At 35.2% G+C, this 115,343-nt stretch carries 104 protein-coding genes, 1 pseudogene and 2 riboswitches (2 of these 107 only partly in view); of the genes and pseudogenes, 22 read left to right on the forward strand and 83 right to left on the reverse strand.

Translation table 11 applies throughout. The features are described from left to right. The 6 genes from NKR20_RS15840 to NKR20_RS15865 form a co-directional block, all read right to left on the reverse strand. A protein-coding gene (locus NKR20_RS15840) for a DEAD/DEAH box helicase family protein (RefSeq protein WP_253427501.1) crosses the window boundary here: on the reverse strand, nucleotides 1-722 show its 5' portion. 490 nt of this gene lie to the left of the window's left edge; 722 of the gene's 1,212 nt are visible here — the first part of the coding sequence; the start codon lies at nucleotides 720-722; the stop codon falls past the left edge of the window. 399 nt (nucleotides 723-1,121) lie between these two features. Further along, a complete protein-coding gene (locus tag NKR20_RS15845; protein WP_253427503.1) occupies nucleotides 1,122-1,505 on the reverse strand; it encodes a helix-turn-helix domain-containing protein in 384 nt (127 codons plus the stop codon). A gap of 519 nt (nucleotides 1,506-2,024) precedes the next feature. Beyond that, on the reverse strand, nucleotides 2,025-2,354 hold the full coding sequence (locus NKR20_RS15850; protein ID WP_253427505.1) for a hypothetical protein: 330 nt from the start codon (nucleotides 2,352-2,354) through the stop codon (nucleotides 2,025-2,027). 533 nt (nucleotides 2,355-2,887) lie between these two features. Next, entirely contained in the window at nucleotides 2,888-3,442 is a 555-nt protein-coding gene (locus tag NKR20_RS15855; RefSeq protein WP_253427507.1) for a recombinase family protein, read from the reverse strand. Between the two features lie 574 nt (nucleotides 3,443-4,016). Then, the gene (locus tag NKR20_RS15860) at nucleotides 4,017-4,856 is read right to left on the reverse strand and encodes a TIR domain-containing protein (protein WP_253427509.1); all 840 of its coding nucleotides are present in this window, start codon (nucleotides 4,854-4,856) and stop codon (nucleotides 4,017-4,019) included. A gap of 241 nt (nucleotides 4,857-5,097) precedes the next feature. Beyond that, entirely contained in the window at nucleotides 5,098-5,820 is a 723-nt protein-coding gene (locus NKR20_RS15865; protein WP_253427511.1) for a winged helix-turn-helix domain-containing protein, read from the reverse strand. A 365-nt stretch (nucleotides 5,821-6,185) separates the two neighbouring features. Here NKR20_RS15865 and NKR20_RS15870 point away from each other — a divergent pair, with 365 nt between their 5' ends. The 5 genes from NKR20_RS15870 (at nucleotide 6,186) to NKR20_RS15890 (ending at nucleotide 8,327) form a co-directional block, all read left to right on the forward strand. Further along, a complete protein-coding gene (locus tag NKR20_RS15870) occupies nucleotides 6,186-6,440 on the forward strand; it encodes a hypothetical protein (RefSeq protein ID WP_253427513.1) in 255 nt (84 codons plus the stop codon). Further along, entirely contained in the window at nucleotides 6,437-6,853 is a 417-nt protein-coding gene (locus tag NKR20_RS15875; RefSeq protein WP_253427515.1) for a hypothetical protein, read from the forward strand. Before NKR20_RS15870 ends, NKR20_RS15875 begins: the two co-directional genes overlap by 4 nt. Next, the gene (locus NKR20_RS15880) at nucleotides 6,850-7,110 is read left to right on the forward strand and encodes a hypothetical protein (RefSeq protein ID WP_253427517.1); all 261 of its coding nucleotides are present in this window, start codon (nucleotides 6,850-6,852) and stop codon (nucleotides 7,108-7,110) included. Before NKR20_RS15875 ends, NKR20_RS15880 begins: the two co-directional genes overlap by 4 nt. Beyond that, the gene (locus NKR20_RS15885) at nucleotides 7,110-7,745 is read left to right on the forward strand and encodes a hypothetical protein (RefSeq protein WP_253427519.1); all 636 of its coding nucleotides are present in this window, start codon (nucleotides 7,110-7,112) and stop codon (nucleotides 7,743-7,745) included. Before NKR20_RS15880 ends, NKR20_RS15885 begins: the two co-directional genes overlap by 1 nt. 279 nt (nucleotides 7,746-8,024) lie before the next feature. Continuing rightward, complete coding sequence (locus NKR20_RS15890; RefSeq protein WP_253427521.1) at nucleotides 8,025-8,327, forward strand: hypothetical protein; 303 nt, start codon at nucleotides 8,025-8,027, stop codon at nucleotides 8,325-8,327. A gap of 718 nt (nucleotides 8,328-9,045) precedes the next feature. Here the strand turns inward: NKR20_RS15890 and NKR20_RS15895 are convergent. From NKR20_RS15895 to NKR20_RS15940, 11 genes are all read right to left on the reverse strand, one after another. Beyond that, complete coding sequence (locus NKR20_RS15895) at nucleotides 9,046-9,300, reverse strand: hypothetical protein (protein ID WP_253427523.1); 255 nt, start codon at nucleotides 9,298-9,300, stop codon at nucleotides 9,046-9,048. Between the two features lie 20 nt (nucleotides 9,301-9,320). Next, nucleotides 9,321-10,253 carry a tyrosine-type recombinase/integrase gene (locus NKR20_RS15900; protein ID WP_253427525.1) on the reverse strand — a complete coding sequence of 311 codons (933 nt, stop codon included), beginning with the start codon at nucleotides 10,251-10,253 and terminating at the stop codon, nucleotides 9,321-9,323. 162 nt (nucleotides 10,254-10,415) lie between these two features. Then, nucleotides 10,416-11,966 (reverse strand): glutamine-hydrolyzing GMP synthase, encoded by a 1,551-nt coding sequence (gene guaA / locus NKR20_RS15905; protein WP_253427532.1) that lies wholly within the window; start codon nucleotides 11,964-11,966, stop codon nucleotides 10,416-10,418. A gap of 118 nt (nucleotides 11,967-12,084) precedes the next feature. Further along, nucleotides 12,085-12,188, reverse strand: a riboswitch (purine riboswitch). Nucleotides 12,189-12,217: 29 nt separating this feature from the next. After that, nucleotides 12,218-14,410: a transglutaminase TgpA family protein gene (locus NKR20_RS15910; RefSeq protein WP_253427534.1), complete on the reverse strand. Its 2,193-nt coding sequence runs from the start codon at nucleotides 14,408-14,410 to the stop codon at nucleotides 12,218-12,220. Further along, nucleotides 14,407-15,567, reverse strand: a complete 1,161-nt coding sequence (locus NKR20_RS15915; RefSeq protein ID WP_253427536.1) for a DUF58 domain-containing protein — start codon at nucleotides 15,565-15,567, stop codon at nucleotides 14,407-14,409. The genes NKR20_RS15910 and NKR20_RS15915 overlap by 4 nt, the downstream gene beginning before the upstream one ends. Further along, on the reverse strand, nucleotides 15,564-16,508 hold the full coding sequence (locus NKR20_RS15920) for an AAA family ATPase (protein WP_253427538.1): 945 nt from the start codon (nucleotides 16,506-16,508) through the stop codon (nucleotides 15,564-15,566). Before NKR20_RS15920 ends, NKR20_RS15915 begins: the two co-directional genes overlap by 4 nt. A gap of 386 nt (nucleotides 16,509-16,894) precedes the next feature. Then, a complete protein-coding gene (locus tag NKR20_RS19475) occupies nucleotides 16,895-17,020 on the reverse strand; it encodes a hypothetical protein (RefSeq protein WP_301285948.1) in 126 nt (41 codons plus the stop codon). 287 nt (nucleotides 17,021-17,307) lie between these two features. Further along, a complete protein-coding gene (locus NKR20_RS15925) occupies nucleotides 17,308-17,775 on the reverse strand; it encodes a nitrous oxide reductase accessory protein NosL (protein WP_253427540.1) in 468 nt (155 codons plus the stop codon). 141 nt (nucleotides 17,776-17,916) lie between these two features. Continuing rightward, complete coding sequence (locus tag NKR20_RS15930; protein ID WP_253427542.1) at nucleotides 17,917-18,258, reverse strand: hypothetical protein; 342 nt, start codon at nucleotides 18,256-18,258, stop codon at nucleotides 17,917-17,919. Nucleotides 18,259-18,437: 179 nt separating this feature from the next. Continuing rightward, complete coding sequence (gene nadE, locus NKR20_RS15935; RefSeq protein WP_253427550.1) at nucleotides 18,438-19,265, reverse strand: ammonia-dependent NAD(+) synthetase; 828 nt, start codon at nucleotides 19,263-19,265, stop codon at nucleotides 18,438-18,440. 4 nt (nucleotides 19,266-19,269) lie between these two features. Beyond that, entirely contained in the window at nucleotides 19,270-20,745 is a 1,476-nt protein-coding gene (locus NKR20_RS15940; RefSeq protein ID WP_253428166.1) for a nicotinate phosphoribosyltransferase, read from the reverse strand. 340 nt (nucleotides 20,746-21,085) lie between these two features. Here NKR20_RS15940 and NKR20_RS15945 point away from each other — a divergent pair, with 340 nt between their 5' ends. The 3 genes from NKR20_RS15945 (at nucleotide 21,086) to NKR20_RS15955 (ending at nucleotide 23,634) form a co-directional block, all read left to right on the forward strand. Then, nucleotides 21,086-21,808 (forward strand): ABC transporter ATP-binding protein, encoded by a 723-nt coding sequence (locus tag NKR20_RS15945; protein ID WP_253427552.1) that lies wholly within the window; start codon nucleotides 21,086-21,088, stop codon nucleotides 21,806-21,808. Continuing rightward, nucleotides 21,805-22,557, forward strand: coding sequence for an ABC transporter permease (locus NKR20_RS15950; protein WP_253427554.1), 753 nt, complete (start codon nucleotides 21,805-21,807; stop codon nucleotides 22,555-22,557). The genes NKR20_RS15945 and NKR20_RS15950 overlap by 4 nt, the downstream gene beginning before the upstream one ends. 102 nt (nucleotides 22,558-22,659) lie before the next feature. Continuing rightward, nucleotides 22,660-23,634, forward strand: a complete 975-nt coding sequence (locus NKR20_RS15955; RefSeq protein WP_121215163.1) for a proline dehydrogenase family protein — start codon at nucleotides 22,660-22,662, stop codon at nucleotides 23,632-23,634. A gap of 30 nt (nucleotides 23,635-23,664) precedes the next feature. On the opposite strand, the gene NKR20_RS15960 is transcribed toward NKR20_RS15955, so the two are convergent. The 9 genes from NKR20_RS15960 to NKR20_RS16000 form a co-directional block, all read right to left on the reverse strand. Beyond that, complete coding sequence (locus NKR20_RS15960; protein ID WP_121215165.1) at nucleotides 23,665-24,273, reverse strand: response regulator transcription factor; 609 nt, start codon at nucleotides 24,271-24,273, stop codon at nucleotides 23,665-23,667. A 1-nt stretch (nucleotide 24,274) separates the two neighbouring features. Beyond that, a complete protein-coding gene (locus tag NKR20_RS15965; RefSeq protein WP_253427556.1) occupies nucleotides 24,275-25,402 on the reverse strand; it encodes a sensor histidine kinase in 1,128 nt (375 codons plus the stop codon). Between the two features lie 73 nt (nucleotides 25,403-25,475). Then, nucleotides 25,476-26,531, reverse strand: a complete 1,056-nt coding sequence (gene desA, locus NKR20_RS15970) for a Delta(5) desaturase DesA (protein ID WP_211330921.1) — start codon at nucleotides 26,529-26,531, stop codon at nucleotides 25,476-25,478. Nucleotides 26,532-27,062: 531 nt separating this feature from the next. Then, entirely contained in the window at nucleotides 27,063-30,494 is a 3,432-nt protein-coding gene (metH, locus tag NKR20_RS15975) for a methionine synthase (protein WP_253427558.1), read from the reverse strand. Then, on the reverse strand, nucleotides 30,487-32,334 hold the full coding sequence (locus tag NKR20_RS15980) for a bifunctional homocysteine S-methyltransferase/methylenetetrahydrofolate reductase (protein WP_253428168.1): 1,848 nt from the start codon (nucleotides 32,332-32,334) through the stop codon (nucleotides 30,487-30,489). The genes metH and NKR20_RS15980 overlap by 8 nt, the downstream gene beginning before the upstream one ends. 105 nt (nucleotides 32,335-32,439) lie before the next feature. Next, a riboswitch (SAM riboswitch) is annotated at nucleotides 32,440-32,539 on the reverse strand. Between the two features lie 83 nt (nucleotides 32,540-32,622). Next, nucleotides 32,623-34,011 (reverse strand): protoporphyrinogen oxidase, encoded by a 1,389-nt coding sequence (gene hemG, locus NKR20_RS15985; protein ID WP_121215171.1) that lies wholly within the window; start codon nucleotides 34,009-34,011, stop codon nucleotides 32,623-32,625. 295 nt (nucleotides 34,012-34,306) lie between these two features. After that, on the reverse strand, nucleotides 34,307-35,596 hold the full coding sequence (locus tag NKR20_RS15990) for a globin-coupled sensor protein (protein ID WP_253427560.1): 1,290 nt from the start codon (nucleotides 35,594-35,596) through the stop codon (nucleotides 34,307-34,309). A 218-nt stretch (nucleotides 35,597-35,814) separates the two neighbouring features. Continuing rightward, a complete protein-coding gene (locus tag NKR20_RS15995) occupies nucleotides 35,815-36,687 on the reverse strand; it encodes a tetratricopeptide repeat protein (RefSeq protein WP_253427562.1) in 873 nt (290 codons plus the stop codon). 40 nt (nucleotides 36,688-36,727) lie between these two features. Continuing rightward, nucleotides 36,728-37,612 carry a LysR family transcriptional regulator gene (locus tag NKR20_RS16000; RefSeq protein ID WP_253427564.1) on the reverse strand — a complete coding sequence of 295 codons (885 nt, stop codon included), beginning with the start codon at nucleotides 37,610-37,612 and terminating at the stop codon, nucleotides 36,728-36,730. A 202-nt stretch (nucleotides 37,613-37,814) separates the two neighbouring features. Here NKR20_RS16000 and NKR20_RS16005 point away from each other — a divergent pair, with 202 nt between their 5' ends. Further along, complete coding sequence (locus tag NKR20_RS16005) at nucleotides 37,815-38,561, forward strand: alpha/beta hydrolase (protein ID WP_121215177.1); 747 nt, start codon at nucleotides 37,815-37,817, stop codon at nucleotides 38,559-38,561. 380 nt (nucleotides 38,562-38,941) lie between these two features. Here NKR20_RS16005 and NKR20_RS16010 read toward each other — a convergent pair whose 3' ends face one another. From NKR20_RS16010 to ku, 5 genes are all read right to left on the reverse strand, one after another. Continuing rightward, a complete protein-coding gene (locus NKR20_RS16010; RefSeq protein WP_253427566.1) occupies nucleotides 38,942-40,291 on the reverse strand; it encodes an S-layer homology domain-containing protein in 1,350 nt (449 codons plus the stop codon). A 119-nt stretch (nucleotides 40,292-40,410) separates the two neighbouring features. Continuing rightward, on the reverse strand, nucleotides 40,411-41,580 hold the full coding sequence (locus NKR20_RS16015; protein WP_253428170.1) for an endonuclease Q family protein: 1,170 nt from the start codon (nucleotides 41,578-41,580) through the stop codon (nucleotides 40,411-40,413). A gap of 64 nt (nucleotides 41,581-41,644) precedes the next feature. Next, nucleotides 41,645-42,019, reverse strand: coding sequence for a DUF423 domain-containing protein (locus tag NKR20_RS16020; RefSeq protein ID WP_253427568.1), 375 nt, complete (start codon nucleotides 42,017-42,019; stop codon nucleotides 41,645-41,647). A gap of 121 nt (nucleotides 42,020-42,140) precedes the next feature. Further along, nucleotides 42,141-42,641: a YusW family protein gene (locus NKR20_RS16025; protein WP_121214289.1), complete on the reverse strand. Its 501-nt coding sequence runs from the start codon at nucleotides 42,639-42,641 to the stop codon at nucleotides 42,141-42,143. 125 nt (nucleotides 42,642-42,766) lie between these two features. Beyond that, nucleotides 42,767-43,606 (reverse strand): non-homologous end joining protein Ku, encoded by an 840-nt coding sequence (gene ku / locus NKR20_RS16030; protein ID WP_121214290.1) that lies wholly within the window; start codon nucleotides 43,604-43,606, stop codon nucleotides 42,767-42,769. 103 nt (nucleotides 43,607-43,709) lie between these two features. Here ku and NKR20_RS16035 point away from each other — a divergent pair, with 103 nt between their 5' ends. Further along, a complete protein-coding gene (locus tag NKR20_RS16035; RefSeq protein WP_253427570.1) occupies nucleotides 43,710-45,533 on the forward strand; it encodes a DNA ligase D in 1,824 nt (607 codons plus the stop codon). A gap of 154 nt (nucleotides 45,534-45,687) precedes the next feature. Here the strand turns inward: NKR20_RS16035 and NKR20_RS16040 are convergent, their stop codons facing one another. The 8 genes from NKR20_RS16040 to NKR20_RS16075 all read right to left on the reverse strand — a co-directional run bounded on the left by NKR20_RS16040 (nucleotide 45,688) and on the right by NKR20_RS16075 (nucleotide 55,263). Further along, complete coding sequence (locus NKR20_RS16040; RefSeq protein WP_253427572.1) at nucleotides 45,688-46,482, reverse strand: cytochrome c oxidase assembly protein; 795 nt, start codon at nucleotides 46,480-46,482, stop codon at nucleotides 45,688-45,690. Continuing rightward, nucleotides 46,466-46,921 carry a DUF2243 domain-containing protein gene (locus NKR20_RS16045; RefSeq protein WP_253427574.1) on the reverse strand — a complete coding sequence of 152 codons (456 nt, stop codon included), beginning with the start codon at nucleotides 46,919-46,921 and terminating at the stop codon, nucleotides 46,466-46,468. Before NKR20_RS16045 ends, NKR20_RS16040 begins: the two co-directional genes overlap by 17 nt. Nucleotides 46,922-47,053: 132 nt before the next feature. After that, nucleotides 47,054-48,013 (reverse strand): cation diffusion facilitator family transporter, encoded by a 960-nt coding sequence (locus NKR20_RS16050; RefSeq protein ID WP_253427582.1) that lies wholly within the window; start codon nucleotides 48,011-48,013, stop codon nucleotides 47,054-47,056. A gap of 60 nt (nucleotides 48,014-48,073) precedes the next feature. After that, nucleotides 48,074-48,394 carry an ArsR/SmtB family transcription factor gene (locus NKR20_RS16055; RefSeq protein ID WP_121214295.1) on the reverse strand — a complete coding sequence of 107 codons (321 nt, stop codon included), beginning with the start codon at nucleotides 48,392-48,394 and terminating at the stop codon, nucleotides 48,074-48,076. A gap of 132 nt (nucleotides 48,395-48,526) precedes the next feature. Then, on the reverse strand, nucleotides 48,527-50,752 hold the full coding sequence (locus NKR20_RS16060; protein ID WP_253427584.1) for a YcdB/YcdC domain-containing protein: 2,226 nt from the start codon (nucleotides 50,750-50,752) through the stop codon (nucleotides 48,527-48,529). Between the two features lie 160 nt (nucleotides 50,753-50,912). Further along, nucleotides 50,913-52,202, reverse strand: coding sequence for a glycoside hydrolase family 18 protein (locus NKR20_RS16065; protein ID WP_253428172.1), 1,290 nt, complete (start codon nucleotides 52,200-52,202; stop codon nucleotides 50,913-50,915). A 129-nt stretch (nucleotides 52,203-52,331) separates the two neighbouring features. Continuing rightward, the gene (locus NKR20_RS16070) at nucleotides 52,332-53,543 is read right to left on the reverse strand and encodes an EAL domain-containing protein (RefSeq protein ID WP_121214298.1); all 1,212 of its coding nucleotides are present in this window, start codon (nucleotides 53,541-53,543) and stop codon (nucleotides 52,332-52,334) included. Nucleotides 53,544-53,778: 235 nt separating this feature from the next. Further along, nucleotides 53,779-55,263 carry a DHA2 family efflux MFS transporter permease subunit gene (locus NKR20_RS16075; RefSeq protein ID WP_121214299.1) on the reverse strand — a complete coding sequence of 495 codons (1,485 nt, stop codon included), beginning with the start codon at nucleotides 55,261-55,263 and terminating at the stop codon, nucleotides 53,779-53,781. 166 nt (nucleotides 55,264-55,429) lie between these two features. Here NKR20_RS16075 and NKR20_RS16080 point away from each other — a divergent pair, with 166 nt between their 5' ends. Both NKR20_RS16080 and NKR20_RS16085 read left to right on the forward strand, forming a co-directional pair. Then, nucleotides 55,430-56,326, forward strand: coding sequence for a TetR/AcrR family transcriptional regulator (locus NKR20_RS16080; protein ID WP_253427587.1), 897 nt, complete (start codon nucleotides 55,430-55,432; stop codon nucleotides 56,324-56,326). Between the two features lie 60 nt (nucleotides 56,327-56,386). Continuing rightward, on the forward strand, nucleotides 56,387-57,469 hold the full coding sequence (locus NKR20_RS16085; protein ID WP_253427589.1) for a DUF4236 domain-containing protein: 1,083 nt from the start codon (nucleotides 56,387-56,389) through the stop codon (nucleotides 57,467-57,469). Nucleotides 57,470-57,515: 46 nt separating this feature from the next. Here the strand turns inward: NKR20_RS16085 and NKR20_RS16090 are convergent, their stop codons facing one another. Beyond that, nucleotides 57,516-57,971 (reverse strand): DUF2512 family protein, encoded by a 456-nt coding sequence (locus tag NKR20_RS16090; RefSeq protein WP_170148407.1) that lies wholly within the window; start codon nucleotides 57,969-57,971, stop codon nucleotides 57,516-57,518. A gap of 182 nt (nucleotides 57,972-58,153) precedes the next feature. Here NKR20_RS16090 and NKR20_RS16095 point away from each other — a divergent pair, with 182 nt between their 5' ends. Then, nucleotides 58,154-58,573 carry a PaaI family thioesterase gene (locus NKR20_RS16095; protein WP_211330880.1) on the forward strand — a complete coding sequence of 140 codons (420 nt, stop codon included), beginning with the start codon at nucleotides 58,154-58,156 and terminating at the stop codon, nucleotides 58,571-58,573. Between the two features lie 59 nt (nucleotides 58,574-58,632). On the opposite strand, the gene NKR20_RS16100 is transcribed toward NKR20_RS16095, so the two are convergent. The 4 genes from NKR20_RS16100 to NKR20_RS16115 form a co-directional block, all read right to left on the reverse strand. Beyond that, entirely contained in the window at nucleotides 58,633-59,844 is a 1,212-nt protein-coding gene (locus NKR20_RS16100; protein ID WP_121214303.1) for a dihydrolipoamide acetyltransferase family protein, read from the reverse strand. A gap of 11 nt (nucleotides 59,845-59,855) precedes the next feature. After that, nucleotides 59,856-60,833: an alpha-ketoacid dehydrogenase subunit beta gene (locus NKR20_RS16105; RefSeq protein ID WP_121214304.1), complete on the reverse strand. Its 978-nt coding sequence runs from the start codon at nucleotides 60,831-60,833 to the stop codon at nucleotides 59,856-59,858. Beyond that, nucleotides 60,821-61,903 carry a pyruvate dehydrogenase (acetyl-transferring) E1 component subunit alpha gene (pdhA, locus tag NKR20_RS16110; protein ID WP_121214305.1) on the reverse strand — a complete coding sequence of 361 codons (1,083 nt, stop codon included), beginning with the start codon at nucleotides 61,901-61,903 and terminating at the stop codon, nucleotides 60,821-60,823. The genes NKR20_RS16105 and pdhA overlap by 13 nt, the downstream gene beginning before the upstream one ends. A gap of 207 nt (nucleotides 61,904-62,110) precedes the next feature. After that, entirely contained in the window at nucleotides 62,111-62,563 is a 453-nt protein-coding gene (locus tag NKR20_RS16115; RefSeq protein WP_121214306.1) for an Lrp/AsnC family transcriptional regulator, read from the reverse strand. Nucleotides 62,564-62,923: 360 nt separating this feature from the next. On the opposite strand from NKR20_RS16115, the gene NKR20_RS16120 reads away from it, so the two are divergent. Next, nucleotides 62,924-64,360 (forward strand): MDR family MFS transporter, encoded by a 1,437-nt coding sequence (locus tag NKR20_RS16120; RefSeq protein ID WP_253428174.1) that lies wholly within the window; start codon nucleotides 62,924-62,926, stop codon nucleotides 64,358-64,360. Nucleotides 64,361-64,462: 102 nt separating this feature from the next. On the opposite strand, the pseudogene NKR20_RS19480 reads toward NKR20_RS16120, so the two are convergent. Further along, nucleotides 64,463-64,801, reverse strand: a pseudogene (locus NKR20_RS19480) (MFS transporter); the annotation flags it as partial. Nucleotides 64,802-65,068: 267 nt separating this feature from the next. Here NKR20_RS19480 and NKR20_RS16130 point away from each other — a divergent pair. Beyond that, nucleotides 65,069-65,983 carry a Na/Pi symporter gene (locus tag NKR20_RS16130; RefSeq protein WP_253427590.1) on the forward strand — a complete coding sequence of 305 codons (915 nt, stop codon included), beginning with the start codon at nucleotides 65,069-65,071 and terminating at the stop codon, nucleotides 65,981-65,983. A gap of 50 nt (nucleotides 65,984-66,033) precedes the next feature. Here NKR20_RS16130 and NKR20_RS16135 read toward each other — a convergent pair whose 3' ends face one another. From NKR20_RS16135 to NKR20_RS16155, 5 genes are all read right to left on the reverse strand, one after another. Beyond that, on the reverse strand, nucleotides 66,034-66,396 hold the full coding sequence (locus tag NKR20_RS16135; RefSeq protein ID WP_253427592.1) for a Na-translocating system protein MpsC family protein: 363 nt from the start codon (nucleotides 66,394-66,396) through the stop codon (nucleotides 66,034-66,036). Between the two features lie 91 nt (nucleotides 66,397-66,487). Continuing rightward, on the reverse strand, nucleotides 66,488-69,094 hold the full coding sequence (locus tag NKR20_RS16140) for a DUF2309 domain-containing protein (protein ID WP_419095300.1): 2,607 nt from the start codon (nucleotides 69,092-69,094) through the stop codon (nucleotides 66,488-66,490). 2 nt (nucleotides 69,095-69,096) lie between these two features. After that, nucleotides 69,097-70,620: an NADH dehydrogenase subunit 5 gene (locus NKR20_RS16145; RefSeq protein WP_253427596.1), complete on the reverse strand. Its 1,524-nt coding sequence runs from the start codon at nucleotides 70,618-70,620 to the stop codon at nucleotides 69,097-69,099. A 453-nt stretch (nucleotides 70,621-71,073) separates the two neighbouring features. Continuing rightward, nucleotides 71,074-71,748: a metal-dependent hydrolase gene (locus NKR20_RS16150; protein ID WP_253427598.1), complete on the reverse strand. Its 675-nt coding sequence runs from the start codon at nucleotides 71,746-71,748 to the stop codon at nucleotides 71,074-71,076. A gap of 153 nt (nucleotides 71,749-71,901) precedes the next feature. Continuing rightward, nucleotides 71,902-75,015: an MMPL family transporter gene (locus tag NKR20_RS16155; RefSeq protein WP_253427600.1), complete on the reverse strand. Its 3,114-nt coding sequence runs from the start codon at nucleotides 75,013-75,015 to the stop codon at nucleotides 71,902-71,904. A gap of 123 nt (nucleotides 75,016-75,138) precedes the next feature. Between NKR20_RS16155 and NKR20_RS16160 the strand changes: the two genes are divergently transcribed. Next, on the forward strand, nucleotides 75,139-75,645 hold the full coding sequence (locus NKR20_RS16160) for a TetR/AcrR family transcriptional regulator (protein WP_253427602.1): 507 nt from the start codon (nucleotides 75,139-75,141) through the stop codon (nucleotides 75,643-75,645). A 249-nt stretch (nucleotides 75,646-75,894) separates the two neighbouring features. Here the strand turns inward: NKR20_RS16160 and NKR20_RS16165 are convergent, their stop codons facing one another. From NKR20_RS16165 to NKR20_RS16180, 4 genes are all read right to left on the reverse strand, one after another. Then, nucleotides 75,895-77,322 (reverse strand): DDE-type integrase/transposase/recombinase, encoded by a 1,428-nt coding sequence (locus NKR20_RS16165; protein ID WP_253428046.1) that lies wholly within the window; start codon nucleotides 77,320-77,322, stop codon nucleotides 75,895-75,897. 424 nt (nucleotides 77,323-77,746) lie between these two features. Next, nucleotides 77,747-79,207 carry an aldehyde dehydrogenase family protein gene (locus NKR20_RS16170; RefSeq protein WP_253427604.1) on the reverse strand — a complete coding sequence of 487 codons (1,461 nt, stop codon included), beginning with the start codon at nucleotides 79,205-79,207 and terminating at the stop codon, nucleotides 77,747-77,749. An 88-nt stretch (nucleotides 79,208-79,295) separates the two neighbouring features. Continuing rightward, complete coding sequence (locus NKR20_RS16175) at nucleotides 79,296-80,684, reverse strand: sigma 54-interacting transcriptional regulator (protein WP_253427613.1); 1,389 nt, start codon at nucleotides 80,682-80,684, stop codon at nucleotides 79,296-79,298. Nucleotides 80,685-80,967: 283 nt separating this feature from the next. Then, nucleotides 80,968-81,999: a TRAP transporter substrate-binding protein gene (locus tag NKR20_RS16180; RefSeq protein ID WP_253427615.1), complete on the reverse strand. Its 1,032-nt coding sequence runs from the start codon at nucleotides 81,997-81,999 to the stop codon at nucleotides 80,968-80,970. A 165-nt stretch (nucleotides 82,000-82,164) separates the two neighbouring features. On the opposite strand from NKR20_RS16180, the gene NKR20_RS16185 reads away from it, so the two are divergent. Further along, entirely contained in the window at nucleotides 82,165-83,592 is a 1,428-nt protein-coding gene (locus NKR20_RS16185) for a DDE-type integrase/transposase/recombinase (RefSeq protein ID WP_253428046.1), read from the forward strand. Nucleotides 83,593-83,894: 302 nt separating this feature from the next. Here NKR20_RS16185 and NKR20_RS16190 read toward each other — a convergent pair whose 3' ends face one another. The 6 genes from NKR20_RS16190 to groES form a co-directional block, all read right to left on the reverse strand. Continuing rightward, on the reverse strand, nucleotides 83,895-84,446 hold the full coding sequence (locus NKR20_RS16190; protein ID WP_253427617.1) for a TRAP transporter small permease: 552 nt from the start codon (nucleotides 84,444-84,446) through the stop codon (nucleotides 83,895-83,897). Between the two features lie 30 nt (nucleotides 84,447-84,476). Further along, nucleotides 84,477-85,754, reverse strand: coding sequence for a TRAP transporter large permease (locus NKR20_RS16195; RefSeq protein WP_253427619.1), 1,278 nt, complete (start codon nucleotides 85,752-85,754; stop codon nucleotides 84,477-84,479). A gap of 160 nt (nucleotides 85,755-85,914) precedes the next feature. Continuing rightward, nucleotides 85,915-87,012: a zinc-binding dehydrogenase gene (locus NKR20_RS16200; RefSeq protein WP_253427621.1), complete on the reverse strand. Its 1,098-nt coding sequence runs from the start codon at nucleotides 87,010-87,012 to the stop codon at nucleotides 85,915-85,917. Between the two features lie 13 nt (nucleotides 87,013-87,025). Then, a complete protein-coding gene (locus tag NKR20_RS16205; RefSeq protein WP_253428176.1) occupies nucleotides 87,026-87,850 on the reverse strand; it encodes an N-acyl homoserine lactonase family protein in 825 nt (274 codons plus the stop codon). Between the two features lie 550 nt (nucleotides 87,851-88,400). Next, nucleotides 88,401-90,032 (reverse strand): chaperonin GroEL, encoded by a 1,632-nt coding sequence (gene groL, locus NKR20_RS16210; RefSeq protein WP_121214314.1) that lies wholly within the window; start codon nucleotides 90,030-90,032, stop codon nucleotides 88,401-88,403. Between the two features lie 114 nt (nucleotides 90,033-90,146). Continuing rightward, nucleotides 90,147-90,431: a co-chaperone GroES gene (gene groES, locus NKR20_RS16215; RefSeq protein ID WP_121214315.1), complete on the reverse strand. Its 285-nt coding sequence runs from the start codon at nucleotides 90,429-90,431 to the stop codon at nucleotides 90,147-90,149. A 246-nt stretch (nucleotides 90,432-90,677) separates the two neighbouring features. On the opposite strand from groES, the gene NKR20_RS16220 reads away from it, so the two are divergent. Next, complete coding sequence (locus NKR20_RS16220; RefSeq protein WP_121214316.1) at nucleotides 90,678-91,415, forward strand: CPBP family intramembrane glutamic endopeptidase; 738 nt, start codon at nucleotides 90,678-90,680, stop codon at nucleotides 91,413-91,415. 695 nt (nucleotides 91,416-92,110) lie between these two features. Further along, nucleotides 92,111-92,980 (forward strand): phenylacetic acid degradation operon negative regulatory protein PaaX, encoded by an 870-nt coding sequence (paaX, locus tag NKR20_RS16225; protein ID WP_121214349.1) that lies wholly within the window; start codon nucleotides 92,111-92,113, stop codon nucleotides 92,978-92,980. A gap of 18 nt (nucleotides 92,981-92,998) precedes the next feature. On the opposite strand, the gene NKR20_RS16230 is transcribed toward paaX, so the two are convergent. Continuing rightward, entirely contained in the window at nucleotides 92,999-93,988 is a 990-nt protein-coding gene (locus tag NKR20_RS16230) for an NAD(P)H-dependent flavin oxidoreductase (protein ID WP_281272151.1), read from the reverse strand. 52 nt (nucleotides 93,989-94,040) lie between these two features. Between NKR20_RS16230 and NKR20_RS16235 the strand changes: the two genes are divergently transcribed. Beyond that, nucleotides 94,041-94,556 (forward strand): gamma carbonic anhydrase family protein, encoded by a 516-nt coding sequence (locus tag NKR20_RS16235; protein WP_253427623.1) that lies wholly within the window; start codon nucleotides 94,041-94,043, stop codon nucleotides 94,554-94,556. Between the two features lie 88 nt (nucleotides 94,557-94,644). Here the strand turns inward: NKR20_RS16235 and NKR20_RS16240 are convergent, their stop codons facing one another. The 14 genes from NKR20_RS16240 to NKR20_RS16305 all read right to left on the reverse strand — a co-directional run bounded on the left by NKR20_RS16240 (nucleotide 94,645) and on the right by NKR20_RS16305 (nucleotide 106,375). After that, a complete protein-coding gene (locus NKR20_RS16240) occupies nucleotides 94,645-95,421 on the reverse strand; it encodes an enoyl-CoA hydratase-related protein (RefSeq protein WP_253427625.1) in 777 nt (258 codons plus the stop codon). A 78-nt stretch (nucleotides 95,422-95,499) separates the two neighbouring features. Continuing rightward, nucleotides 95,500-96,705, reverse strand: a complete 1,206-nt coding sequence (gene pcaF / locus NKR20_RS16245) for a 3-oxoadipyl-CoA thiolase (RefSeq protein ID WP_121214320.1) — start codon at nucleotides 96,703-96,705, stop codon at nucleotides 95,500-95,502. Then, nucleotides 96,702-97,577 (reverse strand): 3-hydroxyacyl-CoA dehydrogenase, encoded by an 876-nt coding sequence (locus NKR20_RS16250; protein ID WP_253427627.1) that lies wholly within the window; start codon nucleotides 97,575-97,577, stop codon nucleotides 96,702-96,704. Before NKR20_RS16250 ends, pcaF begins: the two co-directional genes overlap by 4 nt. Before the next feature lie 119 nt (nucleotides 97,578-97,696). Further along, a complete protein-coding gene (locus NKR20_RS16255; protein WP_121214322.1) occupies nucleotides 97,697-99,202 on the reverse strand; it encodes an aldehyde dehydrogenase family protein in 1,506 nt (501 codons plus the stop codon). A gap of 12 nt (nucleotides 99,203-99,214) precedes the next feature. Continuing rightward, a complete protein-coding gene (locus NKR20_RS16260) occupies nucleotides 99,215-99,988 on the reverse strand; it encodes an enoyl-CoA hydratase-related protein (RefSeq protein ID WP_121214323.1) in 774 nt (257 codons plus the stop codon). A gap of 1 nt (nucleotide 99,989) precedes the next feature. Further along, a complete protein-coding gene (locus tag NKR20_RS16265; RefSeq protein WP_253427629.1) occupies nucleotides 99,990-100,763 on the reverse strand; it encodes an enoyl-CoA hydratase/isomerase family protein in 774 nt (257 codons plus the stop codon). Continuing rightward, on the reverse strand, nucleotides 100,763-101,065 hold the full coding sequence (locus NKR20_RS16270; RefSeq protein WP_121214325.1) for an EthD family reductase: 303 nt from the start codon (nucleotides 101,063-101,065) through the stop codon (nucleotides 100,763-100,765). Before NKR20_RS16270 ends, NKR20_RS16265 begins: the two co-directional genes overlap by 1 nt. 17 nt (nucleotides 101,066-101,082) lie before the next feature. Next, nucleotides 101,083-101,577, reverse strand: coding sequence for a 1,2-phenylacetyl-CoA epoxidase subunit PaaD (paaD, locus tag NKR20_RS16275; RefSeq protein ID WP_253427630.1), 495 nt, complete (start codon nucleotides 101,575-101,577; stop codon nucleotides 101,083-101,085). A 15-nt stretch (nucleotides 101,578-101,592) separates the two neighbouring features. Then, nucleotides 101,593-102,381: a 1,2-phenylacetyl-CoA epoxidase subunit PaaC gene (gene paaC / locus NKR20_RS16280; RefSeq protein ID WP_253427632.1), complete on the reverse strand. Its 789-nt coding sequence runs from the start codon at nucleotides 102,379-102,381 to the stop codon at nucleotides 101,593-101,595. Continuing rightward, nucleotides 102,378-102,725 (reverse strand): 1,2-phenylacetyl-CoA epoxidase subunit PaaB, encoded by a 348-nt coding sequence (paaB, locus tag NKR20_RS16285; protein WP_121214328.1) that lies wholly within the window; start codon nucleotides 102,723-102,725, stop codon nucleotides 102,378-102,380. Before paaB ends, paaC begins: the two co-directional genes overlap by 4 nt. Before the next feature lie 13 nt (nucleotides 102,726-102,738). Further along, the gene (gene paaA / locus NKR20_RS16290) at nucleotides 102,739-103,689 is read right to left on the reverse strand and encodes a 1,2-phenylacetyl-CoA epoxidase subunit PaaA (protein WP_121214329.1); all 951 of its coding nucleotides are present in this window, start codon (nucleotides 103,687-103,689) and stop codon (nucleotides 102,739-102,741) included. Nucleotides 103,690-103,766: 77 nt separating this feature from the next. After that, on the reverse strand, nucleotides 103,767-104,006 hold the full coding sequence (locus tag NKR20_RS16295) for a ferredoxin (RefSeq protein WP_121214330.1): 240 nt from the start codon (nucleotides 104,004-104,006) through the stop codon (nucleotides 103,767-103,769). Nucleotides 104,007-104,033: 27 nt separating this feature from the next. Then, a complete protein-coding gene (locus tag NKR20_RS16300) occupies nucleotides 104,034-105,044 on the reverse strand; it encodes an NAD(P)/FAD-dependent oxidoreductase (RefSeq protein WP_253427634.1) in 1,011 nt (336 codons plus the stop codon). Continuing rightward, nucleotides 105,041-106,375, reverse strand: coding sequence for a phenylacetate--CoA ligase family protein (locus NKR20_RS16305; protein ID WP_253427636.1), 1,335 nt, complete (start codon nucleotides 106,373-106,375; stop codon nucleotides 105,041-105,043). Before NKR20_RS16305 ends, NKR20_RS16300 begins: the two co-directional genes overlap by 4 nt. A gap of 424 nt (nucleotides 106,376-106,799) precedes the next feature. Here NKR20_RS16305 and NKR20_RS16310 point away from each other — a divergent pair, with 424 nt between their 5' ends. Next, complete coding sequence (locus NKR20_RS16310) at nucleotides 106,800-107,225, forward strand: PaaI family thioesterase (RefSeq protein WP_121214333.1); 426 nt, start codon at nucleotides 106,800-106,802, stop codon at nucleotides 107,223-107,225. Nucleotides 107,226-107,379: 154 nt separating this feature from the next. On the opposite strand, the gene NKR20_RS16315 is transcribed toward NKR20_RS16310, so the two are convergent. The 5 genes from NKR20_RS16315 to NKR20_RS16335 form a co-directional block, all read right to left on the reverse strand. Next, nucleotides 107,380-108,111, reverse strand: coding sequence for an ABC transporter ATP-binding protein (locus tag NKR20_RS16315; protein WP_121214334.1), 732 nt, complete (start codon nucleotides 108,109-108,111; stop codon nucleotides 107,380-107,382). Continuing rightward, nucleotides 108,104-108,901 (reverse strand): ABC transporter ATP-binding protein, encoded by a 798-nt coding sequence (locus tag NKR20_RS16320; protein WP_121214335.1) that lies wholly within the window; start codon nucleotides 108,899-108,901, stop codon nucleotides 108,104-108,106. The genes NKR20_RS16315 and NKR20_RS16320 overlap by 8 nt, the downstream gene beginning before the upstream one ends. Beyond that, nucleotides 108,898-109,953: a branched-chain amino acid ABC transporter permease gene (locus tag NKR20_RS16325; RefSeq protein WP_121214336.1), complete on the reverse strand. Its 1,056-nt coding sequence runs from the start codon at nucleotides 109,951-109,953 to the stop codon at nucleotides 108,898-108,900. Before NKR20_RS16325 ends, NKR20_RS16320 begins: the two co-directional genes overlap by 4 nt. A gap of 11 nt (nucleotides 109,954-109,964) precedes the next feature. Next, on the reverse strand, nucleotides 109,965-110,846 hold the full coding sequence (locus NKR20_RS16330) for a branched-chain amino acid ABC transporter permease (RefSeq protein WP_121214337.1): 882 nt from the start codon (nucleotides 110,844-110,846) through the stop codon (nucleotides 109,965-109,967). A gap of 79 nt (nucleotides 110,847-110,925) precedes the next feature. After that, nucleotides 110,926-112,155 carry an ABC transporter substrate-binding protein gene (locus NKR20_RS16335; RefSeq protein WP_121214338.1) on the reverse strand — a complete coding sequence of 410 codons (1,230 nt, stop codon included), beginning with the start codon at nucleotides 112,153-112,155 and terminating at the stop codon, nucleotides 110,926-110,928. Nucleotides 112,156-112,745: 590 nt separating this feature from the next. Between NKR20_RS16335 and NKR20_RS16340 the strand changes: the two genes are divergently transcribed. Further along, nucleotides 112,746-113,654, forward strand: coding sequence for a LysR family transcriptional regulator (locus NKR20_RS16340; protein ID WP_253427639.1), 909 nt, complete (start codon nucleotides 112,746-112,748; stop codon nucleotides 113,652-113,654). Nucleotides 113,655-113,785: 131 nt separating this feature from the next. On the opposite strand, the gene tatC is transcribed toward NKR20_RS16340, so the two are convergent. From tatC to NKR20_RS16355, 3 genes are all read right to left on the reverse strand, one after another. Then, a complete protein-coding gene (gene tatC, locus NKR20_RS16345; RefSeq protein WP_253427641.1) occupies nucleotides 113,786-114,613 on the reverse strand; it encodes a twin-arginine translocase subunit TatC in 828 nt (275 codons plus the stop codon). A 20-nt stretch (nucleotides 114,614-114,633) separates the two neighbouring features. Continuing rightward, entirely contained in the window at nucleotides 114,634-114,843 is a 210-nt protein-coding gene (locus NKR20_RS16350; protein WP_253427643.1) for a twin-arginine translocase TatA/TatE family subunit, read from the reverse strand. A gap of 79 nt (nucleotides 114,844-114,922) precedes the next feature. Beyond that, nucleotides 114,923-115,343 carry the 3' portion of a redox-sensing transcriptional repressor Rex gene (locus NKR20_RS16355; RefSeq protein ID WP_097072378.1) on the reverse strand. 212 nt of this gene lie beyond the right edge of the window, so only the last 421 of its 633 coding nucleotides appear in the window; the start codon falls outside the window, past its right edge — the gene reads right to left on this strand; it ends in the stop codon at nucleotides 114,923-114,925.

Here is a 115,343-nt window from a genome sequence, read left to right on the forward strand (position 1 = left end):
TTCAGCTTACTTTTATCATATGGCTTCTTACCCTCATGGCTAACTAGCTGGTACTTTCCTTCAACGTCCCTTTCAACCGCTAAATACACGTAATCCAACTGGTATAAATCGTAATAGTACTTCTGTTCCTGTGCTTCAAACAAGTAGGTCATTACGTACACTTCCTTAAATGAAGTGAAAACTGTTACTGGAAATGTCCAAAATAAAATGGACTTTTGAAAGTAATACAGGTTTTCAGTTTTGGCTAAATTCTTCACATTGTTATACTTCGTGTCCTGAAAATTCCCATCACTATTCCATGTAATCAATCCTGTTTCATCATCAACTAGTATCATTTCATTTTGAATCATTAACCGTATATCATCTTTATTCAACTCGTACTGTTCTACTACATTCATTACTTCATCTAATATCAACGTGTAGTTACTTGCTTTCAAAAGTCGTATAACTTCTTCATCAGCATTTTGAAACAATGCATGAGTACTGACAATATTGCAATCGTTCAGTATAAGCTTCTTCAGGTTATCCAATTTACCCTTACCATAATTAACAGGTTCAACAAATTTCCTACTAGTAACATTCTCCTTAATCCGTTTAACTTCTGATAAGAATGGTGTTATGTAGATAAACCTTCTATCACTATCTGCATTATTCATGTACTGAATTGCCCATGTTGTTTTTCCACTTCCCATAATAGAATCAACAATTTTAATAGCTTTCAAAACTGATTCCCCCTTTCACAACCAATAACGTGAAAAGAGGAATAATCAGACTTAACTACTTCAAAAGTGCTTAATTGATTTTTCGACCTTACAGCCACAAGGGTTTCAAGCATCCCCCCTTAAAGGAAGTATATAAAAAGTGGTTAAACAGTTAATAGCGTATAAGGGCTAATCGCCCTTTATAAACCCATCTAGAATTAGAATCTGTACGAAGCTAAAGCTTCTACATCTTCTACATCCTAGGAATTTTAATGAATAGTTTATAAAGGTGTGGACAGCTATGCTGGACACTAGCCGTTAGGCTACTATAACGAATTACAGCAATATAAATAAAAAACCAACATAATTATATGCTGGTCTTCTACTTCCCCATCCCAATAGTTAGAGGTGTTTACCTTCTTATCCAAATATTTTAGATAATAGACGGTTAAATACAGTATTCTGTTGTGCCTTAGTACTATTAACGTATTCTTTCTTAGTAGCCTTTTCAAGTGAAACTTCAGTATTTACAACTACCTTATTATCTACTAAATTTTCAACAATAATTGTATCTCCCTTACAGTTCGAAATGCTGTCCAATGCTAAAAGATATGCATTTTCTAGTAATTTTGCATCACGAATTGGTTGACCTTTTTCAAATCTATAAATTCTGTTTACAGATACCCCTAATAATGATGCAACTGCTTTAGCACTAACACGTATTTCTTTACGCTTTAGTCTGCATTCATTTCCTACTTCAGCCCATTCATTAATTTGTGTATCAATCCATTGTGTTTTTTCCATTACGATAACCTCTTTCATTTTTGTTGTTAAGAAGAATTTCAACCCCTTACACACCAATAACGGCAGAGGATTTCATTTCAGACCTATACAATGAAAAATAATTTTAGTTTAGCTAATTGTAGAAGGTATTCTTACTCTAGGGCAATCAATTATTCCTTCAACTAACTCCCAACCAGTAAAACTCCTCAAATTTAAAAAGGGTGTACCCTAATCACGGATACACCCTAAAAAATTACTGCTATCGATTATTTCTACAGGTTAGGCTAAAACCTTTCAATAATATTTGCATTATTAATTTGCTTGTTAAATAACATGCAAATATGCTTGTTAACTAACATGCATTTGTTGAACAAGAAAATCTTGTTAATCACATTATCTCATCTCCTTTCTTTTCTAAATTACGAGATACTAATAATCTAGTTTTCTAATCGGAATTTAATAGGGACGTAATTAAGTAACAGTGTCAAAGTACCCCACCTATTCCAATTAGTAGATTATTGTATTCGTTGTATTAACACATCAAATAATTGAACTGTAAATTTCCAAATATTCTAAAATTATCTTTGAAAAGAAAATTACCCACAAACACCGAATGGCAATTTGTAGCACCGAATTTATATCGATGTATTTACTCATTGTAAAATCCTTGTTACTAAAAAATTTTCTCCCCCATATACAAATTAAAATACCAAAATAAGTAATTAGTAAACTAGAAGAACCATTCAATAGTACATCAAGAAACTTTGCAATTATACCAATTAATACACCAATTATTATTTCGGATAAATCTTTAATGCCTAACCCAGTAAAATTCGATAACAGTTTTTTTAATAATAACTTCAACTCCATAAAGTCCTCCCCATATTTTTGGAAGGCAGTTGAACTAAGCACTGTTACCATTTAATTACATTTATATATTATCTAAATAGTCAGAAAAGGTCAAATTAAAAGGTACATATATTTCCATTTTTTAATCCAAATGAAATGGATAATATGCAAGTTTACTATTTCATACGTCCATCAAAACTTAATCAATACTTCCGATTTTAAAAAAAATAACGAAAATTTTTTCACCACTCTTTTTTGCATGTCGGGATATATGGCACCCCCATGTATACCCCCTGTGTATTTTCTGAAAGTTTTAAATTGATTTTATGTACCAAAATTGTTTATTAATATTCAATAGCTGTTTTTATTCCTACCTATCCCCCATTAAAAAGGGAATACGAAACTATTTTCATAGGCTAGTACGGTATATAAGCTGTAAATATAATTAATTTTATTAGATTTTATTATGCTTTATTGCGTATTCCCTGAAGGAATATGAATGTCTACCTACCGAAAAAATCCCTACCAAAATTGAATTAGTAGGGAAAATTAAACTATTCTATTTGCTTTTTCTTAGCCCTTATAAGCGTACTTTTTGAGATTCCTGTCATTCCTTCAACTTGCTTATAGGAATGGCTTTCTAACAGCTTTAAAGCGTGTTCTAATTGTGTTTTAGTATATTTATTTGGTCTACCTTCTCTGAAGTCCTCACGTTGTTTAGCAATGGCTTTACCTTCCTGTGTACGTTCAACTATCATATCCCTCTCGAACTGTGCAAATGCACTCATAACAGTAAAAATGAGATTTCCTGTCGGTGTATCCTCAACTAATCCCATGTTTAATACATGTACCTTTACACCCTTCTCAAATAGCTTTTTTACTGTTTCAATTGCATCCATAGTAGAACGTGCAAATCTATCTAGTTTAGTAACAACAAGCGTGTCACCAGCTTCCAAGCGTTCTAAGAGTGCATTAAATTGCGGTCTATCTGCTTTTGTTCCAGTAAACTTCTCTGAATAGATTTCCTCGCACCCTTCCTTTTCAAGTGCTTGTAACTGTGCTTCTAAATCCTGTGCTACTGTACTCACTCGTGCATACCCATATTTCATTGTGTATTTCCCCTCTACTTTTGACACTAGGTTGTGACACCATATAATACCTTGATAATACTGTGTCTAGTTATCGGTGTCAAATCTTAAAGGTTATGACACTTTTAGAATAAAAAGAATAGCCACACTCCTTCTGAATGTGACTTTAATTACTACCTAATGTATATATGTATTACTTTCAATAGTTTCAACTACTACAATTTCATAAACGTTAATACCCTGTTCTATCAGCGTTCTTAACATGTAGTTGAACATAGCCTGATTGTCATTCTTAATATAATCAGGTACTTCACCTATATCGATTAATTGGGAAGAACCATCATATAAATTAATCAGGAATTGTTTTCAAATTTTAATTTTCAATAACTAGAAATCAGAAAAGTATTAATCGCTTTTTTTGTTCTGTAAAGTTTTATTGTAAAAAGTAACTAGTTCAGTACATGCCCACTACTAAGCTTGTATAACCCATAACCTAAACCTTTTATTCTACAACAATTTCATAAACATGCCCTCAAAACATTACTAACTTGAGAGACGGGGAAATTTATTTTTACTGCTGTTTAAATCACAACAATCAAGAATTAAATAATACATTAGCATCTACTTCATAGCCTGAACTTTTTAGTTCTCTTATTAATTCAAAATGCCATCCATTCCCAGAGTCCCATTGAATGTACACAACACCTGAAATATCACCTGGCTTTTCAACATCATCTTTCACCAGTGCACATACATTGTTTCTTCCAAGTTTAGAGATTAAATATCCATGTTCGAAAACAACATTTTGCCTTGCACGAGGCTTATATTCACTATCTGAATTTGCTTTGCCTATATCACATGGGGTATATAGCACAATTCCAAATCCAACATTTGTATAATCTTCAATTTTTTCAATAATTGTTCTCCCTTGGTTAGCTTGTTCATGAAGTATTATTGGTGTTAAATCTAGCTTCTCTAAAAATCTTGCAACTGATGCTTTTACAGCTTCATCATGTCCATGAACTATAAATACTTTTTTCTTATCTATCTCTTCATTACTAGGTTGGATATTACTATCAAATTCCCCCCTCATTTCCAGCACTTGCCTCGCTTCCGCAAATATTTCTTTAGTTATATCTACTGAATGTTCAGCACCTTTTACAATGTCTTCTCTATCGAGAAATGACCATTGTTTACCGCTATTAATCTTGTCTGCAATTATATTAGGATATTCCGTAGTCGTTTTCACAACTATTCGAACTACGTAATTATGCTTTAGAAAGTATCCATTAAATTGGATATCTTCTTTTTTAAGATAAGGTATAATTATCTCCTCAATAATTTCATCTTTTTCAAATTTATCAAATTCAAAAAGTTCTTGATTTCCCTTCTTACCTGGTATATTAGTTACTTCCATAAAAACGTGATATAACACTATTACTCCTCCTACAAATGTGAAATGTAATTGCTTATATTATTCTACAATATCACCAAATATTCCTACATAATATTGGTAAAACCGACAAAAATATGAGTTTAAGATGCTAATTGTTAAAATTCATTATTGTACCAATATCGGGACAACGTAAACTCTCTAAGCCCATTAATACAGCATTTTCAACCTCACGATGTACCAAATTCGGGACAAGGATATTACTTAACATAACCTATTAGTTTCATTTAAGAGATTTTATATGCCTTCTTACTGTTTCAGGATGATTGATGCCAATTTCCTCTCCCCATTCCCTGTAACTACCGTCTGGATTATCATAAATTACCTCAAGTAGCTTTCTTTCTGTATCAGATAACGATGGATGATTAAACATTTCATTTACTGTTTCCTTCATCAAATATAGTTGTTCAGGATTAAGTGATTCATCAGCCCAAAACTCATCAAATTCATCTGCTAGAGTTGTCGCAGTGTACCATGGTTTATTTTTCTCTGTGTAAAGGCAACTCTTAATGAAATCCTTCATACGATACTTCCAAAAGAGTTCTAAGGTTTCAACTAAGGTAAATTCACAATCTATATCCTGTACTGATTCATAGTACTCCAATGCATCGTAGGTAATCTTCCATAATTCTGCTTTAAAATCATGATATGATAGCCTAACACTCCAATATCTTCTCTCATACCAATCCGCTTTCTGTTGTATGGTAAACTCAAACATCCTATGTAACTTTGTATAATCTTGTGTAACGTATCCATTCTCTAAAGTTGTATAATCGAGGTTCTCAAATATCCTCTGAATTTTCCATATCCACTTAATCTTAGAACTTGAGTACTTCTTCTTCTTCAGCCTTGTATCTATTTTTGCAATTAACTCTTGGTATGAATCAGCTTTCAGCATTTCCCTAATATCTATCTCGCTAAAATTCTTAGTCAGTTTAGCACTCATTTGTTACTACCTCTTTCATTACTGTATTGGAGATAGTGACTAGAGTATATATAGTATATTGCTGTAGGTGTACCACCCAAGCTTACATATATATATTCGAGAAATATCCCCTTTTGTCACACCAATAACGAAAAAAGTTTTCTTTTCTGACTATCTATTTTGAATGTTACAGTTTGATTACAAATCTCCTTATATGTAGAAGAAAAGCCATTCTAAGCGTGTTTAATGCTAGAGAAGTAGTTCTACCGCTTCTTATCATTAGGACATGGTAAATATCAATAAACATCCCCTTGGAACAGTTTGGCAAATGGCTGAACTGTTCTTTTTTTGTACTTTATTAGGTTTATGTGTGGAGGTGATTTCGTGTGGACAAGAAGCAATTAATACAGAAATTAGATGCTAGTACAATCGTAGCTTTATTAAAGATATACAACCTGAAATACAAACACATTGCAGGGAGGTTATCTTGTACGAGGCAAAACGTTCTCTACCTATTGAAAAATGATTGCTTCAAAGAGTATCAGCGGTACATCATTTTAGATTTATTCCTTCAATACGGATTAACTGATACAGAACTAGCTTTAATACATCACATGACAAAGAAGGTGAAGCAACTATGATGCTAATTGATGAACTACTTCAGGAACTAGCCGACATATCTACTGAATTTAACCATGAAAACGATGCTGAAATCCGTAACTTAAAGCTGGATTTACTTATACAAAGAGTTGAAAGCATTGAAGTTAACATGAGTGAAGCACCGTTAGAATCACTTGATATAAAGGTTAAAAAGGTTTTCAATCAGTTACTACTCAAACATAAGGTTAAATCGGTAAGTAGCTTACAGTCACTTAAACAGATGAATAAGAGAAGCTATAACCGTGTAGTACGTACCCTTATTAGTAAACGACTATTCTTTTCTGGTCTGAACAATACAATGACTAGAAGCATTAGCAGTTACAAAGAAAAAAATAAACTTCAACATATACAACCTTTTCAAATATTTGTAGAAAGAGAGTATGAAAAACAATGAGTAAATCAATCAATTCAGACCGCTTAAAATATCTTAAAAACTATTTTTCTAGTGAGGAACTAGTAAAAGTTGAGTGTCCACCATTCATTTCTGAAACTACAAAAGGGAGAGTAATACACCGATTTGAAGGGAATCGTCTAGGATATTACTTCCGTGAAGGCATCGCTATGGTTAGTCGAAAGGATTTACCTTTATTTAAACAGTATGAACCTACATTTATTATCCACGATACTCAATTAAAAGGGAGTGAGGAATAATGACAACTAGCAAGGAAAAAGCATTGCAATTTATCAGTGATTACTATAATAAACTTCAGGACCTCAATGAAAAGGTTAAAACTTGTGAAACCACTATTGAATATCTTCAACTAGAAATCCGTTTCCTCCAAGAAGTTGAGATTCCAAAAGGTCAAAATGCAGTAATACTTGAGGGACTAGATTCATCAAATGTCACTAAATTAAAAAACAAGCTTGAAAAACTTCAAGAACAGCTACTAGAGAAACAAGAAGAAAAACTTATACTTTCTAATGCTATTCACCAATACAAGTATCAAATCGGAGAGAAAGCTATTGAAGTACGAAAGCTATTTACAGTAGATAAGCGACTATCTGAAAAAAAATGCTATTCACATATGATGTACGCTAAAAAACAATATGTAGATGAAATTTTGAAACAATCAGAAACAATACGAGAACTTGACAATGTTGATGCACAGTTACAATATATCTTACAAGAATCAGGTATTCAGAAAAATATTTATAGTGGTATTGATATGTCAAAGATTACTGACTTACAACTATCACTACAAGAAGTTAGACGATTCATTACAAATCAATATTCATCAAACGACTATGATTACCTGAAGAAGTATGCGTATAAAAAAGACTTATAGTAAATACAATTGCCTAGGATTTATTAGTTGAATACTAATATTTTCTAGGCATCTATTTTTATACCCAGCCTTCTCCCACTCCCTATAAAATCCCTCTATTACTTCTATATCCCCTAAAAACTATTGCCTTCTACCAAAGACACCCTGAATTAATTCTATGAACTAGACCTTACCTCCTTTGTTGTAGATTAATCCCTGAATAAGTTATTTAGTAAAGTGTCTGAAATAAGATTATATCCCGTTACTAGAGTGTAACTAAAAGAAAAGGTGGAGAAGAAAATGAAAACAAAATTCAACTTAGAAAATCCTAAACATGAAAACTTACTAACAGAAGTTATATTTGATGCGTTTAATGGTATCAGTGTTAAAGAAGTATTGGAACTACGACAGTTATTCAACAGTGATAAATACCATTATTTGAATAGACTAAAGCTATTGTATATTGTTCCCCTATTATCACTTGGTACAAAGTATAAAATTAATCAAGAAATTGAAGAAATAATTATTGGTTACTTAACACATCTAATTCACGATATGCCAACAGACAATTATACTTTGGAAGCAACATTTAATATTCAATAGAAATGGAAACTATTAATTTCTTAAGAATTTTCACTTGTAATTTATTTGTTAACCCCTATCATGAAGCCTGAGTTCAGGACAACGGCTGGTGCAAAAATGTCTGCCTACATTTCAGAGTCTAATTTAATAGAATCTGAAACATAGACAGACATTGCATCATCCCTTAATTACATGAATCCCTCATTTCAGGTATCCGTATGTATGCCCTTGTTAATGCGAGATTTCTCTCAATACATCTACTTATCTACTTCTGCCCCCGATAGTTCTCGTAACTCGTAACACACTTCCTTAGCATATCCGTAAATGCCTATCCTTCTTCTTTGAGGAACTCAGCAACATTTACAATCTGTGATGTATTCTGCAATAGCCATAGCTATTCAGACCTTCCACTCCTGACCTTTCAAATTGGTCGTCAGCACCATTCAGACACACTAGTAAACAAGGATACTATTATTTGTGTCCTAGACTTAGTTATTGCATCGGTTAAGTCATAACCTATCAAGGTTAGTTTTACAACGTATTATTAGGCATTCCACGTTGCGATAGTACCTAAAAAAGGGTGCATTTAAGAAGCCTTGCAAATCTCATTTTTTTTCGATAAAATGGATGCAAGTAAAGGTATATCGTATTCAGTTTATTTAGCGGTGAACTAGAGTCGATTTACTAACAGGCTACCTACTTTGCGAGAGTAGGTGGCTTTTTTTATGCTTATATTTAATCAAAATCTAATTGCATGGCACAGATTTAACAATGCTAATGCAAATCTTTCCCCATCTTCAGCACCAAGAGTTAAATTAAATTGATAGGTGCCATTTCCAATTTCCACTAAAATCGAATCGTCTTTTCCCCCTTCTAACTTGGAGTTCATGTATACCTTTTTACCTTCTGAAACTTTGTAATAGTGACTTCGTGCTTCTAAATAATATCTAGCATCCTCTAAATCGTGTAATTTGTATCTTGTTCTTAACTCCATTTTCTTCACTCCCTTTAATCTCATCTAATTTTCATCTTGTTGAGTGGTGACTTGATTCTACCCATTTCAAGTATTGCATCTTGGTCCAAACCTCTAAGATAATTTGAGGTTATCTGTGTATCAAAATGTCCTAATAATCGACTTAAGCTATAAACATCAATCCCATTCCTCAACTGTTTTTGTGCGAAATAATGTCTACAATCATGCGGAGAACATCTTACTTCTTTTCTAACACCTGCACTTTTACAATGTTGTTTTAAAATCTTGTTAATTCTTGAACGTGATAGCTTTACTGCACATTGGTCTAAGAAGTAATAATCTTCTATTTCTTCAGGATGTTTATGCTTAAATCGTTCCTTCTTAAATGCTTCATATTTCCTCATGTACCTACGCATATATTTGCTTATATAAACTAGTCTTTGTTTTGAACCCTTACCATGAATGAGAATTTGTTTAGTCGAAACATCTTGAACCCTAATACTACAAAGTTCGCTTACACGAATCCCAGTATCAAATAACATAATTAGGATTAATTTATCTCTAATGTTTGAATATGTTTCTTCTGCTACATCACTAATGATTCTTTGAACCTCATCATCATTAAATGTTCTGATAACCCGCTTTTCCTCTTTGAGATTCTTAATCCTTCTCATTGGATTATCAAACTCGTCAATAAACTCTTCTTCAACAAGATAGTTAAAAAATACACGTAATGTAGATAAGCTACCATTTATTGTTATCTGCTTTTCAATTCCCAACTGCTGACAATGTTGTATATATTTTTTCATGTGTAATGGCTTAACATCTTCAACTTCTGAAATTGAAAATTCCTCTAGCATAAATTCGTACCAACGATTTAAGCGATACATACACAATGTTATATATTCTGGCTTCCTATCTTGGATTTCTTGATTCAGCCGAAAGTCGTCTATTAGTTCTAAAATTTTAGACACAAAAAAACCCCCTTCTATTCATTCAAAACACATGAATAAAAGAGAGTTTATTTTTAATAACAAATAGTAGCTAGTGGTAGTCAATTATTTTTAGCGAAAACTCACTGTAAACATTGATATAGCAACATTTACAGTAGTTTAATCTCACTAAAAATTAACTGGTTATTCCCACTCAATCGTTGCTGGTGGCTTAGATGTGATATCATACAGCACGCGGTTTACGTGTTTTACTTCGTTTACGATACGTACTGAAATTTTTTCTAGTACATCATATGGGATACGTGCCCAGTCAGAAGTCATTCCGTCGATTGATGTTACGGCACGGATACCTACAGCGTAATCGTACGTACGCGCATCACCCATAACGCCTACTGAACGGATGTCTGGTAATACAGCGAAGTATTGCCAAATGTCGCGATCAAGACCAGCATTTTTAATTTCTTCACGTAAAATGTAGTCAGCTTCACGAAGGATCTCTAATTTCTCTTCTGTTACTTCACCAAGTACACGGATACCAAGACCAGGACCTGGGAATGGTTGACGCCATACGATTTCTTCAGGAAGGCCAAGCTCTAAACCTAAAGCACGTACTTCATCTTTAAATAATGTATTTAATGGTTCGATTAATTCGAATTTCATATCTTCAGGTAGTCCACCAACATTATGGTGAGATTTAATTGTTTGAGCTGTTGCTGTACCTGATTCGATAATATCTGTATAAAGAGTTCCTTGAGCTAAGAAGTCCATATCTGTTAATTTTGCAGACTCCTCGTCAAATACGTAAATAAATTCGTTACCGATAATTTTACGTTTCTTCTCTGGATCAGATACACCTTTTAGCTTATTCATGAAACGTTCACGCGCATCGATTTTGATTACTTTCATATCGAAGTCTTCTGTGAAAGTTTTCATTACTTGTTCAACTTCGCCTTTACGGTTTAAGTTGTGATCCACGAACATACATGTTAATTGGTCACCAATTGCTTTGTGAATTAACACTGCTACTACTGATGAGTCTACCCCACCTGATAATGCACAAAGAACTTGTTTGTTTCCAACTTGTTCACGGATTTTTTTAATTTCTAATTCAATGAAGTTTGCCATAGACCAGTCGCCTTTAGCTTGGCAAATATCAAATACAAAGTTACGTAATAAGTCATTTCCATAAACAGAATGACGTACTTCTGGGTGGAATTGAACAGCGTAAAGGTTGCGTTCTACGTTTTGCATTGCAGAAATTGGACAAGATGCACTTGTAGCAATTACTTCAAAGCCTGCTGGTACTTCCGTTACTAAGTCACCATGACTCATCCAAACGATTTGTTCTTTTGGAAGATCTCCGAATAATTTATTGTCTACAGTCACATTGATTTCTGCTTTTCCGTACTCTCTATGGTCTGCACCTTCAACTTTACCGCCTAAAGTATGAGACATTAATTGCATCCCGTAGCAAATACCTAAAATCGGTAAACCTATATCGAAAATTGCTTCGTCTACTTTGAATGCTTTTTCGTCATAAACTGAGTTTGGACCGCCTGAGAAAATAATCCCAACAGCGTTCATTTCTTTAATTTCTTCAGCTGTAATTGTGTGTGGATGTAGTTCAGAGAACACACCAAATTCACGAATACGGCGAGTAATTAATTGGTTGAATTGGCTACCAAAATCGAGTACGACAATTTTTTCTTGCTCTTTTAATAATGGGGTTGTCACGCTTTACACCTCTTCTATTCTTCTTAAGATGCCTCATATTTGTAAAAAAACGCGTTCAAAAAGAGTTCTTTCTGACGCGTTCATTTTCTAAAGCTATAAAGGCGGGTACACCAAAATACATAACAGCACCCGCCATCATAGATAAGTTATTACTGTGGTAACTTAGTAGAAACATCCGAACCATATTATCGGACCTATATGAAGGCAGCCTATACTTTTTTTCTAAATTTTACTCTTAGTATATACTAAAATCAACTAGTTGCCCGATTGATTAAATATTCCCAACTTTCTTTCATTTGTTCAAAGTCAACATTAGTCGATTCCTTCGCATAGATTGTTTGCTCGTATGCTTTTGTCAATTTCCCCATATGGTTCGTTTCAAAATAACGATCGATTTCTGCTGCAAATGCTTGTAACGTTTGTCCTTCTTGGCGTTTGAAACCTTTCATCTCTAATATTTTGAGCAATTGTAAGTACATTAATTCAAAAGATGACTCATTTAAATGTTTTTTTCCATTCAATTTTACATACACTTTTGGCATCCAACTCTTTCTTTTTACGTAAAGGAACAATAGAGCCCCAACAAGTACGATAAAACTAATGAAAAACACCCATTTATATTCTTTGATGGTTTTCCACAACGCATTATTACCAGCTGATTTTTTTTGTGGTCCATCTTTTTTATCCTCAACTACTTCATCTGGTTCGGTTTCTTCTTCATTTACTGTTAATTCATCCCGTTCTGTTTCAGGAACTTCAATATTATAATCAATCGCTCTTGAATTACTAAATCCAATCGTTGGTTCAAAATTAACCCAACCAACATTCGGAATAAACGCTTCTACCCAGGAGTGAGCATCATTGTTTGTCACTTCATAGGTTTTCATATTACCGTTTGTATCAATTACTTCTCCTCCTGCAAATCCTTTTACCCATCTTGCGGGAATCCCTACTGATCGAAGCATAACGACCATTGAAGTTGAGAAGTTATCGCAATATCCAATCTTTGTCTCAAATAAAAATTGGTCTACATAATCTTGATCTTCAGACGGTACCGCTACATCGTCTGTATCATAGCGGAAATTGTTTAACTTAAAATACATTTCGATTGCTCGAGCTTGGTCATAAACACTTTCTTCCCCTTCAACAACGGATGCCGCCAGTTCTTTCACTCGTTCTGGTAGTGTTTCAGGTAATTGTAAATAACGTTTCGCTAATTCTGGATCTAAATTTTCAAGTGAAGAATCATTTAAATCACTGTAGAGATAAACAGGTTTACTATAGTCAACAGTATAGTAATTTAACGGCGTTGGTTTCTTATAAGCAAGTGGTGTAATTTTTTCAGAATTATCATCCACTAGAAATTGAATTCCTTCATTTGACTCTGTTACACCCACTGATTTTAAACCATAAGGCTGAACTACAAATTCATGGGGAAAAAGCATCAAGATTGTTGCTTGTTTCGTCCCTTCCTCAGGTCCAATTGGTAATGAATGATTAATATTCATATATGGATCATAAACAGTTGATGCCCCAGCATAATAAGCGGATTTCTCCCAACCTTTTGAAGTATAGACATCTCTTGTTTCTACTCGCCAATATTGCTTTGTTTCAGATTGAGCAGTAAAAACAACTGCATCATCCGCTACAAAAGGTCCACCTAAATTGCTATCGTCATCTCCGTAACCAACTTTCGATACACCTTTTACCCCTTCATCATTTCCACCTTTTCCAGCTGCTGCTTTTAGAAATGGAACTGGATCTGGCCATTGAGGTTCTGCTTTTGGAAGAAATATTGCAGCTATTCCTGAAAGCCCGATAAGAAGTATAACTGGTATGATGAGTTTCAAATAGTGTGACAAATCCACCTTTATATCCGATTGAACAATTAATCGTTTCAAAAATAGAAATGCGATAGTTACTAACCCTAGCAAGATAATTTTGATTATGGCATATGTTCCGTTGTACTCTGTAAATGTATCCAAAGTACCTACAAATAGTACTGTAAGAACAAGGAAATAAAAAATAGACATCCGTACGGTAATCCAATGGTGAATTAAATAAATTAACATCCATATAAGAATTAAAAATAATAATGTTCTAAACGGATCTGTCACATCTACCCAATTCGCTTGGAGTAGCAAGGTTATATTCGCATTAAATTCAGCCATTAAAAAGTGGATTCCCTCACCAGATAAAATCGAATATCCACTATACACATAAACAATGAACCAGCCAATATAAATTAGTTTAAGAGCCATCGAAATAACAAAATGAATCCGGAAAAGACTTAAAAGTAGAGATAGCGCAATGAAAAGTAAAATAAGATTCATATGCCCTGTCCCCGTTAATTCCATGATAGGAATAAGCCATTCCCTTAAAATGATAAAAACAATACCATAATAAATTGCTATTTCAACTAGATTAAAGTCGTTTTTTTTCACGGCTTCATCACCTCCGTGAAGGCTTGTTCGAATTTTCCTTTTGATAGTGGGATTACCTTAACATTGGAAATGCTTCTATTGTGCTTTTCTTTATTTGTTACTTCAAAGCAAACAACCCCGCGAGTAAAGTTAGAACTTTTTGCGAAAAATTGTTTTAATTGTTCCGTAATTTCACCTGTAACAATAATTAATGCAGCAGAGTTAATGAATCCTACTTTATTCGCCAATACCGCTTCAACGGATTTGTTAGGAGTAGGTTGAGTTGTTGCTAAATGCTGCATCACTTTTTCCAACTGGTTGTGGTTTTTTATTCTTGGAAAATAGTAATCCTTTTTGCCCGTAGACAAAAATGAAATATCACCATGATTTTTAACAACACTTGTAACGATTGAGGCAGCTAAATCTACTACATCGTCAAAGTTTTTCTCCGATGATTGATCCAACACAAGCATCAGTTCTTGCGTTTGTCGATCTTCAAATTCTTTCGTACGAAGCGTTTCACTTTTAGCAAAGGACTTCCAATGAATCCAAGAAAACTTATCTCCCGCTTGATAATCCCTTACCCCATTCACTAACGTTGAGTCTTTTACCATTGAAAAGGGAGCATTCATATTGCCATACTCAAACTGAAATTGGAATGGTTTATATTTGATCTCAGATATTTTCGGATATACGAGGATAGTTTTATTTTCTTCAATAAATTTATTCCGTATTGTCCATCCAAAAAAATCAGTTATTGTAACGTGTAAGCCATTAAAGTGGATAGCACCGCGCTCAACATTTTGAAGTTCGTATGTCCATTCAAATTTTCTTTTCCAACCAGCGATAAAAATTTGACTTGGTCCAGTAGTTGAACCTAACTCTTTGACCGTTAAAAAAACAAACGGAAACCAAGATTTATTTTGAAAACTGATTGTCACGGAAGCAGAATCACCGCGATGAAGTTTAGAAGGTTTGATTTCACGCTGCACTTCCCCTATATGTATTCGTGCAAAGGAAAGTAATAAAGAATATAGTAAAAATGGGCTTATCGAGTAAAAAAGAAACCAGCTGACAAAGCCACCTTGGAACATCGCATAGCTAAATGTAACTGCAATTAAAAAAAGTAAGACGATGAATCGACCACCACCGCCTAAAATACGTTTTACCTTCTTCATTGTTCGGCATACCTTTTGATGGGAATAACAGATTTTGAAATGATTCGTTCTAATATGTCTTCTGTTGTTTTCCCTTCATATCGTGCTTCTGGTCTTAAAATAATGCGATGTCCGAAAACAAAAGGCGCTAAATACTGAACATCATCTGGTTTTACATAATCTCGATCTTGCATTTTCGCATAGGCTTGAGAAGCTTTCATCAAGGCAATCGATGCACGAGGACTTACTCCTAAATAGATTTCGGAAACGTTTCTCGTTGCTCTTGCTAATTGAACGATATAACTTTTCACTGAATCTTCCACGTATACTTCTTTTACTTCATCTTGTAATTTTAACAATTCATCCAGTGTGATAACTGGTGTTAAATCAAAAATTGGCTGCGTTTTCTCAGCCCGACGTAACACTTCAATTTCTTCTTGTGCGTTTGGATAACCCATTTTAATTTTTAATAAAAACCTATCCAGTTGTGCTTCCGGTAACGGATATGTACCTTCATACTCAATAGGGTTTTGTGTAGCCATAACAAAGAAAGGTTTCCCAATATCTAACGTTTCTCCATCAATTGTCACCGACGCTTCTTCCATACTTTCTAACAAAGCAGATTGCGTTTTGGGAGAGGTACGATTTATTTCGTCAGCTAAAATGATATTCCCCATAATCGGCCCAGGTCGAAATTCAAATTGCAGTGTTTTTGGATTATATATCGATACACCAATTACGTCAGAAGGTAATAAATCGGGAGTAAATTGAATTCTCTTAAACTCCGCACCTACAGATTTTGCAAGGGCTTTGACCATCATCGTTTTGCCGACACCTGGTACATCCTCTAATAATACGTGCCCTCCTGCAAGAAGTGCCACAACACTCAACTCAGCGACTTCCCGTTTACCTATCATGACTTTTTCTATATTTTCAATGATTGTTTCAATCTGTTTATGCATTAAAAAACCTCCTAGACGAGCAACAAAAGTCAGAATATACACACAAAAATACAATTCAAGCATAAACGAAAAATGAAGCTGAATACAACTAATAGCAACCTTGCTACGTTAAAAAATTGTATTGTTTTGGAAATATTGGGTTACGACCGATTTTGTGGATTTTTGTTTCCTTCAGGGTGGATGAAGACGGATATCTCTCAGATTAAGTGATATTTTCGTTTTCATCGTGCTTATGAAGACGATTTTCTCTTAATTTCACTGTCATTTTCGTTTTCATCATGCTTATGAATACCGTTTTCCGCCGATTTCACTGTCATTTTCGTTTTCATCACGCTTATGAATACCGTTTTCCACCAATTTCACTGTCATTTTCGTTTTCATCACGCTTATGAATACCGTTTTCCACCGATTTCACTGTCATTTTCGTTTTCATCATGCTTATGAATACCGTTTTCCACCGATTTCACTGTCATTTTCGTTTTCATCACGCTTATCATTTTTGTTTTCATCATGCTTAAGAAGATCCTTTCTCCCCAATCTCGCAAAATTACGAAAACCATCCATTATTACGCAATAAAAATAGGGCTGTCCAGTAAGTGGAAAATTTACTGAACAGCCTACTTCTCTTATAGTAAATATTTAAGCTTAAGCTTTGCTCCTGCGTTGGTCCTACCATCCTTGCGCAGAAGAAATGTTCCTGCGGTAGTAGAAATAAATTTCCACTATCCTCGTCACAAATGGAGTGTCTCAAAACAAGTTTTCAGACACTCTATTTTCTAACCTCATCCTTTTTCGACGACTAATGATTATGAACTCCCCAATCAAAATCATGTAAATCATCATACGTTAATAACTCGCCAATCTCTTGCTCTTCTACCCATTTTTCTGCTGATTTTTTAGAGTCAAATGCAATTACACCATAATTCATTGGAGTTGAATTTGTTTCTGCGTATACATATGTAGCTTTTTCAGCATTTACCCATTTCTTTTTTGATACATCCATTACAAAAGCAGCACTCACTTCAGATGAATCGATGTCCATCATATATTCCATTAAGCAGCCAATATCATCAAACACCTCTTGATCCCCATTATCTTTTACGAGTTGAGCAGCATATTTTACATCTGTTAATCCCATATTGCACGCCTTACATACATCATTTGAACTAATTTCCCGTGGTTTATCTGATGAACAAGCTGAAAGAATCAATAATAAACCAACAACAATCATCCATCTCCACTTCATCCATGTACGCCCCTTTATCATATTAAACACTCCTATGAAACCCCATCAATTGTTGTTTCACATCATAACGATAATATATATATTTTTAAAGGAATCAATATATACCGAATCTCAAATGAAAAAAACACCTCAATTCATTTGAGGTGTTCCTAGATTTTTCAATTATATAGAAGTTCGGTAAATGCTTATTCTCGCTTTTCTTTTATAGGCAGCATTGATTTTTATTGCCCGTTCTAATAGACTATTCCGCATAGTTGCTGTTGTATCAGCATCTAGATGCAGTCCCCTTACAAAAAATTTGTTTTGCGTTCTTTTTAATTTTCTTTTTTTATCGAGACTTGTAGATTGTCTATTGTTCGCTTGTTCTTGCTGTTGACCCCTTTGTTGACGCCCTCGACTCTCATTTTCTTGCATCGTTCGATAAAATAACTCGTTGGAATGTAAATATTGTCTTGAGTTTTTAAAGATACTACTAGGGACAGATTGGACACGAGTTGTTCTCATAAGCACTTACCCCCCTTTTATATAACTATATACCTACCTTTAACTAATACATCGGTATATTCGTTTTACTTCTTAAGCCTACAAAACTAAATTATTTACAATTTTTATTAAATATTTTGATTCTAAAAGAAAAAGTGTAGAAAAAAGGAATAAATCCTCTTTCTACACTATATGCAACATCATTTCCAAAAATCATCAAAAATTGTAATTGGTAAGTTTCTTTTATGTTGTGATCTTAAATAATGACCTTCAATAATAGTTTTTGCTTCCTCTGGGATTTCCTTACCCTCTAAATAGTCGTCAATCAACTCATAGGAAACACCTAAAGCAGTTTCATCAGGCAGCGCAGGTCGTTCCTCTTCTAAATCGGCAGTAGGTGTTTTTAAATATAAATGCTCTGGACAACCTAAATAAGCTAAAATTTGTTTTCCTTGACGCTTATTTAATCGGAATATTGGAGTTAAATCTACCCCGCCATCTCCATACTTAGTGTAAAAACCAGTAATCGCTTCAGCTGCATGATCCGTACCTACCACAACCGCATTTTTCATAGCTGCAATGGAATATTGTACTTTCATTCTCTCGCGGGCTTTTTCATTTCCTTTTGCAAAGTCACTTAGTTCAATTCCAGCATCCAAAAGCGATTGAACACTTGCATCTACTGCTGGTTTAATATTGATTTCAAACACTTTTGTTGGTTGTATAAATGTAAGCGCGTCTTGGCAGTCTTGTTCATCTGCTTGAAAACCATATGGAAGACGAATGGCAAAAGTGGAATATTTCGCTTCTCCTACTTCTTCATTCAACTCATCTACCGCAATTTGAACAAGCTTTCCTGTTAAGGTTGAGTCTTGTCCACCACTAATCGCAATGACAAAGCCTTTTAAAAATGAATGCTTTTTTGCATATTCCTTCAAGAAGTCAACGGATTTTCGAACTTCTTCTTCCGGGTTAATCTTTGGCAAAACTTTCAATTCGTCAATAATTCGTTGTTGTAGAGTACCCATACAATCACTCCTCACCGAACTCGATATTGTGCACCATGTTCCTTACTTCTTCAATATTACGCATTTTGTTATCCCAACATTTTTGACTTAAATCTACTGGGTATTCTTCAGGGTTTAGTGAACGTTTATATTCTTCCCATAAAAGTTCCAGATTGTCAGTTGCATACTGTTTCATTTCCAGTACAGATGGGCTTTCATATACAATTTGACCTTTATCTATTACTTTTTGATGCAATTCTTTTGCTTCAAAATTAGTAACAAACTTTGAGATAAATGTGTGAACTGGATGGAACATTTTAAGGCGCTTTTCCTCTTGCGGATTTTCATCAGCCATCACGATATAATCGCCTTCTGCTTTCCCATTCTCGCGATTAATAATGCGATATACTTTCTTCAATCCAGGAGTTGAAACCTTCTCAGCATTCCCTGTAATTTTAATCGTATCTTCCATTTCTCCATGTTCATTTTCAATCGATACTAATTTATATACAGCACCTAATGCAGGTTGATCATAGGCAGTAATTAATTTTGTCCCAATTCCCCATGAATCCACCTTTGCACCTTGGGCAATTAAGTTAAGTATTGTATATTCATCTAAATCGTTTGATACGATAATTTTTGCATTTGGGAATCCAGCTTCATCTAGCATTCTTCTTGCTTCTTTTGATAAAAACGCTATATCTCCACTATCTAAACGAATGCCGATAAAATTAATTTTGTCTCCTAATTCTTTTGCCACTCGGATGGCATTAGGAACGCCGGATTTTAATGTGTTATAAGTATCTACTAAAAATACACAGTCTTTATGACGTTTTGCATAAGAATGAAAAGCTTCATATTCATCTTTATAAGCTTGTACTAAAGAGTGTGCATGTGTTCCGGATACAGGAATATCGAAAATCTTACCTGCACGTACATTAGAAGTTGAATCAAATCCTCCAATAACCGCTGCACGTGCTCCCCAAATTGCCGCATCCATCTCTTGCGCTCGACGTGCTCCAAACTCTGCTAAACCATCATTTTTAGTAATTTGCTTTATTCTACTTGCTTTCGTAGCAATTAACGTTTGATAATTGACAATATTTAATAAGGCCGTTTCAATTAATTGAGCTTCTACAAGTGGTGCCTCCACTCTTAGAATAGGTTCATTTGCAAAAACCAGTTCTCCTTCAACCATTGAATAGACTGAGCCAGTAAATTTTAAATTTCGTAAATACTCAATAAAGTCCTCTTTATATCCTAGATTTTCAGTTAAATAAGTAATATCCGATTGTGAAAAACTGAAATCACGTAAATATTCTAAAATTCGCTCTAACCCTACAAATATGGCATATCCATTTCCAAATGGAAGCTTTCTAAAATATAATTCAAAAACGGCTTTTCGTTCATGAATACCGTCAGCCCAATAGCTTTCTGCCATATTTATTTGGTATAAATCAGTGTGTAGAGTCAAGCTATCATCAGCATAATTCGATTTCATTTTTGCCCCTTCTTCCAGTTTCATAATTAGTCATAGTATACACTATTTACTAAATTCAGGTATTGTTTAAACACTTTAAATATTGTGTATAGTTCCATTATTAGTTGATTTATAATTACAAAATTTAACTGATAAGGTAGTCTTATGTATAGTTTTCTGTCTACACGGTAAAAATAACATTACACTAGTCTTCTCCCCCTTTTAAGACTAGAAGTAAGTTGTTGCTAACTCTTGTTCCATTTCATGAGTTAGCTTTTTTTATGATGTCTCCATTCTAATAAATTTATAGATTTAATCGAAATCGTTATAATAAAGATATACTTTAGTTTAGGAGAATTTCATGATACCAGCTATAAAATTTGAAAATGTATGTTATGAAAAAGATGAGCTGTCAATTTTAAATAATATTAATGGAGTATTTAATAAAGGGAAAATTACTACTCTTGTCGGGCCTTCAGGAGCTGGGAAAACAACATTACTTAAATTATGTAATGGTCTCTATTCAGCTACTTCAGGTGAAATCTATATTCAAGACAATTCAATTCATTCATATGAACCGACTACACTTCGTAGGAAAGTTGGAATTGTTTTACAAAGTGCACCTATCATAAGAGGCACAGTCTACAAAAATTTAGCATTACCTTTCACATTACAAAATAAAAAGCTTCCAGAGAATGAAGCCATAAAGTTTTTAAATGATGTTGGTCTCGATGAATCTTTTTTACATAGACAAGCAGAGGATTTGTCTGGTGGTCAGCGTCAAAAGGTTTCCATTGCGCGCACTTTAATCAATCAACCGGAAGTTTTATTATTAGATGAAATTACCTCTGCACTCGATCCTACTTCTGTAAATGAAATTGAACAACTTATATTAAAAATTAATCAAAAATATGATGTAACAATCATTTGGATTACCCACAATATTGAACAAGCGAAACGAGTTGGAGATTATACATGGGTTATGATGGAGGGGCAATTAATAGAAAGTGGAGAGACAAATATTTTATGGACGAACACAAATAAACTGATTCAAAATTTTGTCTCCGGAGTAACAGAAGCATGAGTTATACAACATTATCTTTAACCCTAATTTTTGTCCTTATCCCATTAGTCTTATCAAAATCGCTTAAATTAGATCTTGAAAAAGATACGATTATAGCAACGGTCCGATCCATTATTCAATTATTAATCGTTGGGTATATATTAAAAATTGTATTTGAAACCGAAAGCATTATTTATATTTTGTTAATGATTACATTAATGATTGTTGCAGCAACGTTAAATGCTAGAAAAAAAGGGAAAGCTATCAAAGGAATCACATGGAAGATTGCACTTACGCTAATCGTAGTAGAAGTTGTGACACAAGGAATTTTAATTGGTCTTCATATAATACCAGCTACAGCTCAGTACATTATTCCTATTAGTGGCATGCTTATTGGGAATTCTATGGTGTTATCGATATTATTTTTAAATCGATTTACTGCAGAAGTTGAAAGTAGCCGCGATCAAATCGAGCTAGTTCTCTCTCTTGGAGGTACACCGAAACAAGCAATTCATACTCAATTAACAAATGCCATTAAAGCGAGTATGATTCCAACCATTGAGAGTCAAAAAACAATTGGACTTGTTCAACTACCTGGTATGATGAGTGGTCAAATAATAGGAGGTGCCGATCCCGTCCAAGCAGTCCAATTCCAAATCCTAATCATTTTTGGATTATTAACAACTGCTGCTCTTTCAAGTATAATCGTTGGATTTTTGAGTTATCCTACATTATTTAATGAACGTATGCAAATAATTAAAAATGTATAATAGAGAAAAAATCGTAATATTTAAAGTATTTGCAATTCACTTCTAGCAATTTTCCGTATGTTATAATAAGTTTAACTTAAAAAAAGAAATGAGGTACCTATTATGCCAATATTAAGAGATTTCTTCTATAACTTATCCGAAAATCAACTTTTAAACAGCGCAGCTCAGAAGTATGGTCTTAGACTTGGTGCCCAAAGTGTAGTAGCTGGTACAAATATTCCTGAAGTAATTCAAAGTATTAAAGAATTAAACGCACAAGGAATCTCTTGTACTGTAGACAATCTTGGAGAATTCGTTTACGAAAAATCTGAAGCGATTAAAGCGAAAGATCAAATTCTTGAAGTAATTGAAGCAATTCATGAAAATGACGTGGATGCTCATATTTCCCTTAAACCTTCTCAACTAGGTTTAGATATTGATTATGATTTCTGCTATGACAACTTAGAAGAAATTGTTGCATTAGCAGCTCGATATAATATGCACATTAATATTGATATGGAGAACTATGCACGTCTTCAACCGTCATTTGATTTATTAGATCAACTTTCATTAAAATACGATAATGTTGGTACAGTAATTCAAGCATATTTCTTCAATGCAAAAGAAAATATTGAAAAATATAAAAACTACCGTTTACGTATCGTAAAAGGTGCTTATAAAGAACCAGCAGATGTAGCTTACCAAGATAAGCACGATATCGACTTAAACTTTATCGATCTAATTGAGTATCACTTACTACATGGTAAATTTACATCAATTGCAACACATGACCATAACATCATTAATCATGTAAAACAATTTGTAAAAGACCATAACATTCCAAATGATAAATTTGAGTTCCAAATGCTTTATGGATTCCGTAAAGAAATGCAACTTGAACTTGCAAAAGAAGGCTACAACTTCTGTACGTACGTTCCATTTGGTAGCGACTGGTACGGTTACTTCATGCGTCGCTTAGCAGAACGTCCACAAAACTTAAACCTTGTGACAAAACAAGTGTTTACTAAGAAAACAAATACAGTACTAGGCGTTGCTGCAGCAGCATTTATTTTAGGACGATTAACTAAAAAGAAATAAATAAAAATGGATGGCTCCTCGCCATCCATTTTATTTATTCCAACCCTTTTCCTTAAACCGAGAAATCGCTTCGATTCGATTGCCTACGCCTAATTTATCTAAAATAGTAGAGATATAATTTCGCACTGTACCTGCAGATAAAAATAACTCTGCTGCAATTTCTTTCGTTGTTTTTCCTTCAGCAACAAGTTCTAACACTTGGCTTTCTCGTTCTGTTAATGGATTTTCGCTATCATCTTCATAAACGAAATCTACTAATTCCGGTGCATAAATACGTCGTCCATCCATTATAACCCGAATAGAATTAACAAGTTCTTCAATTGGGCTATCCTTTAATAGATAACCGCGCACCCCCGCTTTTCGTGCACGTTCAAAATATCCTGGTCTTGCAAAAGTTGTTAAGATAATCACTTTACAATCAGTTTCTTCATGTAATTCTTCAGCTGCATCTAAGCCCGTTTTTACAGGCATTTCAATATCCATTATACATATATCAGGCTGATGTTCTTTGACTAATTGAACTGCTTCTTCACCGTTTTTTGCAAGTCCTACCACTTCCATATCTTCTTCCATATTAAGAAGTGATTTCATTGCACCAAGTAACATGCCTTGGTCTTCAGCAATGACAATTCGTATCATTTCACTCATTTCCTTTCTGGTGTGTAATGGCTAGCGGTACACTAATATGAAGCTTCGAACCTTTCTTACTTTCAATTTTAAGTGAGCCGTTAATAAATTCCAAACGTTCCTGCATCCCTTTTAATCCATTTCCTGTAATATTTAGTTTATCATTAAATCCTTTGCCGTCATCTATAATGCAAATCGAAATTTCGTTGTAGGTTCTTTTAATTGTAATAATGCATTTTTTAGCTCCACTATGCTTTACAACATTCGTGATGGCTTCTTTTAAGCACATACTTAGAACATTTTCAATTAATACGGGGATGTTTAAATTTGATGCATCTCCATTTACTTCAAGGTCAATTTGTGCAGCTTTTAATATTTGTTCCACTCTAATAATTTCTTCCTGCAATTTGACAGCACGCATATCCGCAACAAGTTCACGAACTTCTTTTAATGCTATGCTCGCCGTTTGACGAATATCTTTAATTTCTTGTAACGCTTGTTCAGGATTTTTTGTCACCAAGCGACTTGCTAAATCACTTTTTAATCCAATCATCGATAGCTTTTGGCCTAATGTATCATGAAGGTCTCTCGCGATTCGTTGGCGTTCTTCATGAATAATCAGTTCCTCAATGCGCTCCTTAGCATTTTCAAGTTCGCCTTCTAAATTTTCTCTTTTATTTCGGCTGTATAAAGTAAATGGAAGTAGTACAACTCCAATTACCGTAATGATAATAAAAGGCGTTTGCGATAGAAACAAATGTAAATCAATAAAATAACCGGCAACAATCGATACAACAGTAAATCCAATATGCAATCCATACATGATAAAGAATCCAACAGTATTTCGAATATTGCCAATAAAGAATGCGGTAAATAATGACAAATAAATATAGCCAAACATTAAGGTCATGGCAATATTTAATACCATTTCGAAACTAACCCACATATAGACAAGGCCATTTTGGGATTTAAAAGAAAAGCGATGAGATAAGAAATACAGTAATATCAAGACTATTCCGATTGTAATTTGAACAAAGGAAAATGATCGAATGATAAAGTAAAAGGGCATGATACAAAAAATAATCCAAACATAAATACTAACCCACGGATTTTTCGGTAAAATTGTATACCAACTTTGCATGGTTTTCCTCGCTGAATTCATAAATTTTCTAATATATTATAACAAACATCTCAAGCTATAGAAAAACCATCTCTTATTTAGAGATGGCTTTCATGTTTTTCGCTTTCGCTCTTATTGATTTTTCTCTAATTTTAACTAATGCATCTACTTCTTTAAACGAAACAAACTTTTTACGATCTGGATCATATAGTTTATATCGAATTGACTCTACACTTGTTTTTAATGTAATTGTCGTAGCTCTTTGTAGCGGTTCAATTGATTCATGTGCTTCTTCTAATTTATAGTTTGGTACTCTTGGTGCTAAATGATGGACATGGTGGAAACCAATGTTACCAGTAATCCATTGTAAAATCTTTGGCAATTTATAATAAGAACTACCTTCGACTGCCGCTTTTACATAATCCCATTCAGTATCATATTCGAAATATGAATCTTCATAAGTATGCTGAATGTAGAATAACCAGATTCCAAGAGCTCCTGCGATAAATAATGTGATGCCATGAACTAATAAAAATGTTTGCCAACCGAATATTAAAATTAATGTCACACAAATCACTAGTAAAGCGATATTTGTGAAATAAGTGTTTAAACGTTCTTTTTGTTTAGCATCTTTACGATTAAATCGATTTAATACTAATACCATATATAAAGGACCTAATCCAAACATAACGAGTGGGTTACGATATAATCGATAACCAAAACGAGCAAGCTTAGATTTTTCTAAGTACTCATCCACTGTTAACATATCGATATCGCCAATTCCGCGTTTGTCTAAGTTAGAACTTGTTGCATGATGTATTGTGTGTTCACGTTTCCATTTTTGGTATGGGAAAGAAGTTAATATACCTGTAATGTTTCCTACAATGTCATTGGCTTTTTTACTTTTGAAAAATGAACCGTGTGTGCAGTCATGGAAAATAATAAACGTACGTACGACAAAGCCGGAAGCCAGTACACTACACGCTACTGTAAGCCAAGGTGAAAATTGTAATAAATAATATCCTGCTGCCCAAATAACAAGTAACGGTACGATGGTGTTGAAAATTTGAAAAATACTCGTTTTTAATTCAGATTTTGCAAACGGTGCCACGTCTTTGCGCAACTTCTTCGTTTTTTCTGCATCTGTCATTGTCAAAGTAATAACCTTCTTTCTTAACTATCTAAACTAATCATAAAGAAAAGGCAATGTGACATGTAGAAGCAAACATCACATTAATTTCATTACAAATGTCATATGACAAACTGGAAATTCTATGATTGGAAAGCTATTCACGACATAATTTAGGATAGCAAGTTTCATTGTAGATATTCTAATAAATACTTAGTTTCATTTTTTGGCTGGGTTTCAAAAAAATTATTTACTTGATAATTTTTCACCATAATTTCTTTGTAAATTTTTTAAATACTATCCACAGTAAGTACTTTGAATTGAGATTAATTATGGCTATGATGGTCACTTCCATTAACTTTCTTGCATGGTTGACCTTATTAATGTTTTTGAAGGTCACTCCAATTAATTTTCTCGATTGATTTGTCCTTCATCACGCACATGAAAGTCACTCCGTTTATTTTTCATACTAGTTTTGTCTCTCATTACCGCAGATAAGAAAATCGACACAAAAAAACCCCGAAAGAAACAATTCTTTCGAGGCATTCACGATTATACGTTAAAGTATCGTGCATCTGGATGAGCAAATACGATAGCAGAAACACTTGCTTCTGGTTCCATCATAAAGCCTTCCGTTAATTGCACACCTATTTGTTCTGGTTTTAATAATTTAAATAGCTTCTCTTGATCTTCTAAGTTTGGACAAGCTGGGTATCCAAATGAGAAACGTTGACCTTGGTATTTCGCTGCAAAACGTTCACGCATTGTGAAATCCGTTGCATCTGGGAAGCCCCATACATCCCGGATTTCTTGATGGATACGTTCTGCAAAACCTTCCGCAAGCTCAAGTGCTGTTGCAAGTAGTGCATGACTTTCCAAGAACTTACCGTCTTCCTTAAACTGTTCGGCAACTTCCTTCACACCTTTACCTGCTGTCACAACCATTAGTGCTACATAATCCATTTCACCACTATCAACTGGCTTTAAGAAATCCGATAGACATAAATATGGTGCCTCTTTTTGACGAGGGAAATGGAAACGTTCAATTTCTGTTTTACTATCTTCTGGACTGTAGATTACTACATCATCGCCATCAGCTTGAGCTGGGAAGAATTGATACATTCCAGATGGTGTTAATAAATCAGACGTTAAAAATTCATTTACAAGATTATATAATTCAGTTGCACGTTGATCGTTATCTGCTAATAACTTTTCAACATTTCCTTTTAAACCAAGGTGATGTCCAATTAATGTACGCATATTTACATATGGGTGTAAATGAGCAACAGAGTAGTTACGTTTAATATGTTGGACTAAATCTTTTGGTACATATACTGGTGCATCTTTAACAGTTCTAACCGGTTTTTCTGCCCCTTCTTTCACAGGACGGGCAGCACGTTTTTCATCGGCAAGCAAACGTTTTTCTCTTGATTCACGAAGCTCTTGAAGGAAAGCCTCACGTTCATTATTATCCATTAAACGGTTCGCATGCTCTAACCCTTGCATTGCGTCTTTTGAATAAATAACAGGACCGTCATACTCAGCAGCAATTTTTGTCTCTGTAAAACGTTTCGATAACGCCGCTCCACCAACTAAAATTGGAACATCTATATTCGCTTCTTTGAAGTCTTGTGCAGTTAATACCATTTGTTGAGCAGATTTTACAAGTAAACCTGAAAGACCAACAAAGTCTGGCTTTTCTTTTCGAATCGCTTCGATTAATTGTGCTGGCGTTACCTTAATACCAAGGTCCACCACTTTATAGCCATTATTGCTTAAAATGATATCTACAAGGTTTTTACCGATATCATGCACGTCACCTTTTACAGTGGCAAGAACGATTTTTCCTTTACCTGAAGATTCTTCGTTTTTCTCCATGTACTGTTCAAGATGGGCAACTGCCGCTTTCATTACCCCGGCACTTTGTAAAACTTCCGCAACGATTAATTGATTATCATTGAACAAACGCCCTACTTCAGACATTCCAGCCATCAAAGGTCCGTTAATGATATCTAAAGGTGTATCAAAAATTTTACGAGCTTCTTCTAAGTCAGGAATTAAACCTTCTTTTGTACCTTCTACAATGTAATACGCTAAACGTTCTTCAACTGTATCAGGAATGTTAGCAACGGTCTTTTCCTTTTTCTTATCACGATAAAAATCAGTAAATACAGCTAACGTTTCATCATTTGTATTAAAAATTAAATCATTTGCTAATTTAATTTCTTCTTCCGGAATGGATGCATAACGCTCCAACTTTTCTGTGTTTACAATCGCATAGTCCAGGCCAGCTTGTGTACAGTGATATAAGAACACTGCATTTAACACTTCTCGTCCAACAGGAGGTAAACCGAATGATACGTTACTTACACCAAGTACCGTTAAGCTTCTTGGGAATTTTTCTTTAATTAAACGGATACCTTCAATTGTTTCTTCTGCAGCACCGATATATTGCTCATCCCCAGTACCTACAGGGAAAACAAGCGGGTCGAAAATAATATCTTCCGGTGCTAGACCCCATTTTTCCGTTAACAATTGATAAGAACGTTCCGCAATTTGCAATTTCTTCTCTCTTGTAACACCCATACCTTCTTCATCGATTGTTCCCACAACAACAGAAGCACCGTATTTTTTCACAATAGGCATTACCGCATCAAAGCGCTCTTCACCATCTTCTAGGTTAATAGAGTTAATAATTGCTTTCCCTTGTGAATACTTCAATGCTTCTTCAATAACTTTCTCGTCTGTTGAGTCAATTACTAAAGGCACTTTTACTTTCTTCACAATTTCTTGCATGAAATTACGCATATCTTCAAGTTCATCACGATCTGGGTTTGCTAAACAAATATCAATAACGTGAGCCCCATTTTTTACTTGGGCACGAGCAATTTCAGCAGCTTCTTCAAATTTCCCATCAATAATTAGCTGTTTAAATTTACGTGAACCAATAACGTTTGTACGTTCACCAATAAACAATGGTCGCATAGAATCATCATATAAAAGTGGGTCAATACCTGATACGACATGACCATGTGTTTCATTTGGTGCTTGTCTTGGTTTGTGTCCTTCTACTGCTTCACGGATTGCTTGGATATGTTCAGGCGTAGTACCACAACATCCACCAACGATATTTAACCAACCTTTTTCTGCAAAACCACGTAACTTAATCGATAAAGATTCAGGTGTTTCGTGGTAGTGTCCCTCTTCATCTGGTAATCCAGCATTTGGATAACAACTTATATAACTTGTAGATAAATCCGCTAATGAACGAATATGATCTGTCATAAATTCCGGACCAGTTGCACAGTTAAGTCCAATTGATAATGGTTTTATATGTTCAATTGAAATATAGAATGCTTCAATTGTTTGTCCAGCTAATGTTGTTCCCATTGGCTCGATTGTTGCTGAAACCATGATTGGTAATGTTTTACCGGTTTCTTCAAAGGCACGGTTCACACCAAGAGTTGCAGCCTTTACATTTAACATATCTTGACTTGTTTCAAGCAAAATCAAATGTGCTCCAGCTTCTACTAATGCCTTTGCTTGTACGTAAAAGTTTTCTGTTAACTCGTCAAACGTGATTCCACCAGTAACAGATAAAGTTTTCGTTGTTGGACCAATTGCACCTGCTACAAAACGTGGCCATTCTTCAGTTGAGTGTTCGTTAACAGCTGATAAAGCTAGTTCAACAGCACGTTTATTAATTTCTTCTGCTTTATATCCTAATCCGTATTCGTTTAAAACAAGGGGCGTACCACCAAACGTATTTGTACAAATAATATCTGCACCAGCTTTTAAATACGCACGGTGAATGTTTTCAACAACATCTGGTCGAGTCAAAACAAGATTTTCATTACATCCTTCAAGTTCTTCCCCACCAAAATCTTCAGCAGTTAAATTTTCTCGTTGAAGCATTGTTCCCATTGCCCCATCGATAATTAATATTCTATTTTTTAACTGTTCCTCGATTGGATGGTTATGCATTTGCTTCTACTCCTTCGTTCTGCTCATCAAGTTGTTTGATATATTGCATTAATTGTAGTGTTAAATCGTAACGTAAAAACGGTGTAATTAAATATATACCGTTAAAGTATTTTGTTGCTGTATCTAGTAATTCTTTTGCAATCGCTACGCCTTCTTGTGCTTCGCGCTCTTTATCCCCTTCGCACGCTTTCATTCTTGCTAGTACTTCATCGGATAATTTAATTCCTGGTACTTCATGATGTAAAAATTCAGCGCTTCGGAAAGATGTTAACGTCATAATTCCAATATAAATTGGAGCTTCTAAATGTTTCGTTGCTTCGTAAATCTCTACAATTTTTTCTGCAGAATAAACTGGTTGGGAGATGAAATAATCCGCACCATGTTCGATTTTTTTCTCAAGACGACTTACAGCACGATCTAATACACGTACATTTGGATTAAAGGCAGCTGCTACCGAGAAATTCGCCTTTTTACGAAGTGCTTTCCCTGAGAAGGAAATTCCTTCATTTAATTGTTTAATTAATGAAATGAGTTCCATGGAAGACACATCATAAACACTAGTAGCACCTGGGAAGTCACCTATTTTTGTTGGATCTCCTGTAATAGCTAAAATATCGTTCATTCCTAAAGCACTTAGTCCCATTAAGTGGGATTGCAGACCAATTAGGTTGCGGTCACGACATGTTAAATGAGGCATTACACGAATACCATGTTGTAATTTTAAAATTGAACCCATCGCAACGTTACTAATACGTGGAGACGCAAGGGAATTGTCCGCCATCATAATAATGTCTGCACCTTCGTTATAAAGGGCTTTGGCACCCTCGACAAATGAATCAATTTCTAAATGTCTTGGTGTATCTAATTCAACAATGACAGAACGCTCACGTTTAACTTTTTCGTGTAAAGGTTCCACTCTAGTAGGCTCTGCATCTTGGATATATATTTCCGGTTGTTGTACTGTTCGTTTTTCTGTCAATGGTTTTAATTGTGCTAATTGCTTTTTAACCGCTTCAATATGTTTTGGTGTCGTTCCGCAACATCCACCTATTAAACGAACACCTTGGTTACGTAACTGAACAGCAGCACGTGCAAAATAATCAATTTCCGATTCGTAAATAACACGGCCTTCTTCGATATCTAGAAGGGATGCATTCGGATAAGCCGATAAAAAGGCATTCTGAGGTAGTTCTACCCCCTCTAATGCTTGGATTGTATGATGAGGGCCTAATCGACAGTTCACACCAACAACATCAGCACCTAGGCTTTCAAGCTGTTGTAAAGCATCGTTTAATTTCAAGCCATTTTGTAAGACACCCGGTTCATGCATCGATACTTGAGCAATAATTGGTAGATCCGTCATATTGCGTAACATTTTTAATGTTTCAGTTAGTTCTTCAAAATCAAAGTATGTTTCAAGTAACAGTCCATCTAAATCTGCACGAATTAATGTTTCTGCTTGTACACGAATCGCATCTAAAATTTCATCTAGTGTTACTTCACTTTTTCGTACACCACGAATTCCACCAATGGATCCAATAACAAATTGATTACCACTTGATGCAGCCTTTTTCGCTAATTTAGCAGCTGCTTCATTGATTTCAACAACTTTGGATTCAAGTCCATACCGCGCTAACTTTATCGCGTTTGCACCATATGTATTTGTTTGAATAACATCTGCACCAGCTAAAATATATTCACTATGAATTTTTTCTATCAGTTCAGGCTTTACGAGGTTCATCTCCTCATGGCAATGTTCAAGTCCATAAGAATATAGTAAAGTTCCCATCGCACCATCTGCCGTTAACACTTTGGATTTTAATGCTTCAAGTAGACCCATTTTTTCATCTCCCAAAAAAACATACTTTCAAAAATTTTCTGTCATTTCTATAACAATAAAAAGCCTTCTTCGTTAGAAAGAAGGCTCGATTATCTTAATAGTTCCTCCTTATCTTTCGGCATAACGCCTGCTGGATTTAGCACCTTACGTTACGTTGGTTGCTGAAGCTTCATCGGGCCAGTCCCTCGACTTCTCTTGATAAGTGATATGAAATTGTATATTAAATTGAATCATATCTTTAAATTCCACTTTAGTCAATAGAATTAAACGAATATACGAAATAATCTATTATTTCAATGCTTTTATCGCTTTTTCTGCAGTATTTTTACCATTTTCAATACAAGCACCTATACCTACACCAAAATAAGAACAACCTGCAACAAAGAGGTTCGGATATTGAGAATCTAATTTGTCTAATACTACCTGCAATGTTTCATTATGGGCTAAATCATATTTCGGCATTGCGTTAATCCACTTTTCAATATTTACAACAACAGGTTTTTCTTCGATGTTCAAACTTAGCCGTATATCTTCAAGAGCAACCTTCGTTAATTCTTCATCTGTCATTGCCACAAGTTCTTCGTATTTAGGATTATTACTTTTATAGAATAAGCGTACTAATAAATTTCCATTTTCCGAAGTATGTTTCCATTTGCGACTTGTCCAAGTAGAAGCATTACAAACTAAATCACTGTTATGTGAAACGATAAACCCTGTTCCATCTGCTGGTAGCACGGCATCCGGTATATCAAATCCTAAATACATCGTGATTGCAGACCCATTTGTAAATTTCTCTAAATCAGATTCTAGCTGTTTGTCTTTTAATAGGTTACGAACAACGTTATTTGGCACGGCCAATACAACAACATCCGTTTGAATCGATTCGCCATTGTCAAAAGTTACGTTATATCCGTTACTATTTTTCGTTACTTCTGTAGTTGCAGTATTTTTATAAAATTCTACTTCTGGTAGCATCTCTTCTAGTCGATTAATTAAAGATGATAGACCTTTTTTAAAGGAAACAAATTTTTTATTCGCTGCTTTATCAAATTGTTCTCTATTTACTTCGAACCCTTTAATAATGCTGCCATATTCATTTTTATAATCTACTAAGTACGGTAAGGTAGAAGCTAAAGATAATTGATATAAATCTCCTGAATATACGCCTGCTAATACAGGGGCAATTTGCTTTTCAACAATTTCTTTACCTAAAAAATACTCTAAAAATTCGCCAATTGAATTTTCCTTAGTAAACTTTGTATTTGGCAATTCAAAGTCCTGTAAAACTCTTTTTTTACCTTCTTCAGAAATTAATGTACTTGAATTTAATGACTCCACACTCATCGGAATTCCAAAAGTCGATCCTGCAGGAATGGCATGGAGTTCATTATTCGTATGTATGTACGATATCCCTGTCTCGTTATAAACAAGTTCTGATTCAAAATCAAGCTCTTTCACCAGTTTAAGCACACTTGGATGGCGTGCCACCATAGAATCTGCACCCGTCTCCATAATAAACCCTTGCTCGTAAACGGTATGCATTTTCCCTCCAAGATAAGGGTTTTTCTCAGCTAATATTAAGCGAATCGCCATGTCATTTTCTTTTGCTTGTCGCTTCAAATAATACATAGTACATAATCCAGTAATACCGCCACCGATAACCACTACAGTTTTCATCATTACAACTCCCTACACGATTCAATCTCCGTAACTATAGTATAAACGTTTTTCAACAAAAGTAACTGCTAGGTGTTTTACAATATTAAGTCAAGAAAGGAGGCGTCTGAAAAAAATTTTGAGACGCCTCCTTTGCGACGAGGATGGTGGCAATTTATTGCGACCACCGCAGGAGCACATTATTAGAAGACGAGTATGCTTGCATCTCAATCCGGTCACGCAGAAGCACTATATCCTTTACAAAGAAAAGCTGTGTTAAAAGTCATTTGCACTTTTAACACAGCTTTCAATATATCTAATTTAAATCCTTTGCAATCAATGCCAAATTATCTGCTGAGCTCGTTACTTCCTCAAAGGTCATGCACAACTCACTAATCACACTGTGTAAATGGTGTATTTCATGTTTAATTATCTCATTATGAACTTTAGACTCTTGCATGACCGTTAATATTTGTGAAAACTGCTCCTCTGTATCATTCATACTTTTTTCTCCACACTGAACTTCCTCTTGTATTCGTTTTAATGATTCTGCAAGATTCGTTGTATGCTCTTTGTTACTCTTTAAGAGCATTTCTACTGATAGTGTCGAGTCCTTCGTTTGATCCGCTAACTTTCTAACCTCTGCTGCAACTACACTAAATCCTCTACCATGCTCTCCTGCTCTCGCTGCCTCAATCGAAGCATTAAGAGATAGTAGATTCGTTTGGTCTGCTATCGTTGTTACGATACTAATTATCTTTTCCATTTCATCTGAAACCTTCAATAGTTTCTCAATGTTTGAAGATATGTCATTAACAGTATCTCGAATGTTTAACATATTCTCATGTTGATGTTGAATTTTTATCTTACCATCAGCCGCTTTGACTTCAGCTAAATTCGATAACTCTGCTGTTTTCAATGCAGTATTTGTGATTTCCTCAGATTGATCATTGATTTGATTAAATGTAACGTTTGTTTGCTCAGAAATCGCAGCTAAACTTGCAGCAGATTGAATAATCGATTGACTAATTTGTTGCTTTTGATTATCAATATCTGCCTTCAATTGTTCTATAGCATTTTCATATTCTTCTAAAACAAGTTGTTGTTCAAGATTGCAAATCTTTGATACAGCTCGAATTAAATTCATTTGATCAGTTGGATTGCTTATATTTTTTTCAATGATATCTATAAAAGTGACTAATAAATTCTGAAATGCTGCTATATACCATTTTGTTTTTAAACCAATCCGTACGTGGACTTGCGCAATCCGTTTCCGTTTTTCTAGATAACTTCTATCTATTTTCCCTTCAAATAGCTCTATTAGATGTTTTCTAAGAGTAATTTTTAATCTGTCCATTGAGCTATTTTCATTAATTATTTTAATCAAATAATCTTCCACATAGAGCGCATCATAAAATTGATCAACAATTTCATAAATATCTTTTTCAATATAAGGTTTTAATACCACTAAATATTTCAAATCTTGTTCCGTTAAATTGATCATTTTAACTTGTTTTTTGTATTTAGGTTTATATGAAACATCTAATTCGACGATAATATTATCTAAACTGATCCGAGCTGATTTTTCGTGTTTCTTAAAGAACATTCCTTGCTTCCCCTCCAATAATTACTATTCATATATACCTAATACTTTTGTACAATAAACCTAAGTCCTAATTATATATGCCACTTTTTTGGAATATATCACCTTCGAATGATATTATAGTATAAAATTCTCCTAAAATTTGTAAATAAAAAAAATAAAAACAGAGTGTCGACAAAGCCGAATTTGACTTTGTTGCACTCTGTAAAAAATTAAAATAATTACTCTGTAAAATCCATTTGAGCCATTGCAGATTTTCTCCACTTCGCTGCCTCTTTTAAATCCTTGGGTACATCAATTCCATATTCATAAATTTTAGCAATATTCAGTTTAGCTTGGGAGTCCCCAAGAAGGGCGGCTCGTTTATAATAATAAAGCGCTTTTTTTCCATTTCTAGAAACTCCAATGCCATTTTCATATAAAAATCCTAAGTTATAAATTGAGTCAATATGGTGAGATGCAGCAGCTTTTTCAAACCATTCAAGAGCAAGGGAGATATTTTTTTCTTGTCCTAATATCCCATCTAAATAAATTGTACCTACCCGATATTGAGCATCATCATATCCACCCTCTGCAGATTTCAAATAATATTGAAAGGCTTTTTCTTGGTTTAATGGAATTCCTATACCTTGTTCATACATAATTCCTAGTGTAAACATGGCTTCCATTACATTTTGCTCTGCTGCTTTTTCAAACCAATACAATGCTTCCTTTTCGTTAACTGGTACACCTTCACCATTCAGATACATATCCGCTAAATTATTAGCTGCATCAGCATGACCATTTTCAGCCGCTTCTTTATAGAGGCGAAAAGCTTCTTCATAATCCTCTTCTACACCTAGACCTTCAAAGTAACAGTTTGCCAATTCATAGTTAGCATTCTGATTACCTAACTTAGAAGCTTCTTTATACCAATTTACTGCAGCACTAAAATCCCCCCATAAACGGTAAATATGAGCGATCTCAATCATCGCTTCACTATCCCCGCTTACTGCAAGGTCATAGAGTTTAATAGCCTCTTCTATCTCATTTTCATTAAACAATTCAATATGTTCATATAGTAATTGTATAAATTCATTATTCTCATTGCGCAAAGTTATCTACACCTTTTTGATTAAATAGTTCAAAACATTGTTATTTCTCTTTAAAATTTTCTACTAAATAATCGATAAATTGATTTGCTACAGGAGATAGGTAACGATGCCCTGCCCAAGAAACACCGATTTTTCTTTCGCAGATTGGGTCGCTTACACGGATTTTACAAATGTTATATTCATTTATACCTTTTATATTTGGAATCAACGAAACCCCTAAACCAGCACCAACGAATCCAGCAACCGTATGCATTTCTTCCCCTGCAAACTTTGTATTCGTTGTTATCCCGACTTGCTTTAAAAAGCTATCAACTATTTGACGAAGAGCATTTCCCTTTTTAATCGAAATAAACGGCTCATCCTTAATTTCTTCTAGCCTGATTGATTCTTTCGATGCAAAACGGTGATTTTTTGGAACGATTACAAATAATTCTTCACTCCATAATTCAATCCATTCAATTCTCATATTTTTTGATTCAATTCGTTGCGATAAACATAAATCAATACTGCCTTCTTCTAGTCCCTTCAATAAATTATAAGAAGACGCTTGTGTTAAAGAAAATCTCATGTTGGGATATTTTTTTGGAACTTTCGCCATCAGCTCAGGGACCACTTCCATACCTAAACTATGAATAAATCCAAGAGATACTTCCCCATACCCAGGCAACACTAGTCCACCAATCTCTTCTTGTGCTTTTTCAAACTCATTAAGTATGACGTCAACACTTTCAAGAAAGATTTTGCCATATCGATTTAGGAAAATTGAACGTCCTTGCCGATCAAAGAGAGGCACTCCAATTTTTGCTTCTATATTTGAAATAGATTTACTTAATGCAGGTTGTGAAATATTCAATTCCTCAGCTGCTTGAGTCATATGTTGCAACTCTGCAACGACTTTAAAATATTCCAGTGCTTGGATTTCCATTATTACAATTACCTCTCTCTTCAATTGATAACTTTTTGTAATGATATCGATAAAAACAATAAATTGTACTCATGTATAGTTAACACTATAATAAGCTTAAATATCAGTTTTGCATACCAAATTTCCTTTTAAAAAACAATATATATTTTAAATTTTTAGAAAGTTTGTCACAATTATAATAGTGAGAAGGAGTCAATATAAAATGAAAATCATTCCGCCAAAACCATTTACAATTGAGAAAGGTAACCGCGCCGTTCTTTTACTTCATGGTTTTACAGGAAATACGAACGATGTTAAACGATTAGGTAGATTTTTATCTGAACGCAACTATACAGTTCATGCACCATTATATAAAGGTCATGGTGGAGACCCAAAAGATTTAATTGAAACAGATCCAATCGAATGGTGGAATAGTGTATTAGAAGGTTATGATTACCTTCGTAATAAAGGGTTTGATGAGATTGCTGTTGCAGGAGTTTCACTAGGTGGTATTTTCTCATTAAGATTAGGTGAAGAACGTCCTACAAAAGCTATTGTCGCGATGAGTGCACCTGCATTAGCGAAAAATACTGACAGTTTACAAGAGCGAATTATCGATTATACGATTAAATATAAAAAATTATCTGGTACTTTTAATGAGCAAGAAGATCAACCACAAGAAATTGCAAAAAAATATGTAATGCCTAAATTATCTTACTTGCAAGGTATCATTAATGATACAAGTGCTAAATTACAAACAATTCAAACTCCAGTCCACATTTTACGTGGTCTACGTGATGACGAGTATTACTGCGAAAGTGCAGACCTTATTTATAATTCTGTCAAATCACGTATTAAATCAGTAAAAAGCTTTATTAACTCAGGACATATTTTAACTCTTGACCAAGAGAAAGAATTAGTCTTCGAAGAAATTTATCATTTCTTTGAAGGATTGAAATGGAAAGAGTAAATTTTTTTCAAATTCTTGATATAAAATTTGAAAAACATGTCCATATTATTAATGTATCCCCTAGCAAATTAAATGCAACGAAGGCATAGCCGTGAGTTGCAGATTCCCCAATTTGCTATAAAATATATGTCCTAGTGACATACATCCCTTTTAAAAACAAGTTGCAATTATGATCCCCGTCATAATTTGCAACTTGTTTTTTGTGCTTAAATAAAAAATTGTCCAGTAAGTAGAACTTTACTGGACAACCTTCTTTTCATGTAAAGTAAAATAATGCTCCTGTGGTAGTTGAAATAAATTCCCACTATCCTCGTCACAATTTATCTGTGACGTAAGCGAAGCGAGTTACAATGGGAGTGATGGACATCCTTGCATTACAATTAATTTTCAGCTAATGATAAAAATGTCCAAATCACTGTTGCAGCTTCAGCTCGTGTAACTGCTTTTGACGGACTAAACTTACCATTTTTCTCTTGATTGAAACCAAGCTCATGTAAAAGAGCAATAGCATTTTGTGTCTCAGCGTCTAATTTCGCGATGTCCGAATATGGCGCTTTCTTTTCAGGTACATAAGCTTGTCCTGAAACAGCTGTATATGCACGAGATACCATTAATGCAAATTGTGCACGCGTCACTTTATCTTCAGGTTTTAAATAGCCATTATACCCTTTAACTAAACCGATACTCGCAGCCTTTGCTACATCCATTTTAATTTCATGTGGATAATCTCCAACATCAGCGAATGGCATGTCCAAAACATCCGGTAATTCTAAGCTACGGATAATCGTTGAAACCGTCTCAACACGAGAAAGAGCTTGATCTGGTTTAAAAGTACTGTCTTCATAGCCAGCCATAATACCAGCTGCAACAACATCTTTTATATATTGTTCTGCCCAGTGCCCTTCGATATCTTTTAATAACACTTCTTCTTCAGCTAAAGATAATAACGCTTCAAAGAATCGATCTGCAACAACTTGATAACCTTCAGCACTTAAATGAATATTTTCTGGATTTGGAAGATATTTCGCCTCATCTGCTGCAATTGCTGATGCAACATCAACAAAGTGTGCTCCGTTAGCTGTAGCTATTTGTTTAACAGCACCATCTAATGTTTTTACTAATAATGATAACTGTTGTTTATAGTTTTCTAACGCTGGAAATGGATTATAGTAACCCATTACAAAAATCTCAACATCTGGATTCAGTTGTTTTAAATTAGTTAAAATCGCATGGTAATTTTCACCTGATGCTTTAATACCAGCAGTTACAGCTGCCATGTCGATATTAATTTTTCCTTCTTGATCTGGTTTTACAAATGATAGTACGTCATTTGCACCAATACTAATTGTAATGATATCTGCTTCTTTTACAGCAGTTACAATATCAATCTCTTCCTTTTGTATACCTTCTAAATTAATAACTGATTTTGAAACATTGTTTTTCAAGTCATTTAATAAATCTGTAGTTTTATAACCTGGGACTGCAAAGCCTTTATTATAGCTTTTTAACCCCTCAACTTCTTTTAGTGAAAGAGCAAAATAATCTGCATATCCTTTCGCTAGTTCACCTTTTTCATTAATTCCGGCTGCCAGTGAATCTCCTAAGGCTAAATAATTTAACTGTAAATCTTCGTTACTTTCCAATTCATCAGCACTTACTGTAACTGGAATAATTAAAATTAAAGCAAGTAAAAACGCAAATAGCATTTTAAATCTTTTCTTATACTGCATTTATTTCCCTCCCTATCTATAGAATTCCATCACCCTATATATATAGTAAATTAGTCTCTTAATATGTATCAATTTAAAAATTTAATAGAATTAAAAAAGATGTCGGCATTAATCGACATCTACTGTTTTTCTATTTTTCCGTAAACACCGCCACCACCAACTGTAATACCGAGTTTTCCGCTTCTTGCCAGATCTATCGTAGTAGCAATTTTTAGTGGTATCACTTGTGCTAGTTCCTCCACACTTACATGGTGCAAAATATTCATTTCTGTTCCAAAGACATTTAATAATTTTTCAATTGTTTTCGGTCCAATTCCCGGAATAAAATCAAGGGGAATTTGATGAATGTACGGCGGTCGCTGACGTGTATGATATTCTGTATCAGATAATTCTTTAATTCTCTTTGAAACGCCTTTTATTAATTGGGATTGCCCACAGTACGGGCAATGAATTAACCCTTCTTCTTCAACAGATTCACCACAATTTGCACATACGGTTTCATGATATTTTCCAAGTAACGGATTTAACCCGTAATTTGAGAGAACTCCCCTTCCCTCTTGTTCATGAAGTGCGAGTTTTAACTCTTGAAAATTGACATCACCCAGCTGTAACTTTTGATATTCTCTCGCTAGCTTCCCAAGTGAATGAGCATCTGAATTCGTCACGAAAGTATATGGATTTAATTCACTAATATCTTTTACCATATACGTATCAGAACTAAGTCCAAGTTCAATACCATCAATAAGTTGGGGATCAAATACTTCCTTTAAACTTTTTACTACACCTTTTCCATAAAGACTTTTAAAAGGTGTAAACACATGTGCAGGGATAAAGAGTCCGCCTAACTCACGAACTTTATTCTGCAATGTAAGTCCATCACAATAAATTCGTTGAGAGCTTAAATGAATGTTTTTCAGATGATGACTCATCCATTTCGAAAATTCCTTCATTATTTCAATTGTTGGAAAGAAGGCGAGGACATGAATTGGGCCATGACAATGCTCATCATATATTTCAATTTCAGAGCCTAATATCAAAGTCGTTCTTTCATATCGTACTCCACCAAGTCGTAGTTCCTGCGCTTTCTCCTCCATAATCAGTTGCTCTATCTCCCCAATAACTTCTGGAGAGTGGCAATCAATAATTCCGATTAAATCTAACCCTTTTTTACTACTTGCTACATCCAAAATATTTTGTAGCGTTAAATTTTTGCTTCCAGTAATTTTTACAGCTCTACCGCTTTGTGTTCGGCCTATATGTATATGTAAGTCCGAAAAATAACTTTGCAACATTTGAAAATCACATCCCTTCTTCTCATATAGAATGGATTACATTTCATAAAATATCCCTTGATTAGCTCATCACTTCAATCATGACTAAAATCCACGCTGCTAAAAATAAAACTCCTCCAATCGGTGTAATTGCACCTAATTTCTTTATACCTGTGACAGATAATACATATAGACTTCCAGAAAAGAAGATTACTCCTGCCAACATTAAATATCCAGCCCACATTAAAAGACTTGTTTCCCCTAACAAAACATCACTTGATAAAGTACCTAGAATAATTAGCCCTAAAGCATGATACATTTGATATTGCACTGCTGTGTTCCAATTTTGTGCATAACGCGGCTCTGCGAATTTATCTTTTAATGCATGAGCTCCAAAGGCACCCAGCGCAACTCCTAAAAATGAAAGCAATGCCCCTAAAAAGATTAATGTATTCAAAATATATCACTCCCTAAATGTAAACTTAGTTTTCTCATCTATTTTAGGATAACAATTTACTTATACAAAATAAAAACTGTATAATTAAGTAATTTCTTAATTATACAGTTCCCTGTTAGATTTAATTTTTAAACTTATAACGTTTTACATCGCCATTATTAAATTTCACTTCAAGTTCAATGTTTTGGTAATCCTTTTCTAAATTAAAAGCAGATAACACTTCGTTTAATACTTCATCATCACTTGTATTTTCATCAAATGTTAGTTTTGCTAATTGTGGAGCTATTTGTTCATTTGCAGCATCGCCTTTTAATTCGACATTGTTAATTTCATCATCAACTTCAACACCAACTACATCTTGGTTTTTTGTATATTCAACATCAAAAGAAATATCGTTCGGATAATCTACGTCTAAATCAAAGTGTGTAAAGTTATATTCACTATTCCCAGTATTTTGATTGTCTGTTGTTTGTTCAACTGTATCATTATCAGTATTTTCTGTTTGCCCAGCTTCATTATTACCCGTTACAACTTCATCTTGATCGATATCATTATTGTCATTGCATCCATACAATACGCCTACTAATAAAGGTATAATCAGAAATGATTTTATCGCATTCATGTCGTTTCTCTCCTTAGTTGAATTTTCACTCTCATATTTTTCCCATATAACTATTATTTATCCATTCAATTTAAAGTTTTCCTAAATTGAAAAAGCGCAGTTGAATACTTCAACTACGCTTATTTTTAAGCTTCTTTTTTCTCTTTTACTTTTCGTTTCCGAGTTACCGGTTTCTTAGTCGTAGTGGACGTTTTATCCAACGATGCTTGTAATGCAGCCATTAAGTCTGTCATATCGGAAGGAATTGCAGATGTTGGTTTATCCGTTGCAGTAACGGTTGCTTCTCCAGATTTCTTCTGTTCAATCAGTTCCATTAATGCTGTTCTGTATTCATCTGTATATTTTTCAGGCTCAAATTTTGTTGTTAATTGTTCGATTAACATAAGAGCCGTGTCCAATTCTTTTTGCGTGACTTTTTCGGTATCTGGAATATTTGGAACTTCTGCAGCATTTCGAACTTCATCTGGAAAATGGATTGTTTCCATCAATAATGTATCATTATAAACTCGAACAATTGCTAACTGCTCTTTCGAACGAATCGTAATTTTAGCTACGCCAATTTTCCCTGAGCTACTTAACGCTTCACGTAATAATGCATACGCCTTTCCACCTCCACTATCAGGAGCAAGGAAATAGCTTCGTTCAAAATAAATTGGATCAATCTCTTCAAGTTTTACAAACTCAAGGATTTCAACTGATTTATCTTCATTCTCTTTTTTAATTCTTTCAAGTTCCTCATCATCTAATACCACAAATTTATTTTTCGAGTATTCATAAGCTTTTACAATGTCTTCATTTTTCACTTCTCTATCGCAAACAGGACAAACCTTTTGATAATTAATCGGACTATTACATTCCTTATGTAATTGTCTTAACTTGATATCCTTATTTTCTGTTGCGGCGTGAAGCTTTACTGGAATATTAACAAGACCAAAACTAATGCTACCTTTCCAAACTGTATGCATTATGACTTCACCTCTCTTTTCGTTATTATGCTTATTTACATTCTTTCTATGTATAACGTGTTGTTTTATTGAAAAAATAAAGGGAAAAAGAAGGTTTATATCAATGAAACCAATGCTCCTTACTTCAACCGAAAGCACACCGACCGGCAAGGACTGGATTTACGAAACGAAATATGATGGCTTTCGATGTCTTGTTATTTGGGAACAAAAAACACCGAAACTCATTAGCAGAAACGGAAAAGAGCTCAATACCTACTTCCCTGAGTTGATTCAATATTGTGAGGATATATACGAAGATATCGTCTCTCATTTACCATTAATTTTTGATGGTGAAATTGTATATTTGACAAATAACTTTAAAAGTGAATTTTCAATTGTTCAAAAACGCGGAAAGACAAAAACTGAAAAAACGATACAAGAACTCGCAAAACAATTTCCATGTAACATTATTGTTTTTGATTTGATACTGTATAAAGGAAACTTATTAGAAGGGTTGCCTTTAAACGAAAGAAAATCACTACTACATAAACTTAAATTGTTTGAACAAGTAGAGTACCAAAATAAAGGTACAATCCAAATGATTAAAGAGTTTCACGATTCTGATAAGCTATGGAAAAAAGTAAAGAAATATCATGGGGAAGGAATTATTGCAAAGAAAACAACAAGCCAATGGGAAAGAGGAAAGCGTTCAAATCAATGGTTAAAAATTAAAAACTGGCGAATTGTTACGGTTATCCTTACTCAATACGATCAAGAAAACGGCTATTTCAATGGTGCAGTCTTTAAAAATGAACAATTAGAAGTCATTACAAACTTCCGTCATGGGTTTTCCGATGAAGAGATGGGGACCCTATCTACATTTTTTCTTTCAAAAGGAAAACAAACATCTGCAACCACTTGGGAATTACCACCCTCCATTTGTGTAGATGTAGCGTGTATTGATTACGATGGAAAAAAATTAAGAGAACCAAGATTTGAAGCTTTTCGATTCCACACTGTGCCAAGTGATGTTACTTGGGAAGGATTGCTTCGTCAATTAAATCCGTTACCAGAAACCATTACAATCACTCATCCAGATAAACCAATTTGGCCTGCATTGGGGTTAATAAAAGATGATTATATTTATTATTTACAACAAATCGCTCCATACATGCTTCCCTTTTTAAAGGAGCGTCTTTTAACAGCAATTCGTTTTCCCCATGGAGTACCTGGAGAAAGTTTTTACCAAAAGAATGCTCCAGAATATACACCGGAATTTATCAAAACAAAGGTACATGAAGATATTGAATATATAATTTGTCAGGATATCGAGTCCTTATTATGGCTCGGAAATCAACTGGCCATTGAATTTCATATACCTTTTCAAACGGTTTCAACAACTTATCCTACAGAAATTGTTTTCGATTTAGACCCACCTTCAGTAGACGAGTTTTCCCTCGCCATTGAGGCAGCAACTCGAATGAAAGCAATTTTTGATAATCTTAACTTAACTTGCTTTGTAAAAACATCTGGAGGAAAAGGGCTTCAACTCTATATCCCTTTACCCAAAGATACTTTCTCTTATGATGAATGTAGGGTCTTTACTGAATTTGTTTGTCGCTTTTTATGTGAACAAGAACCGAAATGGTTTACAACCGAACGTCTCAAAAAAAATCGCAACAATAAACTGTACTTAGATTATGTACAACATGCGGAAGGAAAAACGATTATCGCCCCGTATTCTGCAAGGGGCAATGAGTTCGGCTATGTTGCAACCCCACTGAATTGGAATGAAGTCAATAGTAAACTAACCCCAAAACTTTTTCCGATTCCTGCTGTTCTTGAGAGAATCACTACAATTGGCGATCCATTTCAAAACTATTTTAAAACACAACAAGAAGAAGAATTTCGAGCAGTATTATCAACTTTAAATAAGTTTAAAAAATAACCTGGAGGTGTCCAAAAAGTAATAATTTTTTGGACACCTCTTTTCTTTCTTGATAAATATCTCTTATGAATTATTGTTCCTGCGGTGGTTGTCACCATCCTCGTCGCAATTTATCTGTGACGAAAGCGGTAGCGTCAGTTACAAAGGAGCTGTCTCAAAATGACTTTTCAGACAACTCCTTTTTTCTTATACCCATTTGAGTTCTTCTAAAATATTGAGCACATAACACAATCACGATAATCAAATCAATAAAATCTCCACCATAATACATGATAATTCCACCCATTTCCGCATCAAATTTATCAATTCCTTGTGGAGGATTTGCATAAATCCATTTTGATAAAATACTGTGGGATGCCATTGCCAAAACTAATACAATCGAGCGGTAGATAAAACTATATCGGTGGGGTGATGGATCAAAAGATATCATCGAAGCCGTAAACACATATCCTGCTAAAAACACATGGAAATGAATTAAACTATAAAGCAAGATGGACGAATGCATTGCGTTATAAAGTGGAGTTACATATAACACCCAAATTCCACCCATATTTAAAACCGTTGCTATTATTGGGTGAGAGACAATTTCAACATACTTACTTTTTAATATTCGACTCACTATTCTTGCATGCTGAACCTTTAGACATCTTAATAAAAGGGTGATTGGTGCCGAAAATACGAGTAATAATGGTCCAAGCATCCCTAAAAGCAAATGAGTCATCATATGAGAATGGAAACTGTTATGGGCCTTTTCAGCAGTAGGTCCGACTAAACTTATCGCAATACAGATTATTCCAAGACTCCATAATACAATTCGGTACAATGGCCACTGGGAGTATATTTTATTTGATATCATGACCCCGACTATATAAATTGCAATTAGTAATAAAAACACAATACTACCGAATATTGTCTCAAACCAGTGAACAGGTTCATGATGATGATGCATTTAACTCACCTGTACTTGAGGATTTTCTAAGTAAGATTACCCCGATGATAATCAAAATAACAGCTATTACATTCCAAGTAAGGTCATAATAGAAAATCTCAACATTATAACGGATTTGATGGATTTTCATTAATTTATGTTGAATCGTCCCATCATATAGTTGAAATACACCTGCCCCAACAAAGATACCGCCTACCCACTTCTTTTTATTCCAAATTTTCCGCTTTCGCATATCAGCTAACATAAATAATCCAGCTACTGTTGAAAACCAACTAAACGCATGGAACAATCCATCTGAAATTAGACCAACACTTAATGTAGCCTTATCGTAAAAGTGATGCCAATGAAGCAATTGATGGAATACTGCTTCATCGAAGAACGCAACTAACCCGATTCCGAAAAAAATTCCAGACCAAATATAATATTTATTATGATTCATATTTCACCCTCAAAAAAGTTTGTATTTACCACCCCATTTTATCCAACAATTGTAAATTCTATAAGTTTGTTTATATCCAAATAAAGAACAGGTATCTCCTAATAATTGAGATACCTGTTCCACTACTTTATATTAATGACTATGCACATGATGATGGTGGTGCTCATGTTTTAGTTTACATAAAATTGAGTCTTCATGTTTATGTTGATTGTCTTCTATTTGCAAGGTTACATGATTAATACCTAAGTGAGCTAGTTCATGTTCGATGTGTTTTAGTATTTGTTGACTTTCCCGAAGTGTTATGTGTTCATCTACTACAACATGACAAGAAAAAGCATTTTGACCACTTGTAATGGACCATAAATGTAGATCATGAATATCGATAACGCCTTGAGTAGATTTTAATAAATCAATAATCTCTTCTATTTTTATATTACTTGGTGTCCCTTCCATTAATACGTGAATTGAATCCTTCGTAACTCGGTATCCACTTATTAGAACAAGTAAAGCAACAATTACACTTGCAAGCGGATCTGCCCAACCCCAACCAAAAAACATTATTAGTAAAGCTGCTACAACTGCACCGACAGATCCTAGCATATCACCAATTACATGTAAAAATGCAGCACGTAAGTTCAAGTTTTCCTTTGTATCGCCACCGCGCATGATTATCCACGCAACTAAGATATTTACGAGTAATCCAATAATCGCAATCGTTAACATACCTGTTGAAGCTACTTCTGGTGGATTTGCAAATCGTTCAATTGCTTCATAAAAAATAAACAGAGCAATAATCACTAATGTAACACCATTAAAAACGGCTGCTAATATTTCAAAACGTTTATACCCATACGTTTTACTGTAACTTGCAACTTTTTCCCCTAGTTTAAAAGCTAAAACACCGACACCTAGAGAGACTGCATCACTTAACATATGTCCTGCATCCGAAAGAAGGGCAAGACTATTTGTAAGAAATCCCCCAATAACTTCTATTATCATAAATGCACTTATTATAAAGAAAGCAATGGTTAATGTTTTTTTATTTGCACCATGTGTATGGTTATGATGCGCATGATCATGTCCGTGTCCCATAATTAATCTCCCTTCCCTTTATATTAATATATGTTCATATAGAAATATTGTAACTACAACTTAACTATGATTAGCATGTTCAATCGTTTGCTTTAACATGTTCATTACGTGTTCATCATCTTGAGAGTAAAATAATGTTGTTCCTTCTCGACGATATTTTACTAAACGAAGATTTTTTAAAAACCGTAATTGGTGAGAAACCGTAGATTGTTTAAGTTCTAATGTTTCAGCTATTTCATTAACGGAATATTCCTTCTTAAAAAGTAAATTCAAAATTCGAATACGTGTTGGGTCACTTAATGCTTTGAAAGTTTGGGACACTAAAAAAAGCGTCTCCTCATCTAAATCGTCCTGGTATGCTACTTTCATTTCTTGATCCATATACATCCCCCTAAAATCTTAAATATGAATATATAATCATATATGAATATTATATGCTGACGATTACTTTTTGTACAGAATTTTCGGACAGAAAAAGGCAGTACCCGAAAAACGGGAACTGCCCTTCTTCTTTTAATAATATTGTAATTCTCTTCCAGACTCGTTAACTTTATGTGCTAAACGGATTGTTGATACCGCAATGTCTGCATAAGATACTTCTTTTTTAGGACTAAATAGGTCATTTTCTGTTGGTAGAAGTTCTAATGCAACAGCTAATGCAACATGTCCAGTATTTGTAACATCTGCAGCATCTTTCACATTTACTTTATAAATGTCTTTATGTTTTGCTGCCTGTTCTAAACCTAGAGCACGAATATACCAAACAGCTAATTCTTCACGAGTTAGCTTTGCTTCTGGATTAAAAGTATCGTTTGATGCATCTAGAATTCCGATTGCAACCGCTCTTTCAATCACACCAAAGTATGGGTGATCTGGTCCAATATTTTCGAAGGTTTGTGTTGTTTCTTCTTGTTGAGGATACATACCCTCATAGAAGTAAGTAAGCGATTTTACTAAAACTTTGATTGCCTCACCTTTAGTAATTGCACTATTTGCATTGAAAGTACTAGAATCTTTTACTTCTAAAATATTTTTTTCAATTAAGTAATTTAACTCTTTTTCAGCAGTTGGATGTGTGACTGTAGACGTTTCTTTCTTTCCAAACAAGCTCGCCCATTCACCTGTTGTTGCATCAAGTGAACTAATTTGTTGTTCGTTATAAGTTGGTACATAAACTAATGAATAATGTTTCTCTTCTTCATTTTGTTTCATGTAAAGTAATTCTAGATTCATTGATTCTTTGAAACGATCAGTTGCTTCATTTACAGATAATATTCCTTCCGTTGAAGGCCACTCATCAATATTTTGATCGTTCACATATAAATTCGTTACTTCGCCTTTGTCTGTAATACTAACGTTTATATCATCACCAGTAACAGCGATACCATTTACAATTCGAGGGAATGTAAAGTTATATACTCCTCGTTGCTTATCATAATATGGCTCGTTAATCGGTTTTGCATATTGATTTAAATAAGATGGTACCCACTCTCTTAAGAAAGCAGTAGCTTTTGATAGAGCTTCAGCTTTTGATAGTGTAGCCTTTGTATCTTCTTCTTTTTTCGTTTCAGTTAACACTTCATTTTTTAAATTATGATACTGAATAAGTTCTCCTGTTGCTTTATCAATTTCAATACTAGTACCATATCCACCATTTTTATATTCATAAGAATAGTTAATCATAATAACTTCTTTGCCATTGTAATTTGTCGTTTCTTCAACACTGTGAATTGTTAATTTAACATCTTCTGAATCAATCTTTAAAAGATCGTTTGCAATTGTTTTTGCTTGTTCAGTAGTAATTCCAGGTTGTCTAGGTGATAGTTTTTGATTAACTATTGGTTCTACTGTTTTTCTAGCAGGTAGTGATTGAGAAATACCATCCGCTGTAAACCAATTACCACTTAGAGCATGTACTCCACTGAATTGAGAAGTTGGATTATAAACTAGCTGTACAGTACGTTCACCACTTAGGTAATCATAATTGATTTGGTATTGTAATTGAACAGATAGGTTGTCCTTAATTTTTTTCAAAACATCAGCTTGTAACTTTAACTGACCTTTCTCATCAAATGTTGATTTTTGTGCTGTCGTATTACGATAGAAATCTGTTATCTCACCATTTCCTAGCACTGTAACATTAATTTGTTGATCTGCAACTTTTACATCTGAGTGTGTTTTCGCAAACGTAAACGCATAGCGAATCGGCTCTGTTAATAGTTGGTTCCCATATAAGTAGTAATAGTTACTATCATTTGTAATTAATTTGTATTCATTGCTGTTTGGGAATTTTTTTATAAAGTTTAAGGCAATTTGTTTCGCCTCATCCTCAGTTACTTTTGCAGGGAACAACGCATCGGATTGATTAATAGGTTGGAAATAGAAATTTTCAACTTCCAAATTATCTCCAGCAAATGTAATACTACCGTAAACATATTTCCCTTTAATATTTTTATTAAAATTTAAATTGTAACGAATTGTATCGTCCCAAGGGTATTCCTGCCCAGAACTCATGTAAAAATCGTTGTTTGATAAAAAATCAAACTTATTTGGGAAAAGCTCTTTTAATTTTTTTATTAAATCTTCTTTTGCAACTTGAGCTTCTGTTGATGCAACCTGAATTAGTATTTTTTCAGCTTGTCCACCCACAGGAGTTTGAGCACTTGCAACAGAAGCCAATAGACCTAGAGATAGCGCGGCTGTTGTAACAGAAATTCCAATTTTTTTAAACTTAACCAAAATACCCCTCCTCACTTTATACATACCATTTTATTACATAATAGGAAATTAAAAAATAGACTTTTGTCTCTATTAACCTTACATTTATGTCACAAAGTGGTTTACAAAAAAATAGCCTCAAATCTACTAGTATTTCGTAGTTTCGAGGCACAGAATATAGTTAACGTTTTGTTACATTGAAATTCTCACCTATTAATAACCAGTTTTGTGGGAATGGGAACCCTAGCTTCCAATAACTAATTCCTCTTAAATTGAGTCTCTTCATCAGATTAAACTTTGCCTGAATGGATCTTGCATCTTCAAACCAAACTTTGTGAGCTTTTCCCGCGCTATCTACATAATTAAAGTGTGGTGCTTGTGCTGTGTAGTCATATTGAATGGCAACATTATTATCCCTAGCAATTTCAATCGCTCTTTGTGGACTTACTGCTCGTGCATATTGGCCACCTGGAACAAATGGTAGTGTCCAATCATAACCATATAAATTTTGACCCATCATGATTTTACTAGCAGGCATTTCTGTTAAGGCATAACGTAATACTTTTTCTACTTCTTGAATTGGTGAAACTGCCATCGGAGGTCCTCCAGAATACCCCCATTCATAGGTCATTAATACAACAAAGTCAACTATCTCTCCATGTGCCCGGTAATCATGCGCTTCATACCATTGACCTGCTTGATCCGCACTTGTTTTAGGAGCAAGAGCGCTTGAGATTAAGAACCCTTCATTGTGTAAATAATTAGCTGCTTTTCTTAAAAAGTTATTGTATGCTTCTCGTTGATCGCCTGGTAAAAACTCAAAATCAAAATGAATATCGGATACTCCACCAATTCTACGTGCTTCGTCTACAATGTTTTCAAGCAATACATCTTGAACTGCTGAACTTTGTAAGATAGCTCTGCCTAGTTCACCACTAAATTGACCATTTTCTAAATTGGTAACAACTAGCATTAAAGTTGCACCTGTGGATTGTGCCACCTCTGGAATTCCTTCAGTTGGGATTGGATCTAGGCTACCATCCCGTCTAGCTTCATAACTAAAAGGTGCTAAGTATGTTAAGTATCTTCCTATCTCTCTCGCTTCAGTTAATAATTCTTCACTAACTGTATCCCCCATTGGTTCGATATAAATATTCACTTCTGCATCTCGTTTTGGCATAGGTGGAATATAGAGACGTGTTCCAACAGCTAATGGTGCATTTGGATTGATGCCGTTGATTTGTGCTAACGTCGTATAATTTATTCCAAAACGTTGTGCTATTGAAAATAACGTGTCCCCTGGTTGAACCCAATAAAAGCTTCCGTAAATTGGAATGACCAAAGCTTGACCGATTACTAAAGTTTCAGCACCCTCTATCTGGTTAGCACGGGCGATATTTTCTACCGTACTTCCGTAGGCTTGTGCTATCCCATATAACGATTGACCCGGTTGAACAACATGTATTTGAATTGTATTTCCTCCCCTTTACGTTGTTCGAAACAATACACCAATAAATTTTATGTTTTTACTGAGGAGAAAATCACAACAATAAATAAAATGGGCTACTAATGTTCAATTGTTCCATTAGTAGCCCATTTGTTAATTCACAATATTATGTTCGTAAAGGTAATCATACGTAACGTCCACAAATAAATATTCATGGTCATTAAGTGCCATCGAGTACGTACGCGTTAATTCGCCTGTCACAATGTCACTATAGATACTAGAAAGTTCACCTTTTCCATCATTTCTCAATTTAATAATATTGAATAAGAAATACGGACGCCAACTCCAGTTTTTCCCTACAGCCTCTTGATCCACTATCCAATTTCCGTTTTGACGAACGATATTCGGCGAGATTTGGAACCCTTCCTCATTACAAATATAAAAACGGAATGCAATATTCTCCAATTGTTTTGCAAGCTGCAATAATTTCTCATCATTATTTCGTTCAGGTTTTGTATTCTCAACAATTGTGGCAATCTTCTTTTTTAATTGAAGCATTTCACCGTATTTCACTTCCAATAACCGCTTTTCAGTTGAAATAAACTGTTGGCATTCATTACGGAAACGTTCTTTTAATGTATCTTTCGGAATAAACTGATTCGATGGTTTTTGCAAATACCCACCTTTAAAATAGCGTGCACCATTTTTCCATGCATGGTGTAATTGATAATCTGTTGATATATTATCAAACATTAAAGTAGCACCAATTTTCACTGCTAATGCTTGAATTGTCGTAAACACGTGGTTTTGTGCTCCCCACGCATTGTAATTTAATTGGCTAACATTAATTTTTAAGACTGCTGGTTCAAACATTAATATTTGATCCAAATTACTTTCAGAACCAATTTGATCTAATGCAATTTTTACACCATATGTTTTTATATATCGAATTGGATGTTGTAACTGTTCAAGATCTCCAACATACTTATGTTCTGGAATTACTAAATAAATGTATGGAAATTGACTTTCTTCAACCAATTCTTTTAACATTTCGAAATATCTATCACCAAAATCAATCATAAGTAAATTAGGATTACAAGGTAAATAGAGGGCAATCTGTTTTTGTAAAACTTCTTCCTTTGAAAATGTAATCGCTTTCTTTATAAGATTTAACTCCATTTCAGATCGTAAATCTTCTGGAATCGTTTCATCATATGTAAGTTCAGTAACGTTTACCGTTTTCCCTTCAATTGTAAATTGTCCAATTACTTCATATGCTACGATTACATGCTCATCGGCACTGTAAATTGGTTCAAAAGAGACGTTCATATCATCTACTTTGTCTAAAATATTCAGAACATCCATTTGTCTAACCCCCCACCAAAATCTTATAAAACAATAATTACTACCATAATGATTATACACTATTTTTCATGTTAGAAAAGATAACACAACGAAAAGAATATTTTTAATATAATAAAAATAAAAAGAACACACCGTTAATAAGTGTATTCTTGTTGAAGTGGAAATATTACATTATTAAATTTAAAGTTAAATAAAAAACGAGTATAAAACTCGTTTTTTATGATTTTATAAAGCTTTATTTCATTTGTGGTTGTTCTGGATTAACGGCGCGTTTTAGGAAGAACGATAGTATTAGGGCAACTAATGAAATAATTGTTGCCACAAAGAATGCGAATTCGATTCCTTCTAAAAGTGCTTGTTGTGTAATTTGAGTTTTTAACTCTAACATCTGTGCTTCTGTCATTTGTCCAGTTGCATTTGCAGCAGCATCTTTTGCTAAATCCTCCCCAACAGAAGTTGTACGAGCATTCATCACTGCGATTAAGATAGCAGTACCAATTGAACCTGCAATTTGTTGAATCGTATTGTTTGTCGCAGTTCCGTGTGGATTTAAACGTCTTGGTAGTGAGTTTAACCCATTTGTTGTAATTGGCATCATTACAAGAGACATACCAAACATTCGTAATGAGTAAACCATAATAATGTATAATTTTGTTGATTCTAAATCCAACTGTGACAATAAGTAAGTAGAAACAGTAGTGATTGTAAGACCAACAACTGCTAAAATTCGAGGACCCATTTTATCAAACAATTTCCCTGTAATTGGTGACATGAGTCCCATAACGATGGCACCTGGTAACATCATTAAACCAGATTCTAACGGATCAATACCACGAACATTTTGTACATAGGCTGGTGTTAAAATCATACCACCCATTAATGCCATTGCAATGACTGTGTTAATTATTGCAGCATATGCAAATGGTCTTGCTTTGAAAATTTCCATACTTAGTAATGGCGTTTCTAATCTTAACTGACGTAATACAAAAAGAACGACTCCTATTACACCAATTACAATGGTTGTAATAACGATTGGATCTGACCAACCATCATTTCCTGCTGTACTGAAACCATAAAGAATTCCACCAAAACCGATTGTTGAAAGTACTAATGAAAAATAATCTAATGTTACTTTTTTAGTAGGTAAAATATTTTTTAACTTCCAAATACTTAAAAGCAAACTTATTAACGCAAATGGTAAAATCATACCAAATAATACGCGCCAATCATAATGCTCTACAATATATCCTGATAACGTTGGTCCAATTGCTGGGGCTGATATCATAACTAAACCAAACACACCCATAGCTGCACCACGTTTTTCAATTGGAAAACTAATTAACATTACGTTCATTAATAATGGACCCATTACCGATGAACCAACAGCTTGAAGCATTCTTCCTATTAATAGGATACTAAATGTTGGAGAATATGCTGCTAATGCTGTACCCACTGTAAAAATAACAGTTGCTACAATAAATAACGGTCTAGTATTAAATCGTGTAATTAAAAAGGCTGACGCTGGAATTAATACACCACTCACAAGCATGTATCCAGTTACAAGCCATTGTACTGTTGCGTACGTCACTTTAAAATCTTCCATCATTGTTGGAAGTGCCACATTTAATAATGTGTTATTTAAAAATGACACAAAAGCTCCGACAAATAATATTGCTATCATTAAATACGGAGGCTTTTTCGTTGTTTGCTCATTGTTCATATTTTAACGTTCACTCTCTCCCATTTTATTCACGTAGCTAATTTTATACTCATGGTCTAATTTTTTTAATAAAAATTATAAATTATTTAAAATCATTGATATGAAAGTGTTTACAATTTAGACTAGTGGTATAATTAAATTAATAATTATAAAAAAAGGTGGAACTATGAATAAAAGAAAAAGACAAATTATCCATGCAGCACGTCACCTTTTCATTGAAAAAGGGTTTAATGATACTTCTATTATGGACATTATTACTGCAGCTAACGTATCAAAAGGTACTTTTTATAACCATTTCAGTTCTAAAATTGAATGTTTGATTTCAATATTAGAAGAGACAAGAGAAGAAATAATTAATCAGCGTTCTGAAGTGGCTTTAAATGAAGATCCCTCAAATAAAGAGGTACTAATAAAACAAATTGCGCTACTTGCCTATATACATCGCAAAAGAAACCTAGCGCAAATCTTTGAGTCACTTTCAGGGAATACAGACAAGGAATTAAAAGAGGTTATCCAAAAATATTTAATATCAGAGCTAACCTGGCTATCTAGCCGGTTCGTTGATATTTATGGTGAGAAAATTAAGGAGTTCTCTTTTGAATGTGCAGTTCAAGCAATGGGAATGATGCAACAATCTTTACGAATTTTTGCAATGGCGACAACCCAATTAGCGTCTCCCGAAATCGTTGTACAAGTCATCATGGAGCATATTGATGCGATAATTGAACGACAGTTGAAATCAAGAAATATCATTTTTACCAGAGATATTTATCAATCATTTTTACAAAAAGTTGATGAAAAAATCATAACGAAAGAAATATTACTTGAGCAACTGCATGGATTTAAAGAAAAATTAACACAACATGACCGGGTAGATGGAATTGAATATACAAACTTCCTAATTAAAGAGCTCAATATTGATGATGATAAGTTTTTTGTATTAGAATCCATCAGCCAAGCATTTACGAAATCATTCGCCAATACACCCCATGAAGCTGAAGCTCATGAAATTGCAGCTTCCCTATGGAGATATTTACAAGGAAAAAGACAACGCAAAAATTAATTTTCTCCCTTTCTTTTGAGGATACTTAATGATAAGAGATTCCTTTTTGGAGGTGGATAGATGGGATTTAATTTTAGAAAGAGCATAAAGATTGCTCCCGGTGTGCGACTCAATGTCGGAAAGAAAAGTTCCAGCCTTAGCTTTGGCGGAAAAGGACTTCGCTATTCAATTAACACAAGTGGTAAACGTCGTGCTACGGTTGGAATACCGTGCTCAGGTATTTCTTATTCCACAACAAGTGGTGGGAAAACATATAAATCTCCCGCCTACCAAAAAAGACAAACTTTAAAGCAGCAACAAATGCAAGAAAAGAAAGAGCTTGCACGATTTGAAGTGGAGACGTATTTAAATACTTGTGAAATATTAAAATCTATCCATATTGAAGCAGATGATCCAGTAAATTGGAATGAGTTAGCTACTTGTCCTCCACCATTTCAAAAAAATGAAGTTGGGCCAAATGAACAGGCAGCCCTTGAAGCCCTTCACAGCTATAAACCGAGTTTCTTTGGAAGGCTATTAAAAAACGATAAAAGAGAATTATTGGAGAAAGCCGTTTTACTTGCAAGAAAAGAAGATGAAGAAGCATATGAAGATTGGCAAAAACTAAAAGGATTGGCTGAACGAATTCTTGCTGGTGACTTGGATACATATATGCAAGTCATTGAAGAGATGGAGCCATTAAATGATTTAAGCGAATATGGAAGTGGTTTCGAAATCGGTTGTAACGATCCGACCACTCTAGTTGTTACCTTTGATGTCCATTCAAAAAGTATTATTCCTACAATGGAGAAAACCTTAACAAAGGCTGGAAATTTGTCTGTTAAAAAGCTAACAAAAACTAAGTATTTTAATTTGCAACAGGATTATGTGTGTAGTTGTACGATTCGAATTGCTCGCGACCTATTTGCACTTTTGCCAATTGAAACCGCATATGTTCATGCTTATGATGAGCAGCTTAATACTGAGAATGGCCATGTAGAAAGATTTTGTATTCTATCTGTAAAATTCGATCGAGCTACTCTTGAAACACTGAACTTTCAATATATCGATCCATCTGATGCTTTAAATAATTTTATGCACCATATGAAGTTTCGTAAGACATTAGGCTTCAGTGAAGTAGAAGAGATTGCTGATATACAGTAAAAAAACCATTTTCAAGATACTCACTTGAAAATGGTTTTCCTTATATTTAACTCATATTATTTTTACTTTTTTGTAATTCAGGATCAATAAACTCTTTTACATATTCAGTTTGTATTTTCCTTGCTCTCGTAATATTATTTGGCTGATCCACATTCACAAATACATGGTCTCTTAAGTATCTGTGGTAATATAACTCTACACCAAATACAAAAAGCGCTGCTAGAAATGACGCGGACATGATTGAAACATTTTGGTCTTGTTCAAATAAAAGTGAACCCATCGCCCATATTCCTAAAAACGCTATGACAAAGTCTGCAAAGGCAGCCCAAATGTTTCCGATATTCGGTAATATAAACATATCCCCGAGGAATGCAATAATTGTTAGCACTGTTCCGATAATAAGAATGTCCACTAATTGAGCATTAAAGAACAATCCTAATACGAGAATTAATGCAGCTAACGTTACACCATACTTAATAAAAAATGCTTTTGTATATTGCATGAATGAATTCTCCTTTCCTTCCATCTTACGTTTTAATCTTTCCAGTTCGTTATGGTTCATACATAAGAATATTCTAGAAAAAAGGAGCATTTTTAATTGAAAAAAATATAGTTTCCTCTGCCATTCTATAAGAATAAGTGTTAGAATTTTCAGTAATAGGAAGTTTTAAGGGGGAACATCTTATGGGAAACTTGTTTAAAGGGGCAGATTTATTAGAGGTTGTTACATTGGGGAAAAAACCACCTAACTGTGATATAACTTTACAAATCGAAGCAACCTATGCATCAGATGGTGTTGCACGAGGCGTATGGAAAGTTGATGAAAAATTTTTAAATGGCATTGGTGTCACAATGGGAGGTTTCGTCGCTTCTGCTGCAGATATTATCATGGCTTACGCTGTTTCATCGAAGCTCAACTCTAATCAATCCTTCGCTTCGATTGACCTTCATACAACGTTTCATCGACCTGTTTTACCTGGTGAAGTCACGATAGAAGCGAAAGTTGAGCGAATGGGAACTAAAACAGCCTACCTTGTTGCTGAACTATTCCAAAATGGCAAAAAAGTATCTAGTGTTGTATCCTCAGTGATCATTCTATCTTAATAAAAACGAAAATAAGCTCAATTCCTCAAATGAAAACCTTTGAGAAATTGAGCTTTTCATTATGTTAATTCCAAGAATAATAAACTTGGTGTTTCAATTAATTCTTTAAATTTATTAGTAAATGCCACAGCTGTACCGCCATCAGCTACACGATGGTCAAAAGACATGGAGATATTCATCATCGAACGGATGACAATTTCATCCTTATCATTTACTACTGGCATTTTCTTTGTTTTATGAAATGCCATCAATCCCGTTTCTGGATAATTGATGATAGGTGTTGCCCCAACACTACCTAATGGACCAACATTACTTATCGTAAATGTGCTACCTGTCATTTCAGATACAGATAACTTCCCTTCTTGTGCCTTCTTTGTTAACGTTTTCATTTCTTCATGAATTTGCTTTAATGATTTTTGAGTTACATCCTTTAATACCGGTACAATTAGTCCCTGCTCTGTATCAGTAGCAAGCCCCATATGAATCGCTTTTTCTAAACGAATGACTTCATTATCTTCATCTACTTTCGCATTGAATATCGGGAAGTCTTTTAATGCAATTGCCAATGCCTTAATGAAAAATGCAACGACAGAAACATTCGTATTTGTTCGCTTTAATTCTTCGCGGAAAGCTAATAAATTCGTCATATCGATTTCTTCAAAATGTGTGACATGTGGAATTGTAAATAAAGACTTTGTCATTTTTTTTGCGATTTGTTTTCGGATACCCTTAAACGGAATAACATCCGCTTCTTCTTCAACCACTTTAACAATTTTTTCTTCTACTACAGGAACTATATTCGGTTCTTTTTGCGCTTTTAGATATTGATAGATGTCTTCTTCTAGTACTCGACCAGCTGGACCTGTTCCCTTTACTAGAGTAATATCTACATCGTTTTCTCTTGCAATTTTCCGTGTATATGGAGTTGCAATGATAACGCCAATTCTACTTTTGGGTTCACTTTGAGTTACAGTACTTTCTTTTTCTAGTGGTATTTTAATAGGTTGAATTTCTTTTGTTTCTACCTTCTTCGCTCCCACTTCTTCGATGATTAATATCGTTGTCCCTACAGTAATTGTTGATCCTTCCTCAACTAGAATATCCTTTACTATACCGGCTGAAGGTGATGGCAATTCCGTAACCATCTTCTCTGTTTGTACTTCCAACAAAGGTTGATCTACTGCAACTTGGTCACCCTTTTTTACAAAAAAGGTGAGAATTTCCCCTTCATGAATTCCTTCACCTACATCGTGAAATTTCATTTCAACCATCTTTACACCCCCTAGAAATAAATTGCCTTTTCAATCGCTTCCATTACACGATCAGGCGTTGGTAAATAATGATCTTCTAAAGCAAAGAATGGGACGTGTACATCCGCACCAGTTACACGCTGAATTGGTGCTTTCATATATAAGAATGAAGTATCGTTAATAATTGAAATAATATCGTTGCCTAAACCACCTGTCGCATGTGCTTCATGGACAATAACACAACGACCAGTTTTTTGAACAGACTCTGCAATAATGTCTTTATCAATTGGATATAATGTACGTAAATCGATAATTTCACAACTAATTAGTTTCTTTTCGGCTTCCATTGCTGCCTTTTCAAGTACCGGCATCATTGCACCCCAACCAATTAATGTGATGTCTTCTCCTTCTTTACGTTTAACTCCCTTTCCAATCTCCACTGAATATTTTCCTTCTGGCACTTCACCGCGCACAGAACGATATAGTCTTAAAGATTCCATAAACAACACTGGATCTGGATCTTCAATTGCTGAAATTAACAATCCCTTTGCATCATATGGAGTTGAAGGACAAACTACTTTTATCCCTGGCATATGTGTAAATAATGCCTCTGTACTGTCTGAATGAATTTCCGGAGCACGAACACCCGCTCCATATGGTGCGCGAATCACTAACGGAACTGAGTAGGCTCCCATTGTTCGATATCGCATACGAGTAGCATGGGTCATGATTTGTTCATAGGCAGGATAAATGAATCCCATAAATTGAATTTCTGCAATTGGCAATAAACCATTCATCGCCATCCCTACTGAAGAGCCAATAATACCCGCTTCACTTAATGGTGTATCAATCACTCGGCTTTCTCCAAACTCTTCTTGTAAACCGTCTGTTGCACGGAATACTCCACCATTTTTTCCAACATCTTCACCGAGAACAAGTACTTCATCTCGTTCTCTTAGCATTGTACGCATACCATCTGTGATTGCTTGAATTAATGTTAATGATTGCATGATGCTTCACCTCGCAAATGTGTCAGATAGGCATTTTTTTGTTCTTGAATAGTCCATGTAGGTTCAGCAAAGATATGATCAAATAAATCGCTTACATTTGGACTTGGCATAGCTTCCATTTCGATAACTGCTTGATTTATTTCTTCCTCTACTAATTGCTTTTGATTTTCAACCCATTCATCGTCCCAGTACCCGTAATTTTTCATAAACTTTTCAACTCGAGTAACTGGATCAAATTCACGGCGCTTTTCACTTTCTTCTTGATTTCGATATTTTGTAGGGTCATCTGCTGTTGTATGTGCACCATATCTCCACGTCACAGCTTCAATTAATGTTGGACCATGACCATTTCGAGCTCGTTCTAACGCCTTTAACGTTTCAAAATAAACGACAAAAATATCATTTCCATCAATTCTTACACCTGGAATAGCATATGCAGCGGATTTTTGTGCGATTGTTTTGGAGTTCATTTGCTTTTCAATCGGAACTGAGATGGCATAGCTATTGTTTTGGTTAAAAAATACAACTGGTGCTTTAAACACACTAGCAAAGTTCATCCCTTCATGGAAATCCCCCTCAGATGTCGCACCATCCCCGAAATAACAAATGACTGCATTATTAGTACCTTTATATTTCTCTGCCATGGCAGTTCCTGCAGCTAATGGAAGTTGAGTTGCAATTGGAACCGATGGAGGAACAATATGTTTCCCTTTCGGAGGAACCCCACCTTCAACTCTGCCTTTCCAGTAAGCTAAAATTGTTGGTAAAGAATGACCAAACGTTATACTTGCCGCATGATCACGGTAAGTTGGATACATCCAATCATTTTCTTTTAATGCCATTGCACTTCCTACTTGAGCCCCTTCTTGCCCTTCAAACATTGCATACGTTCCAATTCGACCTTGTCGCTGTAAGTTTTTTGCTTTGCGGTCAAACGTTCTCACTCTAATTAAATGACGATAAAAAGTTAAAACTAAATCACGAGTTATTTTATCTTTATAGTCTTCTAAAATTAAAAAGCCATCCTTATCAACAATCTGTTGCATTGGAAAATCTTTTTCATATCCCATATAAGATCACCTCATTAATTTGAGATTTAAGTCAATTTTTAGATAATTATAAATCTTTAACAGAATCTTCTATATAACAAAAAGAATGATTTTAAGAGCAATATTTTACATGATGTAGAATTTTTACAAATATTTTATACATTTTGTTTTTTGTTTATTTTCATAAAAAAACGACTTTCTACATATGCGAAAGTCGACTCTTTTATGTTATTCAAATTTGTTATCAACAGAAGGGAGAATATTCTTTCCAGTTATCGGTGATTTAAGAACGATAGATGAATTAATATTTCCATATTTTAATAGTTCGTCACTTACCTTACGTAGGTGCTCCATATCATTAACTGCAACTTTTAATAAATAATCCACTACTCCTGTAATTCTGTGACATTCAATGATATCAGGATGGTCGACTATAAAACTCTCAAATTCAGAATATGGCACCTTCACTTGACTTACTTGAATAAATAACAGCAATTCACGTCCTACTTTAGGTGGAGGAACAATGGCACTGATTTTAGAAATAATGCCTTTTTCCATTAATCTTGTTAGTCGCTCGGTCACACTCGGACGGCTTAAGGATAACGCCTTCGATAGCTCACTCACTGTTATTCTACCGTCATTTTGGAGAATCTCTAATAATTGTATGTCAATACTATCCATCATTTTCCCTCCCTTCTGTTACCTTTATATTGAAGAAAAAATTAATTTAGAACCACCGCTCTATTGTAAGCGCATTCAAAAACACTCTAAAATCAATAATAACATTCCTATATAGAACTAGTAAACTTTCGCTTCATATTAGCAATTTATTTCTGTATAATAACCATTTGTCAGCGCATTTTTTCGGTTTCATCACAATAATCTATTTTTGGTGAATTATTTGCTCGAAGTCTTTGCAAAATAATTGAAGTGATGCTGTTTTTGTTATTTAATAGAAAAGGTAATTTATAGAAGAATCATATGATTGTTTCTTCTGGATTTTAAAAAAATAGGAGGCAAAAAATGAATATTGAAGCTCAAATGAGTCGAACTAAGGACGAAGCAACGGAGCAATATAAAGTGTTTCCTATTATCGTCTCTTTTTTGATTGCCGGATTTATCGGATTATTTAGCGAAACTGCTTTGAATATGGCTTTAGGTACTCTAATAGTGGATTTTAATATCCATGAAACGACCGTACAATGGCTTACAACCGGCTTTTTATTAACACTGGGAATTCTTGTTCCTGTATCTGGTTTAATTTTGCAGTGGTTCACAACGAGGCAATTGTTTATTGTTTCCATTAGTTTATCCATTGTAGGTACTTTTATCGCTGCGATTGCTCCTTCCTTCGCATTCTTAATGATTGCACGTGTCGTTCAAGCAATGGGAACTGCATTAATGTTACCGCTTATGTTTAACACCATTCTATTAATTGTTCCTCCATATAAAAGAGGAAAAATTATGGGATTAATGGGTCTTGTCATTTCCTTTTCTCCAGCTGTCGGACCAACATTTTCTGGTCTAATCCTTAAAACACTAACTTGGCATTATATTTTCTGGTTCTCTTTACCGGTGCTTGTGATTGCTCTTGTATTTGGCATTATCTACATGCAAAATGTCTCAACACCTACAAAACCTAAAATTGATATTTTATCGATTATTTTATCTACAATTGGTTTTGGTGGTGTAGTTTACGGCTTCAGTATTGCTGGTGAAGGTGGTTGGGGAGATTCAATTGTAATTACTTCTATTATCGTGGGAGTAATTGGACTACTGCTTTTTGGCATTCGACAAACAAAAATGAAACAGCCAATGTTAAATTTAGGTGCATTCAAGTACCCAATGTTTGTGATTGGTTTAATTCTCGTTTTAATTTGTATGATGGTTATTCTTTCTTCCATGATTGTTTTACCATTATACTTACAAAACTCACTGGCACTAAGTACCTTTGCAGCAGGTCTATTATTATTACCTGGTGGAATTGTAAACGGATTGCTATCTCCTGTAATGGGAAATCTATTTGATAAGTTTGGACCAAAATGGCTTGTTATTCCTGGTATTATCATTGTTACAGGTTCATTAGTTGGTTTTTCAACAATTGATTTAGATACATCTTCTGGATTTTTGATTGCTATGCATATCTTAATGATGGTGGGTGTTTCAATGATTATGATGCCAGCTCAAACAAATGGCTTAAACCAATTACCTCGTGAGCTATATCCAGATGGAACTGCAATCATGAACACACTTCAACAAGTTTCAGGAGCGATTGGTACAGCTGTAGCCATTTCGATTTTATCTTCTGGTACTGAAAGATATTTAAATTCTGTTACAGATGCAACAAACCCACTAAATCAACTACTTGCCTTTACTTCAGGTGTTCAAGATGCCTTTATCTTCGCAATTATCGTTGCAATTGTTGGTTTAATTGTTAGTATCTTTATTAAAAGAGTTCATGTAGAAGGTCATCATTAAAGGAGTGGACTGAAAAGGTCTTTTGAGACGACTACTTTTCGCTATCACTTACAACGCAGAAGTAACCCCCCAAGAATGTGAAAAATTCTTGGGGGGTTCATTTTACATTTTTTCAGATGGCCCTGGCTTTTTTAATGGTGTAAACAAAGTAATAACCAACGCAACAATCGCTAATATCATCATGAAATAATAAGATTTCCCCGAAGCAAAGATTGAAGCAAGTGCCTTCAAATTTTCTGTTACACCTTGATTAACTAAATTCCCAGCATAATCAGTGGTCTGTGCTGTATAAATAGTTACAACAACTGCCGTCCCAATAGCCCCAGCAATTTGACGTACAGTATTGTTTACAGCAGTCCCATGCGTAACAAGTTCCTTTGGTTATGCATTTAATCCTGCTGTATTCAAAGGCATTGTAATAAAACTTAATCCAATACGTAACTTAGGGAGGAATTTATACCTCCCTTTTTATTATTTATCACCTAAGAAAACTTCCCCAATCAATGTGCTAGTCCACATTAAACTTCCGTATTAGGCATACACTGAATTATCTATTTGGACAATCTATATGTTTATAGCTTATAGGACAACCCCCACGTTAACATCATTTATCCCATTTTAGCTAATTTCAAACAAACTACTCTATAAAGTTGGGAGTTACCTACGATATTTAGCATTCTTCAATTTAATAAAAGAGAGGAATTTTAAATGTTTCAATTATCGTTATTTACCCTCCTAGTAGGCTTGTTTTTATTTGGGATGTTTTTATTAAGAAAGGGGCTATTTAATCTATCATCTACAAAACTAGAAAAGGCGCTAGTCACTTTAACGAATAAACCATGGAAGGGCCTTTTACTTGGGATCTTTGTAACTGCTATTCTACAAAGCAGTTCTGCTGTTTCGATCATCACAATTGGATTAGTTGCTGCAAAGGTTATTAGTTTCTCACAATCAATCGGCGTTATATTAGGAGCAAATATTGGCACTACGGTAACGGCTGAACTAATTACATTAAATATCGATTCATTAATCATCCCACTAGCAATATTCGGCATACATCTCTTGCTATTTAAGAAACTACGTAACTCCGGTTTAGCGTTAATCGGAATAGCTGCCATTTTTGGAGCCATGTGGGGATTTGAAAGACTAGCCACACCTTTAAGAGAATTGGCATATATCGATAAAATCTTCCTCATGCTTGATGGAAACCTCTTTTATGCGGTATTAGCAGGAGCAATACTTACTGCCTTAATTCAATCAAGTACAGCAACAACTGGCATAATGATGGGGTTTCTTGCTGCTGGAACTTTGAATTTAGATACAGGTGTTGCCATTGTTCTTGGCGCAAATATCGGTACTTGTTTTGATTCATGGCTTGCTTCATTAGGTTCTGGTAGAGAGGGTAAACTTACGGCATATTCACATATATGGCTAAATGTTATAGGCGTTGCGCTTTTCTATCCGTTCATAGGAGTATTGGCGTCGATTGGTTCCAATTTATCTCGATACCCTGACGTACAACTAGCACACATAAGTGTGATTTTTAATGTAGTAAGTTCATTAATGGTACTCCCATTCACCAAACAGTTTGCCAATTTCATCGAAAAAGCTCATGGCAGATAATAAAAAAAGTCTTAATCTCCCGGGTCGGAAGAATTAAGACTTTTTATTCGTTACAATTTGCTTTGTAGATCACTGGCTAGTTTAAAAATGATTACTCGTTCTCCCGTTTGTGTACTAAGATCCGTGTGAAAACTTAATACTTCTTCCCCTGTTATCGTTAGGATAATTTCTTTTAACTCATCCAAACCGGATTCAACTAAACTGTTACGATGTTCTTTTACAGATAACAATCCATCTTTATCCTGACATACTGTATATTCTGCAGCAGTTAGTATCCCTTGAAGATTGACAATGATCATATCTCGTAAAATATCCGATTTAACAGATACAGAACCTCGTCCAAGATAACTTTTCTCCCAATGTGTTAAAGCTTTGCTAATTTCAGCTTCGAGTGATCCTTTTGTTTTATCCATACCGATTCCTTTTCCTTTTTTATGTTACATTTAGAGTTGGCCAAATTTAGCCTGAAGTATTCAATCGTTTCCTGAAAACGACCCCCTACCGTTAAGACCAACTCACCCAACTTCCTTCTGTATCAATCGATGCTAACCGAATCCAACCATTTTTCACTTTTTGATGGAATACATGATTTTGCTCTAGCACCCGTTTTACATAGCTCGTTGGTGCTTGAATGACTACCAACAAACGCAGCGGCTCATGATATGCCTCTTCATCTGATTTCATCACAGATTGAAACGGAAGTCCAGACAATAAGTCACTGGCGTTACCTTGCATGACCCCATGACCTGCTGTAATAGTTTGGGTTGTTTTATTGCCACTGCCGTAATAATGTGGAGCAACAGTGGATGCATAATATTGTAGGTTAATCCATTGAGTTACTGTTGCCGGCCCAGCAATAATATTAGCAAGAATAGCACCATCCTTATCTTTTTTCCAGTTATAATTATTAAGAAAAACTCTTCCATCCAAATTACAATCTTGAGTTAAATGACGTCCCCCGATGATAAACGCAGCATTACGTGCTAATCCCCATTCAGGACGAACCTCACTCCAGTCTTCTGAAAGACGCTGTGCTTCACCTTTTGCATTCTTTAAATGGCTTTTGAGATTTGGTAACTGCGGAATTCGTTCAGCATTCACTTCCTCACTCACCATTGGTAACACATCTTGAACCTGTTTAAATGATTCCTTTGCTTTATCTGATAGTTCCGGAACATAAAGCCATTGTAATTCATTCAGCGTGGTAATATGTTCAGCTGCTACAAAAACAGTATCCTTTGGGATTATAATACCTTCAGATTCAAGACTCTCTCTTACATTCGGAAGATTACACAATGCTGCAAGTACCCTCGCATTGAATCCACTCGATTTCCCCCCACATGCACCGCAATCTAGAGCTGAATTGTATGGATTGTTCGTGCTATGACTTCCATGTCCACAGATAACAACTAGTGGTGCAAATTGATTCGTGAGTCCCATCATTTTTAGCGCCTGACGTACAAAGTGTACTTTTTCATCATTTGAAAAACCAATTGGTAACTCACTATCTGTTAGTTGTTGTTTATCAAGAGAAAGTTCCGTAGATGGTTTTTGTACCCAAGTATTAAGCATTTTACTTATAGTTCTGCCAGTACTTCTAGGCATAAAGCTTCGTGCTAATGTTTGTAGACTAAGCCATGGACCACTAATTTCCGGAAGCACTAAGCTGGAAAATAAATTATGTTTCATCGTTTTAAATGTATTCCCAAGGGAACTGACTACCTGATTTCGTTGTTCAAAGGGTTTAGACTCTTTTGCAATCTCTTTCACTTTATATTGTGGATTAAACATTACTGGTAACGAGTTATGCGTGTGATTACTACCAAGCTCGCAAGTTTCAATCGGAAGACCAAAAAATCCTGCTGTTCCATGGGTTTCAAAATCTCCTGCCTTTTCGAGCTTACGACGAAAAGGCTCTGAACGAACATCAATACAAAAAATAAATTGTGCAAGGGCTGGCTTTACATCTGGAATAACAATATTATTCTGTTGAGATGTAATCATCTTTTTCAGTTGTTCTTCGTAGGTCTTTTCCCACGCTTCAAGCAAAATCCGATTGCGTACAATTTTATCAAAACGATATGCAAGGATTAGATGTGTCTTGATCTCAGCAGAAGATAGCTTTAACCATCCATCGATTGGCATGTTCCCCCATTCTGTCCAAGCTGCAATTAAAGGTTCCAGATTCACTTTTTCATTTCTATTTTCAGGCAATGGAAGATAAGGTTTAACTAAAGCCCATTCCATTGAAACTCTCACAGCTAAATAATCTAACAGTAATGATGCTTCTTCTTCTGATTGTTGTGAACGCCATAGCATCATTCCTGCCCAGCCCGGCAATGCAAGGAAATGTGCTTCTAAATATTCTTGAATGTCAGAGTTAGAAACCCCTAATTCAATCAAAACTTTCTTTAAAGCACCCTCCGCATCCATTGGCAACTCACTTAATTGTGTACGTACTTTACGACTAAGTGACGAGTCATGCTGTACTAGTTTTCGCCAAGCATGATATAACCCTTCTTCCCGATGAGGCATTGTCCACACCGCTTGAGACTTATCTAAAAATAATTTACACCACTTAATCATATGAGAGTTTAATACTTGGGCTGCATTTTCTTTTCCCAGTTGTTCCAAACGTTGACTATACGTTTTTATTGATAGAGATTTAATTATATAGTTTGTAAAGTTAGTAAGTTTTTTTGCAACACTTTTCAGCTCTAGATTTTCTATATCACTTGGATATTGATCATCTTGTAAAATAGCAGCTCGGCAAAATTGTTCGGCTCTTTCACGTGGTAACTCGAAAGCTTGTGAAATTAACCATTCTTGAATTCCCTTTTCTATAAAATCCTGACGAATCTCACCATGATCTAAGGCTGACTGAAACATGGAATGATTAGGATACATATCTACTTCACAAGTATCTTTAAGTCTGCGTGCCGTTTGTTCGAATGATTGTCCCTCTAAGCCTACCCATGGGTTGCGTGCAGCAAATGTGTCAAGTGGTCCAAGCGGTACAATGACATGACTAGCACATTTCACTAAGTCATTTATTTCAACTTCGAGGATATCCGTTTTCTTTTCTATATATAACGTACTTTCTTGTAGCATTTTCATCGTAAATGACCTCCTCTAACGAATCGTTGTATTAAATACTTAGGATGACTTTCAATCAAATCATGTTGAGGCTCTCCTAGTCGTACAAGCCAAAGATAGATGCGAACATACATAGTTGAAGAACGATGACGGGCTAGCCATACCCCTACAACACTTCCAACTAATATAATAGCTAGTAATAATGTGGCTACTGGTCCTGGTGTTTGAATTCCTTTTGGGATGATTTCTTGTAACACACTGTAAAAAGCATCATGTACGAAGCTGTATATAATTGCAGCTCCTATAAACAATACAAATCCTGCTATGCGACCGATACGTCCTGAGCCAAAAACTACGAGTTGTGTCCAGGCAATTGAAACGGACCACCCTAAGATAAGAGCACTTATCAATTGATAGTCTTCTTGAGTTGAAGACATCCAAAGACCTATAGCTACTAGGAGACCGAAAATTCCACCCGTAATAGACCATAAGATTGATGTTGGTTTATTCTTCCGTGAAGGTTTCTCCGCGGAGTGATGTAAAACAGAACCGGACTGTAAGAAAAGAGTTGATTTAAATAGACCATGTAAGACAGCATGAATGATAGCTGCCAAATAAGCACCTAATGCACATTGAATTAACATGAACCCCATTTGTGCAATTGTAGATCCAACAAGCTGTCGCTTATAATCAACATGGACTAGCATAATACCTGTTCCGATGATGACTGAAACACTAGACAATAGAAGTAAAATTATTTGAGCTATATCACCACTAAAAATTGGTGAAAAACGAGTTAAAATAATCCCACCTGCATTGACTAATCCCGCATGCATTACCGCAGAAACTGGAGTTGGAGCTACTACTGAATCTAATAGCCAACGTTGGAATGGCCATTGTGCTGCCGGAATTATTACAGCTAAAATTAGTAGAAGATTAATACCAGTCTTTTCCCAGGAATCTAGCTGCGAAAGGCTACTTTCACTTAAAACAGTTGATAACTGCCATTGACCTGTCGCTTGGGTTACCCAGATAACAGCCCCTAACAGGAAAAGCCAACCAAGGGCAAAATGAAGACCAGATTGCTTTGAAGCGTTTCTAGCAACCACCCACTCTTTGTTTAAAGCGATAAGTAAGGTCAATCCCAATAGTGTGATTCCCCAGCAAACAAGAAGCAGACGAAGGTCATTACTTAACCAAACAGCTGCATCAGCAGAAGTCGTAATTGTTAATAGAGCAAAATATTTTCGATAAGAATGTTCGCCAAGTAAGTAACGAACAGAATAGCGCTGTACGATAAATCCAATCGTTAAAACAAACAACGCAAGTAGCCATGATAAGGAATCAAAACGCCATGGTCCATAGATTACCGTCTCCGTACTCGTAACAAGCGCTATTAATGCAACTAGCGGGGACAGCAATGTAACACCAACGTGAAACTGAACAAAAGATAGGGGAACTTTTGGATATAACAAAAGTAGACCGCTAAGCACCGATAGGCAAAGTAACGCTAAAAATATTACTGGCAACGATATTACCATTTTGCTTCCCCCCGTATATGGACCATTGTGAATAGTTGACTTTGAACGATTCTATTCATTTCGCTACATTCCTTTCGTTTTTTTATCAAATAAAAAAACCGACAATTTTTAAGCATAATGGTTGTGTCCATTAAACTTTGAAAATTGTCGGTTTACTTTTAACTAGCCATCTTGGCCTTTTAATCGTCTACCTGAATATGTAATTTTTCTTCCAATAAAGGAAGATCAACGTTATCCTCTTTGTGATAGATTTAGCTTTTTCATATAGTCAATAAAAAACTATTAACTCTATGCTAAAGCAACCTATTTTTTAGAGAAGTAAATTCAATTAATAATTGTTACCGATTTTACTATTAATCAAACATTCTGTCAAATTGAAATTTATATTTAAAGAAGAATATAACCAAACTTCTATAAAACTAGACTATTTTTGATACTTTAATCTAGTTTGTTTTAAAAACGTATTCTGAATACTTTCTTGGTAAGCGGGTATAGAAATTTTACTCCTTTTTTCGTTAACATATCTCCTACAATATGTGAAAGATAAGCTAACGTTGAAATAATTGCTAAACTACTCACCCCAGTACTAACTTGTAACAGATAAGACATATACCACCAATAAGCTAATGCCCAAATTGTATGCGTTGTCCCTCGGTGTGAAAACCAGCCTGCTCCCCCTAAGTATATAGCTAACATTACCAACCACCACAACTCATCCGTAAATGCATAATATAGCAGGAATAAACTCATTATGGTCATTAAAATATTCTTTAAAGTTTCCAAGTTTTTCACTGAAAGACCGATTATGATTGCTCCCAAACCAAATAGTAGAAGTTTATTTTGTTGTGTAAACCATTTTCCATCTAGGAAAGACAAGAAATTCACATCGAAAAAGAATGTATACAAAGCCAGAGCCATTAATGCCACACCAATAAAAATCCCGCGCTTCTTTATTAGTTTAGCTGTCTTCGTTACATGTTTATTTAACAGATTATTACCATCTAAATCAGGAGCAAGGGAAGCTATGCCTGTTGCAACTAAGATGACAGGCATCACTTCAGGTGACTGGCTAACTGACGCCACTACTCCTATTCCTAACCCAATTGCTAAATGCGTTCGACCTTGCATGTTGCCACCTCTTTGTTGTTATTTTACCGGAAGTAATCATGAACCTTAAAGGCTAATTGTATAATCTCTCCACATAGATTACTATACTTATCCAATTTATTTCTCTCCTAACCGAAATAAAAATGACTCCTAAAAATAGGAGTCATTCTCATTCTATTTATCTTTTTTCTTTATAAGTAAATTTTTTAATTTATTCGTTAATCCTAATATTGCTGGTAAGAAAACCGGTAGCATGATAAAGCTCAACAATACTAGCCCTATTAAAACTAATATCGCCATTTGCATTAATGTTACGATACCAGATGGGATTAAGGCTGCAAAAGTACCACCTAAAATTAAGGCCGCTGATAATACAACGCCACCAATATGTTTTGCAGCATCAATAATTCCCACACTTCCCTGATCTTTTACTTCAGCAAAACGCATCATTAAGAAGATACTGTAATCCACCCCAAGCGTAATAATCATAATGAAGCTAAAGAATGGTACATTCCAACTCAATACATTTTGACCTAGAAGTACATCACTTAATAACTCAGTAAGACCAAGGGATGTATAGTAAGCTAAAATTAATGAAGCGATTATTATCATTGTTTGCCAGATGGAACGTGTGATAATCACTAACACAATCGCAATACCAATCATCATAATGACAATTGTACGTGTAAAGTCACCAGTAGAAATCTCTTGTAAGTCTACATTTGCTGAAGATTTACCACCTAATGCGATTTCTGCATCAGCAAGACTCGAACTTTTTGCAGTTGCTTTAATTTGTTCATCGATATCTTCAATAATAGACATTGCTTCTTTTGAATATGGATTCACATCTAAAATAATCGTCATCTTAGTTATTGTCCGATCTTCAGACATGTACATATTTAAGCTTTTTTCAAATTCTTCTCCTTCCAATACTTCTTGAGGAATGTAGAAGACATTATTTGAATCTGAACTACTAACTTCACCAAGATATTTTTGCGCCTCTAATAAACCATCACTAATTTCAGTTAAACCATCAGTACTTTTACCTAAACCATCTTGCAATAGTTTAATTTTATCTTGAAGCTCGGCTAAGCCATTTTGTAATTGTTTTTGTCCGTCATTAACAGTCGATAATCCTGTTTCAAGTTCTCCTGTTTTTGAAATAATTTGATTAACACCGGCTTCACCTGATTCAAGCCCAGTAGCTAATGTACTAGCACCAGTTTGTAATTGCCCTACTCCCGACTCTACCTGTTGTAAGCCGCTATTAATTTGCGAAAATGCTTTATTTGCTTCTTTTAAAGAAGTAACTGCAACTTCATATTGTGGTGTAAGTTCTTGTAATTTTGCTGCTAATTGCGATAGTTGCTGCTGAGCACCTTGAGCAGTAGCAAGTACGTTTTGTACATTACTATCGGAAGCTAACTCTGGATTTGATTGGACTAACGCATTCATCGATTGTTCAATTGCGATATACCCTTGATTTGCACTTGTGATTGCATTTTCCATGGTAGTAAACAATTCACTAAATGCACTAAATCCATTTTCAATTTCTTTGTAGCCTTGCTGTAATTGCGATGCGCCATCACTTAGCGCACTCACACTTTGTTTTAAAGTACTTAAGCCAATCGATAATTGGGTAGCACCATTTGCTCCATCTTTAAATCCTAGAGCGACTTGATTTAAAGCGTCATCTAATTGTCCGACACCTTGTTCCATGGAAGATGTACCATCGATTAACTGCTGTATACCGTCAAAGCGACTTTGATCAACTTTTCCTAGTTGTTTTTCGGCATCTGAAAGTCCATCATTAATTGTTCCTAAACCTTCTTGAGCAGAATCAAGCCCGTCATTTAATGTTTCTGTTTGATCTTGAATATATAATTCTTGTATTTCCTCCCCGGAAGGACGAGTAACAGAAAGAACTTGTGAAACTCCATCTACTCTTGAAATGACATCGGCTAGCTTGTCGATATCTTGTAATCCTTTTTGAGTTGCTAACGATTCATCAGCCTTAATGACAAGAGTAGTAGGCGAAGAAAATCCGGCTGGGAAATGCTCTTCAATTACTGTAATGGCTTGTTTTGATTCATATTCATCACTAATTTCAACTAAATCGTTATAGTTTAGGTCACCTGTATATTTCAAAATAAATGGAATCGAAATAACCAATACAATTGCTAATGCTGCAATTGGTCTAAAGAAAGAATGCTTTGATAAAAATAACCAAGTTCTATTTTCACTATGTCCATTAATAGACTTAATTGGCCAGAACATCTTGATCCCAAGTACCGCCATAAAGAATGGATTTAGCGTAATCAATACTAGTAATAATACAGCTACCCCAATCGCAACGGCTGATGTTGCTTGATACAATTTAAATTCAGCTAAATAAAGCGCCATAAATCCGATAAATACGGCAATACCGCTATAGATAACGGTTCTGCCTGCTGTCCGATAGGTTTCAGTAATGGCTTTTAAAATATGTCCGCCCTTACCAAGTTCTTCTTTAAAGCGATTGTAAAGTAAAATATTATAATCTGTTCCAATCCCAAACAAAATTACAATCAAGAAGATCTGAGTAAAGTTAGAGAATGGGAAGTCAAACTTATCAACCAGATGTGTCACAATACCAAGTGAAACAATATATGATACACCTACTGTAATAAGTGAAATTAAAGGAACGATTGGTGAACGGAATACTAGTACCAACACCAATAGTATAAAGATAACCGCAATAACTTCTGTTTTCTTAATTCCTTCTTGTGAGGATTTTGCAAAGTCATCTAAAACGATATCAGTCCCCGTATAATAAGAATCAACAGATGCTACATCCGTTTTCTCGCGCAAGCTTTGTGCTACTTCTTCAACTGTCCCTTGATTTTGGTCAACAGAGATTTGCGTCAAAATCGTTGTACCATCTTCAGACACAAGTTGTTTTTCAGCTTCTTCACTATCAGAGTAAGTAAGCATATCTGTAATTCCAAGTTCTTCACTATTATCTTTTAGTGTTTGAATGGCTTTGTCGATGTCATTTAACTGATTTTCATTTAAAGCCTCGTCACTACCACTTGTGAACACAGCGATAAACTGATAATTTTCAGTTTCCTCATTTGCCATTTCTATTAATAATTCCGATGCTATTTGACTTTGAGTATAGTCCGGGATTTCTGTTTGACCTTTTTCACGTACCAATGTATCTAGGTTTGGCATTGTAAGAATCATAATAAGCGAAATAACTACCCAGAACACAAATGAAGCAGTACGTATATTTAGCCAATTCTTCAAAATGGATCACCTTTCTTCTAAAATTACAATTTTAATTTTACTTTAGCACGATAAAAGAGGTTAAAATATAGACAATTAGGGTTGCTCTGTTTAAAAATACAACTTAATCTGGAGTGGGAAAAAATGAAACATGGAGATGAAACAAAACGACTACTCGCTACATCCTTAAAGACGTTAATGAAAAATAAACCCCTCGAAAAAATATCAATTCGTGAATTAACAGACCATGCGAATATGAATCGGCAAACTTTTTATTACCATTTTGAAGATATTTACGATTTACTAAAATGGACATTCCAACAAGAAGCTCTTCAATTTTTAGACCTTCCTGAAAGTACATCTGTTTGGAAAGAAGGATTACTACAACTTTTCAATTATTTAGATGAGAACAGGGAATTTTGTATTTGTGCATTGCGTTCTTTAGGACGAGGACATTTAAAACGTTTCTTTTATTCAGATATTCATCGGATTTTTGGCAGAGTCATTAATGAATTTGGAGAAAAAACGAATGCAGCGGAAGAATATATGGCATTCCTAACACACTTTTATACATTGTCCCTGGCAGGATTAGTGGAGAGTTGGTTACTGGAAGAAATGGATCAATCCCCGGTAGTGTCAAAACTTCTATGAAAAATTGAAAAACACAAGGTATTGGGCGATAAGTACTCTCCGAACGAGGGGACAATCGCTCTTGACAAACATTCCGAAAAGGTTGCGCCCATATTTTTGAGGGCGAAGGGGAAAAAGTAGGCACACCAAATAACCCTCGCCAAATACCAATTTTAACCTTTTCTCCATTCGGTTTGTCAAGAGTTCGCTACGCCGATTGTCATTCGTATGTAGTTATTTGAGGGCTCTGCTAAAAAAAGTAGGCTGCGGTTATTTCGTTAACTCCAATTGGGCCAGTTCAATCAGTTTTGTCCAACGTGCTGGCATATGTGGCATCTGGTCCAACTCTGGAATCATGACCGGCACACGCTTTTCCAGCTTTGCATGCGGTCGAAGGAAATTAAAATAGGCCACAAACATCGTCACAAACGATACCGAGCCAGCTTCGGAACCAAAGCCTGTTGTCGCACGGTAATGCCCTTTAAATGTCCGGTTTAGACGTTCGATAATTTGTTTCAACCAACGATATTCGGCTGACACTGGATCTTCGTTCGTTAAGCCTATCACTTGTGTCACATCAAACCAAATGTCATGTTGTGCGAAAAAGTGTTGTGCTAATAAGTAAATGGGGTTGCCATCCACGATTAAATTCAGGTTTTCGGGAATCTCCTTGAACTTTTGTAAAACATCATCGATTGCTTTAATGGCAGACAATGTATCGCGATTAGGCGAAACACGGTAAGAGAGAATAACTTTTTTCGCCGCATCAAAGAAAAAGAATAAGTAATGCCATTTCCCATTAACCCGAATATACGTTTCGTCGCCACAAAATTGATCGGACAGTTCATAAGGATAACCATCAACGAAGGGCTTCATCAAGATGGAGACACTGTTCACGTAATTTAATATCGTTTGATGTGAAATGGAAACATTATGTATGTCTTGCATAATCGCTGCTGTTTTCCGTGCTGAAATACCGTAATTCACATGGTATGTCAAAATCAATCCAAGTGTATGGGATGACGTATGAATCCGTGATAAATCTACACGTGGTTTTACTGGTGATGCTGGAGATAAAGGTTGATAATCAAACAAAAATTCACGATAAATATAACGCACTTTAAACGCCTGTGGATCTTGTTTAAATCGGGTCTTTTCTTCCTTACTCATTCGACCTATATTGGATAAATAATAGGAACACTGATTACTTTTACACTTCCAAATGTGAAAATCTTTTCGCTCTTTAATTTTCTCTAAGGTCTTCATACAGTGGGGGCAACGAAGAATAGCCTCTTTCTGATAGCGACTTTTTTGATTAAATAAGCAATCACATACCTTACATTGATATTGTCCTTTTGCACCATTATTCGCATACAAATACGAGGAAGGTGCACCACACTTAGGACAACAGAGGTTTTCAGGTACTTTTGATTTGGACTTGGCGTGTCGTCTTACAGGCTTTAATTCTTTGCCATGTTCATGGAAGTAGGCGATTAGTAAATCCTGAAAGGATGCTTTTTCAGGTTGATACAGAATGGGTAACTTATCAACTTGTAACTTGCGGTATTCTTTATTAATTGGCTGTTCAGGACGCACACTTCCAACAGCCTTACCAAATATTATCACCATTAATATTTTAATTATTTTTTCTTGGTACTTGATAAATTCAATTAAATACGCTAATAATTGAGGGTACAAACTTGTCACTTCCTTTTTGGGTAGTTGTGTGGTGTGGTAACCTCAACTAACACCAAAATCCAGGGGGTGGCAAGTTTTTTTGCGTAAAAGACTATAAAACCAACGATTATTAGCGATTTATATATATAAGTTTTGACAATACGCAATCCCCAGAAGAGATTATAGAAATGATTAATATGTTTATACAAGATCAAATCCTTGGCGCAGAACGGAGAATCAAAGGTCAGCATAACTAAATTTGAGTTGATCTGAAAATGGTAAAAATGTTCTGTCTGAAAATTCATTTTGTTAAAGAAGCTTTGCGACGAGGATGGTAACAATCACTGCAGAAGCAATAATTCATATGAGATAATTATCAAGAAAGAAAAGAGGTGTCCAAAAAATTTATCTTTTTGGATACCTCCTTTACAATTCGCATTACATCTTACATATATTTAATCGCTACATTTTTAACTTCTGTATAATATTTTAACGCTTCTAGACCTTTTTCCCTTCCGATACCACTCTTCTTAGAGCCACCAAATGGAATTTCAACACCTGTTCCAACGCTATAACTATTAATATAAACTTGGCCAGATTTGATACGGTCGGCTAACCAATGTGCAGTATTTATATTTGACGTCCAAATACCCGCTGAAAGACCAAATTCCGTACCATTAGCAATTTCTAGTGCTTCTTCTTTTGTATCGAATGGAAGCACGACTAAAACTGGTCCGAAAATTTCTTCTTGTGCCAATTTACTGTCTGGTGCTATTCCATCTACTAAAGTCGGTTCATAGTAGAAACCATTTGAATCAATGTTTGGTCGTTTACCACCACAGTGAATTTTTGCTCCATTATCTTTTGCGTATTGAACATAGGCTTCAACTGTTTCTAATTGATTCTTCGTAATAAGAGGACCGATATCGGCATTATCTTCACTAGAACCAATTTTTAATGTTTCCATATGTGTCTTTACTTTTTCTACGAATTCTTTATGCACTGAACGTTCAACTAGTAACCTAGAACCTGCTGAACATACTTGTCCAGTATTCAATGTGATTGCACTAGCAACTACTTTAGCAGCTTCTTCAAGATCAGCGTCTGCGAATACAACCTGTGGCGATTTTCCACCTAGTTCCAACGTTACTGGAGTGATATTTTCAGCAGCGGCTTTCATAATTGTTTTACCAGTTTCAACAGAACCAGTAAATGTAATATGTCTTATATCTGGGTGAGTTGCTAATGCATTTCCAACTACTCGACCAGAACCAGTGACAACATTGACAACACCTTTAGGAACACCAGCCTCATCTAAAATTTCTGCTAACTTTAATGTAGACAGCGGCGTTTCTTGTGCTGGTTTAATAACAACCGTATTTCCTGTTGCTAATGCTGGTGCAACACTACGACTTGTCATTTGGAATGGTCCATTCCATGGGATAATATGCGCTGTAACCCCTAATGGCTCACGTTTTGTAAAATCTAAAATACCATCTTTAATTGGGATTGTTTCACCCATAATTTTGTCAGCAACACCTGCATAAAACTCATAATATCTTGCACCAATTTCAACTTCGAACATGGCAATGTTAAAAGGTTTACCTGTATCAAGCATTTCAATTTCCGCAATTTCCTTTTGGTTTTGTCGGATTAGATTTGCTACTTTATATAGTAATCTTCCACGTTCAACAGGCTGAAAATCTCTCCATTCCCCATGGTCAAATGCATCCTTCGCCGCTTTAACAGCAAGATTTAATTCTTCAATAGTAGCAATAGGAACCTCTGCAATCTTTTCTCCAGTTGCTGGATTTACTACTGCACTAGTTTCAGAAGTTTCTACCCAAGCTCCACCAACAAACATTTTATAGCTTTTTAAGTTTTCTGTACTTTGAACATTTCCCATTCTACTTACCCCCTGTTTTTTATTACAACTGCATAACTGTGAATCAACTATGTTTGCAGTTAATTCATTTTCTTTGCCTATAAATCAATTAAATATTGTATTCACGCATTTTGTTATATAAAGTACCTAGTGATACATTGAGCATTTCTGCAGCTTGTTTCTTTCCTTTTAATGTATGTCCATAATAATCAAGAGCTCTTGAAATCGCTTTCTTTTCAGCCTCTTGTAAAGACATAAGCCCCTGATGTTTTCGGTCTCCGAAATCAAATGGTAAACACTCAATTACCAATTCTTTGGAAATAATCTCATCCTTAGCATTTAATACAATTCGACTAATAATATTTTTTAATTCTCGAATATTCCCACTCCATTGATACTCAGTAAGGATTGAGATAGCTTCCTTGGTGATCCCTTTTATCGGTTTACCATACTCCTGCTTATATTCTTTAATAAACACATCTACTAAGTTTGGAATATCCTTCTTTCTTTCTCTTAAAGGAATGATTTCTAAAGTATTCGCTTTTAGGTAATGGAACATCATGTCACTAATTAATCCATTTTCATAAAGTTCTTCTAACTTTGTATTCATGGAAGCGACAATTCGTGGTTCTATTGGTATAGGTAATGTACTCCCAATTCTTTTGACCACTTTCTCTGTTAAAGCATGAACAATTTCTGTTTGCGTTGCTAAAGATAACCGATCAATATGATCGAGATATAATGTACCTTTACTTGCAAGTTCAAGTAGGCCAATTTTAGTTCTTGACGCTTCTGGAAAGGCATTTTTTTCATAGCCGAAAAGCAGATATTTCACTTCTTTATCGGTATACTTTGAACAATTAAACCGAATAAATGGACTATCATTTCTCGAACTATGTAAATGAATAGCCTCGGCAAACATGCTTTTGCCTACTCCTGTTTCCCCTTGTAATACAACAGGTTCCAATATATCGGACAACTCTAATATTTTTTGCACAAGTTCTTTCATTTTCGGTTCTTCACAAACAATATCACTCACTACAAACTTTGCAGTGTTTCTATAAATCTCCGTTAAATAGGTTTGTTGCTTATTGTATTTACGAGAAATATCGATTGTTTGAGAGAGGTCCTTAATTATGATGACAGCTCCTAAAAAGTCACCACCGGCAAACAGTGGATAACCACTAGTAAATGCTTCGCCTATTCTTCCAGGAGTTGCTGTAACGATATTTACTTTTGGTTGTTTTGTTCGTAAAATTTCTACTAGTACACCTTCCGGATGAACATCAAATATGTTTTTATGCAACCTCTCTTCTTTTTTTATTCCAGATAATTTAAAAAAATTGTTGTTTGCGTAAAGGATATTCCCATTCTCATCACAAATTTCAATTCCTTCTTCTATTGTCTCTAAGACAGGTTCAAACAACCTCATTTTTTTATTTAACGATAAAACAATTGATTCCATTAGATCCATTTCATTTGTCTCATGTGTATTCAATTTCTCTGCTCCTTTCCCTATTTTTTGCTGTTAACATTGGAGATTTTAATAGTAGAGTCTGATTTAACTGAATAGCACTTAAATTCATTTGCAAAATTCTAGAATAAACAAAATATTACTCTATTTAAAACAACTTTAACTTCAATTATTACAATAATCATAACTTTTAAAATTTCTATTGTAAACAATTTTCAAAAATTTATATTTATTCTAAACATTCAAACATTTGATTTTTTTCATAAAAATAACCGCTCCTTGAATAGGAGCGGTTATTTGATCACTATTAATATTTTTCGTCAATTGCTTTAAATTTCTCGTAAGCTTCTGGGAACTTCTCTTCAAAGTCTTTTAAACTTGGCTGTACCATTTCTTTAATTTCAGCAATTTGATCTTCTGTAAATTCAGTAATCTGTGCATATTCTTTTACAACTTCAATTTCTTTTGCATCTGCATCAATACTATTTTGGGCATAACTATTAACTACTTCATTTGATGCTTCTACAATTACATCTTGTAAATCTTTAGGTAATTGGTCAAACCATTTTCCATCAATTACCATTGAATATGTCATAGGAACAAATCCTTCAATAATTGTACCGTACTTACCAATGTCGCCAATACCTGTAGACCATGCATTCGGAGAAGTAAATACTCCATCTACCACACCTTGAGCTAAAGACGTTGGTGCCTCAGAAATAGGCATTGAAATAGCGTTTGCCCCGATATCGCTCATAATGTTAATTTGAGTTTGTCCGCCAGCAATACTTAGTTTTAAGTTTTCAAAATCTTTCACATCTTTAATTTCCTTCTTTGTTGTAATAATCACTCCACCAGTTGCTCGTAAAATACCTAAATGTTTAATATTTTTTTCATTTAAGAATCCTGATAAAAGATCATTTAAATCATTTTTATAATCTACGCTTTCTAATAATAAATCGTTTCTTAATGAAAACGGTAGACCCACAACTCCTACCTCTTCGTTAATTTTCTCTAGCTGTGCAGTTGGTGGCCAAGCCATATGAACAGAACCTGACCCTAGTGAACTAACTGCATCAGCATCAGTATATAACTGTTTTGATGGATAAATTTCAGTCTTGATTCTTCCACCACTTTTCTCTTCAATCATTTTCGCAAGCTCTTCCATTTTTAAGTGTTTTGCATGAGTTGTTGCTACTTCATTGGTTAAAACCATTGTATACGTCTCTGCTTCTGCTGCTTCTCCACTTTCCGTTTCACTACCACCACATGCTGCTAGAATGATTGCAGATACTACAAGTAAAGCAAATAAAGTAAAACCTTTATACATTTTTTTCATATTTCCATCCCCCTATAATTGTGCGTATTGTCAAAACTTATATATATAAATCGCTAATAATCGTTGGTTTTATAGTCTTTTACGCAAAAAAACTTGCCACCCCCTGGATTTTGGTGTTAGTTGAGGTTACCACACACAAAACTACCCAAAAAGGAAGTGACAAGTTTGTACCCTCAATTATTAGCGTATTTAATTGAATTTATCAAGTACCAAGAAAAAATAATTAAAATATTAATGGTGATAATATTTGGTAAGGCTGTTGGAAGTGTGCGTCCTGAACAGCCAATTAATAAAGAATACCGCAAGTTACAAGTTGATAAGTTACCCATTCTGTATCAACCTGAAAAAGCATCCTTTCAGGATTTACTAATCGCCTACTTCCATGAACATGGCAAAGAATTAAAGCCTGTAAGACGACACGCCAAGTCCAAATCAAAAGTACCTGAAAACCTCTGTTGTCCTAAGTGTGGTGCACCTTCCTCGTATTTGTATGCGAATAATGGTGCAAAAGGACAATATCAATGTAAGGTATGTGATTGCTTATTTAATCAAAAAAGTCGCTATCAGAAAGAGGCTATTCTTCGTTGCCCCCACTGTATGAAGACCTTAGAGAAAATTAAAGAGCGAAAAGATTTTCACATTTGGAAGTGTAAAAGTAATCAGTGTTCCTATTATTTATCCAATATAGGTCGAATGAGTAAGGAAGAAAAGACCCGATTTAAACAAGATCCACAGGCGTTTAAAGTGCGTTATATTTATCGTGAATTTTTGTTTGATTATCAACCTTTATCTCCAGCATCACCAGTAAAACCACGTGTAGATTTATCACGGATTCATACGTCATCCCATACACTTGGATTGATTTTGACATACCATGTGAATTACGGTATTTCAGCACGGAAAACAGCAGCGATTATGCAAGACATACATAATGTTTCCATTTCACATCAAACGATATTAAATTACGTGAACAGTGTCTCCATCTTGATGAAGCCCTTCGTTGATGGTTATCCTTATGAACTGTCCGATCAATTTTGTGGCGACGAAACGTATATTCGGGTTAATGGGAAATGGCATTACTTATTCTTTTTCTTTGATGCGGCGAAAAAAGTTATTCTCTCTTACCGTGTTTCGCCTAATCGCGATACATTGTCTGCCATTAAAGCAATCGATGATGTTTTACAAAAGTTCAAGGAGATTCCCGAAAACCTGAATTTAATCGTGGATGGCAACCCCATTTACTTATTAGCACAACACTTTTTCGCACAACATGACATTTGGTTTGATGTGACACAAGTGATAGGCTTAACGAACGAAGATCCAGTGTCAGCCGAATATCGTTGGTTGAAACAAATTATCGAACGTCTAAACCGGACATTTAAAGGGCATTACCGTGCGACAACAGGCTTTGGTTCCGAAGCTGGCTCGGTATCGTTTGTGACGATGTTTGTGGCCTATTTTAATTTCCTTCGACCGCATGCAAAGCTGGAAAAGCGTGTGCCGGTCATGATTCCAGAGTTGGACCAGATGCCACATATGCCAGCACGTTGGACAAAACTGATTGAACTGGCCCAATTGGAGTTAACGAAATAACCGCAGCCTACTTTTTTTAGCAGAGCCCTCAAATAACTACATACGAATGACAATCGGCGTAGCGAACTCTTGACAAACCGAATGGAGAAAAGGTTAAAATTGGTATTTGGCGAGGGTTATTTGGTGTGCCTACTTTTTCCCCTTCGCCCTCAAAAATATGGGCGCAACCTTTTCGGAATGTTTGTCAAGAGCGATTGTCCCCTCGTTCGGAGAGTACTTATCGCCCAATACCTTGTGTTTTTCAATTTTTCATAGAAGTTTTGACACTACCTAATTGTGAAATAAAATTAAATAAATGTTGCCTACAGATTTTCTTCTAATATTCCGATTTCCATTTCTGTTTCTTTTTCTACTTTCTCTTCTTTTTGGAAAAAATCCTTAATGTGCCCAACTAATTCTCTAAAGTAATAAAGCAATAGTAATCCACCACCAACAGGGATTACCGAATATACAAGCCACATTGGTAAACGCATTGTTGATGCACTAGACGTACCCATTTCGTATAAAAACGGAATATAAAGATAACTAGAATACAATATAATCACAGCGAATACACAACCAAACACACGGTTAATGATTTCTAGTAATGTGATAACCTTTTTCGGCAATCGTTCTAAAACTAAATCAATCCGAATGTGGTATCCCTTTTTCCCCGCCTCTGCAAGGGACAGCATGATTGCCCCAAAAATCCCGAAAGTTACAATTTCCTCTGAAGCATTAATCGAATAGGAAAATAGGAAACGTGCTGTAGCTTCAAATAGCATCCATAATAAAGAAATGGAAAATAAAATAACTGAGAGATTCGCCAAAAGATTTTCTTCAATAAATTCTATTACCCTTTTAATAGATTTCACATTTAATCCCTCCTTAGTCCAACAAAAAATCTACAGTAAGAACAAACTTATTGCCGGAATATACGTAACGAGTAATAGGAAAATAATTAACGCGATAAAGAATGGTGCAACACCTCTTGCTACATCCATAACAGGCATCTTGGAGACGCCGCTCATTACAAATAGATTTATCCCCACTGGTGGTGTTAATGTACCAAGTTCACTATTAGCCACCATAATCACAGCGAAGTGAACTGGATCAATACCAAAGTGTGCAGCTAAAGGAAATAGTAATGGTGCCATTAATACCGTCATTGCTGATCCATCCATAAACATTCCTAAGAATAAAAGTAATAGGTTAACAACTAATAAAAATTGCCAAGTTGTCATTTCAAGATTCACTAAAAAATCAATTATCGCTTGAGAAACGCCAAATCTAGTAAGTGCATACGAAAAAATATGTGCTCCTATGATAATTAAGTAAATCATACAAGATTTATAAATAGAGTCTTTGATAACCCCAACTAATTCTTTTCCAGTCAATGCTTTGTAAACAACCATTACTAAAAATAATGCGTATATTGCAGAAACCGCTGCAATTTCAGTTGGTGTAAAAACTCCCATGAAAATACCACCGATAATAAATACAGGTAACAGTAGAATTGCCCAACTACTTAATAGATACTTACCTAATTTCCCAAAGTAAACTTTAGGCGCTTCCTTCTCTTCCGATGCAGGCTTCCATCCTCTTACTTTTGCAATAATATAAACAGTTACGCACAATATAAGCCCCTGAATAATCCCAGCGCCAAGACCTGCTGTAAATAAATCCATGATCGGAATTCCAATAATTCCTCCGATAACAATAAACGCTAAACTTGGCGGAATCATTAAACCTAAAGTTCCTCCCGAAGCAACTAAACCTGCAACGAACTTTTTAGGATAAAGGGATTCCATCGCTTTACTTGTAGCTCCCCCTATGGCAGCAGTTGATGCAGCGCTTGAACCTGAAATTGCTCCGAAAAATATGCTGACAAACATAACCCCTATTGCAAGTCCACCTGTAACCTTCTTAAATAATTGGTTTGCAAAATTTACAATTGAAGTTAGGATTGGACCATACATTAATAAGTTCCCAGCAAATATGAAGAATGGTATCGCTACGAATGTATAACTTGTTAAATTATCAAAGATTATTTGACTGATTGTACTTAAAGGAATTCCACCATGTTGAATCATTAGAAAAATACCAGTAATAGCAAGTGATACACCTACTGATGTTCCAATAATCATCAATACGATAAAAAATCCAGACATTACTCCTACCATGGAGCACACCCCCTTTTATTATTCCGCCATTCATCTCCCTATAAGTTTTTAAATCCTATTTTCCCCCTTATTCAAATTGATTTAACATTCTTTAGAGTTTAAAAGAGGATAAATGGAAGGGGATTAACACTTTCCATTTACCCTCTTGTGAATACTTCTATTAATCTATAACAATTGATGCTCTCGTAACTTTACGTTGAGCTGATTGATCTAAAGCATCATATAATTCCTCTAACTTAAATTCTTTATCCAGCATTTCTCCAAATGGATATTTATCGATTGTTTTTGATAAGAATTGCAATGCTTTATTTAAATACCATGGATTGTAGCGAACTAGAGAAATAATATTAATTGCTTTACGCGTCATTAACCCTGGATCAAAATCAATTGTTTTACCAGGTGTGTTATTACCGATACTTACATATCTTCCACCAACTCGTAAATGTTTGATTCCTTCATTTAAAGCAGGTCCTACTCCGGTAACTTCTAAAGCTACATCAACACCGTTTCCATCTGTAAGATCTAATATCGCTTGGACACGCTTTTCTACCGTATCGAACTCATTCATATCGATGCAGTAATCTGCGCCAAATTGTTTGGCTTTCTCCAAGCGACTCTTAACACCATCGATGACGATGACCGTAGCTCCAATTTCTTTTGCAACTGCTGCTGCATTTAAACCAAGACCACCTGCTCCTTGAACAAGAACCGTATCGCCATAACGTACCTTCGCTTCATCTAGCCCGAAGTAAACTTGTGATAGTGCACAGTTTGCACTCGCTGCAGCTGAATCCGGCACATTATCAGGAACTTTATAGAAGAATTGATTTGGATAGATATAATAGTGAGTACCAAACGCACCATGGAAATGTGGTGTTTCATTTGGCTCCTTCGTCCAGTGAGCATATGAGTTTAAACATAAATGGAATCGCCCGTCTAAACATGGTCTACACTTTCTACAAATTTGGAAGTAAGTTGCCGCTACACGATCTCCAATTTGTACTGGATTTCCAGCATAATCCGTTGATACTCCCTCACCTAACTTTACAACCTCCCCAACCATTTCATGACCTAATACTCGATTGAAAGGGCTTTCGCCATTTAATATACCAACATCAGAACCACAAACATTCGCGCGAACAACTTTTACTAGAATGCCACCAGCTTCTACTTCTGGTAATTCAAATTCTTCAAATGTTAATTTATCTGGAATTGTCATAATTGCTACAGTGCCTTTTACTTTTGTACTAGTTACCATTAATGTTTCCCCCTTATTCATAATAGCCTTCAGTAGATTTCACTAATGTTTCAAACTGATTTGCATCATGGCCAAACCATACTTTAGAGTTCGTTTTTTCAGCGTAATCTCTTATTTTTTCTACAGCTTTAAAATACCCTAATGTATCATAGACAAATCCTGTTGTTCTTGCTGGAGGTCCATAATTTAGTTCTGTGTAAACTGCATCAGAAGCTAAAATAATTCCTCCTTCTTTCGGTAAATCAAGATGAAGTCCGAGCAATCCCCAAACATGTCCAGATCCGTAATTTAATATTTTTACCCCTTCAACTAGTTCAATTTCATCTTCTTCTGGTAAAATTGTTTTCCAATTTAACTCAGCCTTTACCCATTCATTAATATCGTTCCAACAATACACACCCATATCTTTCGTCATTGCAAAAAGTTTCATTGTATTTTTAAGTTCATCATCATGAACAATAATGGTTGCGTTTACAAAATACTCCAAGCATCCTGAATGATCTGAGTGTAGATGGGACATAACCACATACTTTATTTCTTCTGGTGAAACCCCTAATTGTTTTAAGCGATTCGGCAGAAGTTGTTCTTCCGTTGCAAAATAAGGTGCAACGAGTTGTTCTTTTTTAATCCAACGTCCATTCTCTCCTTGTGCATTCGGATGAATAGCTGCATCAAACAGTATTTTCCCTTCAGGATGATCAATCAGAAGTGTCCATACTGGAAGATTTATCAATTCATGATCAGGATTTGGATTTGATACCATCGCCGGATTATATGCTGGATGAACAAGATTACGATCTAACGTTAAGTGACCGTTATCTAGTACATATACCTTCATATTGCTTCCCAATTCTATCACTCTCCCAATGAAAGATAATTATCAGTTTCTTACAAATAATATAACTGTTGCATTTTTGGTTGTAAACAATATTCAAAATATTATAATTATTTGAAAAACTGATAAAATCGCAGCCAATGCAGATAAACTCACGGTTTAAGTACATGATTATGCACACAAATATTTTCTTCAATGATTTTATAAGTTTCATAATGACCGATATTCTACAAGAAACGACAGATATTCTAATCACCTTTCTTAGTAGTTGATCAATAAATTTAGGGATTATAACCCCTAAGTAAATAAAAAAGAAGCTGGTCATAAGTCTTTCCCTTTGACCAACTTCTGCAATTTCCAAATTATAAAATTTAGAATACTGATAAAAATAAAATGTAGTTTTAACGATAGCTTCAGCACCAAAACAAAAAACCACCTCTCAGATTAATTTCTGAGAAGTGGTAAATTGAAAGTAACACTTTTGAGACGGAATTCTTGGGGGTTATTTTTTCACACTTGAGTTAAAAATCCGCAAACCCTTGTCACACAAGGATTACATCATGCCGCCCATACCGCCCATGCCACTCATATCTGGCATTGCTGGAGCTGGTTCTGGAATGTCTGCTACTACTGCTTCAGTTGTTAAAAATAGAGCAGCTACAGATGCAGCGTTTTGAAGAGCTGAACGAGTAACTTTCGCTGGGTCAACAATACCAGCTTCAATCATGCTTACCCATTCACCGTTAGCAGCGTTGAAACCAACACCTGCTTCTTCGCGTTTTAAGCGGTCAACGATAATTGAACCTTCAAGACCTGCGTTGTTAGCGATTTGACGTACTGGTTCTTCAAGGGCACGTAATACGATTTTCACACCAGTCGCAACATCGCCTTCTACAGTATCAAGTACTTTTTCAACTGCGCCATAAACGTTTAGAAGTGCAGTACCACCACCTGATACAATACCTTCTTCTACTGCAGCACGAGTTGAGTTTAATGCGTCTTCGATACGTAATTTACGTTCTTTTAATTCAGTTTCTGTTGCAGCACCAACTTTGATTACTGCTACACCACCAGCTAATTTAGCAAGGCGTTCTTGTAATTTTTCTTTATCAAATTCAGAAGTAGTTTCTGCGATTTGAGCACGGATTTGGTTTACGCGATTTTCAATTGCATCGCTGTTTCCTGTACCTTCAACAATTGTTGTATTGTCTTTAGATACTACAACTTTACCAGCACGTCCTAAAGAAGTTACGTCAGCTGTTTTTAAATCTAAACCAAGGTCAGCAGTGATTACTTGACCACCAGTTAAGATTGCAATATCTTCAAGCATTGCTTTACGACGATCACCGAATCCTGGAGCTTTAACAGCTACTACGTTGAATGTACCACGTAATTTGTTTAATACTAAAGTAGCAAGAGCTTCACCTTCAACGTCTTCCGCAATAATTAATAATGGACGGCTTTGTTGAACAACTTGCTCTAATAATGGAAGGATTTCTTGAATTGAAGAAATCTTTTTATCTGTAATTAGAATGTAAGGGTTGTCTAATACAGCTTCCATTTTATCTGTATCAGTTACCATGTAGTGAGATGCATAACCACGGTCAAATTGCATACCTTCTACTACATCTAACTCAGTTGTGAAACCTTTAGATTCTTCAATTGTAATAACTCCATCAGTACCAACACGTTCCATTGCATCCGCGATAAATGCACCTACTTCTTCATCAGCAGCAGAAATTGCAGCAACTTGTGCAATTGCTTCTTTGTTTTCTACTGGACGAGAGATAGCTTGTAATTCTTCAATAGCAGCTGCAACAGCCTTGTCCATACCTTTACGGATACCAACTGGGTTTGCACCAGCAGTTACGTTTTTAAGACCTTCACGAATCATCGCTTGAGCTAAAACAGTTGCAGTTGTTGTACCGTCACCAGCGATTTCGTTTGTTTTAGATGCAACTTCAGCAACTAATTTTGCACCCATGTTTTCGTATGGGTTTTCAAGTTCGATTTCTTTCGCAATTGTTACACCGTCATTTGTAATTAAAGGTGAACCAAATTTTTTCTCTAAAACTACGTTACGACCTTTTGGCCCTAATGTAACTTTTACAGCATTTGCTAATTTATCAACACCTTGAAGCATTAATGTACGTGCTTCTTCAGAGAATTTAATATCTTTTGCCATTGTTGCTTACCTCCAGTTTTATTCTATTGAAAAATCAAAAGTAGCATGCAAGCGCCAAACAATTCATATATATGTAGAGGCGCTCTTTTTGATGAATAATTTAAATTTTAAAGATTAGCCAAGGATAGCTAATACGTCAGATTCACGTAAGATTAAATATTCTTTACCTTCATATTTCACTTCTGTACCTGAGTATTTAGAGAAGATGATAGTATCGCCTTCTTTTACTTCAAGTTCGACACGTGTGCCGTTATCTAGTACACGACCAGTTCCCACAGCAACAACTTTTCCTTCTTGTGGTTTTTCTTTTGCTGAATCTGGAAGTACAATTCCGAATTGTGTTTTTTCTTCCACCTCAACTAGTTCGATAATGATACGATCACCTAATGGTCTTAACAAGTGAAACAACCTCCTACGAATTTTAGTTTAAATATCTTTATTAGCACTCCCTTAACCTGAGTGCTAACACATCTATAATAATAAAGAATTAGTTTTAGTTTTGCAAGTATCATGCATTAAAAAATTTTGTTTTCTTACCAATTTCAACTACAATAGAATATAGTTGGATATCTTTAGACACCTGATTAAGTTTGTCTACATAACCTATGTTTTAAACTCTATTTTTAGAAAGAGGGATATTTTCTATTGAGTACTCCTAAGAAATTTCAAACGCAAAAAACGGCCTTTTACGTTTTACTGACCTACATTCTCTTTCAGCTATCTAGTTTTATATTATTAATTCCACCAATAAGGGAGTTTTTCCTTCAATTTATTAGTAAAGATGGAGTAAATGCTGGGATTACATTAGCAGCTTGGTGGTCATCAGTCACTGCAGCGATTGCTTTTGTTGTTTGTATCATTTTAATGAGTAAAAATAAAAACTTCTGGAATGTATTTAATGGAGAGAAAGCATCTATTCCCGTATCAATCGGTTGGGGGATAATGGGTTTCTTCTTAGTGTATTTAGGGCAGACAATTGGTGCTTACATTGAATTAGCGCTCGGAATAGAATTCGGGTCAGAAAACACTGAAACAATTATGTTAGTTACTGAAATTGCTCCAATCATGATTATTACGACTGTATTATTTGGTCCAATATTAGAGGAATTGGTTTTTCGTCGTGTTGTGTTTGGGTCAATCATTCAAACCCAAAATTTTTGGGTAGCTGGTATTGTTAGTTCAATCATCTTTGCTGCAATCCATATAGACTTTACCCATATTATCTTATATACAATTAGCGGTTTCGTTTTTGCATTCCTATACTACAAAACAAAACGCATTCTAACATCGATTATTTCACATATGATGCTAAATGGATTCGTCACATTCATTCAACTAAATGCAGACAAAATCCAACAAATATCAGATCAATTAAATAAGTAGAAAAGCGTAGGCGGCTCTCCCAGGCTCGACACGCGCTGGCCGACAAAAACGCCACATCGTGTGGCATTGTCGGCACTTGTACATCCGTGTACTTCGGAGACTTAGACAAGAAGGCGCTTTTTGCCTACGAAGAAGAAGTCGAAGCGTCACGAGAGCCTAGCCGCCGCAGCTGGACAATAAAGAAAAGCGGAGCGCGTTCGTTCAGCTCCGACAGCAACTGGAAGAATCGACAAAAGGGCGCTTTTTGCCCTTGAAGACGATTCTGAAGTTGCCGAGGAGCTAACGCGCGAAGCTGGACATTCGAAAAGCGGAGGCGGCTCGTTCAGGCTCGACATGCGCTGGAAACTCTGACAAGAAGGCGCTTTTTGCCTTCGCAGGAAGAGTTGAAGCGTCGCAAGAGCCTAGCCGCCGCAGCTAGACATTAGAAAAATGGAGAACGCTCGTTCAGCTGCGAAAACAACGAATTCATATACACCTATTTAATAGTACAAACTAAATGGTTTGTACTTCTTTTTTACAAGAAATCCTAGCTTAATGATAAAAAATATACATTTTGATTCATTTTTCAGAAAATGGTATCCTAGTAATAAGTATATTCTTTACTACTTTTACTAATAAACTAGCCCCTTTTATATAGATTCATTATAATAACGACTTTCCAAAGAAAGGAGTACTTTTATTTGAAAGCACAATCAATGATATTTACACTCTTTGGTGATTATATTTGTCACTACGGTTCAAAAATATGGATCGGCAGCTTAATTCGATTATTAAAGGAATTTGGACATAATGAACAAACCGTTCGCGTAGCTGTTTCACGTATGGTGAAACAAGGATGGCTAAGTTCTGAAAAGAAAAGTAATAAAAGCTATTACTTCTTAACAAAACGCGGAGAACAACGGATTCAAGAAGCAGGTAATCGTATTTTTAAATTGAAATCGACTAAATGGGATGGTAAATGGCTTATCTTAATGTATACAATTCCAGAAGAGGATCGTCATATTCGTGATGAACTACGACGCGAATTACATTGGAGTGGTTTTGGTTCATTTTCTAACGGTTGTTGGATAACACCAAATAATCTTGTAAATGAAGTAAAAATCCTTATTCAAAAATACGGCATTGAAGATTATGTTGAATTTTTTGTCGCTGATTATTTTGGACCTAAAGATGAGCAATTACTAGTTAGGAAAAGTTGGGATTTAGAAAGTATTGAAAAGCGTTACGAAGAATTTATTGATGAATACAGTAAAAAATTTATTATTCATCAGAGTATTATTGCTCAAGGTGAAATGACAGATGCAGAATGTTTTGTAGAACGTTCTAAACTTGTTCATGAATACCGTAAATTCCTCTTTATTGACCCTGGCCTCCCAAATGAATTACTCCCTCAAATGTGGAGTGGTAACCACGCTGCTTTATTATTCAAACAGTATTACAAAATTTTAGCGGAACCAGCTAGTCGCTTTTTCGAACAGATATTTGAAAAAGATAATGATTTACAGAAAAAAGATTCTTTATATGATGTTCAACATCATCCATATATGACAGACTTAAAAAGTTAACGAAAAAAAGAGGCTTCTTTAAATGGAAGCCTCTTCTACATTATATTCATTATACACAACTGCTAACTGTTCGCGCATTTCTTTCATTATATCTTGTATTAATTCTTCAACTGTTGGCAAATGGTTAATTAAACCGGCTATTTGACCACTATTCATATAACCTTCTTCACCATTTCCTTCAATTGCCCCTTTAATGTGATAAGGTTCACTTGTTTTTTCATTATACTCTTCTAACGTGATACCAGCTTTTTCTTGTTCCAAAATATTTTTAGCATAAGTATCTCGTAACACTCTACGCACCTGGTTTACTGAACGACCTAGAACCATCGTCTCCTGATCACTTGCTTTTAATAGTCTTTCTTTATAATAAGCATGTACTGGCATTTCTTGAGTTGCGATAAACCGTGTGCCCATTTGTACACCTGAAGCACCTAACATCAATGCAGCTGCCAAACCACGACCATCTCCCACTCCCCCAGCGGCAACAACAGGGATAGAGACCGCTTTTGTAATTTGAGGAATAAGTGTCATCGTTGTAAGTTCTAAATTTGAATTGATACCTGCAGCTTCAAATCCTTCTGCCACAAGTACATCTGCACCTGCTGCCTCCGCTTTTTGTGCATGCTTAACTGCAGCCACTACTACAATCACTTTAATCCCAGCATCATGTAGTTTATCAATAAATGCTGCTGGATTGCCTGCTGATAGTGAAACAACTGGTACCTGTTGTTTGATTGCTAAATCTACTAATTCTTTCGAATGTGGATTCACGTTTATTGGAATATTAATAGCAAATGGTTTTGATGTTTTACTTTTAGTCTCAACGATTAATTTTTCTACTTCTTCTGGTGTCATTACGCCACTACCAATTGTTCCAAGACCACCAGCGTTACTAACAGCGGATGTAATTGTTGCATTACTTATATTACCCATACCGCCTTGAATAATAGGATATTCGATATTTAGTAATCTACATAAACGTTTCATAGAATGCACCTCACTTAAAATTATGATATACTATTTTTGGAATAATTAAAATATTAAAAAAGGGGATGTTGAAATGCTTGTACCTTATCTAGACAAAAAACCAATTGTGGATGAAACAGTATTTGTTGCACCTGGAGCCTATATTATTGGGGATGTAAAAATAGGCGCTCAATCTACAATTTGGTTCAATGCCGTCCTTCGCGGTGATGAAGATCTCATTCAAATAGGCGAAAGATGCAGTATACAAGATAATTCAACAATCCACCATTTTGAAGGTGCACCTGTCATCATTGGGGATGAAGTAACAGTTGGTCACCAAGTCGTATTACATGGTTGTAAAATTGGAAATCGCTCTATCATTGGAATGGGTTCTGTTATTTTAGATCATGTTGAAATTGGTGAAGAATGCATCATTGGGGCAAATACATTACTTACACAAGGAACTAAAATACCACCTCGTTCCCTCGTTGTTGGATCTCCAGGTAAAGTCGTGCGTCAAATAAATGAAAAAGATTTAGAGCTTATTCAACTTTCAATTGATACATATGTACAAAAAGGAATTCAATATAAACAAGTATTCAATAAGTAAATATGTATCAGGTTAGAATCAGAAACACGCTATTTAGTTTCTGATTCTATTATTTTTATATTAGTTTCTACTATTATAATAGCGTGTTTTATTCACCTAAAAATTTCGGCTCTCTTTTTTCATTAAACGCCTGTAAAGCTTCTATTCGATCTTTTGTCGGTATTACCACTTCATAAGCTTCCGTTTCAATTTTTAAACCTGTAGCTAAATCCGTATTCATACCCTTTGTAATCGCATATTTTGCTTGTCGCACAGCAATAGGACCATTTTTCATAATTGCCTTTGCCAATTCTTCACTTGCTGAAATTACTTCTTCCGCTGGCACTACTTTTAACACAATGCCCTCTGCTAGTGCTTCTTCAGCAGTTAATTTTTTCGCTGTAAATATCATTTCTTTTGCTTTCATTTCACCAATTAAGCGTGGCAAACGCTGTGTTCCACCTGCACCTGGAATAATCGCCCAACTTGTTTCAGTAAGGCCCAGTTTCGCATGCTCAGCAGCAATTGCAAAATCACATGCCAATAACCATTCAAAACCACCACCAAGCGCATGCCCATTTACTGCAGCAATCGTTGGTTGAGGTAATTCAGCAATGCTATTAAACACGTCACGAATCGCTTTTACGTTACGTCTTACTTGTTCATCATTTAACATTTTTCGTTCCTTTAAATCTGCACCTGCACTAAATGCTTTCGTCCCAGCACCTGTGAAGATGACTACCCGAATATCATTATTTTTCGCAATTTCATCCACTGTTTCTTGTAAACTTGATAACGTTTCGTAATTAAAACAGTTTAATACTTCGGGACGATTGACCGTCACGTAAGCAATATGATTTTTTACTTCGAATAAGACAACTGACATTAAAATCCTCCCTACTAATACTGACTTATGCGGAAAAGAGCTGTCTCAAAAATTTACGTTTTGGGACAACTCTTACAATTATTGTTCAACCTTTTCGATAATTGTTGCAATGCCTTGTCCAACACCGATACACATTGTCGCTAATCCGTATTGTACGTCACGTTTTTGCATTTCATAGATTAATGTCGTCAAAATACGAGCTCCACTTGCACCTAATGGATGACCAAAAGCAATTGCCCCACCATTCACGTTAACCTTAGAACTATCTAATTCTAGTTGTTTAACACATTCGATTGATTGAGATGCAAAAGCTTCATTAATTTCAACTAAGCCAATATCTGCTACGGAAAGTCCTGCACGTTTTAATGCTTTACGTGAAGCGTCAATTGGACCTAATCCCATTACTGCAGGTTCCAAACCAGCAATTGCACCCGTTACATATTTCGCTAATGGTTTAAGCCCTAACTCTTTCGCTTTGGATGCACTCATGAGTAATAATGCAGAGGCACCATCGTTTACACCTGATGCATTCCCTGCTGTAACCGTGCCACCATCAAAAATTGGACGTAATTGCGCCAATTTTTCAAGGGTTGTGTCAGGACGTGGATGTTCATCTTTATCCACAATTGTTACATTGCCTTTTCTATCTTTAATTTCAACAGGTACGATTTCCTCTTTGAAACGATTTTCTTCAATCGCCCTTTTTGCACGTTGTTGGCTTTCAAAGGCGAATTGATCCTGTTCTTCACGACTAATTTGATATCTTTGTGCTACATTTTCAGCTGTTTGTGGCATTGAGTCAGAACCATACATCTCATGCAATTTTGGATTTGTAAAACGCCAGCCAATTGTTGTATCAAACATTTTTAAATCGCCTCGTGGAAAATCACTTTCCGCCTTTGCCATTACAAAAGGTGCACGAGTCATACTTTCCGTACCACCCGCAATGAAAATTTCCCCTTCACCAGCCATAATGGCACGTGCTGCATAATGAACAGCATCCATACCAGAACCACAAAGTCGATTTATCGTTGTACCACCCACTTCAATAGGTAACCCTGCAAGTAAAGCAGACATCCTCGCTACGTCACGGTTATCTTCACCGGCTTGGTTGGCATTTCCTAACACAACATCTTCTATTTGATCCACTGGAACATTCGGATTACGTTCAATTAACGCCTTAATAACAATTGCACCTAAATCATCTGGTCTTACAGATTTTAACGCACCTTTATATCGACCTATTGGAGTTCTAACTGCATCAACAATAACTACTTCATTCATTTTTTCACCAACTCTTTATCGTCTGTATAGTCATAAACACCACGTCCACTTTTACGGCCAAGTCGACCTGCTTGTACATACTGCTCTAAAAGCGGTGCTGGTCTATATTTTTCTCCTAATTTTTCGTGTAAGTAACGTAAGTTATTTAAGCGAACATCTAACCCTACTAAATCTACTAATTCAAATGGACCCATTGGATAATTTAATCCTAATTTAATCGCTTTATCGATTTCCTCAGGTGTTCCTAGTCCTTCTTGTAGCATATAAAATGCTTCATTTCCAACAAGTGCGCTAATACGACTTGTTACAAAACCAGGGAATTCATTAATAACCACAGTTTCTTTCCCCATTTGTTCAGCAACTTCTCGAATAAGTTGTGCAGTTTCATCGTTTGTTTCTAATCCGCGCACAATTTCAACTAGCTTCATTCGATGAACAGGGTTAAAGAAATGCATTGCAATCGTACGTTCCGGACGCCCTGCATAAGAAGCGATTTCAGTAGGGCTCATTGTAGATGTATTTGTTGCAAAATGGCAAGTAGATGGAGCATACTTTTCCATCTGCTCAAATACAGACTTCTTTATGTCCCTTTTTTCAGGCACCGCTTCGATAATTAAATCTGCGTTACTTACCCCTTCAGCAAGGTTCGTAGTATAAGATAGTTTCGCTTGTCCTAAAGCAGCTTCTTGCTCAGTCAATTTTCCGCGTTTAAGTCCTTTTTCAAAAATACTGTTAATCTCTTTTTCTGCACTTTGCAATGCTTGACCATTTACATCAATTAACGTAGTTGTAAATCCACCGATTGCGGATACATATGCAATTCCTCGACCCATAACACCAGAACCAATTATTGATATATGTTTTACTTTCATAATAATCCTCCCACTAGTTGGAAAACTTATAGTAAATGTTTTGGAGATAAGTCTTTGAAACACTTAGCAAATGAAAAAATAGAAGAATAGGAGAACAATCCCCTATTCTTTTTCATTTTTTATAGGCCAAGTGGATTTAATGGACGATTACCGTAATAAGAGATAATACTCTTTGTTTCTGTATATAAATCTAGAGTTTCAATACAAAGTTCACGGCCAAATCCTGATTGTTTGTAACCACCAAATGGTGTACCTGGCATTGCAGAGAATGGACAGTTTACCATTACAATACCTGCTTCGATTGCGTTTGCTACTCGTGTCGCACGTGCGCCGTCTTTTGACCAAACAGCAGAACCTAGTCCGAATTCTGTATCATTTGCTAAATGAATAGCTTCTTTTTCATCTTTAAATTTACTTACGACAACAACTGGTCCAAAAATCTCTTCTTGAACTACTTTCATTTCTTGTGTTACATCTGTAATGATTGTAGGCTCGTACCAGAAACCATTTTCGTAACCTTCAACATTTGCTACTTTACCACCAAGTAGAATTGTTGCTCCTTCTTCTTTAGCAGATTGCACATATCCATCAATTACATCAACTTGAGCTTGGTCGATGATTGCACCCATATGTGTTTCTTTACTAAATGGATCACCAAGTTTAATTTGCTTTGCTTTAGCAACAAATTTCTCCATGAACTCATCATAAATGCTTTCTTGAATATATAAGCGTGAACGAGCTTCACATGATTGACCTGAATTATAGAAAATTCCATATAATGAACCATCTACTGCAGCATCAATATCAGCATCTTCAAATACTAGATTTGGAGATTTACCACCTAGCTCTAATGTAACGCGTTTTAATGTATCAGAAGCTTTTCTCATAATATCTTTACCAATAGGCGTAGATCCTGTGAATGCCACTTTATCTACTAGTTTATGTTCTACTAAGTAGTTACCAACTTCTGAACCTGAACCAGGTACAATATTTACAACCCCAGCTGGAACACCTGCTTCAAGGCAAATTTCACCTAGGATGATTGCTGTTAATGGTGTTAATGATGCAGGTTTTACGACTACAGAACAACCTACTGCAATCGCAGGAGCAATTTTCCAAGCTGCCATCATTAAAGGATAGTTCCAAGGAATAATTTGAGCACATACACCAACCGCTTCTTTTTCAGTATAGTTACTGAATTGGCCAGGTAAGTTGTTTACTACACCTCTATGTCCAACTGCAGCGGCTGCATAAAACTCAAAGTCTTCAATCGCTTGATGTACTTGACCTTGTGCTGCACTTAAAGATTTCCCAGTATCTAAAACTTCAAGTTCTACAAGCTCATTAAAACGAGAACGCATAATTGCAGCAATTTTATTTAATACTTGTGCACGACGAGATACTGGATACTTTCTCCACTTCCCATTATCAAAAGCCTCGCGTGCCGCTTGTACTGCACGTTCCGCATCTTCTTTCGTCGCTTTAGCAACTTTTGCAATTAATTCACCTGTTGCAGGATTAAAAGTTTCAATTGTTCCACCATTACTACTTTCTACTTTTTCTCCATTAATAATTAGATGGTAATATTCACGTTTTAATGTAACCTTCTCTTCTACAGTTGACATACTATCTCTCCTTTATTCGCCTACAAAAATAGGTTTTCTTTTTTCTGTGAACGCTTGAACACCTTCTCGATGGTCTCTTGTTAAACCTGCAATTCGTTGTCCTTGTGCTTCATATGCTAAAAATTCTTCAAAAGGTAACTCTTCTGCCGCACGTAATGTGCGTTTCATTAATGAAATAGCCTTCGTTGGAAGATTGGCAATATTCTCAGCAAATAAAGCAACCTCTTCATCAAACTTGTCATTTGCAACAACTTTTGTAGCTAAACCTAAAGCTAAAGCATCATGTGGTAAAATGCGCTCTCCCAAAACTGAGATTTCTAATGCTTTTGCGTTACCAACAAGTTGTTTTAAGAAGTATAGATTTCCAGAGTCCGGTATCAGTCCCACATGAACAAAGGCATTTAAGAAAAAGGATTTCTCTGCCATAATTCTAAAATCACATGCAAGGGCTAAACTAAAACCTGCTCCTGCTGCTGCCCCATGTACACCAGCTACAATAGGTTTTTCGCAATTGTAGATTTGTTTCATCATTGGACCATATAAAGTAGTTAACACTTCTCCGTGATCCATGGATTCATCTACAACGGATAAGTCTTGTCCAGAACAAAAACCTTTCCCTGCTCCTTTTATAACGATACAACGTACATTTGAATCTTTTTCAGCTTGCTTTATAGCCTTTGTAATTTCTCGATTCATGTCCGCTGTAAAAGCGTTTAGAGAATCTGGACGATTTAATAGAATCGTACAGACATTGTTAGCTACCACATATTCGATTGTTTCGTACATGTTATCGCCCCTTAAACTGTGGTTTGCGCTTTTCTACAAAGGCTTGCATACCTTCTTTTTGATCTTCTGATGAGAATAGTAAATAGAAGTTTTTCCGTTCGTACTGCATACCTTCATATAATGAATAATCAACCGCTTTACTTACCGATTCTTTAATTAAACGTATAGCAAGTGGTGGTTGATTACTAATTGAGCTTGCAATTTTCAACGTTTCTTCCATCAATACTTCTCGTTGTACGATTTTATTGATGACACCATATTGAAGCGCTTCTTTTGCTTTAATTCGATTTCCAGTCCAAATCCATTCTAAAGCTTTTGTACGTCCAACAAGTTTTGTAAGTCTCTGAGTTCCTCCTGCACCCGGCATAACACCAAGAGTCACTTCAGGAAAACTAAACTCAGTTCCCTCTGCAGCGATTAGCATGTCACAACTTAATGCAAGTTCAAAACCACCGCCAAATACAAAACCTTGAACTGCTCCAATAATTGGTTTTTTGATTAAAGAAATTCGATCCCAATCTGCAAATTGATTTAATAGTTCAAGTTTAACCGTGTCATCATACGCCATCTCATCAATATCGGCTCCAGCTGAAAAAGCATTCCCACGACCTGACAATACGATGACACGGATATCTTCATCACGATCAAAACTTTCTAATGCTTCAACAATTTCGCGCACCATTGTACGATTCAATGCATTATATTGTTTTGGTCGATTTAACTCTATTAAACCAATAGTAGATTGCTTGGAAGTTTCAATGAATTCAAATGCCATTAAGCATCTTCACCAATCATTAATGTAACGATATCTCCAGCAAAGCTCATTAAATCTTTACCAGATGCTTTCCCTTCTTCCGAGCGCATACCATTTTTTAGATCTTCCATGCTGTCATAAATCATTTCACACATTAGATAATAAGGGGATTCTTTTCCCATAGGTGTTCCTGAAAACTTTGTTACTTTCATTTCACGTAGCCCAGGAATTTTTTTAGTAATTGGTGCATGTACCTCGAAATAGTGTTGATCAAATGCCGCCGGGTCTTGTGGCTGTCTATAAAGTGCGATTAATTTAGCCATAATTAACTCTCCTTTTTTTACATTAATGTTGATATAGGCTTCATAGCTTCAAATGGGTTTTTACAACTTTTGCAATATAAAATACTACGACATGCAGTAGGTCCGAATAAGTTTTCCATCGTTACATATTCGGAATTACAATATGGACAGTTTACGTGCCATGAGCCGTCTTCTTCTAAGTATTTTGGTGGTGGAGCAATACCAAATTGCTTCAGTCCTTCTTTTCCCTTTTCAGTGATTCTGTCGGAAGTCCAAGGAGGGTTGAAAATAAATTGAACTTCCACAGAATCTACATTCTCAACCGTTTTGACAGCACGTTCGATATTTCCTTGGATTATGTTTAGTGCAGGACAGCCAGAAAACGTTGGTAGCATTTTTATCGTGACATGCTGACCATCTATTTCTACTTGCTCTACCATCCCTAAATCAAGAATACTCACCGTATCAATTTCGGGATCTTTTATCGTGTCAAGCACTTGATAGATTCGATCTTTAGTATCTACAGCTGTCATTCTTTCCCCTCCTCCTTACCAAGCTGCTGTTAAGTCTGTTCGATATACCTCGGACATTGTGTTAATAGCATATTGTAGTTCTTTTGTATGTTCTCCGTTACGCCCATTACGTTCTGGCTTACCGAATGTTGGAACAGCAACTTTAATAGTTTCAAACACTGGTTTAACATATTCAGTCCAACGATTTAATAGAACTTGTTCTGATTCAATTAAACTAGCATTTGTAATTTCCGTAGCTGCATCACCATATGAGAATAAATCGCCGCAATCAGCAATTACTTTTTCTAGAGCTTTTGTCATACGATTGCGAGCATCTTCTGTTGAATTAAATAATTGTACAAACCAAGTTTTCCAGTGAAGTAAGTGATAGTATAATTCCATACTAATTTTCACTGCTGCTTCTGCTAAAGATTGGTCAGAACTTGATTTTAGAGAATCTATCTTAATCTTTTTAGCTGTTGTATAAATATAGCTTCTCGCCACTGCGTATGCCCAATCATAGCGTGGAGTTTCCATATAAACCCCTTCACCATTTGGACGCTCTACTAAAATACTATTTTTACGTTCAGTTGCAGGACGCATATGTGCAAGTGTATCAGCTACACCTAAACCTAACCCTTCAAGTAAACGATAGTATACTGTTGCGTGACCCATTGTATCTTGTGTAATAGAAGAAAATGCTACGTCTTCTTCGATATGTGGTGCTAATCCTAACCATTCTGAACCACGATATGAAAATAGATAATCATCATCTGCTAATTGGAATAATAGTTCCACTACTGGATTCTCGTATTTTTGTGTCATTTTTTCTGACCCCCAGCCCAAGATAAAATTTCTTTTTCGTCAAACATACCTTGTTCATATTGGCGCCACTTTTTACGTAAATAACCATAACCTTTTGTTAATCGATAGTCTTTGTTATCTAAACGCTCAACCATTTGACGTTCTTCTTGGTTTAATCCGCGGATGTTATCACGTTTAACTACCCATATATCAGCAACCGGTTCACGGCGCATAAAATTTTCTTGTGCCATTACAATCGCAATGTCTTCATTTGGTGCTAACAAGCTAAATTGATGTTGGAACGGTGATGTTTTTGTACGACGACTAAACACTTCAAATTCTTGATAGAATGATTCGTTACCCATCTTTATTTCCCCCTTATCCGATTCGAGCACTTAATGCTTCTCTTACCCATGCATTATCATCATAAGAAGTACGGCGAAGTTTTAAGCGTTCTTGTGATTTTGGTCCTTCATTACGTTGAATTTTCTTGAAGTTCTCCCAATTTGGTTGTTGATAAATCCATTTTTCAGTTTCTTCATCAAAACGTAATGTTGGATCTGGAATTGTTAACCCGATTGATTTAATACGTGGAACATATTTTGATAAGAACCCTTGACGTAATTCTTCGTTTGTATTAATTCGGATTTTATATTTGATTGTAATATCTTGTTTTGTAGAACCAGTTGTATCGCTTGATGGTGGTCCAAAGAAGAATAATAATGCTTCCCACCAACGATTTAAGGCATCTTGAACCATCTCTTTTTGTTCCGGTGTACCTTCTGCAAGAGCTAAAATAATTGCTTCACCATGTTGAGCGTGGAATACTTCTTCTGCACAAATACGTTGAAGTGCACGTGCATAAGGAGCATAGGATGCATTTAACATATTTGTTTGTGTGATGATTGCTGCACCATCTACTAACCAACCAATTAGTCCTGCATCACCCCAGGATTTTGTTGCCATATGGAATACGTTATGGAATTTTAAACGTCCAGCAAATAGGTCTTGCATTAAGTCCTCACGATTTTTACCTAATGGCTTAATTAAATCTTCTGCTACACGAAGTAATAGCTGACCGTGACCCATTTCATCTTGCACTTTCGCCATGATTCCTAGCTTACGATAAAGCGTTGGTGCTTTTGGTACCCATTCTTTTTCAGGTAATGCACCCATAATCTCACTAATACCGTGCATTGAAATTAATTTAATCAATGCTAAACGATACTCTTCTGGCATCCAATCATCTGCCTCGATTTTGTCACCTCTAGCAATTCGCTCTTCAAATTGAGCTTGTAAATCTTTTTCCAACAATACATCAGCTGTCATTTTTACACCCTCCTATATAACATATTTATCAACAAACACTCAATTTCAGTTATATTAATGACCAAAAAAATATTTAACTAAATTTCTTGTAATTCAATCGGTTGACTAGATACTTTAATAGAATCTGTTGGGCAACCGCTCACTGCATCCTCTAAATCATCATAAAGGTCTTCTGGTACTTCTTCGATTCCTTGATTATCATCTAGCAGTACGAACGCAATACCTTCATCATTATAGTCAAAGATTTCTGGCGCACAGGCACCACAAGAACCACATGCGATACATGTCTCTTGATTAATTCGAGTGTATTTTGCCATTTGATCCCCTCCTAATATATGAATCAATTACACGAATTGTTTTTTATTTTCCATTATGCTAGTGCTGTGTAAAGGCTGCACTTTTGAGGATGGGTCAATGTATACTTTTGCATTACTTATTGCAGCTGGTGCTTCACCAAATCCAGTTGCAATTAATTTAATTTTTCCTTCATACGTACAAATATCTCCTGCTGCAAATATACCTGCTATATTCGTTTCCATCCGTGAATTAACAACAATAGAATTTTTCTCAATTTTTAGACCCCAATCCTTAATTGGTCCTAATGTTGAAACAAAACCAAAATTAACAATTACATCATCAACATCTTTTAATAATGTTTGGCTTTCATCTTTCGCATGGTTTAAAACCACTTGGTCAATTTTATCTGTACCAATCAATTTGCTTGGAACGTAAGGCGTTAACACTTCAACTTTTGAAGCAAGTAATTTTTCCACACTATGTTCATGGGCACGGAACTTATCACGGCGATGAACTAATGTTACTTTACTTGCGACTGGTTCTAGCATTAAGGCCCAATCCACTGCTGAGTCTCCTCCACCTAGGATCATGACGTTTTTATTACGGAATTTTTCTAAATTATTTACGAAATAATGTAAATTCTTATTTTTGAATTCATCTTCACGCTCTATTCCAAGAGGACGTGGATTAAAAGCACCATTTCCTGCAGTAATTAAAATAGTTTTTGAATAATGTATATTTACGTTCGTTTTTATAACAAAAATGCCCTCTTCATTTTTTTCAACTGTTTGAACACTTTCACCTAAACAAACGTCTACTGGAAACGTCTTCATTTGTTTTTCTAAGTTATCAATTAACTGTTGAGCTTTTACTTCTGGGAAACCAGCAATATCATAAATATATTTTTCAGGATAGAGGGCAGACAACTGTCCACCCAATTGCGGTAAGCTTTCAATAATCTTAACGCTCATTCCGCGCATTCCACCATAGAATGCCGAAAACATCCCGACAGGTCCACCACCAATAATTGTAACGTCTATTATTGGTAGATTTGTCATCTTACCGCCTCCTCAACAAGTTCCTTACGATGATCAACAACACGAACAGCTTTCCCTTCTGATCTAGGTACACTTAATGGTTGTTGAATTGTTACTTCTACCGAAACTAAACAAGCATTTTTCAAATCATGCTGAACTTGTTTTTTCAGTTTCTTAACTGCATCGCTTTCTAAATTTCCTTCAATAGATTGATAGATGCTTGGTGTAAGCTCTACTCTTACTTCAAGAGCATCCATATTTCCTTTTTTCCATAGGTGAATTTGGTAATATGGTGCAAATTCATTCACTTTTAGTAGCTCACGCTCAATTTCAGAAGGGAATACGTTTACCCCACGAATAATGATCATATCGTCTGTACGTCCCTTTACTCGCGCCATTCTTGCTGTAGTACGACCACATTTACATTTTTCTCTAGTAATTGAAGTAATATCACCTGTACGATAACGAAGTAATGGCAATGCTTCTTTTGTTATACATGTAATTACTAATTCTCCATCTTCCCCATCAGCTACAGGTTGTAAAGTATCCGGATTGATTACTTCAAAGATGAAATGATCCTCAGCTAGGTGCAGACCATCCTGTGCTTCGTAACACTCAATTCCAACACCTGGACCCATCACTTCACTTAATCCGTAAACATCCATCGCTTTAATGCCAAGTTTTTTCTCTATATTTTTACGCATTTCTTCTGACCATGGTTCTGCACCAAAAATACCGTATTCTAAACCATTATCTTCTGGCGCAATTCCTAGTTCTTCTAGTTTTTCTGCGATGTTTAAAATGTAAGAAGGTGTTCCACCAATACCCCTAGGTTTAAAGTCATTTATTAATGTAACTTGACGGTCTGTGTTCCCACCGGAAATCGGTACAACTGCAGCACCTAACTTTTCAACTCCATGATGGAATCCTATACCTCCTGTAAATAATCCATATCCATATGCATTATGGAATATATCTTCTGGAGAACCGCCAGCCGTTACAACAGCACGTGCAATTAGATCTGACCAATTCTCAATATCATTTTTTGTATAACCTACAACTGTTGGTTTGCCACTTGTTCCGGACGAACCATGTATTCGTACAATATCCTTTTGTGGCACTGCAAATAATCCAAATGGATATTGATCCCTTAAATCTTTTTTCACTGTAAACGGCAATTTTCTGACATCTTCAATTGTTTTAATGTCTGAAGGTTTTATCCCCAGTTCATCTAACTTTTGCTTGTAAAATGGCACGTTATTGTAAACCCTTTCAACAGTACCTTTAAGACGAGAAAGTTGAAGTTCTTGCATTTTCTCCCTAGACAATGTTTCGATTTCAGGTGAATACATCATTGCCCCCCCTTTGATTTTTAAAGTGTTTACCCCTTTATATAACACTTTTATTGCGGAACGTATTTTTTTCGTTCTGTTCTCAAAGAATAAAATATTTACATAGAGTTGTCAATAAATTTTGAATATTTTTCTTCAAAATTACGAAAATTTTCTCTTATAAGTTAGTTTTTCAATTATTTTCATAATCTTGTTTAAAATCATTTATTATACAATACATCTATGTACAGGCATAATACTAATAATGTATAGATTCTTTATGTAATTTATATATATCCTATACTCTCTAACTCAAAACAAAGAAACCTTACTATTCTTTTATTTTTCTTTGCGCCTAGATATGATCAATGATACATTTAAAATGTATTTCATATTTATCCACCACCGTATTATTTTTTATATACTTTTACAAAGGGGGATTTTGATGGCAAATAACTTGAGTACGCGTAAAGAAATAATCTTTAAAACACTTCAAGCTGAGCCGTATGCAAATTTTTTAGGATTCAAATTAATTTCAGCTGAAGATGGTTGTGCTGTTGCAGAGGTTATGCCTACGGAGAATATGTTAAATTCGCACGGCACTGTACATGGAGGGGTTATTTTTTCAATAGCAGACTTCGTATTTGCTGCTGCAAGTAACTCTTACGGTCAAATTGCTGTTGGCGTTAATAATAATATTAACTATCTCTCAGCTGCATTCCCAAATAAACTGTTACGAGCCGAGGCAAAGGAAGTTAGACGTACAAGAAAGTTGGCATGGTATTCGATTAAAGTGTTTAGTGAAGATGAGTTAGTCGCTACAATGGAGGCAATGGTTTACGTTAAAAGCGAGTATTTTGTGAAAGAATAATTGCTTTAGGATGGTATGGAATACAAAGGGGATAAAATTACAAATAATTATAATTAAATTCATATGATGGCTTTCCCCATTGGAAAGTCATCTTTTTTATTACACTCATTAAAATAAAAAATGAACTTAGCGTCGACTAAGTTCATTTTTATATTTATACTTTTGCAGCTTCCATTTTACCAAAGTATGCTTCTTGTACTTTCGGGTCGTTTAATAACTCCTGAGAAGTTCCAGAAATCACAATTTGACCATGAGCTAATACACAGCCTCGATCTGCTACTTTTAGAGCAGCCTTTACATTTTGTTCTACTAGAATAATTGTCGCTCCACGTTCATCGCAAAGTTTTCTCAAAATCTGCATAATATCTTTCACAATTAGTGGTGCTAATCCTAGGGAAGGCTCATCTAACATAAGTACTTTTGGATTCGCCATTAATCCACGACCAATTGCTAACATTTGCTGCTCTCCACCTGATAATAATCCACCCGGTCGATTTAACATCGTTTTCAAACGTGGAAATAGTTCTAATACTTCTTCGTATTCATCGTGAACTTTCTTATGGTCACGACGATAACGATGATATGCTCCAAGCATTAAATTATCTTTTACGGAAAGTGAAGAGAAAATTTGTCTACGTTCTGGTACCAAGCATATACCGGAAGATACCATTTTTTGAACGTTCTGCTTCGTAATGTCTTTCCCCTTATACTCTATTGATCCACTACTTGGTCGATATACACCTGCTAACGTTCCAAGCAGTGTACTTTTTCCGGCTCCATTCGAACCGACAATTGCTAATAACTCCCCTTCAGAAAGCTCAAAATTGATACCATTTAACACGTGTAAATAGCCATGATGTGTGTGTAAATCAGTAACTTTAAGCATATGCTTCTACACCTTCTTCCTCTTCATCCCCTAGGTAGGCAGCAACAACTTGTGGATTTTGGTAGATTTCTTCTGGTGTTCCTTCACCAATCTTTACCCCATTATCAATAACAACGATAGAGTCAGAAATAGACATAACAGTTTCCATATCGTGCTCAACAAATAAGAAGGTCATTCCTTGCTCTCTCATTTTTAAAATAACTTCAACTAATTGTCTAGATTCTTCCGAGTTTAAACCTGCCATTGGTTCATCAAGTAGTATTAACTTTGGATTTGAGATTGCTGCACGTGCAATTTCAAGAAGGCGTTGACTACCATAAGGTAAACGATCTGCTATTTCATAAGCTAAATCACTTATCCCAACAGCTTCTAATGCCTCCATTGCACGTTCCATTGTTTTAACCTCTTCATTTCTAACACTTGGTAACCTTAATCCCGCGGTCAAAATATTTGTTTTCATTGTTATATGAGCGCCTGTCATAACGTTTTCAATCACCGTCATGTTGTCAAATACTTCTAAGTTTTGAAAAGTACGTGTAATTCCCATTTGAGCTATTTGATAAGGCTTTTTGCGATTTAAACGCTTCTCCTGGAAGTAAATATTGCCTGAAGAACTTGGCAACACCCCAGTAATCATATTAAACAGGGTTGACTTCCCTGCACCATTCGGCCCGATAACTGCAAAAATTTCTCCTTCTTCTACTGTAAAGGAGACATTATCTACGGCAACAACACCACCAAAAACCTTTGTTAAATTTTCTACACTTAGAATTGGTCTTTTGTTACTCATTTGTTGTCGCCTCCAGTCGCATTTACTGAAATAGTAGATTGTAATGCGCCATTTGTTGGCGTCTTTTTCTTAAATTTAGACATCAGTTTTTCAAATCTCGGTACTAAACCATCAGGCATATAGATTAATGTCAACACTAACAAAATACCAAAGAATACAATTTCAAATTGTCCACCTACATTCGGTAAAAGCAAAGGTACATAATGTTTTAAAATTTCATCAAGTAATACATACATAGCTGCTCCTACAATGGAACCCCATATATTTCCTTTTCCACCCATGATAACCATGATTAAGAAGAAAATAGATGTATTCGCTACAAATAAATCTGGATTAATAAATGATACGTAATGAGCAAGCAGTGAACCAGAAACGGATGCAAAAATAGCACTTAATACAAAGATTTGTAGTTTATAATTCATTAAATTAACACCTACAGCATCTGCTGCTATTTCGCTACCTTCGATTGATCTTAATCCACGTCCGATTCGAGAATGAATAATATTACGTGTAAATAATATTGCAAAGAAAACAAAGACCCAAATTAAATAAAAATAACTTTTATCCGTAATAAACTCATAGCCAAAGAGACTAATTGGTGGAATTCCAAAGAAACCATTAGAGCCTCCTGTAATAGAACTAAACTCTTTAAATAATGTATAAACGATGATACCAAACCCAAGAGTAGCAAGCGCTAGATAGTAACCCTTTAATTTAAATGTTGGAATACCTACAATTAAAGCTACTACTGCTGAGATTAAGGCACCTATAATAATTGCAATCCATGGATTTAACCCATAAGTACTTGTTAATACCGCTGAGGAATACGCCCCAATCCCATAAAATGCTGCATGCCCTAAAGATATTTGTCCTGCATATCCTGTTAAAGTTGTAAGACCAATACAAACAAGCGCATAAAAACCAATCATCGTTAAAATAGAAAATAAATAATTGGATGAAGAAACTAAGGGAATACAAAACAACACAGCAAATAAGATAATGGGACCCAAAATACTATTGTTATAAATTAACTTCAAACTTTTACTATTCATTATGAATCCCCCTATACACGTTTTCCAGAAGCCTTTGCAAATAGTCCCTCTGGCTTAACGAACAGAATAAGCAATAAGAATGTGAATGTGACAACATCTTTTAATCCTGAAGACCATAACCCTTCAGTAAACGCTTCAAGAATTCCAATTAAAAATGCTCCTGCTATTGCTGCTGGTGCGTTCGTTAAACCACCAATTACCGCTGCTACGAATGCCTTAATCCCTAGCATCATCCCCATATCATAAGTTGCACCTGAAATTGGCGCGATAACTGTTCCTGCTAATGCACCGACACCAGCACTTACGATAACCGCAAATAAAGACATCTTTTCAGGGTTAATCCCCATTAAACGTGCCGCAAATGGATTTACTACACAAGCAGTAAGAGATTTCCCTACAAATGTGTAATTGAAGAAATACATCATTAAAATTAATATGACAATCGATATACCTACAGCCCAAATATTTTGTGGCAACAACACTGCATCTAAAATTGTAATTGGCGTGTTATCTGTAAATGGAGGTAATGTTTGTACCTGTGTACCCCAAATAAGAATGGCTGCCCCACGTAGCACAATGGAAACACCAATTGTAATAATAATTAAAGTGGTTACCGATGACTTCCTCGCTGTATGAAGAGCCGTTCTTTCGAATATCCCTCCGATCGCCGCAACAATGACAATACTAAGGATAATCGCTAACCATAAAGGTACATTGTTATTAACCAGCGAAATACAAGTCAGTGCCCCTAGCATTGCAAATTCACCCTGGGCAAAATTTAATATACCGGTAACGTTATAAATCACAACGAAGCCAACTGCTATTAGTGCGTAAATTGCTCCAAGTGTTAGCCCTGAAAATAGCAGTTGCATCATTTGAGATAGTAATTCCATTAGGATCCCCCTCCATCAAAAAAATTTGAAAAATAATGAGCATTGGATGTTACTTCAATGCTCATTAGTCACTTACATATTATTTTTCAAGTACCCATTCACCATTTTGAATACGTACCATTTCAAAACTATCTGGAGCAAGACCCATGTGATTATCAGGTGTAATGTTAAAGATACCTGTAACACCAATGTACTCACCTAATTCATTTTCAATAAAGTCACGAATCGCTGCACGGTCAGTACCTTTAGACTCAATTGCCTTAACAGCGATATTGAATCCATCTGCTGCATACGTACCGAATGTACTAGCTGGTTTATTATATTTGTCTGTATATTGTTTGCTATAACTTACTAGCACATCTTTTTGTGGATTTGAATCTTCTAAACTATTTGCAACAAGTAATTTACCAGTTGGTAAGATTACATCATTAGCAGCATCACCTGCTACTTCAATAAATTGTTCTGTTGCAATACCGTGACTCGCTAAAATTGGTGCTTCTAATGCTAACTCACGGATATTTTTAATAACTACAGCAGATTCTTGTACTGTACCCCATACGATAATCGCATCAGGATTTTCTTTTTTAACACGAGTTAATAATGGTTTTGCATCATTTACTGTTGCTTCGAACTCATCTTCAATAACTGCTTCGATTCCGTATTCAGGTGCATACTTTTTAAACTCATCATGTCCACCTGTACCGTATGAGTTTGCAACATTTAACCATGCAACTTTCGTTAAGTTTTTATCTTTTAAGTATTGTAAAATACGCTCAACTGCTAATTGATCATCTTGTGGCATTTTAAATACCCATTTACGAGCATTTCCACTTTCATCGACATAAACTTGCTTACTTGCAGCAAGTGAAATATATGGAGTTTCATATTGTTCTGCAAGTGGTAACATTGCAAGAGCATTTCCACTTATTGTTCCACCGATTACAACTGTTGCTTCATCTTGTGTAAGCGCTTTTTTCATTGCTAAGATTGCTTGGTTTTGGTCTGACTTATCATCGTAAGTAATTAACTCGATTTGTTGACCATTAATACCACCTGCAGCATTCTTCTCTTCTACTAACATTTTAATTGTTTCTAGTTCTGGTTCCCCAAGTGCCGCAGCTCCACCAGATGATGAGAAGATACCTACGATTTTAATAGGTTCACCGTCACCACTAGGTTCAGTTGTAGCTGAATCTTCTTTTGCAGGTTCTGTTGAAGTTTCTTTTGTTTCTGATGCATTGTCTGAATTACATGCTGCTAAAAATAGCATAGTCATCAGTACAAACAGAGATAAGAATACTTTTTTCACTACAAAACACCCCTTATTTCTCTAATTTTTTTGTAAGCAATTATTAGCCCCTTTTCTAAATAATCGCTTACGGAAATTTGCTCCCCAATACAAAAACAAAAACAGCCTTTTCTTTTTGTACTGAGCAACAAACTAGCACTAAAATAGAAATATCATACATTAGTAAGAATTTTTCGGTTAAATTGTAGATATTCCATAAATATTGCTAGCTTATTTAGAAGATTAACATGTTTTACTAAATATTTTAAATACTTAAAAAATTCATTTTGTATAGATTATATACAAAAAAAGTATAAGACATTTCTCATCGTTATAAATAAATACAGTTATATAATTGTGGATTAGTATATTTTAAGCACTGTCAGAATAACCAATTAAAATCGTATAAAACCAATAAAATCAACGTTTAAAAGGATTCTTTATTTTTCTAACACTTTAACAAATTAAACCAACTCTTATTAATTACAAAAAATAAACTACAAACAATAAAATGTTATATATTAAAATGTAATAAAATATGATATCATACATATTAAATATGTAATTTTCAGAATACTGAATGAAAAAGGTATAGATTAAGGAGGAGCCCAATGGATTTAAGACAATTGAAGTACTTTGTCACAATTGTTGAGGAAGGTCAAATTACAAAGGCTGCTAAGAAGTTACATATGGCACAACCTCCCCTAAGTTATCAGTTAAAATTAATAGAATCAGAGCTTGGGTGTCAGTTATTCGATCGAAATGGACGTAATATGATACTCACTGAATCCGGAAGTATCCTCTACAAAAAAGCCAAATCATTATTGGCTAATTTTGAAGAAACAATATTTGAAGTAAAAGAAGTTGGCAAAGGGATAAAAGGACTTCTGTCAATCGGCGTTGATCAAACTTGCCAAAACTATATAACTGATAAAATTGTAAGTATGAATAACGAATATCCCGACTTACGCTTCAAATTAAATGAAGGAGATACCTTTGCTTTAACAGAAAGCTTAGATCGAAAAGAAATTGATGTTGCTATTATTCAGCATCCTATAGAAGATGAGCGCTTCGATTCAATGATATTACCTGCTGAACAATACGTTTTAGTAACACCCGATAAGTGGCAATTAGATGGCCCAATTGAAATGAAAAGCTTAAAAGATATACCATTCTTATCTTTTTACCGACATCGAAAATGTAACACGTATAAAATCATCATTGATGAATTTAGAAGACATGGTTTTACACCTAATATTATTTGCGATTGTATTGATTTAGCTATGATTGTAACCCTCATCAAAGAAGGTTTGGGAGTAACCATTTTACCGCGCAACAGTTTGGATAAGCTTAGTACTAACGGAATTAAAATTCTTGAATTTGTAGATTGTAATATTCAATCTCAGGCTACTATTATTTGGCCCAAAAACCGCTATTTATCCAAAAACGCTCGTAATTTTATTGGTATGTTTAACAATGCAACAACAGCGGACATGGAGAAAGATATTGTTACATTATAATTCCCTTCAGATAATTACGGGGCTCCCATTAGCGGTAGGTCACTTACAAATGAGCCCCATTTATCACAAATAAAAAACACCTATGAGACGTTAAGAATCCCATAAGTGCCTTACAATTAATTTAAAGTTGTTTATCCCTTTATATTCCGCATTTCCTCAATTTGACGGCGTTGTTCTGCTAAGGCTTGTTCAACCTGCAATTTTTGTTCTGCTTCTTTTTCCTCTTTTACTCTCAACGCTTCCGCCTCTTCGTATTTCTTGTATCCTATACGTGCGATAACAATACTAATTTCGTAAAGAATAAAAAGTGGAATTGCAATAAGTAGATTTGAAATCAAGTCTGGAGGTGCCAAAAGCACAGCCAGTACAAACAAAACGAAGTATGAGTATTTACGGAACTTAACCATAAGTTTTGGATTTAATAACCCAATCCTAGCTAAAAATAGTGTTACAACAGGCAATTGGAAAATTAACCCGAAAGGAACAACTAATTTAAATAGGAATGAAAAATATTCATTAATACCGATTGTTTGCTGAATATCGAGATCATTCGATAATTTCATCATAAAATTCATAACATTTGGAAACAAAATAAAGTAACCAAATGCTAGTCCACCAATAAACAGTATAAATGAATAAGGTATATATTTTAATGTTGCTTTACGTTCCGTCTCATGTAAACCAGGCGTAATAAATGCCCATAGTTGATATAAAATGATTGGGGACGTAATCACTAATGCTACAACAAATGTAACTTCTAAATAAACAGTAAGCGGGTCACCTACGTTAAACGCGTTTAGCGTCAATTTTTCAGCATCTTCATGTTGGATATATTTAATGATTGGTTCTGCTAAATAAAATCCCCCAATTAATGCTATTACAAAAAAGGCAGCACATATAAAGAGACGCTTTCTTAGTTCTTCAATATGCTCAATAACAGTGAGTTCTTTTGGATTCATACTAATGTGACATCCTTAACTTACTTGTTTTGGTCCTTGTGTTCAATGACTTTCTTTGTGTCATGATCATCATCATCGATTAACCCTTTTGTACCTTTTTTAAACTCACGAAGCGTAGAGCCAAATGCCTTTCCAAGCTCTGGCAACTTTTTAGGGCCGAAGATTAATAAAGCTACAATACCGATAATAACTAGGCTCACTGGTCCGATTGCATTTAAATGCACAACCATGATAGCCACCTCCTCTATTATATGTACATTTTAACGCATCTTGTCGTAATTTGCTAATATATAATGTGAACACTTTTCGTCAGTCACTATTTCGAATTAAATAAATCAATGCTTCTAATTCAACCGACAAATCGATATTCATTAACTTCATGGATTCAGGTACATTTAAACGTACTGGCGTAAAGTTCAGTATACCTTTCGCGTTGATTGCTGCAAGTCGATCTGTCATCACTTGAGCAGACCGTGAAGATACAGTTAAAATTGCAAGTTCTGCATTATATTCATGGTACATTTCCTCTAACCGATCTGGATGATACACAGGAATTCCATTCACTTCTGTTCCCTCATGTGGTGCCTTTGAATCAAAAGCCACTACAATTCTTGTATTATGGTTTTTTTGAAAATTGTATTTTAAAAACGCATTACCTAAGTTCCCTACCCCGATTAAAGCTACGTTTGCACCCTCGTCTTGGTCAAGTGTTTGTCTAAAAAACTCAAGT

It is taken from the genome of Ureibacillus endophyticus, from assembly GCF_024159215.1.
In the GTDB taxonomy this organism is placed as follows: domain Bacteria; phylum Bacillota; class Bacilli; order Bacillales_A; family Planococcaceae; genus Ureibacillus; species Ureibacillus endophyticus.

Coding starts and splice junctions, on each gene's coding strand:
- tatC (WP_253427641.1), bottom strand. CDS start 114,613: ATGAATCCAAAAGAACTCACTGTTATTGAGCATATTGAAGAACTAAGA.
- pcaF (WP_121214320.1), bottom strand. CDS start 96,705: ATGAATGAAGTAGTTATTGTTGATGCAGTTAGAACTCCAATAGGTCGA.
- NKR20_RS16315 (WP_121214334.1), bottom strand. CDS start 108,111: ATGCTTAAAGTTACTGATTTACACACACATCATGGCTATTTACACGTG.
- hemG (WP_121215171.1), bottom strand. CDS start 34,011: ATGAAAACTGTAGTGGTTATCGGTGGCGGTATTACTGGATTATGTACT.
- NKR20_RS16100 (WP_121214303.1), bottom strand. CDS start 59,844: ATGGTTGAAATGAAATTTCACGATGTAGGTGAAGGAATTCATGAAGGG.
- NKR20_RS16170 (WP_253427604.1), bottom strand. CDS start 79,207: ATGGGAAATGTTCAAAGTACAGAAAACTTAAAAAGCTATAAAATGTTT.
- NKR20_RS15990 (WP_253427560.1), bottom strand. CDS start 35,596: ATGTTCTTTAAGAAACACGAAAAATCAGCTCGGATCAGTTTAGATAAT.
- NKR20_RS16095 (WP_211330880.1), top strand. CDS start 58,154: ATGGGAAACTTGTTTAAAGGGGCAGATTTATTAGAGGTTGTTACATTG.
- NKR20_RS16070 (WP_121214298.1), bottom strand. CDS start 53,543: ATGGATGTTCTGAATATTTTAGACAAAGTAGATGATATGAACGTCTCT.
- NKR20_RS16145 (WP_253427596.1), bottom strand. CDS start 70,620: ATGGTAATATCGTTGCCAGTAATATTTTTAGCGTTACTTTGCCTATCG.
- NKR20_RS16200 (WP_253427621.1), bottom strand. CDS start 87,012: ATGGTAACTAGTACAAAAGTAAAAGGCACTGTAGCAATTATGACAATT.
- NKR20_RS16250 (WP_253427627.1), bottom strand. CDS start 97,577: ATGAAAGTAAAACATATATCAATAATTGGTTCTGGTGTTATGGGTCGA.
- ku (WP_121214290.1), bottom strand. CDS start 43,606: ATGCATACAGTTTGGAAAGGTAGCATTAGTTTTGGTCTTGTTAATATT.
- NKR20_RS15940 (WP_253428166.1), bottom strand. CDS start 20,745: ATGAAATCGAATTATGCTGATGATAGCTTGACTCTACACACTGATTTA.
- NKR20_RS16150 (WP_253427598.1), bottom strand. CDS start 71,748: ATGCAAGGTCGAACGCATTTAGCAATTGGGTTAGGAATAGGAGTAGTG.
- NKR20_RS16340 (WP_253427639.1), top strand. CDS start 112,746: ATGGATTTAAGACAATTGAAGTACTTTGTCACAATTGTTGAGGAAGGT.
- NKR20_RS16025 (WP_121214289.1), bottom strand. CDS start 42,641: ATGAATGCGATAAAATCATTTCTGATTATACCTTTATTAGTAGGCGTA.
- NKR20_RS16350 (WP_253427643.1), bottom strand. CDS start 114,843: ATGGTTGTGCATTTAAATGCAATCGGACCAGTGAGCCTAGTTATTATC.
- NKR20_RS16135 (WP_253427592.1), bottom strand. CDS start 66,396: ATGGATAAAACAAAAGGATCACTCGAAGCTGAAATTAGCAAAGCTTTA.
- NKR20_RS16115 (WP_121214306.1), bottom strand. CDS start 62,563: ATGGATAGTATTGACATACAATTATTAGAGATTCTCCAAAATGACGGT.
- paaD (WP_253427630.1), bottom strand. CDS start 101,577: ATGACAGCTGTAGATACTAAAGATCGAATCTATCAAGTGCTTGACACG.
- NKR20_RS15880 (WP_253427517.1), top strand. CDS start 6,850: ATGAGTAAATCAATCAATTCAGACCGCTTAAAATATCTTAAAAACTAT.
- NKR20_RS15950 (WP_253427554.1), top strand. CDS start 21,805: ATGAGTTATACAACATTATCTTTAACCCTAATTTTTGTCCTTATCCCA.
- pdhA (WP_121214305.1), bottom strand. CDS start 61,903: ATGGGATATGAAAAAGATTTTCCAATGCAACAGATTGTTGATAAGGAT.
- NKR20_RS16235 (WP_253427623.1), top strand. CDS start 94,041: ATGCTTGTACCTTATCTAGACAAAAAACCAATTGTGGATGAAACAGTA.
- NKR20_RS15850 (WP_253427505.1), bottom strand. CDS start 2,354: ATGGAGTTGAAGTTATTATTAAAAAAACTGTTATCGAATTTTACTGGG.
- groL (WP_121214314.1), bottom strand. CDS start 90,032: ATGGCAAAAGATATTAAATTCTCTGAAGAAGCACGTACATTAATGCTT.
- NKR20_RS16195 (WP_253427619.1), bottom strand. CDS start 85,754: ATGGTAGGAGTAATGTCTGGATTTTTTATCGTATTGATGATTATTGGA.
- NKR20_RS15960 (WP_121215165.1), bottom strand. CDS start 24,273: ATGATACGAATTGTCATTGCTGAAGACCAAGGCATGTTACTTGGTGCA.
- NKR20_RS15890 (WP_253427521.1), top strand. CDS start 8,025: ATGAAAACAAAATTCAACTTAGAAAATCCTAAACATGAAAACTTACTA.
- NKR20_RS15955 (WP_121215163.1), top strand. CDS start 22,660: ATGCCAATATTAAGAGATTTCTTCTATAACTTATCCGAAAATCAACTT.
- NKR20_RS16310 (WP_121214333.1), top strand. CDS start 106,800: ATGGCAAATAACTTGAGTACGCGTAAAGAAATAATCTTTAAAACACTT.
- NKR20_RS16295 (WP_121214330.1), bottom strand. CDS start 104,006: ATGGCAAAATACACTCGAATTAATCAAGAGACATGTATCGCATGTGGT.
- NKR20_RS16320 (WP_121214335.1), bottom strand. CDS start 108,901: ATGAGTAACAAAAGACCAATTCTAAGTGTAGAAAATTTAACAAAGGTT.
- NKR20_RS16055 (WP_121214295.1), bottom strand. CDS start 48,394: ATGGATCAAGAAATGAAAGTAGCATACCAGGACGATTTAGATGAGGAG.
- NKR20_RS16045 (WP_253427574.1), bottom strand. CDS start 46,921: ATGAATCATAATAAATATTATATTTGGTCTGGAATTTTTTTCGGAATC.
- NKR20_RS16010 (WP_253427566.1), bottom strand. CDS start 40,291: ATGCAGTATAAGAAAAGATTTAAAATGCTATTTGCGTTTTTACTTGCT.
- NKR20_RS16205 (WP_253428176.1), bottom strand. CDS start 87,850: ATGAAGGTATATGTACTAGATAACGGTCACTTAACGTTAGATCGTAAT.
- paaC (WP_253427632.1), bottom strand. CDS start 102,381: ATGACACAAAAATACGAGAATCCAGTAGTGGAACTATTATTCCAATTA.
- NKR20_RS15885 (WP_253427519.1), top strand. CDS start 7,110: ATGACAACTAGCAAGGAAAAAGCATTGCAATTTATCAGTGATTACTAT.
- NKR20_RS16050 (WP_253427582.1), bottom strand. CDS start 48,013: ATGGGACACGGACATGATCATGCGCATCATAACCATACACATGGTGCA.
- NKR20_RS16270 (WP_121214325.1), bottom strand. CDS start 101,065: ATGGCTAAATTAATCGCACTTTATAGACAGCCACAAGACCCGGCGGCA.
- NKR20_RS15895 (WP_253427523.1), bottom strand. CDS start 9,300: ATGGAGTTAAGAACAAGATACAAATTACACGATTTAGAGGATGCTAGA.
- NKR20_RS16105 (WP_121214304.1), bottom strand. CDS start 60,833: ATGCAATCATTAACATTAATTCAAGCAATCACAGATGGTATGCGTACA.
- NKR20_RS16075 (WP_121214299.1), bottom strand. CDS start 55,263: ATGAACAATGAGCAAACAACGAAAAAGCCTCCGTATTTAATGATAGCA.
- NKR20_RS15980 (WP_253428168.1), bottom strand. CDS start 32,334: ATGGGTCTACTTGAAGCATTAAAATCCAAAGTGTTAACGGCAGATGGT.
- desA (WP_211330921.1), bottom strand. CDS start 26,531: ATGACAGATGCAGAAAAAACGAAGAAGTTGCGCAAAGACGTGGCACCG.
- NKR20_RS16080 (WP_253427587.1), top strand. CDS start 55,430: ATGAATAAAAGAAAAAGACAAATTATCCATGCAGCACGTCACCTTTTC.
- NKR20_RS15930 (WP_253427542.1), bottom strand. CDS start 18,258: ATGAGAACAACTCGTGTCCAATCTGTCCCTAGTAGTATCTTTAAAAAC.
- NKR20_RS16300 (WP_253427634.1), bottom strand. CDS start 105,044: ATGACAAATCTACCAATAATAGACGTTACAATTATTGGTGGTGGACCT.
- NKR20_RS16160 (WP_253427602.1), top strand. CDS start 75,139: ATGAAACATGGAGATGAAACAAAACGACTACTCGCTACATCCTTAAAG.
- NKR20_RS16330 (WP_121214337.1), bottom strand. CDS start 110,846: ATGGAATTACTATCTCAAATGATGCAACTGCTATTTTCAGGGCTAACA.
- NKR20_RS19475 (WP_301285948.1), bottom strand. CDS start 17,020: ATGATGAAAACAAAAATGATAAGCGTGATGAAAACGAAAATGACAGTG.
- NKR20_RS15855 (WP_253427507.1), bottom strand. CDS start 3,442: ATGAAATATGGGTATGCACGAGTGAGTACAGTAGCACAGGATTTAGAA.
- NKR20_RS16035 (WP_253427570.1), top strand. CDS start 43,710: ATGAAACCAATGCTCCTTACTTCAACCGAAAGCACACCGACCGGCAAG.
- paaX (WP_121214349.1), top strand. CDS start 92,111: ATGATATTTACACTCTTTGGTGATTATATTTGTCACTACGGTTCAAAA.
- NKR20_RS16130 (WP_253427590.1), top strand. CDS start 65,069: ATGTTTCAATTATCGTTATTTACCCTCCTAGTAGGCTTGTTTTTATTT.
- paaA (WP_121214329.1), bottom strand. CDS start 103,689: ATGACAGCTGATGTATTGTTGGAAAAAGATTTACAAGCTCAATTTGAA.
- NKR20_RS15920 (WP_253427538.1), bottom strand. CDS start 16,508: ATGCATAAACAGATTGAAACAATCATTGAAAATATAGAAAAAGTCATG.
- NKR20_RS16000 (WP_253427564.1), bottom strand. CDS start 37,612: ATGGAAATCCAAGCACTGGAATATTTTAAAGTCGTTGCAGAGTTGCAA.
- NKR20_RS16085 (WP_253427589.1), top strand. CDS start 56,387: ATGGGATTTAATTTTAGAAAGAGCATAAAGATTGCTCCCGGTGTGCGA.
- paaB (WP_121214328.1), bottom strand. CDS start 102,725: ATGGGTAACGAATCATTCTATCAAGAATTTGAAGTGTTTAGTCGTCGT.
- NKR20_RS16040 (WP_253427572.1), bottom strand. CDS start 46,482: ATGCATCATCATCATGAACCTGTTCACTGGTTTGAGACAATATTCGGT.
- NKR20_RS16005 (WP_121215177.1), top strand. CDS start 37,815: ATGAAAATCATTCCGCCAAAACCATTTACAATTGAGAAAGGTAACCGC.
- NKR20_RS16325 (WP_121214336.1), bottom strand. CDS start 109,953: ATGAATAGTAAAAGTTTGAAGTTAATTTATAACAATAGTATTTTGGGT.
- NKR20_RS15945 (WP_253427552.1), top strand. CDS start 21,086: ATGATACCAGCTATAAAATTTGAAAATGTATGTTATGAAAAAGATGAG.
- nadE (WP_253427550.1), bottom strand. CDS start 19,265: ATGGGTACTCTACAACAACGAATTATTGACGAATTGAAAGTTTTGCCA.
- NKR20_RS15845 (WP_253427503.1), bottom strand. CDS start 1,505: ATGGAAAAAACACAATGGATTGATACACAAATTAATGAATGGGCTGAA.
- NKR20_RS15925 (WP_253427540.1), bottom strand. CDS start 17,775: ATGATAAAGGGGCGTACATGGATGAAGTGGAGATGGATGATTGTTGTT.
- NKR20_RS16260 (WP_121214323.1), bottom strand. CDS start 99,988: ATGTACGAAACAATCGAATATGTGGTAGCTAACAATGTCTGTACGATT.
- NKR20_RS16240 (WP_253427625.1), bottom strand. CDS start 95,421: ATGTCAGTTGTCTTATTCGAAGTAAAAAATCATATTGCTTACGTGACG.
- NKR20_RS16140 (WP_419095300.1), bottom strand. CDS start 69,094: ATGCTACAAGAAAGTACGTTATATATAGAAAAGAAAACGGATATCCTC.
- NKR20_RS15915 (WP_253427536.1), bottom strand. CDS start 15,567: ATGAAGAAGGTAAAACGTATTTTAGGCGGTGGTGGTCGATTCATCGTC.
- NKR20_RS16265 (WP_253427629.1), bottom strand. CDS start 100,763: ATGGCATTTGAATTCATTGAAACTTCCAAGCAATCTACTATTGGTTTA.
- NKR20_RS16255 (WP_121214322.1), bottom strand. CDS start 99,202: ATGTCAACTGTAGAAGAGAAGGTTACATTAAAACGTGAATATTACCAT.
- NKR20_RS16120 (WP_253428174.1), top strand. CDS start 62,924: ATGAGTCGAACTAAGGACGAAGCAACGGAGCAATATAAAGTGTTTCCT.
- NKR20_RS15965 (WP_253427556.1), bottom strand. CDS start 25,402: ATGCAAAGTTGGTATACAATTTTACCGAAAAATCCGTGGGTTAGTATT.
- NKR20_RS16090 (WP_170148407.1), bottom strand. CDS start 57,971: ATGCAATATACAAAAGCATTTTTTATTAAGTATGGTGTAACGTTAGCT.
- NKR20_RS15875 (WP_253427515.1), top strand. CDS start 6,437: ATGATGCTAATTGATGAACTACTTCAGGAACTAGCCGACATATCTACT.
- NKR20_RS16180 (WP_253427615.1), bottom strand. CDS start 81,999: ATGAAAAAAATGTATAAAGGTTTTACTTTATTTGCTTTACTTGTAGTA.
- NKR20_RS15865 (WP_253427511.1), bottom strand. CDS start 5,820: ATGAGTGCTAAACTGACTAAGAATTTTAGCGAGATAGATATTAGGGAA.
- metH (WP_253427558.1), bottom strand. CDS start 30,494: ATGCATAACCATCCAATCGAGGAACAGTTAAAAAATAGAATATTAATT.
- NKR20_RS16305 (WP_253427636.1), bottom strand. CDS start 106,375: ATGTATTCACCTGAAATCGAAACATTGTCTAGGGAGAAAATGCAAGAA.